105 protein-coding genes (2 of these 105 cut by a window edge) are annotated in these 115,343 nt (G+C 60.4%); 69 read left to right on the top strand and 36 right to left on the bottom strand.

Features of this window, described 5'->3' with window-relative positions; translation table 11 throughout:
• From KEM63_RS09350 to gloB, 7 genes are all read right to left on the bottom strand, one after another.
• Positions 1–970, bottom strand: the 5' portion of a protein-coding gene (locus tag KEM63_RS09350) for an ABC transporter ATP-binding protein (RefSeq protein ID WP_223650982.1). 650 nt of this gene lie to the left of the window's left edge; only the first 970 of its 1,620 coding nucleotides appear in the window; its start codon is at positions 968–970; its stop codon lies off the left edge, out of view.
• Position 971: 1 nt separating this feature from the next.
• Positions 972–2,006 (bottom strand): ABC transporter permease, encoded by a 1,035-nt coding sequence (locus KEM63_RS09345; RefSeq protein WP_223650980.1) that lies wholly within the window; start codon positions 2,004–2,006, stop codon positions 972–974.
• 2 nt (positions 2,007–2,008) lie between these two features.
• A complete protein-coding gene (locus tag KEM63_RS09340) occupies positions 2,009–3,082 on the bottom strand; it encodes a microcin C ABC transporter permease YejB (RefSeq protein ID WP_223650978.1) in 1,074 nt (357 codons plus the stop codon).
• The gene (locus KEM63_RS09335) at positions 3,083–4,957 is read right to left on the bottom strand and encodes an extracellular solute-binding protein (RefSeq protein WP_223650976.1); all 1,875 of its coding nucleotides are present in this window, start codon (positions 4,955–4,957) and stop codon (positions 3,083–3,085) included.
• Between the two features lie 26 nt (positions 4,958–4,983).
• The gene (locus tag KEM63_RS09330; protein WP_223650974.1) at positions 4,984–6,810 is read right to left on the bottom strand and encodes an extracellular solute-binding protein; all 1,827 of its coding nucleotides are present in this window, start codon (positions 6,808–6,810) and stop codon (positions 4,984–4,986) included.
• 69 nt (positions 6,811–6,879) lie between these two features.
• Positions 6,880–8,382 (bottom strand): LysM peptidoglycan-binding domain-containing protein, encoded by a 1,503-nt coding sequence (locus KEM63_RS09325; protein ID WP_223650971.1) that lies wholly within the window; start codon positions 8,380–8,382, stop codon positions 6,880–6,882.
• A gap of 171 nt (positions 8,383–8,553) precedes the next feature.
• A complete protein-coding gene (gloB, locus tag KEM63_RS09320) occupies positions 8,554–9,333 on the bottom strand; it encodes a hydroxyacylglutathione hydrolase (RefSeq protein WP_223650969.1) in 780 nt (259 codons plus the stop codon).
• A gap of 73 nt (positions 9,334–9,406) precedes the next feature.
• Here gloB and KEM63_RS09315 point away from each other — a divergent pair, with 73 nt between their 5' ends.
• From KEM63_RS09315 to dnaQ, 3 genes are read left to right on the top strand one after another with little or no spacing between them, the layout of a single operon-like run.
• A complete protein-coding gene (locus KEM63_RS09315; protein ID WP_223650967.1) occupies positions 9,407–10,180 on the top strand; it encodes a methyltransferase domain-containing protein in 774 nt (257 codons plus the stop codon).
• Positions 10,177–10,638: a ribonuclease HI gene (gene rnhA, locus KEM63_RS09310; protein WP_223650965.1), complete on the top strand. Its 462-nt coding sequence runs from the start codon at positions 10,177–10,179 to the stop codon at positions 10,636–10,638. The genes KEM63_RS09315 and rnhA overlap by 4 nt, the downstream gene beginning before the upstream one ends.
• Complete coding sequence (dnaQ, locus tag KEM63_RS09305; protein ID WP_223650963.1) at positions 10,631–11,356, top strand: DNA polymerase III subunit epsilon; 726 nt, start codon at positions 10,631–10,633, stop codon at positions 11,354–11,356. Before rnhA ends, dnaQ begins: the two co-directional genes overlap by 8 nt.
• Here the strand turns inward: dnaQ and nhaB are convergent.
• Positions 11,353–12,849, bottom strand: a complete 1,497-nt coding sequence (gene nhaB, locus KEM63_RS09300) for a sodium/proton antiporter NhaB (protein WP_223650960.1) — start codon at positions 12,847–12,849, stop codon at positions 11,353–11,355. The two genes, dnaQ and nhaB, sit on opposite strands and share 4 nt — an antisense overlap.
• Before the next feature lie 306 nt (positions 12,850–13,155).
• Here nhaB and KEM63_RS09295 point away from each other — a divergent pair, with 306 nt between their 5' ends.
• The 4 genes from KEM63_RS09295 to KEM63_RS09280 are packed head-to-tail and all read left to right on the top strand — an operon-like array spanning position 13,156 to position 17,176.
• A complete protein-coding gene (locus tag KEM63_RS09295; RefSeq protein ID WP_223650959.1) occupies positions 13,156–13,968 on the top strand; it encodes a crotonase/enoyl-CoA hydratase family protein in 813 nt (270 codons plus the stop codon).
• A 37-nt stretch (positions 13,969–14,005) separates the two neighbouring features.
• Positions 14,006–15,670 (top strand): FimL-related protein, encoded by a 1,665-nt coding sequence (locus tag KEM63_RS09290; protein ID WP_223650958.1) that lies wholly within the window; start codon positions 14,006–14,008, stop codon positions 15,668–15,670.
• Between the two features lie 2 nt (positions 15,671–15,672).
• Complete coding sequence (gene nudC, locus KEM63_RS09285) at positions 15,673–16,512, top strand: NAD(+) diphosphatase (protein WP_223650957.1); 840 nt, start codon at positions 15,673–15,675, stop codon at positions 16,510–16,512.
• Positions 16,513–16,528: 16 nt separating this feature from the next.
• Positions 16,529–17,176, top strand: coding sequence for a hypothetical protein (locus KEM63_RS09280; protein WP_223650956.1), 648 nt, complete (start codon positions 16,529–16,531; stop codon positions 17,174–17,176).
• Positions 17,177–17,203: 27 nt separating this feature from the next.
• On the opposite strand, the gene KEM63_RS09275 is transcribed toward KEM63_RS09280, so the two are convergent.
• From KEM63_RS09275 to KEM63_RS09260, 4 genes are all read right to left on the bottom strand, one after another.
• The gene (locus KEM63_RS09275) at positions 17,204–17,971 is read right to left on the bottom strand and encodes an SDR family oxidoreductase (RefSeq protein WP_223650945.1); all 768 of its coding nucleotides are present in this window, start codon (positions 17,969–17,971) and stop codon (positions 17,204–17,206) included.
• Positions 17,972–17,993: 22 nt separating this feature from the next.
• Complete coding sequence (locus tag KEM63_RS09270) at positions 17,994–19,061, bottom strand: phosphotransferase family protein (RefSeq protein WP_223650943.1); 1,068 nt, start codon at positions 19,059–19,061, stop codon at positions 17,994–17,996.
• Positions 19,062–19,253: 192 nt separating this feature from the next.
• Positions 19,254–19,565: an SCP2 sterol-binding domain-containing protein gene (locus KEM63_RS09265; protein ID WP_223650941.1), complete on the bottom strand. Its 312-nt coding sequence runs from the start codon at positions 19,563–19,565 to the stop codon at positions 19,254–19,256.
• Positions 19,566–19,621: 56 nt separating this feature from the next.
• On the bottom strand, positions 19,622–20,326 hold the full coding sequence (locus tag KEM63_RS09260; protein WP_223650939.1) for a histidine phosphatase family protein: 705 nt from the start codon (positions 20,324–20,326) through the stop codon (positions 19,622–19,624).
• 167 nt (positions 20,327–20,493) lie between these two features.
• Between KEM63_RS09260 and sohB the strand changes: the two genes are divergently transcribed.
• Together sohB and KEM63_RS09250 are read left to right on the top strand one after the other, a co-directional pair.
• Positions 20,494–21,522, top strand: coding sequence for a protease SohB (gene sohB / locus KEM63_RS09255; RefSeq protein WP_223650937.1), 1,029 nt, complete (start codon positions 20,494–20,496; stop codon positions 21,520–21,522).
• Between the two features lie 9 nt (positions 21,523–21,531).
• Positions 21,532–22,518: a YhdH/YhfP family quinone oxidoreductase gene (locus KEM63_RS09250; protein ID WP_223650934.1), complete on the top strand. Its 987-nt coding sequence runs from the start codon at positions 21,532–21,534 to the stop codon at positions 22,516–22,518.
• Positions 22,519–22,559: 41 nt separating this feature from the next.
• On the opposite strand, the gene KEM63_RS09245 is transcribed toward KEM63_RS09250, so the two are convergent.
• The 6 genes from KEM63_RS09245 to metH all read right to left on the bottom strand — a co-directional run bounded on the left by KEM63_RS09245 (position 22,560) and on the right by metH (position 30,949).
• Entirely contained in the window at positions 22,560–23,015 is a 456-nt protein-coding gene (locus KEM63_RS09245) for a hypothetical protein (RefSeq protein ID WP_223650932.1), read from the bottom strand.
• A 110-nt stretch (positions 23,016–23,125) separates the two neighbouring features.
• On the bottom strand, positions 23,126–23,623 hold the full coding sequence (locus KEM63_RS09240) for a DUF934 domain-containing protein (protein WP_223650930.1): 498 nt from the start codon (positions 23,621–23,623) through the stop codon (positions 23,126–23,128).
• Positions 23,607–25,265, bottom strand: a complete 1,659-nt coding sequence (locus KEM63_RS09235) for a nitrite/sulfite reductase (RefSeq protein WP_223650929.1) — start codon at positions 25,263–25,265, stop codon at positions 23,607–23,609. The genes KEM63_RS09240 and KEM63_RS09235 overlap by 17 nt, the downstream gene beginning before the upstream one ends.
• Positions 25,266–25,646: 381 nt before the next feature.
• Positions 25,647–25,838, bottom strand: a complete 192-nt coding sequence (locus KEM63_RS09230; RefSeq protein WP_223655857.1) for a DUF2970 domain-containing protein — start codon at positions 25,836–25,838, stop codon at positions 25,647–25,649.
• Between the two features lie 81 nt (positions 25,839–25,919).
• A complete protein-coding gene (locus KEM63_RS09225; protein ID WP_223650927.1) occupies positions 25,920–27,254 on the bottom strand; it encodes an MATE family efflux transporter in 1,335 nt (444 codons plus the stop codon).
• The gene (gene metH, locus KEM63_RS09220) at positions 27,251–30,949 is read right to left on the bottom strand and encodes a methionine synthase (protein ID WP_423747784.1); all 3,699 of its coding nucleotides are present in this window, start codon (positions 30,947–30,949) and stop codon (positions 27,251–27,253) included. The genes KEM63_RS09225 and metH overlap by 4 nt, the downstream gene beginning before the upstream one ends.
• 169 nt (positions 30,950–31,118) lie before the next feature.
• Here metH and KEM63_RS09215 point away from each other — a divergent pair, with 169 nt between their 5' ends.
• The 3 genes from KEM63_RS09215 (at position 31,119) to KEM63_RS09205 (ending at position 33,420) form a co-directional block, all read left to right on the top strand.
• On the top strand, positions 31,119–31,658 hold the full coding sequence (locus tag KEM63_RS09215) for a type 1 glutamine amidotransferase domain-containing protein (RefSeq protein ID WP_223655856.1): 540 nt from the start codon (positions 31,119–31,121) through the stop codon (positions 31,656–31,658).
• Between the two features lie 143 nt (positions 31,659–31,801).
• On the top strand, positions 31,802–32,386 hold the full coding sequence (gene nfuA / locus KEM63_RS09210; protein ID WP_223650922.1) for a Fe-S biogenesis protein NfuA: 585 nt from the start codon (positions 31,802–31,804) through the stop codon (positions 32,384–32,386).
• 98 nt (positions 32,387–32,484) lie between these two features.
• Entirely contained in the window at positions 32,485–33,420 is a 936-nt protein-coding gene (locus tag KEM63_RS09205; protein ID WP_223650920.1) for a chemotaxis protein CheV, read from the top strand.
• A gap of 40 nt (positions 33,421–33,460) precedes the next feature.
• Here KEM63_RS09205 and KEM63_RS09200 read toward each other — a convergent pair whose 3' ends face one another.
• Positions 33,461–35,404: a transglycosylase SLT domain-containing protein gene (locus tag KEM63_RS09200; RefSeq protein WP_223650918.1), complete on the bottom strand. Its 1,944-nt coding sequence runs from the start codon at positions 35,402–35,404 to the stop codon at positions 33,461–33,463.
• A gap of 162 nt (positions 35,405–35,566) precedes the next feature.
• Between KEM63_RS09200 and KEM63_RS09195 the strand changes: the two genes are divergently transcribed.
• Entirely contained in the window at positions 35,567–37,486 is a 1,920-nt protein-coding gene (locus KEM63_RS09195; protein WP_223650917.1) for an ATP-binding cassette domain-containing protein, read from the top strand.
• Between the two features lie 16 nt (positions 37,487–37,502).
• Here KEM63_RS09195 and KEM63_RS09190 read toward each other — a convergent pair whose 3' ends face one another.
• Positions 37,503–37,940 carry a universal stress protein gene (locus tag KEM63_RS09190; protein WP_223650916.1) on the bottom strand — a complete coding sequence of 146 codons (438 nt, stop codon included), beginning with the start codon at positions 37,938–37,940 and terminating at the stop codon, positions 37,503–37,505.
• Between the two features lie 102 nt (positions 37,941–38,042).
• Here KEM63_RS09190 and KEM63_RS09185 point away from each other — a divergent pair, with 102 nt between their 5' ends.
• The 7 genes from KEM63_RS09185 (at position 38,043) to KEM63_RS09155 (ending at position 45,956) form a co-directional block, all read left to right on the top strand.
• The gene (locus KEM63_RS09185; protein ID WP_223650915.1) at positions 38,043–38,477 is read left to right on the top strand and encodes a hypothetical protein; all 435 of its coding nucleotides are present in this window, start codon (positions 38,043–38,045) and stop codon (positions 38,475–38,477) included.
• Between the two features lie 306 nt (positions 38,478–38,783).
• Entirely contained in the window at positions 38,784–40,931 is a 2,148-nt protein-coding gene (fadB, locus tag KEM63_RS09180; protein WP_223650914.1) for a fatty acid oxidation complex subunit alpha FadB, read from the top strand.
• A gap of 29 nt (positions 40,932–40,960) precedes the next feature.
• Complete coding sequence (fadA, locus tag KEM63_RS09175) at positions 40,961–42,136, top strand: acetyl-CoA C-acyltransferase FadA (RefSeq protein WP_223650913.1); 1,176 nt, start codon at positions 40,961–40,963, stop codon at positions 42,134–42,136.
• Between the two features lie 58 nt (positions 42,137–42,194).
• Entirely contained in the window at positions 42,195–42,413 is a 219-nt protein-coding gene (locus KEM63_RS09170) for a DUF1653 domain-containing protein (protein WP_223650911.1), read from the top strand.
• Positions 42,414–42,514: 101 nt separating this feature from the next.
• Positions 42,515–45,136: a type I DNA topoisomerase gene (topA, locus tag KEM63_RS09165; RefSeq protein WP_223650909.1), complete on the top strand. Its 2,622-nt coding sequence runs from the start codon at positions 42,515–42,517 to the stop codon at positions 45,134–45,136.
• A gap of 11 nt (positions 45,137–45,147) precedes the next feature.
• The gene (locus tag KEM63_RS09160) at positions 45,148–45,660 is read left to right on the top strand and encodes a DUF6586 family protein (RefSeq protein ID WP_223650908.1); all 513 of its coding nucleotides are present in this window, start codon (positions 45,148–45,150) and stop codon (positions 45,658–45,660) included.
• Positions 45,661–45,722: 62 nt separating this feature from the next.
• Complete coding sequence (locus KEM63_RS09155) at positions 45,723–45,956, top strand: hypothetical protein (protein WP_223650907.1); 234 nt, start codon at positions 45,723–45,725, stop codon at positions 45,954–45,956.
• 38 nt (positions 45,957–45,994) lie between these two features.
• Here the strand turns inward: KEM63_RS09155 and KEM63_RS09150 are convergent, their stop codons facing one another.
• Both KEM63_RS09150 and lexA read right to left on the bottom strand, forming a co-directional pair.
• Complete coding sequence (locus tag KEM63_RS09150; protein ID WP_223650906.1) at positions 45,995–46,528, bottom strand: SulA-like leucine-rich domain-containing protein; 534 nt, start codon at positions 46,526–46,528, stop codon at positions 45,995–45,997.
• Positions 46,529–46,537: 9 nt separating this feature from the next.
• On the bottom strand, positions 46,538–47,143 hold the full coding sequence (lexA, locus tag KEM63_RS09145; protein ID WP_223650905.1) for a transcriptional repressor LexA: 606 nt from the start codon (positions 47,141–47,143) through the stop codon (positions 46,538–46,540).
• A 187-nt stretch (positions 47,144–47,330) separates the two neighbouring features.
• Here lexA and KEM63_RS09140 point away from each other — a divergent pair, with 187 nt between their 5' ends.
• Genes KEM63_RS09140 through KEM63_RS09120 form a run of 5 tightly spaced genes read left to right on the top strand, consistent with a single transcriptional unit; the run spans position 47,331 to position 51,500 of the window.
• Positions 47,331–48,011: a TetR/AcrR family transcriptional regulator gene (locus tag KEM63_RS09140; protein ID WP_223650904.1), complete on the top strand. Its 681-nt coding sequence runs from the start codon at positions 47,331–47,333 to the stop codon at positions 48,009–48,011.
• A 57-nt stretch (positions 48,012–48,068) separates the two neighbouring features.
• Positions 48,069–48,608 (top strand): L,D-transpeptidase, encoded by a 540-nt coding sequence (locus tag KEM63_RS09135; protein ID WP_223650902.1) that lies wholly within the window; start codon positions 48,069–48,071, stop codon positions 48,606–48,608.
• Between the two features lie 14 nt (positions 48,609–48,622).
• Positions 48,623–49,621, top strand: a complete 999-nt coding sequence (gene nagZ, locus KEM63_RS09130; RefSeq protein WP_223650900.1) for a beta-N-acetylhexosaminidase — start codon at positions 48,623–48,625, stop codon at positions 49,619–49,621.
• Positions 49,618–50,760 (top strand): mechanosensitive ion channel family protein, encoded by a 1,143-nt coding sequence (locus tag KEM63_RS09125; RefSeq protein WP_223650898.1) that lies wholly within the window; start codon positions 49,618–49,620, stop codon positions 50,758–50,760. Before nagZ ends, KEM63_RS09125 begins: the two co-directional genes overlap by 4 nt.
• A complete protein-coding gene (locus KEM63_RS09120; RefSeq protein ID WP_223650893.1) occupies positions 50,757–51,500 on the top strand; it encodes an S-methyl-5'-thioinosine phosphorylase in 744 nt (247 codons plus the stop codon). The genes KEM63_RS09125 and KEM63_RS09120 overlap by 4 nt, the downstream gene beginning before the upstream one ends.
• Here KEM63_RS09120 and KEM63_RS09115 read toward each other — a convergent pair.
• Complete coding sequence (locus KEM63_RS09115; protein ID WP_223650891.1) at positions 51,497–52,084, bottom strand: CsiV family protein; 588 nt, start codon at positions 52,082–52,084, stop codon at positions 51,497–51,499. The two genes, KEM63_RS09120 and KEM63_RS09115, sit on opposite strands and share 4 nt — an antisense overlap.
• Positions 52,084–55,566, bottom strand: a complete 3,483-nt coding sequence (gene mfd / locus KEM63_RS09110; protein WP_223650889.1) for a transcription-repair coupling factor — start codon at positions 55,564–55,566, stop codon at positions 52,084–52,086. Before mfd ends, KEM63_RS09115 begins: the two co-directional genes overlap by 1 nt.
• A gap of 149 nt (positions 55,567–55,715) precedes the next feature.
• Between mfd and KEM63_RS09105 the strand changes: the two genes are divergently transcribed.
• The gene (locus KEM63_RS09105) at positions 55,716–57,155 is read left to right on the top strand and encodes a glyceraldehyde-3-phosphate dehydrogenase (RefSeq protein WP_223650887.1); all 1,440 of its coding nucleotides are present in this window, start codon (positions 55,716–55,718) and stop codon (positions 57,153–57,155) included.
• A 49-nt stretch (positions 57,156–57,204) separates the two neighbouring features.
• Here KEM63_RS09105 and KEM63_RS09100 read toward each other — a convergent pair whose 3' ends face one another.
• Positions 57,205–57,765 carry a chalcone isomerase family protein gene (locus KEM63_RS09100; protein ID WP_223650885.1) on the bottom strand — a complete coding sequence of 187 codons (561 nt, stop codon included), beginning with the start codon at positions 57,763–57,765 and terminating at the stop codon, positions 57,205–57,207.
• 282 nt (positions 57,766–58,047) lie between these two features.
• On the opposite strand from KEM63_RS09100, the gene KEM63_RS09095 reads away from it, so the two are divergent.
• The 9 genes from KEM63_RS09095 to sthA all read left to right on the top strand — a co-directional run bounded on the left by KEM63_RS09095 (position 58,048) and on the right by sthA (position 66,607).
• Positions 58,048–59,385: a Na(+)-translocating NADH-quinone reductase subunit A gene (locus KEM63_RS09095; protein ID WP_223650883.1), complete on the top strand. Its 1,338-nt coding sequence runs from the start codon at positions 58,048–58,050 to the stop codon at positions 59,383–59,385.
• Between the two features lie 2 nt (positions 59,386–59,387).
• Complete coding sequence (locus tag KEM63_RS09090; RefSeq protein WP_223650881.1) at positions 59,388–60,602, top strand: NADH:ubiquinone reductase (Na(+)-transporting) subunit B; 1,215 nt, start codon at positions 59,388–59,390, stop codon at positions 60,600–60,602.
• On the top strand, positions 60,592–61,368 hold the full coding sequence (locus KEM63_RS09085) for a Na(+)-translocating NADH-quinone reductase subunit C (RefSeq protein ID WP_223650879.1): 777 nt from the start codon (positions 60,592–60,594) through the stop codon (positions 61,366–61,368). The genes KEM63_RS09090 and KEM63_RS09085 overlap by 11 nt, the downstream gene beginning before the upstream one ends.
• Position 61,369: 1 nt before the next feature.
• Complete coding sequence (locus tag KEM63_RS09080) at positions 61,370–62,041, top strand: NADH:ubiquinone reductase (Na(+)-transporting) subunit D (RefSeq protein WP_223650877.1); 672 nt, start codon at positions 61,370–61,372, stop codon at positions 62,039–62,041.
• Positions 62,042–62,043: 2 nt separating this feature from the next.
• Positions 62,044–62,652 carry an NADH:ubiquinone reductase (Na(+)-transporting) subunit E gene (gene nqrE, locus KEM63_RS09075; RefSeq protein WP_223650874.1) on the top strand — a complete coding sequence of 203 codons (609 nt, stop codon included), beginning with the start codon at positions 62,044–62,046 and terminating at the stop codon, positions 62,650–62,652.
• Between the two features lie 14 nt (positions 62,653–62,666).
• Complete coding sequence (gene nqrF / locus KEM63_RS09070) at positions 62,667–63,890, top strand: NADH:ubiquinone reductase (Na(+)-transporting) subunit F (protein ID WP_423747783.1); 1,224 nt, start codon at positions 62,667–62,669, stop codon at positions 63,888–63,890.
• 106 nt (positions 63,891–63,996) lie between these two features.
• Positions 63,997–64,914: an FAD:protein FMN transferase gene (locus KEM63_RS09065; RefSeq protein ID WP_341481917.1), complete on the top strand. Its 918-nt coding sequence runs from the start codon at positions 63,997–63,999 to the stop codon at positions 64,912–64,914.
• A 3-nt stretch (positions 64,915–64,917) separates the two neighbouring features.
• Positions 64,918–65,157 carry a (Na+)-NQR maturation NqrM gene (gene nqrM, locus KEM63_RS09060; protein WP_223650870.1) on the top strand — a complete coding sequence of 80 codons (240 nt, stop codon included), beginning with the start codon at positions 64,918–64,920 and terminating at the stop codon, positions 65,155–65,157.
• A gap of 55 nt (positions 65,158–65,212) precedes the next feature.
• On the top strand, positions 65,213–66,607 hold the full coding sequence (gene sthA / locus KEM63_RS09055; protein WP_223650868.1) for a Si-specific NAD(P)(+) transhydrogenase: 1,395 nt from the start codon (positions 65,213–65,215) through the stop codon (positions 66,605–66,607).
• Positions 66,608–66,646: 39 nt separating this feature from the next.
• Here the strand turns inward: sthA and KEM63_RS09050 are convergent, their stop codons facing one another.
• The 3 genes from KEM63_RS09050 to KEM63_RS09040 are packed head-to-tail and all read right to left on the bottom strand — an operon-like array spanning position 66,647 to position 68,255.
• The gene (locus tag KEM63_RS09050) at positions 66,647–67,372 is read right to left on the bottom strand and encodes a glycerophosphodiester phosphodiesterase (protein WP_223650866.1); all 726 of its coding nucleotides are present in this window, start codon (positions 67,370–67,372) and stop codon (positions 66,647–66,649) included.
• Complete coding sequence (locus KEM63_RS09045; protein WP_223650864.1) at positions 67,369–67,656, bottom strand: phosphodiesterase; 288 nt, start codon at positions 67,654–67,656, stop codon at positions 67,369–67,371. The genes KEM63_RS09050 and KEM63_RS09045 overlap by 4 nt, the downstream gene beginning before the upstream one ends.
• A gap of 8 nt (positions 67,657–67,664) precedes the next feature.
• A complete protein-coding gene (locus KEM63_RS09040) occupies positions 67,665–68,255 on the bottom strand; it encodes a PilZ domain-containing protein (RefSeq protein ID WP_223650862.1) in 591 nt (196 codons plus the stop codon).
• Between the two features lie 95 nt (positions 68,256–68,350).
• Here KEM63_RS09040 and KEM63_RS09035 point away from each other — a divergent pair, with 95 nt between their 5' ends.
• On the top strand, positions 68,351–69,595 hold the full coding sequence (locus KEM63_RS09035) for a lipoprotein-releasing ABC transporter permease subunit (RefSeq protein WP_223650860.1): 1,245 nt from the start codon (positions 68,351–68,353) through the stop codon (positions 69,593–69,595).
• The gene (gene lolD, locus KEM63_RS09030) at positions 69,588–70,277 is read left to right on the top strand and encodes a lipoprotein-releasing ABC transporter ATP-binding protein LolD (protein WP_223650858.1); all 690 of its coding nucleotides are present in this window, start codon (positions 69,588–69,590) and stop codon (positions 70,275–70,277) included. Before KEM63_RS09035 ends, lolD begins: the two co-directional genes overlap by 8 nt.
• Before the next feature lie 8 nt (positions 70,278–70,285).
• Here the strand turns inward: lolD and KEM63_RS09025 are convergent, their stop codons facing one another.
• Positions 70,286–70,810 carry a DUF2062 domain-containing protein gene (locus KEM63_RS09025; protein WP_223650857.1) on the bottom strand — a complete coding sequence of 175 codons (525 nt, stop codon included), beginning with the start codon at positions 70,808–70,810 and terminating at the stop codon, positions 70,286–70,288.
• A 100-nt stretch (positions 70,811–70,910) separates the two neighbouring features.
• Here KEM63_RS09025 and KEM63_RS09020 point away from each other — a divergent pair, with 100 nt between their 5' ends.
• The 7 genes from KEM63_RS09020 (at position 70,911) to murB (ending at position 77,418) form a co-directional block, all read left to right on the top strand.
• On the top strand, positions 70,911–73,157 hold the full coding sequence (locus tag KEM63_RS09020; protein WP_223650855.1) for a DNA internalization-related competence protein ComEC/Rec2: 2,247 nt from the start codon (positions 70,911–70,913) through the stop codon (positions 73,155–73,157).
• Between the two features lie 86 nt (positions 73,158–73,243).
• The gene (locus KEM63_RS09015; protein ID WP_223650853.1) at positions 73,244–73,915 is read left to right on the top strand and encodes a MotA/TolQ/ExbB proton channel family protein; all 672 of its coding nucleotides are present in this window, start codon (positions 73,244–73,246) and stop codon (positions 73,913–73,915) included.
• A gap of 2 nt (positions 73,916–73,917) precedes the next feature.
• Positions 73,918–74,352, top strand: coding sequence for an ExbD/TolR family protein (locus KEM63_RS09010; protein WP_223650852.1), 435 nt, complete (start codon positions 73,918–73,920; stop codon positions 74,350–74,352).
• Positions 74,349–75,368 carry a tetraacyldisaccharide 4'-kinase gene (gene lpxK / locus KEM63_RS09005; protein ID WP_223650851.1) on the top strand — a complete coding sequence of 340 codons (1,020 nt, stop codon included), beginning with the start codon at positions 74,349–74,351 and terminating at the stop codon, positions 75,366–75,368. The genes KEM63_RS09010 and lpxK overlap by 4 nt, the downstream gene beginning before the upstream one ends.
• Complete coding sequence (locus KEM63_RS09000; RefSeq protein WP_223650850.1) at positions 75,368–75,553, top strand: Trm112 family protein; 186 nt, start codon at positions 75,368–75,370, stop codon at positions 75,551–75,553. Before lpxK ends, KEM63_RS09000 begins: the two co-directional genes overlap by 1 nt.
• A gap of 1 nt (position 75,554) precedes the next feature.
• Entirely contained in the window at positions 75,555–76,316 is a 762-nt protein-coding gene (gene kdsB, locus KEM63_RS08995) for a 3-deoxy-manno-octulosonate cytidylyltransferase (protein WP_423747782.1), read from the top strand.
• A 67-nt stretch (positions 76,317–76,383) separates the two neighbouring features.
• On the top strand, positions 76,384–77,418 hold the full coding sequence (gene murB / locus KEM63_RS08990; RefSeq protein WP_223650849.1) for a UDP-N-acetylmuramate dehydrogenase: 1,035 nt from the start codon (positions 76,384–76,386) through the stop codon (positions 77,416–77,418).
• Between the two features lie 59 nt (positions 77,419–77,477).
• Here the strand turns inward: murB and rne are convergent, their stop codons facing one another.
• Entirely contained in the window at positions 77,478–80,804 is a 3,327-nt protein-coding gene (gene rne, locus KEM63_RS08985) for a ribonuclease E (RefSeq protein ID WP_223650848.1), read from the bottom strand.
• A gap of 660 nt (positions 80,805–81,464) precedes the next feature.
• On the opposite strand from rne, the gene rluC reads away from it, so the two are divergent.
• From rluC to sppA, 3 genes are read left to right on the top strand one after another with little or no spacing between them, the layout of a single operon-like run.
• Complete coding sequence (gene rluC, locus KEM63_RS08980) at positions 81,465–82,427, top strand: 23S rRNA pseudouridine(955/2504/2580) synthase RluC (protein WP_223650847.1); 963 nt, start codon at positions 81,465–81,467, stop codon at positions 82,425–82,427.
• A complete protein-coding gene (locus KEM63_RS08975; protein ID WP_223650845.1) occupies positions 82,420–83,100 on the top strand; it encodes an HAD-IA family hydrolase in 681 nt (226 codons plus the stop codon). Before rluC ends, KEM63_RS08975 begins: the two co-directional genes overlap by 8 nt.
• 2 nt (positions 83,101–83,102) lie before the next feature.
• Positions 83,103–84,107 carry a signal peptide peptidase SppA gene (gene sppA, locus KEM63_RS08970; RefSeq protein WP_423747781.1) on the top strand — a complete coding sequence of 335 codons (1,005 nt, stop codon included), beginning with the start codon at positions 83,103–83,105 and terminating at the stop codon, positions 84,105–84,107.
• Between the two features lie 3 nt (positions 84,108–84,110).
• On the opposite strand, the gene KEM63_RS08965 is transcribed toward sppA, so the two are convergent.
• Positions 84,111–84,689 (bottom strand): Maf family protein, encoded by a 579-nt coding sequence (locus tag KEM63_RS08965; RefSeq protein ID WP_223650843.1) that lies wholly within the window; start codon positions 84,687–84,689, stop codon positions 84,111–84,113.
• Between the two features lie 220 nt (positions 84,690–84,909).
• Here KEM63_RS08965 and KEM63_RS08960 point away from each other — a divergent pair, with 220 nt between their 5' ends.
• The 13 genes from KEM63_RS08960 to KEM63_RS08900 all read left to right on the top strand — a co-directional run bounded on the left by KEM63_RS08960 (position 84,910) and on the right by KEM63_RS08900 (position 94,894).
• On the top strand, positions 84,910–85,344 hold the full coding sequence (locus tag KEM63_RS08960; RefSeq protein WP_223650840.1) for a YceD family protein: 435 nt from the start codon (positions 84,910–84,912) through the stop codon (positions 85,342–85,344).
• An 18-nt stretch (positions 85,345–85,362) separates the two neighbouring features.
• Positions 85,363–85,545, top strand: a complete 183-nt coding sequence (gene rpmF / locus KEM63_RS08955) for a 50S ribosomal protein L32 (RefSeq protein ID WP_093392503.1) — start codon at positions 85,363–85,365, stop codon at positions 85,543–85,545.
• 36 nt (positions 85,546–85,581) lie between these two features.
• A complete protein-coding gene (gene plsX / locus KEM63_RS08950; protein ID WP_267461159.1) occupies positions 85,582–86,568 on the top strand; it encodes a phosphate acyltransferase PlsX in 987 nt (328 codons plus the stop codon).
• A gap of 88 nt (positions 86,569–86,656) precedes the next feature.
• A complete protein-coding gene (fabD, locus tag KEM63_RS08945) occupies positions 86,657–87,604 on the top strand; it encodes an ACP S-malonyltransferase (protein ID WP_223650837.1) in 948 nt (315 codons plus the stop codon).
• A 1-nt stretch (position 87,605) separates the two neighbouring features.
• On the top strand, positions 87,606–88,349 hold the full coding sequence (gene fabG, locus KEM63_RS08940) for a 3-oxoacyl-ACP reductase FabG (RefSeq protein ID WP_223650835.1): 744 nt from the start codon (positions 87,606–87,608) through the stop codon (positions 88,347–88,349).
• Between the two features lie 184 nt (positions 88,350–88,533).
• Positions 88,534–88,770 (top strand): acyl carrier protein, encoded by a 237-nt coding sequence (gene acpP / locus KEM63_RS08935; protein ID WP_223650833.1) that lies wholly within the window; start codon positions 88,534–88,536, stop codon positions 88,768–88,770.
• 176 nt (positions 88,771–88,946) lie between these two features.
• On the top strand, positions 88,947–90,188 hold the full coding sequence (gene fabF, locus KEM63_RS08930) for a beta-ketoacyl-ACP synthase II (protein ID WP_223650831.1): 1,242 nt from the start codon (positions 88,947–88,949) through the stop codon (positions 90,186–90,188).
• Positions 90,189–90,199: 11 nt separating this feature from the next.
• Positions 90,200–91,027 (top strand): aminodeoxychorismate lyase, encoded by an 828-nt coding sequence (pabC, locus tag KEM63_RS08925; RefSeq protein ID WP_223650829.1) that lies wholly within the window; start codon positions 90,200–90,202, stop codon positions 91,025–91,027.
• 7 nt (positions 91,028–91,034) lie between these two features.
• Entirely contained in the window at positions 91,035–92,099 is a 1,065-nt protein-coding gene (mltG, locus tag KEM63_RS08920) for an endolytic transglycosylase MltG (RefSeq protein ID WP_223650828.1), read from the top strand.
• A complete protein-coding gene (gene tmk, locus KEM63_RS08915) occupies positions 92,096–92,728 on the top strand; it encodes a dTMP kinase (protein WP_223650827.1) in 633 nt (210 codons plus the stop codon). Before mltG ends, tmk begins: the two co-directional genes overlap by 4 nt.
• Positions 92,721–93,716, top strand: coding sequence for a DNA polymerase III subunit delta' (locus KEM63_RS08910; protein ID WP_223650826.1), 996 nt, complete (start codon positions 92,721–92,723; stop codon positions 93,714–93,716). The genes tmk and KEM63_RS08910 overlap by 8 nt, the downstream gene beginning before the upstream one ends.
• Positions 93,717–93,755: 39 nt before the next feature.
• Positions 93,756–94,112 (top strand): PilZ domain-containing protein, encoded by a 357-nt coding sequence (locus tag KEM63_RS08905; RefSeq protein ID WP_093392487.1) that lies wholly within the window; start codon positions 93,756–93,758, stop codon positions 94,110–94,112.
• Positions 94,113–94,114: 2 nt separating this feature from the next.
• A complete protein-coding gene (locus KEM63_RS08900) occupies positions 94,115–94,894 on the top strand; it encodes a TatD family hydrolase (protein ID WP_223650825.1) in 780 nt (259 codons plus the stop codon).
• Between the two features lie 226 nt (positions 94,895–95,120).
• On the opposite strand, the gene KEM63_RS08895 is transcribed toward KEM63_RS08900, so the two are convergent.
• A complete protein-coding gene (locus KEM63_RS08895) occupies positions 95,121–96,272 on the bottom strand; it encodes an aminotransferase class V-fold PLP-dependent enzyme (protein ID WP_223650824.1) in 1,152 nt (383 codons plus the stop codon).
• Positions 96,273–96,440: 168 nt separating this feature from the next.
• On the opposite strand from KEM63_RS08895, the gene KEM63_RS08890 reads away from it, so the two are divergent.
• Positions 96,441–97,091 carry a TetR/AcrR family transcriptional regulator gene (locus KEM63_RS08890; RefSeq protein WP_223650823.1) on the top strand — a complete coding sequence of 217 codons (651 nt, stop codon included), beginning with the start codon at positions 96,441–96,443 and terminating at the stop codon, positions 97,089–97,091.
• 63 nt (positions 97,092–97,154) lie between these two features.
• Positions 97,155–98,177: an amidohydrolase family protein gene (locus tag KEM63_RS08885; protein WP_223650821.1), complete on the top strand. Its 1,023-nt coding sequence runs from the start codon at positions 97,155–97,157 to the stop codon at positions 98,175–98,177.
• A gap of 33 nt (positions 98,178–98,210) precedes the next feature.
• Here the strand turns inward: KEM63_RS08885 and KEM63_RS08880 are convergent, their stop codons facing one another.
• A complete protein-coding gene (locus KEM63_RS08880; RefSeq protein ID WP_223650819.1) occupies positions 98,211–99,854 on the bottom strand; it encodes a carboxylesterase/lipase family protein in 1,644 nt (547 codons plus the stop codon).
• A 196-nt stretch (positions 99,855–100,050) separates the two neighbouring features.
• Positions 100,051–101,718 (bottom strand): carboxylesterase/lipase family protein, encoded by a 1,668-nt coding sequence (locus KEM63_RS08875; protein WP_223650817.1) that lies wholly within the window; start codon positions 101,716–101,718, stop codon positions 100,051–100,053.
• A 174-nt stretch (positions 101,719–101,892) separates the two neighbouring features.
• Between KEM63_RS08875 and KEM63_RS08870 the strand changes: the two genes are divergently transcribed.
• The 7 genes from KEM63_RS08870 (at position 101,893) to KEM63_RS08840 (ending at position 112,356) form a co-directional block, all read left to right on the top strand.
• Complete coding sequence (locus KEM63_RS08870; RefSeq protein ID WP_223650816.1) at positions 101,893–102,789, top strand: radical SAM protein; 897 nt, start codon at positions 101,893–101,895, stop codon at positions 102,787–102,789.
• 19 nt (positions 102,790–102,808) lie between these two features.
• Positions 102,809–103,405 carry a DUF4823 domain-containing protein gene (locus KEM63_RS08865; RefSeq protein WP_223650814.1) on the top strand — a complete coding sequence of 199 codons (597 nt, stop codon included), beginning with the start codon at positions 102,809–102,811 and terminating at the stop codon, positions 103,403–103,405.
• Between the two features lie 11 nt (positions 103,406–103,416).
• Positions 103,417–104,010: a DUF1285 domain-containing protein gene (locus tag KEM63_RS08860; RefSeq protein ID WP_423747779.1), complete on the top strand. Its 594-nt coding sequence runs from the start codon at positions 103,417–103,419 to the stop codon at positions 104,008–104,010.
• Between the two features lie 266 nt (positions 104,011–104,276).
• The gene (locus KEM63_RS08855; protein ID WP_223650812.1) at positions 104,277–106,430 is read left to right on the top strand and encodes an adenosylcobalamin-dependent ribonucleoside-diphosphate reductase; all 2,154 of its coding nucleotides are present in this window, start codon (positions 104,277–104,279) and stop codon (positions 106,428–106,430) included.
• Positions 106,431–106,505: 75 nt separating this feature from the next.
• On the top strand, positions 106,506–107,207 hold the full coding sequence (locus tag KEM63_RS08850) for a TSCPD domain-containing protein (protein ID WP_223650811.1): 702 nt from the start codon (positions 106,506–106,508) through the stop codon (positions 107,205–107,207).
• Between the two features lie 184 nt (positions 107,208–107,391).
• Positions 107,392–109,494, top strand: coding sequence for a PQQ-dependent dehydrogenase, methanol/ethanol family (locus KEM63_RS08845; protein WP_223650809.1), 2,103 nt, complete (start codon positions 107,392–107,394; stop codon positions 109,492–109,494).
• 177 nt (positions 109,495–109,671) lie between these two features.
• Positions 109,672–112,356: a LuxR C-terminal-related transcriptional regulator gene (locus tag KEM63_RS08840; protein WP_223650808.1), complete on the top strand. Its 2,685-nt coding sequence runs from the start codon at positions 109,672–109,674 to the stop codon at positions 112,354–112,356.
• Positions 112,357–112,446: 90 nt separating this feature from the next.
• Here KEM63_RS08840 and KEM63_RS08835 read toward each other — a convergent pair whose 3' ends face one another.
• Both KEM63_RS08835 and KEM63_RS08830 read right to left on the bottom strand, forming a co-directional pair.
• Positions 112,447–113,820, bottom strand: coding sequence for a DUF1329 domain-containing protein (locus tag KEM63_RS08835; RefSeq protein ID WP_223650806.1), 1,374 nt, complete (start codon positions 113,818–113,820; stop codon positions 112,447–112,449).
• Positions 113,821–113,836: 16 nt separating this feature from the next.
• A protein-coding gene (locus KEM63_RS08830; RefSeq protein ID WP_223650804.1) for a DUF1302 domain-containing protein crosses the window boundary here: on the bottom strand, positions 113,837–115,343 show its 3' portion. The gene runs 290 nt beyond the window's last position; the window shows 1,507 of its 1,797 coding nt (coding positions 291–1,797); the start codon falls outside the window, past its right edge; its stop codon occupies positions 113,837–113,839.

Below are 115,343 nucleotides of genomic sequence, written 5' to 3'. Positions count from 1 at the left end.
AACCGCTTTCTCCAACGATGCCCAGCGTCTGCCCCTGCTGCAGGGAGAAGCTCGCATCCGTGACTGCCTTCACGTGATCGACGACCCGCTTGAGCACACCCTGTCGGATCGGAAACCAGACCCGCAGATCTTCGGCCCGCAGTATCGTTGGCGCGCTCAAGTCGGCGGGCACCGGATCGCCAGAGGGGTCCGCGGCGAGCAGTTGCCGTGTGTACTCATGTCGAGGGTCGGCAAAGAGCGTTGCACAATCATTTTCTTCGACGACGCGACCCTGATACATGACACATACGCGATGCGCGATACGGCGCACCAGATTGAGGTCGTGGCTGATCAACAGCAGCGCCATACCGAGTTTCTGCTGCAGCGATTTGAGCAACTCGAGAATTTTCAGCTGCACCGTGACATCCAGTGCCGTTGTGGGCTCATCGGCAATCAGCAGCTCCGGCTCGTTGGCCAGAGCCATGGCAATCATCACGCGCTGACGCTGGCCGCCGGAAAGCTCATGGGGATAGGCCTTGAGTCGGCTGGCAGGGTCGGGGATGCCCACCAGATCAAGCAGCTCCAGCGTGCGCGCACGCGCGGCAGCCTTGTCCAGGCCCTTGTGCAGGAACAGCACTTCGTTGATCTGACGCTCGATCGAATGCAGGGGATTCAGTGAAGACATCGGCTCCTGGAAAATCATCGAGATCCGGTTTCCGCGGACCTGTCGCAGGCGCTTGTCATCGGCAGCAAGCAGGTTTTCGCCGTGATAGAGGATCTCGCCAGTGGGGTGACGTGCGGTATTAGCCGGCAGCAGGCGAAGGATCGAATGCGCCGTCACCGACTTGCCGGAGCCGCTTTCACCCACCAATGCGACGGTCTGGCCAGGGTGTATGTCGAGGCTGACGCCCTTGACCGCGAGCGTTTCCTCCCGCTCCGAGGTGAAGGCAACACTGAGATTGTCGATGCGTATCAGAGGCTGATCGGGCATGTCACTTCCTTGGGTCGAAGGCGTCACGCAGCGCTTCTCCGATGAAGACCAGCAGGGTCAGCATCAGTGAAAGCACGACGAAAGCGGTGATACCCAGCCAGGGAGCCTGAAGGTTCGATTTGCCCTGGGAGATAAGCTCACCCAGTGAAGGCGAGCCGGCGGGCAGACCGAAGCCGAGGAAGTCCAGCGAGGTGAGCGTGATGACGCCACCGGTCAGAATGAATGGAAAGAAGGTCAGTGTGGCGACCATCGCATTCGGCAGGATGTGCCGGAACATGATGACCTGATTGGACGCCCCCAGGGCGCGAGCCGCGCGCACATATTCCAGATTGCGACCACGCAGAAACTCCGCGCGCACCACGTCGACCAGCGCCATCCACGAAAACAGCAGCATGATTCCGAGCAACCACCAGAAATTGGGCTGAACGAAGCTGGCCAGGATGATCAGCAGGTAGAGCACCGGCAGCCCGGACCATACTTCGATGAAGCGCTGTCCGAACAGATCGATGCGTCCCCCGTAGAACCCCTGAACGGCACCCGCGACAACACCGATGATGGAGCTGACGATTGTCAGCGTCAGTGCGAACAGCACCGAGATGCGAAACCCATAGATGACCCGAGACATCACATCGCGCGCCTGGTCATCGGTGCCCAGCCAATTGTCTGCAGAGGGCGGAGCAGGGGCGGGGACGTCGAGCTCGTAATTGATGGTCGAATAGCTGTAGGGGATCGGCGGCCAGAGCATCCATCCATCACCCTGTTCTTCGATAAGCTCAGTGACATACGGGCTGCGGTAGTCGGCCTCGATGGGAAATTCCCCGCCGAACTCGGTCTCCGCATAGCGCTTGAATACAGGGAAATACAGTTCGTCCTGATAGCTCAGTACCAGGGGCTTGTCGTTGGCGATCAGCTCCGCGCCAAGGCTCAGAACGAACAGCACCATGAAAATGTGCAGCGACCACCAGCCGCGCCGGTTGGCCTTGAACAACGCCATGCGTCGCTGGTTGATCGGTGATAGTGCGAATCCGCGGCGCATCCTCAACCCTCCCGACTTTCGAAGTCGATACGGGGGTCGACAAGCGTGTAGGCGATGTCGCCAATCAGCTTAACGATCAGGCCCAGTAGGGTGAATATGAACAGCGTGCCGAACATCACCGGATAGTCGCGATTGATCGCTGCTTCGAAGCCGAGCAGGCCGAGACCATCGAGCGAGAAGATGACCTCGATGAGCAGCGCGCCGGTGAAGAAGACGCTGATCAGCGCTGACGGAAAGCCGGCGATGATCAGCAACATGGCATTTCTGAACACGTGGCCGTAGAGAACGCGGCGCTCGGTAAGACCCTTGGCCCGGGCGGTGGTGACATACTGCTTGCCAATTTCGTCGAGAAAGCAGTTCTTGGTCAGCATCGTCAGGGTGGCGAAGCTGCCTATGACCATCGCGGTGATCGGTAGAACCAGGTGCCACAGGTAATCCTTTATCTTGCCCCAGGTGTCCAGCTCCTCCCAGTTGTTGGACGTCAGACCGCGTAGCGGAAACCAGTCGAAGTAGCTGCCGCCGGCAAAGAGTACGATCAGCAGAATCGCCAGCAGGAACCCGGGAATGGCGTAGCCGACAATGATCAGGGAGCTGCTCCAGACGTCAAAGGCGGAGCCGTGCCGAATCGCCTTGCGGATTCCCAGCGGAATCGATATCAGATAGGTCAGCAGGGTGGTCCAGAGCCCCAGCGATATGGATACCGGCATCTTTTCCAGGATCAGATCCATGACGCTGGCGTCGCGGAAAAAGCTGTCGCCGAAATCGAAGGTGAGGTACCCCTTGATCATCAACCAGAAGCGTTCGTGGGCCGGCTTGTCGAATCCGTACATCCGTTCGATTTCCGCGATGATCGTCGGGTCCAGTCCCTGAGCGCCCCGGTAGCTGCCACTGGCGGCGACTTCACCCTGCGCGCTTCCGGAAATCCGGCTGGTAGCGCCCTCCATGCCTTCGAGGTTGGCGATCATCTGCTCGACCGGGCCGCCCGGGGCGGCCTGAATGATGAGAAAGTTGATCAGCAGGATGCCGAACAGCGTCGGGATGATCAGTAATAGCCGGCGGACGATGTAAGCGAGCATTTATTCCGTGGCTCCGCTCGTCGCTGGCTCGTCGTCCGCGCCATCCACGGGCGCCGGCTCTCCGATCAAGGTCTCTGGCGCCAGCGCATCGGGCCTGCTCTGGTCGACCCACCAGGTCCGCAGACCAAGGTCATATTTCGGCGCAGTGGCGGGGTGAGCGAACTTGTTCCAATAGGCGACGCGATACACCGGCGTGTTGAAATTGGGAACAAGGATATGCAAAGCGCGGAGGACGCGATCCAGGGCACGGGTGTGGTTGACCAGTTCCTCGCGTGAATCTGCCTGGATCAGTCCTTCCACCAGTGCATCAACGGCAGGATCTTGCAGACCCATCAGATTGCGGCTTCCGGGATTGTCCGCGCTCGCCGAATGCCAGTATTCGCGCTGCTCGTTGCCCGGCGAATTGGACTGGCCGAAACCGCTTACGACCATGTCGAAGTCACGATTACGTAGCCGATTGATGTACTGCGAAACGTCGACCCGTCGTATGTTCATCTCGATGCCAAGCGAGGCGAGATTTCGCTTGAACGGAAGCAGTACCCGCTCGAAGTCCGCCTGTACCAGCAGAAACTCGAATGTCAGGGGTTCGCCTGCCTCGTTGATAAGCTGATCGTTCTCGATACGCCAGCCAGCCTCCTGCAGCAACGCGTACGCCTCGCGCATCTGCTCGCGAATGACACCGCTGCCATCCGTCTTCGAGGGGCTGGGTGCAACGTCGAACACGGAGGCCGGCAGCTTCTCCCGCAGTGGTTCGAGCAATGCAAGCTCGGCCTCGCCGGGTTTGCCCTCGGCCGCCAGTTCGGAATTGCCGAAAAAGCTTTCGCTGCGCGTGTAGGCGTCGTGAAAGAGGCGGGCGTTGGCCCACTCGAAGTCGAAGAGCAGGCTGATCGCTTCTCGCACGCGTACGTCAGCGAAATAGGGCTTGCGCAGGTTGAAGACGAAACCCTGCATGCCCTGGGTATTCTGGTTCGGGATTTCTTCCTTGACGATGCGCCCTTCACGCAGCGCGGGGCTGTCGTAGCCGGTCGCCCAATTGCGTGCGCTGACCTCCTGGTTGAAGTCGAACTGGCCTGCCTTGAACGCCTCCAGCGCCACGCCGGTATCGCGATAGTAGTCCACAACGATCCTGTCGAAATTATGAAATCCCTTCTGTACCGGCAGATCTTCGGCCCACCAGTCCTTTACGCGCTCGAAGGTAACCGAGCGACCTGGGCGTACGTCGGTAATCCGATACGGACCGCTACCCAGTGGCGGCTCCAGACCGCCTCGACTGAAGTCGCGGTCAGCCCAGAAGTGCTTCGGGATAACGGGCAGTTGGCCCAATACCAGCGGCAACTCGCGATTCTGTCCGTGTTTGAAGTGGAAGGTGACGCTGTGTTCATCGTCCGCCGTCACCCTTTCCACGTCTGCGTAGTAGGCACGATAGAAGGGCGTGCCTTTTTCAACGAGGGTCTCGAAGCTGAACACCACGTCCTCCGCGGTGACGGGCTCACCATCATGAAAGCGAGCTTCCGGGCGCAGGTGAAAGCGCACCCAGGTATGGTCTTCTGCCCGTTCGATGCGTTCGGCCAGCAGCCCGTATTCGGTGAAGGGTTCGTCCAGCGAGTGGAAGGTGAGGGTGTCGTAGATCAGATCGAGCTGCTCTGCGGCGGTGCCCTTGCTGATGAATCCGTTGAACGAGTCGAACCCGCCGAAGCCCGACAATCTGAGGGTGCCACCTTTTGGCGCGTCGGGGTTGGCATACTCGAAGTGCTGGAAATCAGCCGGGTATTTCGGTGGCTCACCGTAAAGCGTCAGCGCGTGCTGCCCGGACGATGCCTGCACCACGGTGGCTAGCAGGAGGAGGCAAACGCCAATGAACTTGATCGCATGCATGGTTGGGCTCGTTGGTCCAGTCGTTGTCATTGATCGATCCACCAGCTGCGAATGGACAGCGAAAAGGGTGGCGTACCAGCTGACTTCAGCCAGTTTCGATGTGCGATGCGGTGGTAATCGATATACCAGTTCGGAATCGTATAGTGCCGCCAAAGAAGCACTCTGTCTAACGCGCGGGTGGCCGCGACCTGCTGTTCCCGGGTCGAAGCGGCGAGCAGATGTTCGATCATCCGGTCCACCACCGGATCGTCGATGCCGGCGTAGTTGCGGCTACCGCGCACATCGCGCTGGCTCGAGTGAAAGTACGCATGCTGTTCCATGCCTGGCGACAGACCTTGCGGCAAGGTGGCAAAGATCATGTCGTAGTCGAACTGATCAAGACGTGCTCTGTACTGCGCGCGATCTACCGTACGGATGTTCATGTCGATGCCAAGCTTGGCAAGATTGGCGCGATATGGCTGGAGGATTCGCTCCAGGCTTGGATTGACCAGCAGAACCTCGAAGGTAAGCTGCCGACCGCTCTTGTCGCGCATTTCGCCATTCTTGAAAGAGAGGCCAGCATCAGCGAAGCGCTCGACCGCCTTGCGCTGAATGTTTCGGGGAATGCCCCGTCCGTCCGTCTGCGGCAGAGCGAACGGCTCGGTGAACAGCCCCTCCGGGAGTTCGTCGCGGTGAGGCTGGAGATAGAGAAACTCCTGGCCAGCGGGAAGCTCGGTAGCGGCGAAGGGACTGTTCGGGAAATAGCTCAGCGAGCGCTCGTAGGCGTCATAGAACAGCACCCGATTAGACCATTCGAAATCGAACAGCATGCCCAGCGCCTCGCGAACGGGGCGCTCGTCGAAAGGCGCTCTGCGCGTGTTGAAGAACAATGCCTGAGTGGCACTGGGGATGCTGTGGGGCACGGCGCGCTTGACGACAGCACCGGTCCGGACCGCGGGGAAGTCGTAGCCCGTCGCCCAGTTGCTCGATTTATGGTCGAAATAGATGTCGAATTCCCCGGCTTTGAAGGCTTCGAACGCGACGCTGTTATCGCGATAGAACTCCACCTCCATCCGGTCCACGTTGTACTTGCCGCGGTTGATGGGCAGATCATCACCCCAGTAATCCTCCACCCGTTCGTACACCAGTCGCCGTCCGGGCTCGATGCTGGTGATGCGGTACGGCCCGCTGTTCAGCCCTGGCTGGTAGGTCGTGTTGGCAAATTCGCGGTCCTTCCAATGATGTTCAGGCATCACCGGGAGCTCGCCCAGACGCAGGATCAGCAGAGGGTTGTCGCTACGGCTGAAGACGAATCGGATGCGGTGCGGGCCGAGTACGTCAACGCGCTGTACATCTTGCAACATCGAGCGATAGTTCGGATGGGCTTCGCGCTTCAGCAGGCGGTAGGTGAATTCGACGTCTGCCGAAGTGATCGGTTTGCCATCGTGGAACCGCGCTTCGGGCCGCAGATTGAATACCACCCAGCTGCGATCGTCGGAAAACTCGAGGGTTTCGGCGATCAGGCCGTACGCCGAATAAGGCTCGTCACCGGATGGATCGTACGCGCCGCTGCCAACCATCAACGGCTCGTTCAGCTCGCTTATACCGTAATGCAGGAAGTTGCCGGTGTTCGCCGGGCTGGTGCCCTTGAGCGTGTAGGGATTGACCGTATCAAAGGTACCCGAGCCCATGACACGTAGCGAGCCGCCCTTTGGTGCGTCCGGATTGACGTAGTCGAGATGCTCGAAGTCTTTGGCGTACACGGGCTGCCCGTACAGCGCGTAGCCATGTTGCTTGTATACCGCCGCCGGCGCCTCGGCCCACGGCAGCAGTAGCAATATCAATACAAACAGGGGGTTGCGGTTCAACGTCATCGTAAGCTATCTGGTTTTGTCAGCGCTCACGCTACCATTGCCACGCCGTTGACGAAAGCGTGTCGTGTCCTAGGGCAGTAGAAGCGTGAGCTGCTGGCCGGGACGCAGGACCGGTCCAAGCGAGTTCCATTGACGGATGCTGTCGATGCCGACCTTGAATTGACGGGCGATGCTGTAGAGCGAGTCCCCGGCACGAACCACGTAGGTGTGGCGGCGCGGGCCGGCGGCCAGGGTCCGTGCGGCGGCCGGGAGTGAAAGCGTCTGCCCGACGGACAGCGCATTACCTTTCAGACCGTTGTGTTGCCGAATGTTGCTCACGCTGGTGCCATGCTTGCGAGCGATCAGCCACAGGTTGTCGCCGGGTTGTACGGTGTAAAGAGCGGGCCTCGCGGATTTGGCGGCGGGCGCGGCGGCAGTGGCTGGAGCTTCGCCCATGCCTGCACCGAACTGCGGCAACATCAGCGTCTGACCGGCGTGAATGACGTGCCCGTCGAGGTTGTTTACTTCGCGAATGGCGGTGACATGAACCTGATGCTGCCGTGCGATCTGGGAAAGCGTGTCTCCGCGTCGTACCTGGTAGGACTGAAAGGCCAGCCGTTCCGACTCCGGCAGGTCCGCCAGGGCGCTGGCAAACTGTTCTGCGTTGGCCACGGGAACCAGCAGCTGATAGGACCCCTTCGGGGCCGTGACGCGGTGATTGAACGCTGGATTCAGACTGAGCAGCTCTTCCTTTGAAATGGAGGCGAGCTCGGCGGCCTTGTGCAGATCAATCTGCTGGTCGACGGTGATTTCGGCGAAATATGGCTCGTCATCCAGTGCGGGGAGCACCGTGCCGTATACCGCCGGGCTTTCGATGATCTGCGCCAGCGCTAGCAGCTTGGGTACATAGTTCATCGTTTCTTTGGGCAGTTGCAGGTTCCAGTAATCGGTTGGCAGACCCAATTTGCGATTGCGGGCGACCGCGCGGCCAACGCAGCCTTCGCCGCAGTTGTAGGCGGCCAGTGCAAGCAACCAGTCACCGTCGAACTGTCGATTCAAACGGGTCAGATAGTCGAGCGCTGCGCGCGTCGAAGCGGTGATGTCCCGGCGACCGTCGTACCACCAGTCCTGCCGTAGCGAGTAAAGCTGCCCGGTGGAAGGGATGAATTGCCAGAGTCCAGCGGCCTTTGCGCTCGAATAGGCCATCGGGTTATAGGAGCTTTCCACGAACGGGAGCAGGGCCAATTCAGATGGCATCTCACGGGCTTCGACCTGCTCTGTGACATAGTGCAGGTAGCGCCGGGCTCGTTGCGTGCTCAGCTCGAAGTAACGCGGCTGGCTGGCGAAGGCAAGTCGTTGTTTGTCGATTCGCGGGTTGTCGATGGCGGCTGGGTCGAGCAGAAACCCTGCTCGCAGCCGCGACCAGAGCGTGTGCGGCTGGCTAATGTCCGGGGTGGCCCGGCTGGCGCTGGAACGGGCGGCGTGGGGGTATGCGCGGTCGAAGACGCCACCTTCAGCATGGGGTGGCTGTCCGTTGGACGCGTAGTCTGCGGTCGTCTGGCATCCCGCCATCACCAGCAGCCCCAGCGTCAAAAGTCCTTTTTTGCAAGCGTCAAGAGCCTTGCCAGTTGCGGGATTAAACATAAGCGAACCCGTTCGAATGTCGGGCGATTCTAGGAAGTCACCTTTACAGGGTCAAGGAAGCGGTTCGCGCTTTCGACAAAAGGTGGGCGTCAATTTCCCGCTGTTGCCCCGCACGACGCCTCAGAATCGATCCTTCCAGCCCCGCAGTACGGCAAACGTCGCCTCGCCGGGTGATAGAGCGTCCCCGGCCTGCCTGCTCGCGGCCGCGACCACCTCCGCTTGCTCGCAGCGCAGGAAGGGATTAGTGAGCTTTTCCAGTCCGATACTGGAAGGAAGCGTCATGCGACCCGCGGTGCGAAGCCCGTCGACTACCTCGAGACGTACGCGAATGTCATCGTTGTCCGGCTCCACAGCACGAGCGAAGCGAAGGTTGGACTGCGTGTATTCGTGGGCGCAGTACACGCGGGTGGCGTCCGGCAGGGCAGCAAGGCGAGTCAGCGAATGATGCATCTGCGCCGCGGTGCCTTCGAACAGGCGTCCGCAGCCTCCGGCAAACAGCGTGTCGCCGCAGAGGAGCCAGGGGTCGTCACTCTCACCCCCGTACAGGGCGATATGTCCGCGGGTGTGGCCAGGCACATCGAAAACCTTCGCGCTTTCGCCAAGCAGGCGGACATCGTCGCCGTCGACCAGCCGACGATCCAGGCCGGCGATGTCTTCGGTAGCGGGGCCGAGCACCGTGCAGCCGGTTGCTGCCTTGACCGCCTTCAGCCCCGCGGTGTGGTCAGGATGATGATGGGTGATGACCATCGTGGTCAGGCTGTACTCCGGATTGCGCCCCAGCCACTTGATAACCGGGACCGGGTCACCCGGGTCGACTACCGCAGCCTGCAGCGTCTTTTCGTTCAGCATCAGCCAGATATAGTTATCCTTGAATGCGGGTAATGCGATGAACTGTGGCATGCGGGTAGTCTCTTCTGGAATATAGTGCCTAATCTTATAGGAGCCACAGCGGAACAGGCCAACCGGAGGCGCCATGGAAATACCTGAAGTGTCGAGATCAATCAGCCAGGACGATCTGCTCAGGTTGCTCGAGGTCGCACGCGCGTGGCTGGATTCACCAGCCGGGCACATGCTGCTCGAGGCCGAGCGCGAGGTGATGCGCGCGCATCTGTCGCGCTGCTTTGGACAACACCTGGTGCAATACGGTCTTGCCCCAGCCTTGCTTGATGAGGAGCGCAGCGTGCTGCGCAATCACTGGCATCTCGACCTGTCGGCCGGCTCCGGAGCCATCCCTGCCGAGGAGTCGCAGTGGCCATTTTCGCCGCAGTCACTCGACGTGGTGGTCTTGCACCACGGGCTGGATTTCTGCCTGACGCCCCGCAGCCTCCTGCGCGAAGCCAGTCAGGCGGTGCGCGCAGGCGGCCACATGCTGATATTCGGCTTCAACCCCTGGAGCTTCTGGGGTGCCAACCACTTCACCGGGCGCGGCTGGTTCAGCGAGGCAGGTTTTGTCAGCCCGGCGCGACTGACCGACTGGCTGGAGCTGCTGGGTTTCGCGGTGGAGAAACGGGTCGATGGATGCTATCGTCCGCCGCTCGATTCGGAAGCCTGGCTCGGACGATTACAGAGGTTGGAAAGCTTCGCCGGCAAACACCAACTGCCTGGTGGCGGCTTTTACTTCCTACTCGCCCGTCGTCAGATGCTGGGCACCACCCCTCGCCGTGAACGCGGCATGGTTTTCCCTGCCTTGACGTTGCCGCCGCTGGTCGCCGGAAGTCGCAGGACGCACAAGCGGAACAGGAAATGACACACACCATCGAAATCTTCACTGACGGCGCCTGCAAGGGCAACCCCGGCCCAGGCGGATGGGGCGTCCTGCTGCGCCTGGGTGAACATCAGAAGACGCTCTATGGCGGCGAACTGCAGACGACGAACAATCGCATGGAGCTCACCGCTGCGATCGAGGGACTTGCTGCCTTGAAGAAGCCGGCCAGGGTGGTCCTGACGACCGACTCGGAATATGTGATGAAAGGTATTCGCGAGTGGCTGCCCAACTGGAAGAAGCGCGGCTGGAAGACGGCGGCCAAGCAGCCAGTGAAGAACGCCGATCTCTGGCAGCGGCTCGACGTGCTCGCCAATCAGCACGAGGTCGAGTGGCGCTGGGTTCGCGGCCACAGTGGCCACGCAGAAAACGAATTGGCTGATGAGCTGGCGAATCTGGGTGTGGCTCAGGTCCTGGCGGAGAAGGATATGCAGAATGCGTGAAGTGGTGCTGGATACCGAAACCACGGGTATCGAAGTGCGTGAAGGGCACCGGATCATCGAGATCGGCTGCGTCGAGGTCATCGACCGCCGGCTGACCGGTCGCCATTTCCATGTGTACATCAATCCGCAGCGCGAGGTCGATGAAGGTGCGTTCGCGGTACACGGCATCAGTGACGAGTTTCTCGCTGACAAGCCCCTGTTTGGGGTCGTGGCGGATGATTTCATGGAATTCATCACCGGGGCGCGGCTGGTCATCCACAACGCGGCGTTCGACGTGGGTTTCATTGACGCCGAGCTGACCCTGCTCAACCGGGGTCACGGTCGGGTCGCCGATCACTGCAGCGTAACCGATACGCTGCTCATGGCTCGGGAAAAACATCCAGGCCAGCGCAACAGTCTGGACGCCCTGTGCAAGCGCTACGGAGTGGACAACTCCCAGCGCGATTTGCACGGCGCACTGCTCGACGCGGAAATTCTGGCGGACGTATACCTGACGATGACGGGCGGTCAGACTGCACTGTCGCTGGCCGGGCAGGGCGCCGATCAGGACGAGTCCGGCGGGATCAGTGTGATACGCAGGCTTGCTGTGGACAGGCCGAGGTTGAAGGTCATCACCGCCAGCGAAGAGGAGCTTGCGCTGCACGCCGAGCGACTGGCGGCGGTGGAGAAATCGGCCGGCTTCGCGCTGTGGAACGGCGAGCCGACCGAGTCGATCTAGATCCAGTTGCTGACCGCAAACAGGCCCACGCCGCCAAGCACCAGCGTATAGGGCAGGGCCATCACCACCATGCGCCCATAAGAAAGGCGCACCAGCGGTGCTATGGCCGAGGTCAGCAGGAACAGAAAGGCGGCCTGGCCATTGGGCGTGGCCACGCTAGGCAGGTTGGTTCCGGTATTGATGGCAATCGCCAGCCGATCGAACTGCTCACGCGTAATCGCGCCCGAGTCCAGGCTTTGCTTCACCTCGCTGATGTATACCGTAGCCACGAAAACGTTATCGCTGATCATCGACAGTACGCCGTTGGCAATGAAGAACATGCTCGGCTGGATGTCCGGCGGCATGGCCAGGACAGCATGGATGATGGGGCTGAACAGATGCTGTTCGTGGATCACCGCGACGATGGCGAAAAACACCACCAGCAGTGAGGTAAAGGGCAGTGCCTCCTGGAAGGCCTTGCCGATCTGATGCTCGTCGATCACGCCGTTGAACGAGGCGATCAGGATGATCACCATCAGACCTATGAATCCCACCTCGGCCACATGCAGCGCCAAACCCAATACCAACAGCACCGCGGCCAGGCCCTGAACCACCAGCGCGACCTGCTGCGGCGTCTTGCGCTTGGCACGCTCGGCGTCGGAAAACTCTTCCAGCACTCGACGAACCTGGCGGGGGAGCTTGGCGCCGTAACCGAACCAGCCGGTTTTCTCCAGCAGCAGGCAGGTCAGCAGGCCGGCCGCCAGTACCGGCATGCTGACCGGAGCCATGAGAAGGAAGAACTCGATGAATTCCCAGCCCGCGACGCGAGCGATCAGGAGATTCTGCGGCTCGCCCACCAGGGTACATACGCCGCCCAGTGCTGTACCCACCGCACCATGCATCAGCAGGCTGCGCAAAAACGCGCGGAACTGTTCCAGATGCTCACGGTGCAGACCCTCGTCAGGGTCCAGCCCGAACGCCTCGGCGTTTTCCGTTCCGGCGGATGCGACGCGGTGATAGACACCGTAGAAGCCGACCGCGACGCTGATGATGACCGCGGTAACCGTAAGCGCGTCGAGAAAGGCCGACAGCAGCGCCGCGACCAGGCTGAACAGCAAGCCGAGCAACGACTTCGAGCGAACTCCGAGAATCAGCTTGGTGAAGGTCACCAGCAGCAGATCCTTCATGAAATAGATGCCGGCGACCATGAACATCAGCAGGAGAATCACCGGAAAATTGCCGAGCACCTCGCGGTAGAGTGCATCGGGTGTGGTCATGCCTATGACCAGCGCTTCCAGGGCAAGCAGCCCACCGGGTAACAGCGGGTAGCACTTCAGTGCCATGGCCAGCGTGAAGATGAATTCAAGCACCAGAATCCAGCCGGTAAGGTAGGGACCGAGGGTCCACATCAGAATCGGATTGAGTACCAGAAAGGCGATGATCGTCTGTTTGTACCAGACGGGCGCCTGGCCGAGAAAGTTGCCCGCAAGGGCTGGCAGAATGGCATTGGCCATGGATGAATGTCCTGTCCCTGAAGTTGAAGAATGCTCTGAATGACGACTGCATCGTGCCCCGTGCAATGGGTATTCAGAGAGTCCCTCTCGGCGCGCCGGCTGGCCGGCGTCGCGCATCATACGCCAAGCTGGCGCAGCAGGCTTGCGTGGTGTGCAGGCGAGTGAAATGTGACAGCGGGCATGCCAAGACTGGCCCCGGCTTGTTATAGTCTCGACATCGAAAAAGAGCAGCGACCGGCCGACTCGTCGGCAGCGATTATCGTCGCGTCGGATAGGCCCGGCAATGCCACTTCAGGAGTAGCCCGCATGACCGAGTACACGTCACTGCGCGTGACGCAGCAGGACAGGATTGCGCACATCCAGATCAACCGCCCAGCCAAGTTCAATGCCATGGACTCGGCTTTCTGGACCGAGATGATCACCGCGTTCGAGTGGGTGGACGTCACTGAGTCGATTCGCGTGGTGGTTATTTCCGGTGCCGGGGACCATTTCTCGGCCGGCATTGATCTGGCCTTGCTTGCTCAGGCTTCCAGCCGGATGGGCAAGGACATAGGTCGGAATGCCGAAGTCATACGCGGCAATATCCTGCGCCTGCAGGAGGCGTTCAATGCGGTCGACCGGTGTCGTAAACCGGTGATCGCAGCCATCCACGGATACTGCCTGGGCGGTGCAATCGATCTGATTTCGGCTTGCGACATGCGCTATTGCACACCAGATGCTCGCTTCGGCATCAAGGAAATCGACATGGGCATGGCCGCAGACGTGGGGACGCTGCAGCGATTGCCGCACCTCATAGGCGATGGCATGATGCGGGAACTGGCGTATACCGGCCGCGTATTCGATGGACACGAAGCTGCGCGGATCGGATTGGTCAATTGCGTTCACGACGACGTTCAGGCATTGATGCAGGAAGTGATGTCGCTGGCAGGGCAGATTGCCTCGAAATCACCGCTGGCGATTCGCGGTACCAAGGAAATGATCCGCTACGCTCGCGACCACAGCGTGGAGGATGGACTCAACTATATCGCCAGCTGGAATGCGGCTATGCTGCAATCCGAGGACCTCAAGGTGGCCATGGCTGCGCATATGGCCAAGAAACCGGCCGAGTTCGCCGATTGAACGGCCTGATAACAGGGACGGTGGGAGACGGAATGCGATGTTAACGGGTGCCACATCACTTGATCTTGTCAGGGACGAACTGTTCGCCAGTATTGGCGAGGTCGAAGACCTGCTTCAGCAGTTTCTCGATGACCGGCACAACGGCAGTCTGCTGCAGCGGGCAATCGAGGGCCTTCAGCAGCTGCGAGGCACGTTTGATCTCATCGAAATGACCGGTGCGGCTCTGCTGTTGAGCGAAATGGTCGCGCTGGCGACCGACGTGCCTGAACACGACGGCACAGAGCGTAACGCGCCCCTGTCATCCCTGTGCGACAGCCTTTTTCTGCTCGAGCGCTACATCGAGCAGTGCCGTCTGGCGGGTTTCGAACAGCCTGAACTGCTGATTCCGACCATCAACGAGCTGCGCAAGCACCGTGCCGACGCGGAGCCGCTTGCACAAAGCCATTTCTATCGTCTGGATGCCTCGACCCTGCCCGCTGCAGTTCGTGCGGTGGGTGAGGGTGGCCTGGAAAAGCATGTATTCAATCGGCTGCGGCAGATGTATCAGTTGGGTCTTCTCGGGTTGATCCGGGACGACGGCATTGGCGCCTCGACCCCTCTGATGCTCCGTGCGCTGCAGCGTTGGGAAAACAATCTCCCGCCGCAGGCCGCTACGCTGTGCTGGGTAGCCGGCGCCGCAATCGAGTCCATCGAGGACACCCCCCTGCACCTGACCATGCAGCGCAAGCGCCTGTTTGCCCAGGTCGATCGCGAGGTGAAGAAGTATGCGGGGCAGACACCCGGCGCCGTCGAACCGGCGCGTGGTCTGCTGCGCGAGTTGTTGTTTCTGGTTGCGTTAGCCGGGCCCCATTGCCAGCGTTGCAACGAGGTCAAGTCGGCGTTCGAGCTGCCTGATCCCGGGTACACCGAGCAGGAGCTACTGCAGGCTTTCGACCGGCTGCGCGGGCCGGGCGTCGATGTCATGCGATCCGTAGCCGAGGCGTTGCGCGAGGAAGTGACCGCGATCAAGGATCTGCTCGACCTGCTGGCGCGAAACGCCGGCGATCCGGATCAGGCCCTGGAGACCCTCGATGCTGCACTGCAGCGTCTGTGGAAGACCCTCGGCATGCTTGACCTGCACGAAGTCGCAGATGTCGTGCGGCGTTGTGTCGGCCGTCTGGAGCGTTGGCAACCCGGCGACCAGGGGGTGCTGGAAGACGTTGCCGATGCGGTATTGCAGGCCGAAATGGCAGTCAACCGCCTCGATGGTCAGGGCGACAGTCGCGGACGCGGTTCCGACGCTGGCAACCCCGGCGAGCCGGTCGAGCTGAAAGAAGCCCGTATCGTGCTGATCGAAGAATCTCAGGCAGGCCTGGCGCTAGCCAAGCGCTCGGTGACCGCCTACATGGAATCCGGTAGCGATACCATGCATTTGATGAACGTGCCCTCATCGCTGGAAACAGTCCGCGGTGGGCTGATATTCCTGGGCATGACGCGCGCAGCGAGCATCATCCATCTGGCCGCGCGATTCATTCAGGAAAGCATGCTTGAGCGCAAGGAAGAGCCGCAACCGCAACAACTCGAAGTACTCGCCGACGCGCTGACCGGGATCGAGTTCTATCTTGAGTCCGCGGAGCGTTCCTCGGTTGCCACGGCGGATGTTCTGACGCTGGCCGAAGACAGTCTTGCGGAACTGGGCTACAGCATCAACGAGGCGGGCTGACGGTGTCGGGTTCATTCAATCGTTTCGTGCCGGCCAGTCATTCCGATTACGACAGCAATGCTGGCTGGGTTGTGGTCACTCACCAGCAAAGCTTTGCCATGTACCAGGGCCAGCTGTTGCACGAGCCGGACATGGCCCGGTTCATGGGCGATGCAGACGCCCGGCTGCTGTTGGGTTTCCTGGACGGTAAACCGTGTCAGCTTGTACGTCTGAACCAGCTGGTGGATCTTCCAGGGGTCAGCTGGCATGGCCTGAGAGGGTTGATCGGACAGGTGGACGACGCCACGTTCCGCCTGCTTGGTCTCGCCCAGCAGCTTGATGCCTGGAACGACACGCATCGCTTCTGCGGTCGCTGCGGACAGGGTATGCAGCCACGCGCCGGCGAACGAGCCATGGAATGCCTGCAATGCGGCCTGCGTCAGTATCCGAAGCTGTCTCCGTGCATCATCGTGCTGATCACGCGTGGCGATGAGGTACTGCTGGCACGCTCCCCGCATTTTCGTCCCGGATTTTTCAGCACCCTCGCCGGATTCATCGAGCCTGGCGAGTCGGCAGAAGAGTGTCTGCACCGCGAGGTGATGGAGGAGGTTGGCGTCGAGGTCGAGGACCTGGAATATCTCGGCAGTCAGAGCTGGCCCTTTCCCAACTCACTCATGCTGGGCTTCCACGCACGGTATGTCAGCGGCGAAATCGTCCCGCAACCTGGCGAGATCGAAGAGGCGGGGTGGTGGCATGTCAACGACCTGCCCGGAATTCCGCCGCACGGCACCATTTCGCGCTGGTTGATCGATTGCCATCTGGCGCGTTTGCGCGGGCTGGCGCTTCCACCCATCCCTGCCTGACCGGGCGAGGACTACCATGCAATTCTATGTTCTGGCCGGCTTGCTGGCTGTGATGGCAGTTGCCCTGCTGGCGCTTGCTCTGCGTCTCGGTGGCCGTTTCGGCTGGGTCGCTGCCTGGATGCGCGGCAATCTGATGCTCGTGCTGCTGGCGTTGGTCGCCGTGCTGGCGCTCGCAGCTTTCGATGTTTCACGTTTTCAGTCGCTGGAGCGGTCCTCGCAGGTTGCCACATTGCAGCTGCACGAGACGGGGCCGCAGCGGTTCGAAGTGCTGCTGGAGGGAGCTGAACTGTCGCGAATGATGGTTGTGCACGGTGACATGTGGGATCTGGACGTCCAGGTGCTGCGCTGGAACGGTCTGGCGCAATTGCTGGGCCTGAAGGATGGCTATCGACTGAATCGCATGTCTGGCCGGTTCGTTGCGCTGGAGCAGCAGGAGGCAGCAAGCAATGCTCAACCCCGGGGGCTGAACGACACGCCGGCCTGGAGGGATATATGGCTGTGGCTGGACAGGCTGCATGAGCCGGTTCTGGTCGAGGCGGATGCCTTTGTGGTGCGGTTCATGCCGTTGGTCGACGGCGCTCGTTATCGTCTGGATATCGGCCCGACGGGGATCACTCCGGTACCGCTGAACGAGCAAGCGGAACGACAGTTCCGCCCCCAATGAAATGCCGGCCCGAAGGCCGGCAACTTCTCAGGCGAGCATGCCGCCATCAACATTGATGGCTGCACCGGTGGTGTAGCTGGATGCATCGCTGACCAGATACAGCACGGTTCCGGCCATCTCTGACGGATCTGCCGCACGGCGCAGCGGGATGCGCTGCAGCGCGTGCTTGAGGATCGAGTCGTTGGTGGTGAGTGCCGACGCGAACTTGGTGTCGGTCAGACCCGGCAGCAATGCATTGCAGCGGATGCCGAACTGCGCACATTCCTTGGCAAAGACCTTGGTCATGTTGATGACGGCAGCCTTGGTGATCGAATAGATCCCCTGCATGTCGCCGGGTACCATGCCGTTTACCGACGCGACGTTGAGGATGGCGCCACCGCCGTTTTCCCGCATCAGCTTGCCGGCTTCGACGGACATGAAGAAGTAACCGCGGATGTTCACGTCAACGGTCTTCTGGAAGGCCGTCAGATCGGTATCGAGCACGTTGCCGAAATACGGATTGGTCGCCGCATTGTTGACCAGGATGTCCAGCTTGCCGAACTCGCTGCGTATCTTGGCAATGGTATCGCTGATCTGGCCCATTTCACCGATATGGCAGGCCATCGCTGTCGCCTTGCCGCCAGCGGCAGTAATGGCATTGGCCACCTCCTGGCAGCCGTCGATCTTGCGGCTGGTGACGATGACATGCGCACCCTGCTGTGCCAGCAGCTTGGCGATTGCTTCACCGATTCCGCGGCTGGCGCCGGTGACCAGTGCCACTTTGCCGTCTAGGTCGAACAGTTGAGTCTTTTCCATGGGATATCCTTGATTCAGCGACTCAAAGAGCCGATTTGCCGATAACGGACAAGCTGACCTGCTCGAGCAGCTTGTTCATGTGAATGAAAGAGGCGAAGCGCTTGTCCTGCGTCTGACCGTGGTAGAACCGGTAGTAGATCTGCTGGACGATCCCGGCCAGACGGAACAGGCCGTAGGTGTAGTAATAATCGAGGTTGTCGATGGTGATGCCGGCGCGCTCGGCATAATAGTCGGCGAACTCCTGACGAGTCAGCATGCCGGGAGCATGGCTGGGCTGGCGTCGGATGAGCTGCATGGGCTGCGAATCGCCGGCCTCGATCCAGTAGGCGAGGGTGTTCCCCAGATCCATCAGCGGATCGCCAATGGTGGTCATTTCCCAATCGAGAACCCCGATGATCTGCATGGGATTGTCGGGATCGAGGATCACGTTGTCGAAGCGATAGTCATTGTGCACGATGCCGGGCTTGTGGTGATCGGCCGGCATCTTGTCGCGAAGCCAGGCCATGACCGGCTTCCAGTCTGGCGCATCGGGCGTGGCAGCTTTCTGATAACGGTCGATCCATCCTTCGATCTGACGCTGCACATAGCCTTCCGGCTTGCCCAGGTCGGCCAGGCCGCAGGCTGCGTAATCGACATTGTGCAGGTCGACGAACTTGTCGACAAAGCTCTTGCACAGCTCGCGGGTGCGGTGCTCGTCGAGGCCCAGCTCGGGCGGCAGCTCCGAACGCAGGATAACGCCCTGAACGCGTTCCATGACATAGAACTCGGCACCGATCACCGATTCGTCGGTGCAGTGCGCATAGGCCTTCGGACAATACGGAAAGCCATCGTTGAGCTGGTTGAGAATGCGAAACTCGCGACCCATGTCATGCGCCGACTTGGCCTTCTTGCCAAACGGCGGACGCCTCAGGACGAATTCCTGCTGCGGATAGGCGATGAGGTAAGTCAGATTGGACGCACCCCCGGGGAACTGGCGAATGTCCGGGGTTCCCTGCAGGCCATCGATCTGGCTCTTGAGATAGCGGTCGACAGCATCGACGTCGAGCTCTTCGCCTTCGCGGATAGTGCTCGCCTGATCGGTCAGAGTCATGGGTTTCCTTATGATGGTCAGGTCAGACAATCAGCTAATCTAATGCACAGCGCATGGGCCAACAAGCTCAAACGCCTGTTTGACTGCTGTTATCAGATTGGGTGTTGAAACCCGATTGGCTGGGTCAATAGGTATCCGAAACCGCAGGCAAAAAAAACCGGAGCGAGGCTCCGGTTTTCTCCTGCTGCAACCTCAGGCCGGGAACAGTTCACCCAGCTTGAGTGCCAGCATCATGTCGCCTTCGGCGCGCAGCTTGCCGGCCATGAAGGCCTGCATGCCATCGGTTTCGCCGGAAATGACGCCGTTCAGCGTGTCGCTGTCCATGATAAGGGTGACGTTGGGATTCTCTGCGTCACCTTTCTGGGCGTCACAGGCGCCATCCTTGACCTTTACGAAGAAGTTGTCGTCGTCTTCGATGTTGAACTGGAAAACCAGGTCCAGGCCCTGAGCGGCCGCCGGGTTGAACTTGGATTCCATGTTGCTGATGATCTGATCGGTAGTCATTGGCCCTGTTCCTATAGCTGCTTGTAGAACGGCGATGGAGTACGTCGCCGCGAGATTTATCTGTAGGTCACCCACTCGGCCCGCTGGTGGATATCAAGATGAGCCTGGCTGTTGAAGGAGGCCAGACTGAGCTTGTCCTTGCGGTATTGTAGACGGCTCACAGAGGTATTCACGATTTGCCAGTTCAGCTCGAACGCGCTGGTCGCCGGCATCCCCGTGATCAGTTGCAGGGCAGCGGTGATCATGCCACCCGAGGTGAAGATACCGATGGTCTGCCCGCGATCCGCCGCCTCGATAACGCGCTTCAGTCCTGCGCGCACTTGCGCCACGAACTCTGGCCAGCTCTGGCAACCTTCCGGGCAGTTCTCATCGGTGATCCAGGACGTAATGACCTGGCTGAATACTTTCTGGAACTCCTTGCGGTGCTCTCCGGCGTTCTCCACGAAGTGACGCGCATCCGGTTGCGTCTCGAGAATACGTGGCAGATAGGTATGCATGACCTCATCTGAACGGTACTCGTTGAACCCGGCGTCGATGGCAATCTCACGGGAGGGCGCGTCCGGAATCTGCTCCAGCGCGTGATGACAGGTATCGATCTGGCGTTTCATGTTGCCGGCATAGCACCGGTCGAAGCGTACGTTGAGCGTGTTCAGGTAGTCGCCCAACAATTGGGACTGCTTGATGCCGACCGGTGACAGGACGTCATAATCGGCAGCGCCAAGCGAAGCCTGACCGTGACGGATTAGATAGATGCTACCCACGTGTTGTTATGCCTGTCCGGGAAATGTCTCAACGAGAGTATGGGCGGGCCAAAATCCTGTCAACCGAAAATCATACAAGCGTTTGAATCGAGGCGGCTCGGTTCACGCCAACGGCTTGTCCATCCTGTATGCTTGGTCTCAATCGTTCAAATAGTGGAGATCTGTGCGTGGAATGGTTAGCCGATTACGCAATGTTTCTGGCCAAGGCAGCTACGGTGCTGCTTGCACTGGTGGTGCTGCTGATGCTGATGGTGTCGCTCAAGGATCGCCATCGTCGGCCTGACGGAACGCTTACGGTCAACAAGGTCAATGAACAGATTGGACGCATGACCGAGCGCCTCGCGCAGTCGGTGCTGGACAAGAAAGCCTTCAAGCTTCGGCAGAAGGGACGCAAGCTCGAGGCCAAGGCGCGTAACAAGGGCAGCCGGGACACCGCAGAGCGGCCGCGCGTGTTCGTGCTGTGCTTCGACGGGGATATCAAGGCCACCGCCGTCGATCATCTGCGTCAGGAAGTAACGGCGGTACTGGAGATGGCGCGTCCTGAAGACGAGATTGTCCTGAAACTGGAGAGCGGGGGCGGGATGGTCCACTCTTATGGCCTGGCGGCGTCACAGCTGGTTCGCATCCGCGACGCGGGAATCCCCCTGACCGTATGTGTCGACAAGGTCGCCGCCAGCGGGGGATACATGATGGCCTGTATCGGCGACAAGGTGCTCTCCGCGCCCTTTGCCATGCTTGGCTCCATCGGTGTCGTCGCGCAGCTGCCGAACTTTCACCGGGTACTCAAAAAGCATGACGTGGATTACGAGATGCTCACCGCCGGCGAGTACAAGCGCACCCTGACGATGTTCGGGGAAAACACCGAGCGCGGCCGGGAGAAATTTCGCGAGGATCTGGAAAACATCCATCGTCTGTTCAAGGACTTCGTCGCGCGCTATCGGCCGCAGCTGAACGTGGATGAAGTGGCGACCGGGGAGGTATGGTTCGGTATCGAGGCGCAGCAGCGCGCGCTCGCTGATGATGTAAAGACCAGCGACGAATACATCACCGGGCGCGTTCGCGAAGCGGACGTGTTCGAGGTTCACTACGTGACGCGCAAGCGCATGCAGGACAAGCTCGCCGGCGGTTTCACCGGCATCGTGGATCGGCTGCTGCTGATCTGGGCGTCACGCTTTCACAACCAGAAATTTTGGTAGGAGCACCGCATGTCAGAATTCAAGGCCCTGGTGGTCAGCGAAGAACAAGGCCAGTACGTATCCAGCGTGGTGTCGCGTCAACTTGCCGATCTGCCCGAAGGCGAGGTGCTTATTCGCGTCAGGTATTCATCGTTGAATTTCAAGGACGCGCTGTCTGCCAGTGGCAACAAGGGTGTCACCAGACAATATCCTCATACACCGGGCATCGATGCGGCCGGTGTCGTCGAAACGAGTTCGGTTCCGGAGCTCAGTCCAGGCGATGAGGTGATTGTCACGGGCTACGATCTGGGTATGAACACCGCCGGAGGATACGGTCAGTACATCCGCGTACCGGCAGGCTGGGTGCTCAAGCGTCCCGATGGCCTGACGCTTCGAGACAGCATGCTGCTGGGCACGGCCGGGCTGACCGCGGCCCTGTGTATCGACAAGCTGGAGCAGGGCGGAATGATCACCGGACAGGGCCCGGTGCTGGTCACTGGTGCAACCGGCGGGGTCGGCAGTATCGCGGTTGCGCTTCTCGCAGGGCTTGGCTACGAAGTCGCTGCTGCGACCGGCAAGGCATCGCAGGCAGAGCTGCTGAAGAGACTCGGCGCGACCACCATCGTCGACCGCAGCGAACTGGAGGCTGGCAAGGAGAAGCCATTGCTCAAGGAGCGTTGGGCCGGTGCCGTGGACACGGTGGGTGGGGATATTCTGTTCAACGTGGTCAAGTCCCTCCGTTATGGTGCGACAGTCGCCTGCTGCGGGCTCACCGCAGGCACTCAATTCCAGGGCAGCGTGCTCCCGTTCATTCTGCGCAACGTCAACCTCATGGGCGTGGATTCGGTGGAACAGCCGCTGGTGGTGAAGGCTTCTATGTGGGATCGGTTGTCGCTGCAGTGGAAGACCGATCTGAGCGCCATCGCACAGGAAGTGCGACTCGATGAGCTGCCTCGGCAGATCGAGACGATCCTGGGCGGAAACATGGTCGGCCGGGTTGTGGTCAATCTGGACTGATGTCCGGCGGTCCCGCAGGAGCGGGACCGCCTACAGTATTCTCAGCCTTCTGCTGCGGCCATGGCGCGCTCAACGTCCGCGACCATATCGTCCACCTCCTGTCCGTTGTCGACGTTGTCCAGCAGGACAGTCAATGCGAAGCGCTCTTCATCGATCTCCTCGGCGGAGCGAAAGCCCATCTGGCGGAACAGTTTGAGCGGGGCACAGGAGCCCTGAACAGCGTGCTGCATCAGAAACCCTGTCGCGCCGGCGGGTAGCAGCAACCAGTGCCTGCCGCGAAACAGGCTCATGAGGGTTCCCGCGCCCGCCAACGCTGCCGCGTTGGCCTCCAGTAGCCGCTCGATGCTCCATTCGCGGTCAAGGTCTCGCAGGCGCTGGCTGATCAGCCGCGGATTGGCGACGTAGTACAGCAGGTTAGCCTCGAAGCGCTCGCGGATCCGCTGACTGGCTACCTCGGGAGTGTCGTCTGAAACGCTGTCGGAAATCTGGGCAAGCATGGCTTTTCTCCTGTTAACAGTGCGCGTGCGCCTTGGACAGCAGAAGAGAGTGGGACGTTCGTTGTGAACAGGAGAGGTTGCTGGCGAAAACCTCGCCAGCAACCAGGCGTTCAGCCGCGACGACGGAACAGCGGCAGTGGCTGGTCAGTCGCTGCCTGATAGGTTTCGGAGAAATCCCTGAGGCTGTCGAGCGCTTCGTAGGGGTCGCGATCGGCACGAACGGCGAATGCATCGAAACCACAGCGCTTCATGTAGAACAGCTGGTCACGCAGGACATCGCCGATCGCACGGATCTCGCCCTGATATCCATACCGGTCGCGGAGCAGACGTGCGGACGAGTAGTGACGACCATCACTGAAGACCGGGAAATTCAGAGCGACGACCTGAAAATGCTCCAGGTCGTCGGCGATGCATTCAACTTCTTCTTCGCTATCGAGCCATACGCCGAGACCGCCATCGCGGACCTTCAGCGCGTGGCTATGCTCCAGCCACAGGCCCATCGGTACGAGAAGATCATCGCTGTTGGACAGACCGTCCAGCGTGGCGTCCTTGGGCAGCAGGTGCCAGGTTTCGTCGAGGACCTGATCGCCCTTAATGATTCGCTGCATACACGCGCTCCTTGAAGGGATCCATGCCGATGCGCTGGAAGGTGTCGATGAAGTGCTCTTCGGGGGTACGTTGTTCGACATAGACGTCGACGACCTTCTGAATGACGGCAGGCATCTGCTCTGCGGCAAAGGACGGGCCGAGGATCTGGCCGATCGAAGCGTTCCGACCGCTGTTGCCGCCGAGTGACACCTGATAGAACTCGGCGCCTTTCTTGTCGACGCCCAGCACGCCGATGTGTCCTACGTGGTGATGTCCGCAGGCGTTCATGCAACCGGAAATGTTCAGGTCCACGTCACCGATGTCGTGCAGATAGTCCAGATCGTCAAAGGTGCGCTGGATGGCTTCGGCGATGGGAATCGACTTGGCGTTGGCCAGGGAACAGAAGTCGCCACCGGGGCAGCAGATGATATCGGTCAGCAGGCCGATGTTCGGTGTGGCGAAGCCCTGTTCGCGACAAACCTGCCAAAGCGCGTACAGATCGGCTTGACGGACGTCGGCCAGCACCAGATTCTGCTGGTGTGTGACTCGCAGCTCTCCGAAACTGAACTGATCTGCCAGATCGGCAGCCGCCTCGAGCTGCTTGTCGGTGGCATCCCCGGGCGCAACGGCGGTCGGCTTCAGCGACAGCGTAACTGCGGCATAGCCGGGTACCTTGTGCGGATGCACGTTGCGCATTGCCCAGTTGTTGAAGCCCTTGTCGCTTTCGCGCGTGGCCAGATAGGTTGCGTCGTCGCCATCCATTGATACATAGGCAGGCGCCGTAAAATGGGCGCTGACGCGTGACAGTTCATCCTGGGTGAGGGTGGCCGGGCCATCCTTCGTATGTGCCCACTCGGCTTCGACCTTTTCGGCGAATACTGCAGGCGTCAAAGCCTTCACCAGAATCTTGATGCGTGCCTTGTACTTGTTGTCGCGCCGCCCGTAGCGGTTGTACACACGCAAGATGGCGTCCAGATAGGTCAGCAGATGCTGCCAGGGAAGAAAGTCGCGGATTTCCGAGCCGACCATGGGTGTGCGGCCCAGGCCACCCCCGACAAGCACACGGAAGCCGACTTCGCCGGCTTCGTTGCGGACCACGTTGAGGCCGATGTCGTGCACGCCTATGGCAGCGCGGTCCGCTTCGGCGCCATTCACCGCGATCTTGAACTTGCGCGGCAGGAAGGCAAATTCGGGATGGAATGTAGACCACTGCCGAATGACTTCGCACCATGGACGCGGATCGACGATCTCGTCCGCCGCAACGCCGGCAAACTGGTCGGTAGTGGTATTGCGAATGCAGTTGCCGCTGGTCTGAATGGCGTGCATCTGTACTTCGGCCAGGTGCGCAAGAATGTCCGGCACTTCTTCCAGACTCGGCCAGTTGAACTGCACGTTCTGGCGGGTGCTGAAGTGCGCATAGCCCTTGTCATATTCGCGTGCGATGAAAGCGAGCTTGCGCATCTGCCGCGACGAAATAAGGCCGTAGGGAATGGCGATGCGCAACATGGGCGCATAGCGCTGGATGTACAGGCCGTTCTGCAGGCGCAGCGGAAGAAATTCCGGGTCGCTCAGTTCGCCGGCAAGATAGCGGCGTGTCTGATCGCGGAACTGCTTGACGCGGTCCTCCACGATCCGTTGATCATACTCGTCGTAGATATACATGCTGACAACCTGTTCTTGGGGCGCCGCCCCTTGTCTAACAATGGCTCGGCCCTGCAGGGCTTCGGAAGCGCGCAGACGATACCAGTTTTTGGATATGCACAAAAGGAATGTTTATCTATATGTTTAGACAGAAAACGTAGCTTTCCAGGCGCTTGTGCTGGCAGGGGGATTGGGCTTTACTAGCTAGGGTAGGTAACACGCCCACAAGGTGCAACAACAATAAGAGGATCACCTATGAACGAGCAGGAAACACACCACCAGCATCACGCCGACAGTCACCTCGATGCCTTTGCCGCAGTTGCCTTGATCCTTATCGTGGTCGTTGCTGCCGTCTTCTGGATCAGCCAGCAGTAACCGAGCGGAGCGTGTCGCAATGGCCGGTCAGACGCCGGCCAGGTGCAGTATCAGCTTGACCACGCCCAGAATGACCAGAACGAACAGGGCGGTGAAGGCGATCCCCAGAAATATGAAGTGACTCGCCTTGCCGTGGGTGAAGTCGCGTTCGCGCGCCTTGCTGCTCTGGACACCCAGGGCTGCGAACAGTACGCTGATGACGGTGTCGCGAAATCGCATGCCGTTTTGCTGTGGTTCCTGTCGCTGTTGCTGATCCGTCATAACAGTCTCCGGTCGGGTTTGAGTCCAGCATAGCGCTATTCAAATACGGATGTGCGCCCAATCCCTGCGTCGCCACATGATTGCGAAGATCAACGAGTTGATCGCGCGATATCCGCTCTGCATCAACCATATGCTCAACAGGCCGCCACCCAGCACCGGGCCGGCGACATAGGCACAGGGCAGAAACAGCAACCACTGGCTGCCCAGGTTTACGCCCATTACCGTGCGGCTCGCGCCTGCGCCGAGGAGGGCCTGCGTCAGCACCAGCGCCGTCGCGTCGAGGGTCATGCCCAGTCCGGTAATGCGCAGCGGCCATTCCCCCAGCGCCAGCAGTTCGGGGTCCTGAGTGAACAGGCCCAGGACCAGCTGGGGAGCCATCCAGAAGGGCAGGCCGAGCACGAACAGCGTGCAGGCCGCCACGCGGACAACATCCCATCCCCAGCGATAGGCCTCGTTCGGCTCGCGCTCACCCAGGCTATGGCTGACCAGGGTGGCGGCTGCCATCCCCATCCCTACGCCGGGCAGGATCAGGAAAAGCGCCAGATTGATGAGCACGTGGGCAATTGCCAGCTCCTGAGTGCCAATCTGGCCGATGATCCAGAACAAGGTCGTGATACCGGTAGCGAAGAGAAATTGTTGCAGAGAGTTGGGAATCGCCAGACGTAGCAGGTTGCGTACGCGCAACGCTCGTGGCGGCTGACGCATGAATCCGTGGTCGCTGGCCGGGCCCCAGGTAACCAGGAAGTAGGTAGCACAGCCGACGAACATGGCGATGCAAGTGCCCAGTCCGGAACCGGCAGCGCCCATCTCGGGGAGACCGAAGCGACCGAAGATCAAACCATAGCTTACCGCGATGTTGACCACATGCATCCCCAGCAGGATCGCCAGGTAAGTGCCGGCCTTGCGAATACCATTCCAGTAGCCGCGGAAGGCGAAGTTGGCCCCGACAGCAATGATGGCCAGTGTCCGCCAACGGAAATAATCGGCGCCGATCTCTGCGACGTCCGCATCTTCGGCCAGGAAACCGATTATCCGGTCGGCGTTGAACCAGCAGATCAGTGTGAGCGGCAGCGCCAACAGCGCACCAATAAGTAAACCGTCATTGAGGGGCGTGGCGATCTGCCCTGCGGCGCCCTCACCCTGGCGACGTGCGACCATCGCCTGAACGCCTGCGCCCAGACCCATCACCAAAGCGATTGCCATGAAATTGGCATAGCTGCCGAGCCCGACACCTGCCAGGGCAGCGCTTCCCAGGCTGCCGACCATGGCTGCGTCGACCAGGTTCAGCAGGCTCTGACTGAGCATGCCGCCCATGATCGGCAAGCCCAGTAGCGCAATGCTCCTGAGCCGATCGCGGGCGGGCAGCAGCATCATGGCGCCGGGTCGTACCCGAGATTGGGAGACAGCCAGCGTTCGGTGACCTCGAGAGTCTGACCCTTGCGTCGGCTATAGGACTCCACCTGATCGCGGTCTACCTTGCCTACGGCAAAGTACTGACTCTGCGGGTGAGAAAAATACCACCCGCTAACCGAGGCGGCAGGAAACATGGCGAAATGCTCGGTCAGTGCCACACCTGACTCGCCATTGGGATCGAGCAGGCTGAACAGGGTTGCCTTCTCCGTATGGTCGGGGCAGGCCGGGTAGCCGGGCGCAGGGCGAATGCCGCGGTATTTTTCGCGGATCAGCGAGTCATTGTCCAGCGCCTCGTCGGGAGCGTACCCCCAGTACTCGCGGCGGACCCGCTCATGCAGCCACTCTGCGCACGCTTCAGCCAGCCGGTCAGCAAGCGCCTTGACCATGATCGCGTTGTAATCGTCGCCCTTTGCCTGGTACTCGACCGCGACCTCTTCGGCACCGAGGCCGGCGGTGGTGATAAAGCCACCCACATAATCGGTCAGACCGCTCTGTTGAGGTGCGACGAAGTCGGCCAGCGAAAAGTTGGGTTTCTCCTCGGGCTTGATGGTCTGCTGACGGAGATGGTGCAGTCGTGCAAGCGGCTGGCCAGCGTCATCAAATACCGCGATATCGTCATCATCGGTCTGGTTCGCCGGCCAGAAGCCGAACACCGCTCGCGCCTTGATCAGCTTCTCGTCGATGAGCTTGCGCAGAATGGCCTGAGCATCATCGAACAGCGAGCGCGCCGCTTCGCCGATGACTTCATCATCGAGAATTCGCGGATATTTGCCTGCCAGCTCCCAGGAGATGAAGAACGGGGTCCAGTCGATGTACTCGACCAGCGTGTCCAGGTCGATGTTGTCCAGTACCTTCACACCGGTGAAGGAGGGGACCGGAGGCTGATACCCGGCCCAGTCGATCGGCGGCTTGCGCTTGAGCGCTTCGGTGTAGGGCAGGCGTTCGGTGCGCGCGCTGCGGCTGGCCGTGCGCTCGCGCACCACGGCGTAATCCTCGCGAATCTTCCTGATGTAGTCCGGCTTGATTTCCTTTGAAAGCAGGCTGGTGGCAACGCCGACGGCGCGCGAAGCATCAGTGACGTAGATGACCGCGTCGTTGCTGTACTGAGGGTCGATCTTGACCGCAGTATGCGCCTTCGAGGTGGTTGCGCCGCCGATCAGCAGCGGCAAGGTGAATCCCTGGCGCTGCATCTCCTTGGCCACGTGTACCATCTCGTCCAGTGAAGGTGTGATCAGGCCGGAGAGACCGATGATGTCGCATTTTTCCGCAATCGCGGTCTGCAGAATTTTTTCCGTCGGCACCATGACGCCCAGATCGACGACGTCATACCCATTGCAGCCGAGCACCACGCCGACAATGTTCTTGCCGATGTCGTGAACATCGCCCTTCACGGTAGCCATGAGGACCTTGCCCTTGGGCTCGGGGTTGTCACCCTTTTCCGCTTCGATGAAGGGGATCAGGTGACCGACCGCCTGTTTCATCACGCGCGCCGACTTGACCACCTGAGGCAGGAACATCTTGCCGGCACCAAACAGGTCACCCACTACGTTCATACCGGCCATCAACGGCCCCTCGATGACTTCGATGGGGCGGGTATAGGTCTGCCGCGCTTCCTCGGTGTCCTCGACGATCCAGGTGGTGATGCCTTTCACCAGAGCGTGCTCCAGTCGTTTGCTGACCTCCCAGCTGCGCCACTCTTCGGTCTCGGCTTCCTTCACGCTGCCGTCGCCCTTGTACTTGTCTGCGATGGCCAGCAGCGCCTCGGTGCCGCCCTTCGAGCGGTTGAGCACCACGTCCTCGACGATTTCACGCAGCTCCGTCGGGATCTGATCGTAGATCTCCAACTGCCCCGCATTGACGATACCCATGTTCAGGCCGTTGCGGATGGCGTGGTAGAGAAACACCGAATGGATGGCTTCACGAACCGGGTTGTTGCCGCGGAAGGAGAACGAGACGTTCGACACGCCGCCGGAGGTCAGCGCATGGGGCAGTTCGTCACGGATGTAGGCACAGGCATTGATGAAGTCAACGGCGTAGTTGTTGTGCTCCTCGATACCGGTCGCAATGGCGAAGATGTTCGGGTCGAAGATGATGTCTTCCGGCGCAAAGCCGACTTCCTTGACCAGGATGTCGTAGGAGCGCTTGCAGATCTCCTTCTTGCGCGCTTCGGTATCGGCCTGACCCTTCTCGTCGAACGCCATGACGACCACAGCGGCGCCGTAGCGCTTGCACAGACGAGCCTGCTGACGGAACTGTTCTTCGCCTTCCTTCATGGAAATCGAGTTGACGATTCCCTTGCCCTGGATGCATTTGAGGCCGGCCTCGATAACTTCCCACTTGGAAGAGTCGATCATGATCGGCACGCGAGCGATATCGGGTTCGCCGGCGATCAGATTGAGGAAGGTGACCATGGCCGCCTTCGAGTCCAGCATCCCCTCGTCCATGTTGATGTCGATGATCTGCGCGCCGGCCTCGACCTGCTGCAGCGCGACTTCGAGCGCTTCACTGTAATTGTCTTCGCGGATAAGCCGTGCGAACTTGGCACTGCCGGTGATGTTGGTCCGTTCACCCACGTTGACGAACAGCGAGCTGCGGTCGATGGTGAAGGGTTCCAGGCCGGACAGGCGACAGGCGGGCGCTATCTCCGGGATCGACCGTGGCGGGTATTTTGCCACCGCTTCGGCGATCGCCTGAATGTGCTCGGGAGCGGTGCCGCAGCATCCGCCGACGATGTTGAGGAAGCCCGATGCTGCGAACTCTTCCACGACCGCCGCCATCTGGGCCGGCGTCTCGTCGTACTCGCCGAAGGCGTTGGGCAGGCCGGCATTGGGGTGTGCCGATACAAACGTGTCGGCCTTGCCCGCCAGTTCTTCCAGATAAGGACGCAATTCCTTCGCACCAAGGGCGCAGTTCAGGCCAATCGAGATGGGCTTGGCGTGGCGAACCGAGTTCCAGAACGCTTCGGTAGTCTGGCCCGAGAGGGTGCGACCGGAGGCATCGGTAATGGTGCCGGAAATCATGATCGGCAGCTCGACGCCGACGTCCTCGAACACCTGCTGGACCGCAAAGATCGCCGCCTTGGCATTCAGCGTGTCGAAGATCGTCTCAATCAGAATGAGATCCGAGCCACCCTCGATCAGCCCGCGGGTAGAGTTCATGTAATCCTCGACCAGCTGATCGAAGTGAACGTTGCGGTATCCGGGATTGTTGACGTCCGGCGAAATGGAGCAGGTCCGACTGGTCGGGCCGAGTACGCCGGCAACGAAACGCGGCTTGTCCGGCGTCTCGGCGGTTTTCTCGTCACAGACCCGGCGGGCCAGGCGGGCGCCTTCCACATTGAGTTCGTAGGCCAGGTCCTGCATGCCGTAATCGGCCTGTGAAACGCGGGTGGCATTGAAGGTGTTGGTTTCGATGATGTCGGCACCAGCATCAAGGTAGGCGCGCTCGATTGCCGCAATCTTGTCCGGCTGGCTCAGGATCAGCAGATCGTTGTTGCCCTTCAGATCGCTTGGCCAGTCGGCGAAGCGTTCTCCGCGATAATCCTCCTCCTCCAGCCGATAGCTTTGAATCATGGTCCCCATGCCGCCATCCAGGATCAGGATGCGCTGACGCAGGGCGTCGCGCAGGGCGGTCAGGCGGGTATTCAAATCAGGCATGGGAGCTCCGGCGATGCACATCGAAAAGCCGTCTATCTTAGCAGAAGTGCGGCGAATGCTGAATGACTGGGGTTTCTTCCGCGCCGTCCGGACACCTGCTGGTCATGAGGAACTTTCATTTGACCTCTGGTCGTACCTTGAGCAGACATCAATTCAGCAGGAGGTCGAAATGGGCAGTTCTCTCAAAGGCAAACGCATTGCGCTGTTGGTAACCGACGGATTCGAGCAGATCGAATTGACCTCGCCGCGCGAGGCGCTTCGCGAAGCCGGTGCCATCGCCGACATCGTGTCCGCAGAGTCGGGTGAGGTTCGCGGCTGGAACCATACCGACCCGGCCGACAGCTTCAAGGTCGACCGGACCTTCGATGCGGCGCATGCCGACGATTACGATGCCGTGGTTTTGCCCGGCGGGGTGGTCAACGGCGACAACATCCGCCTGAACGATGTGGCCAAGTCGTTGCTCAAGAACGTTGCCAAGGCCAACAAGCCGATTGCAGTCATTTGCCACGGCGGCTGGATCCTCGCGTCGGCGGATCTGGTGAAAGGCAAGAAGATGACCAGTTGGCCGTCGCTCGCCGACGACCTGCGTAATGCGGGTGCAGACTGGGTGGACCAGGAAGTCGTGGTGGACGGCAATCTGATCAGCAGCCGCAAGCCGGATGATCTCGATGCGTTCAACCGGGCGCTGATCGAGAAACTGGCTGCGTGATGCGCAGCTGATCGCGGTCGCTGCACGAAGGATGTCTCGATCGCGGCGGGTGGTGAGTAATACCCTACTAAATCAGTAAGGCTTTATTCGCGCCCGCCAATCCCTTACACTAGCCGCCATAGTCACTGCTCGAGAGGCGTTACATGGCAGGCATTCACTTCACCGAAGGCGCGGAAAAATACCTGGCCGATCTGCTGTCAAAGCAGGACTCGTCCGGCGTCGGTATTCGCGTATTCATCACTCAGCCCGGCACGCCCTACGCTGAAACCTGCATCGCATACTGCAAGCCCGGGGAAGAGAAGCCCGAAGACCGGTTGATGCCGCTTGATTCGTTCAACGTCTGGATAGATTCGGTTAGTGAGCCCTTTCTTGACGATGCGGTCGTCGATTATGCGACCGACCGGATGGGCGGCCAGCTGACCATCAAGGCACCCAACGCTAAAGTTCCGATGGTTAATGACGATAGCCCTCTGAACGAGCGCATCAATTATCTGCTGCAAACTGAAATCAATCCCGGCCTCGCCAGTCACGGCGGGGAAGTGAAGCTGGTCGACGTCGTCGAAGGTGGTGTTGCCATCCTTCAGTTCGGCGGCGGTTGCCAGGGGTGCGGCATGGTTGATGTAACGCTCAAGGAAGGCATCGAGAAAACACTGGTCGCGCGAATTCCTGAACTGACTGCGGTACGTGACGTAACCGATCACACGGTTACGGAAAACGCCTACTACTGACAGTCCCCCTCGCACGCCCGGCTGTCAGGCCGACGCCCGGACGCTACGCGCATGTGATAGCGTTATGCCACTAATGATTAGCTAGCGAGGGCGTTGCCATGGCTGGAGTTCTGGATACCGTCAATCAGCGCACGCGGCTGGTTGGCGAAAACCGACTTGAAATACTGCTGTTCAAGCTGTCTGCTCATTCGCAGCTGTTCGCGCTCAACGTATTCAAGATCCGTGAAGTGCTGCAAATGCCACCCTTGACGCAGATGCCGCAACGCCATCCGCATGTGGTAGGGGTGACGCATCTGCGCGGGCAAACCATTCCGGTCATCGATCTGTCGGCCGCCATAGGTCTGCGCCCCTTACCCGTCTCCGCCCAGAGCACCGTCATCGTCACCGAGTACAACCGCTCGGTTCAGGCGTTTTTGGTCGGTGGAGTGGAGCGGATCATGAACCTGAACTGGGATACCGTTCAGCCGCCGCCCCGAGGGGCTGGCAGATCCCACTACCTGACAGCCATCACCCGTCTGGAAGATCAGCGCCTGGTAGAGATCATCGACGTGGAGAAGGTCCTGGCGGAGATCGTACCGTTCAATGCGAGGGTCAGTCCGGAGCTGCTCGATGAAGGGCTGCTGGACAAGGCACGGGGCAGGGAAGTGCTGCTGGTCGACGACTCGCCTACCGGGATCAATCAGCTTCGCGAAACCCTCTCGCAACTGAATCTGACCATGCATGTTGCGACCGACGGTCTGCGGGCTCTGAAACAGCTCAAGGCCTGGGCTGACGAGGAAGGGCGTCTTTCCGACCGTCTGCTTATGGTCATAACCGATGCTGAAATGCCGGAGATGGACGGTTACCGGCTGACAGCCGAGATCCGTAAGGACCCGCGGCTGCAGGACCTGTACGTAGTGCTGCACACATCCCTGTCAGGCAACTTCAACAACGCAATGGTCGAGAAGGTCGGGTGTGATGGCTTCCTGTCCAAGTTCCAGCCGGATCAGTTGGTCGAAGTCGTTCGTGAGCGCCTCAAGCGCCTGGATAATTGAACCAGGCGCCCTGTTGATGTGAGTACGGGTCGCGCGCGGATCATCGCGCGCGCAGATAACGCTCGTGGCTTTCCATCACAGGCTGCTTGATCCCAAGCTTTTCCCCGTAGATCACCGCGTAGCTGAGCACGCTTTGCACGTATTGCCGCGTTTCGTCGAACGGGATGGCTTCGACCCATACATCCGAAGGCAGATCATTCACGTCGCGTGTCCACTGACGGACGCGTCCGGGGCCTGCGTTATAGGCCGCCGACGCGAGCACGCGGTTGCCCTGGAACTGGTTGTTGAGTTGCGAGAGATAGGCAGCGCCCAGCGCGATGTTGCGCTCGGGCTGCAGCACATCGTTGGGCTTGGCCAGAGGAATCCCGTAACGCTTTGCAGTTTCCCGTGCAGTGCCGGGCATCAGCTGCATCAGTCCCATCGCTCCAGCATGCGATCGCGCGTCGGCCATGAAAGCGCTTTCCTGCCGAGTGATTGCATAGACCCATGGCGACTTGAGCTGACGCGCCGCGGCTTGCTGGGTGATTGGCTGCTGATATGCCAGCGGGAAGCGAATGTCCAGATCGTCCCAGTGCTGTGCCTGGCTTACGCTGCGTATGGCCGGGAAGTACCATTCCATCTCGCGCGCCAGGCTAGCCTGGGCGATCAGTTCGTCGCGATCGAAGAAACGGCTCGCGTGGTACCACTCACGACGAGCGTCGACCACTTGACCCCGCGCATAGAACTCCCGTGCTCGGCGGATGTTGCCAGCGTTACTAACCTTGTCGCGAACCTTCGGGTCGATCTTTGCAGGTTGGTGATTCAGCGCGTAGGGGCGGCCGCTCTGCTCTGCTGCGAGGAATCCGTAGAAGTCCCGCTCGCTGGCCAGCTTGCTGTAATCCTCTTGCAGATGGTCCGGACGACTGGATGTCAGCTGGGCGCTGCGCAGTTTCCAGTAACGCCAGCGACTCTGCTGGTTGAGGGTATCCGGTAGCGTCGCTGACAGATCGCGGGCAAGCTCGAACTGTCCGGTGCGCAATGCCAGTCGAACGCGCCATTCGCTGACCTGGTCGTCCTGCATCGTCGGGTCGTTGGCCGCCATGAAAGCGAGTGCCGCCGGATCGTGCCGCTTGGCCATGCGCACGCCGATATCGCGGGTGATGGCAAGGCGATCGCCTTCGGCAAACGGAAGGTCGCGATACAGTGGCCACAACTCGAAGGCTGCGCCGGGATCGTCACGACCCAGCCGCCGCAGCGCGACGGTGACGATGTCTGTCATTTTCTCCGCTGGCTGGTTGGCGCCTGGGCGATAACGTTCATGGTTCTTCAGCAAAATCGGACGGGTAGCGGTCTCGACGAAGCGCTCGGCCAACGCCTTCTGGCTCGGAACGTAGCGGGTCAGATACCGTGCCAGCGCATCCTGACGGTAGAGCAGGGCAAGCCGAATGCGTTGCCAGGCAACGGTCTCCGTAAGGCCCCCGGCCTGCCGCCAGCGTTCGAACAGCGGATCGCAATCCTTCGGCTGGGAACGGCCTACCGTCCACAGCTCGGTGGCGCGCTGCATGGCCTCGGTACTGTTGCCTTCGCGCCAACGCTGCAGGGTTACCTGACAATCAAGACCGGCGTCGCGGCTGCTCTCGTCATAATGCTTGTGAAAGAGCGACCACTCGCCGTCGCGCGCCAGCCTGCGCAGCCATTTGTTTTTCAGCAACTGCGCTGCAGGCAGGTCGCCGTGCTCGAGTAGAAACGTTTCCACTTCTTCGTGCGAGGGCTGCGCCTTGCGGTTGAGCTCCGCCAGCAGAAGATACGGATACAGCGGGTAGTCATCGAGCCCGGGCTTGAGCTGCTGGTACCGGGACAACTGGTTGCCCTGCAGGGCGGACATCGCTTGATCGTAGGCGCGGCGCTGCTCCTGCAGCCGATCGGCCAACGCCGGTTGACACAGGAGCACGCCGGCAATTGGTGCGACGAACAGCTTCAGAAACAAAGAGGTGTAGCGGTGCATTGTGAATCCTGCCCGAGCGGGCGGTGGAGCGGTGTGGGTGATGAGCGTTGAGCACAGCTTAGCGGTTTGGCTGGTGGCCGAATAGTGGTCTCGTGTCGCATTAAACATGCAGCTGACGACAGGTAAGGCTAGAATGCCGGCCTGTCTTTTCAAAGGTGTTATATGGCGCTTCTTTCGTTCTCCGATGTCTCTCTGGCCTACGGGCTCAATCCGCTGCTGAGCAAGGTCTCCTTCCAGCTCGATCGCGGTGAACGCGTATGTCTGATCGGGCGCAACGGCGCAGGCAAGTCCAGCCTGCTCAAGCTCATCGACGGGCAGCAGGCACCGGACGAAGGGGAAATCTGGTTTGCCCCGGGTCTGAAGATCGGTCAGCTGCCGCAGGAGCTCCCGCAGGCCGACGACTCGCTGGTTTACGACGTCGTGGCGGCCGGACTGGCCGGGGTGGGTGATCTGCTCGCCGAGTATCATCGTCTGGTTCACGGCGAAATGGGCGAAGCTGAACTCGCGCGGCTGGAAAAGGTGCAGGAACGTCTCGAGGCGAAGGACGGTTGGCGACTGAACCAGCTGGTCGAGACCACGCTCACCCGCCTGGGGCTGCCGGCGGAGAAGAGCATGGCCGAACTCTCGGGCGGCTGGCGGCGTCGCGTGCTGCTTGCACAGGCTCTGGTGTCCGAACCGGACGTCCTGTTACTCGACGAGCCTACCAACCACCTGGATATTCATACCATCGCCTGGCTGGAAGAGGTGCTGGTCGACTATCGCGGTGCGGTGCTGTTCATCACGCACGATCGTCAATTCCTGCAGGCACTGGCCACGCGCATCCTCGAACTGGATCGGGGCGCGCTGATCGACTGGCCGGGCGACTATGCCAGCTTTCTGGTGCACAAGGAGCAGGCGCTAGCTGCAGAAGCGACGGCCAACGCCCTGTTCGACAAGCGACTGGCCCAGGAAGAAGTCTGGATCCGGCAGGGCATCAAGGCCCGCCGGACGCGAAACGAAGGGCGCGTCAGGGCGCTCAAGGCTATGCGCGATGAACGAGCACAGCGTGTCGAACGTCAGGGCAAGGCAAGTTTCCAGCTGGAAACCGCTGACAACTCAGGGAAGCGGGTCATTGAGGTCGAGGGCGTGTCCTTTGCCTGGCCGGGACGTGTCCCGCTGGTGCGCGACCTGACCACCTTCGTCCTTCGCGGTGACCGCATCGGGCTGATCGGCAACAACGGATCTGGTAAAAGCACGCTGCTCAAGCTGCTGCTCGGTCAGCTTGAACCGACAGCCGGCAGGATCAAGCACGGCACCAAACTGGAAGTAGCCTATTTCGATCAGCTGCGCGGTGCGCTGGAACCGGAAAAGTCCGTCATCGACAACATTTCCGAAGGTCGTGATTTCATCGAAATCAACGGCGAGCGTCGCCATGTGATCAGCTATCTGGGTGATTTTCTTTTTTCCCCCGAACGTGCCCGAACACCCGTGAAGGCGCTTTCCGGCGGAGAGCGCGCGCGCTTGCTGCTGGCGCGGCTATTCAGCAAGCCGGCCAATGTGCTGGTGCTCGATGAGCCGACCAATGATCTGGATGTCGAAACGCTGGAACTGCTCGAAGAAGTGCTGGACGGGTTCGATGGTACGGTGCTTCTGGTCAGCCATGACCGGGCTTTCCTGGACAATGTGGTGACCAGCAGTCTGGTATTCGAGGGCAACGGGAACGTTCGCGAATACGTTGGCGGATATGCCGACTGGCTCCGGCAGGGCGGCAAGATAGAGTCGCTTGCTGAATGGGGGCAGGATGCGTCTGTCGAAGAGGCCACGCCGGCGGCGCCTGTTCCTAGCCCGGTCGAGGCGCCTCAATCGCCGGCGCCCAAGGCCAAACTCAGCTACAAGTTGCAGCGCGAGCTGGAAGCCATGCCGGCTGTGCTCGAGCGGCTGGAAGAGGAACTTGAGGTGCTCCAGCGAGAGGTTAATACGCCGGAGTTCTACCAGCAGAGCCATGAGAAGACGGCGCCGATACTGGCTTCAATGGAAGCTAAACAGGCCGAGCTCGATCTTGCTCTGGAACGCTGGGCCGAGCTGGAAGCAATGCAGGGCTGACGGGCGGGCCGTCAGGCTACTTTTTCTTGCCCAGCCTGACGGCAATGACATCGCATGGCGCTCCGTGCAGGACATCGTTGGCAGTCGATCCGAGAAGCAGTGCGAGTCCATGCCGGCCGTGACTTCCAACGACGATCAGGTCGCAACCCTGTTCGGTGCTTACCCGGTGGATCTCCTGGCGCGGATGGCCAAAGGCAATCTGTAGCTGATCCTCGGGCAAACCATAGTCGCCAGCGAAGTCCTGCATCCGTTCGCGCGCCTGATCGAACTGTTGCTGTTGAAGCATCGACAGGTCCATCGGGACGTCGCCGCCATACGCCATTGCCAGGGGTTCGACTACATGCAGCAAAGTGAGCTTCGCGTCCAGTGCCTTGGCTAAGGACACAGCGTGATCGGCAACGCCACGGCACTCGTCGATCAAATCTACCGCCACCAGCAGATGAGAATAAAGCATGCAGGTTCCTCCTGGCTTTTCCGCCGATACTAACAGCGTTTCAGTACCAGTCCATACTGTTGCTCATGTTTGTTTCAGGCTGCGACATGCGGGCGCTCCAGGATGACCTGGATTATCGTGGTGCTGGTGGGCGCCATCCTTGTTTCCACCCTTCACAAGATGATGCCGCGGGGTCGGCAGCTGCACCTGCACCGCCTGCGGGATCGGGCGCGCGAGCTTGGTTATGTGATAGACGCCCAGGCGTCGAAGCATGATCCGAGGCTTCGGGGTTGCATAGGGTACCGCCGCGCGCTGCCGCGCTGTCCGCTGGACGATGAGTTTACTGCGCGGCGGGTGGATGGAGTGTGGCAGATCTCCGGCGGAGGATCCGTTCAGGGTCGGATCATGACGGTGTTGGTTTCCTTGCCGGAGGCAGTGGTGGGCCTGGACAGGCATGGCTTTACGCTCGTCATTCACTGGAACGAGCCATCGGATCTTGCCACGTTGGAGGCGCTGCATCGCGCCCTCGAACCTCTTGCACAGCCTCCGGTCTTATAAACACCAGCCGCGGCTCCTTCAGAGAAACCTCCTCAACATTGCAATCTATATAGCTGATAAATAAGGGATCGCTACGAGGGTTGTGAGTTTCTTGTGCTCGTCGCAAGCCCGATCCTGATTGACAAGCCGGGGGTTTTCCCCGAAGGTGTGCCCACCCGAATCAAACAAGCGTATGAATTTCTCGCTGATCACGCGGGGATTTATCGCATCGGGAACGTTCATGACACCGGTTGGCTGAGCAGCCCAGATGGATTTGCTTGGCCGGTTGGTGTTTCTCATGTGCTTTTATAGCGTGGAGATCAGTTGATGATTTACGAAGGTAAAGCCATCACGGTTCAAGCCCTGGAAGACGGCATCGTCGAACTCAAGTTCGACCTGCAGGGCGAGTCTGTCAACAAGTTCAACCGGGCCACTCTGGCCGAGCTGCAGTCTGCGGTTGAAGCCATCCAGAACGATACGAGCGTGCGCGGCGTAATCGTGACCAGCGGCAAGGACGTGTTCATCGTCGGCGCCGACATCACCGAGTTCGTCAACACGTTCCAGCTGCCGGAAGAAGATCTGGTGGCAGGCAACCTGGAAGCGAACAAGATTTTCAACGCTTTTGAAGACCTCAACGTTCCTACTGTCGCAGCGATCAATGGTATGGCGCTGGGCGGCGGCTTCGAAATGTGTCTGGCCTGTGACTACCGGATCATGGCGCAGAGCGCCAAGGTCGGTCTTCCGGAAGTCAAGCTGGGTATCTACCCCGGTTTCGGCGGTACCGTACGTGCCACCCGGATCATGGGCGTGGACAACGCCATCGAGTGGATCTGTGGCGGCTCCGAGCAGCGTGCTGACAAGGCGCTGAGCATGCGTGCCGTTGATGCCGTAGTCGCAGACGCCAAGCTCAAGGAAGGCGCTATCGATCTGGCCAAGCGTGCCGCAGCCGGCGAGCTGGACTTCAAGGCCAAGCGTCAGCCCAAGCTGGAAAAGGTCAAGCTCAATACCATCGAGCAGATGATGGCATTCGAAACCGCCAAGGGCTTCGTTGCAGGTCAGGCCGGCCCGAACTACCCGGCCCCGGTCGAGGCGATTAAGACCATCCAGAAGGCCGCCAACCATGGCCGCGACAAGGCGCTGGAAATCGAAGCAGCCGGTTTCGCCAAGCTGGCCAAGACATCGGTTGCAGCCAGCCTCGTCGGGCTGTTCCTGAACGATCAGGCGCTCAAGCACAAGGCCAAGAAGTACGACAAGCAGGCAGCGGACGTCAAGCTGGCTGCAGTGCTGGGCGCCGGCATCATGGGCGGCGGGATCGCCTATCAGTCCGCCGTCAAGGGCACGCCGATCCTGATGAAGGATATTCGCGAGGAAGGCATCCAGCTGGGTCTCGATGAAGCCTCCAAGCTGCTCGGCAAGCGCGTCGAGAAGGGCCGCATGAAGCCCGATCAGATGGCCAAGGCGCTCAACGCGATTCGCCCGACCATGTCGTATGGCGACTTCAAGGACGTCGACATCGTGGTCGAAGCGGTTGTCGAGAATCCCAAGGTCAAGCACGCTGTACTGGCGGAAGTGGAAGGCCACGTGAAGGACGATGCGATCATCGCATCGAACACCTCCACCATTTCCATCACCTACCTGGCCCAGGCGCTCAAGCGTCCGGAAAACTTCTGCGGGATGCATTTCTTCAACCCGGTACACATGATGCCGTTGGTCGAAGTCATTCGCGGTGAGAAGTCCAGCGAGAAAGCGGTTGCCACAACGGTGGCCTATGCCAAGAAGATGGGCAAGACGCCGATCGTCGTCAACGACTGCCCTGGCTTCCTGGTCAACCGCGTGCTGTTCCCGTACTTCGGCGGCTTCGCTCGCCTGATCGGCATGGGTGCAGACTTCCAGCGCGTTGACAAGCTGATGGAAAAATTCGGTTGGCCCATGGGTCCCGCCTATCTGATGGACGTCGTTGGCATGGACACCGGCCACCACGGTCGTGACGTGATGGCTGAAGGGTATCCTGACCGCATGGCAGACAAGACCCGTACAGCGGTCGATGTCATGTATGACGCGGGTCGCCTCGGTCAGAAGACCGGCAAGGGCTTCTACTCCTACGAGATGGACAAGAAGGGCAAGCCGAAGAAGCAGGTGGATCCTGAAGCCTACGAACTGCTCAAGCCCATCGTTCAGGAGCAGCGCGATTTCACCGACGAGGAAATCGTCGAAATCATGATGGTTCCGCTGTGTCTGGAAACCGTTCGCTGCCTGGAAGACGGCATTGTCGAAGCAGCTGCCGACGCGGACATGGGCCTCATCTACGGTATCGGATTCCCTCCTTTCCGCGGTGGCGCACTGCGTTACATCGACACCATCGGAGTGGCCGAATTTGTAGCCATTGCCGACAAGTACGCCGAATTCGGCGCCATGTATCACCCGACGGAAAAGTTGCGTGAGATGGCGAAGAACGGTCAGAAATTCTTCGGCTAACCGCCCAGCGCACAGAGCGAGAGTAATCTATGAGCCTGAATCCAAGAGACGTCGTCATTGTCGATTACGGCCGCACCCCGATGGGTCGTTCCAAGGGCGGCATGTACCGTAATTTCCGTGCTGAAACCATGTCAGCCAACCTGATCGACGGACTGCTTGCACGCAATCCGAAAATTGACCCGGCAGAAGTCGAAGATGTGATCTGGGGTTGCGTTAACCAGACCCTCGAGCAGGGCTGGAACATCGCGCGGATGGCATCGCTGATGACCCGCATCCCTCACACCAGCTCCGCGCAGACCGTCAGCCGCCTGTGCGGCTCGTCGATGAGCGCATTGCACACTGCCGCTCAGGCGATCCAGACCGGTAACGGTGACGTGTTTGTCATCGGCGGTGTGGAGCACATGGGTCACGTGGGCATGATGCATGGCGTGGATCCGAACCCGGCGCTGTCGCTGTACGCTGCGAAGGCGTCCGGCATGATGGGCCTGACCGCTGAGATGCTCGGCAAGATGCACGGCATCAGCCGCGAAGCCCAGGACGAGTTCGGTGCCCGTTCGCACCGTCTGGCCCACCAGGCAACCGTCGAGGGCAAGTTCAAGAACGAGCTGATCCCGATGGAAGGCCATGACGAAAATGGCTTCCTGAAGGTCTTCGACTTCGACGAGACCATCCGCCCGGAAACCACGGTCGAAAGCCTGTCGCAGCTGCGTCCGGCATTCAATCCCAAGGGTGGCACGGTCACTGCCGGTACTTCCTCACAGATCACTGATGGCGCCTCGTGCATGATCGTGATGTCTGCCGAGCGCGCTCAGGCCCTGGGTCTGGAAATCAAGGGTGTGATCCGTTCGATGGCGGTTGCAGGTGTCGATCCGGCGATCATGGGCTATGGCCCTGTACCGTCTACTCAGAAGGCGCTCAAGCGTGCCGGCATGACGATGGCTGATGTGGACTATGTCGAACTCAACGAAGCCTTCGCTGCACAGGCGTTGCCGGTGTTGAAGGATCTGAAGGTGCTCGACAAGATGGAAGAGAAGGTCAACCTGCATGGCGGTGCAATTGCTCTGGGTCACCCCTTCGGTTGCTCCGGCGCACGCATCTGCGGCAGCTTGCTGAACGTCATGGAAGAGCAGGGTGGCACCATTGGTATCGCGACCATGTGTATCGGTCTCGGCCAGGGTATCACCACCGTATTCGAACGCGTCTAAGCGCGTCGAGCCGAAAAAACCGGGGCCAAGTGCCCCGGTTTTTTATTGAGGAGTTTTTATGGAAGTTCGTCCAGGGCGCTATCGCCACTATAAAGGAAAGGATTATCAGGTGGTCGGCGTTGCGCGACACTCCGAGACCGAGGAGCAACTGGTGGTCTACCGTACGCTGTACGGGGAGTACGACCTTTGGGTGCGTCCGCTTTCCATGTTCACAGAGCAGGTCACCATCGACGGCGAAGCATATCCACGCTTTACCTTTGTCGGCGAAGACGTGTAGGCTCTGGCGCTCCGGGCTGCTTGTCACTTCAAGGTGCAGCGCCGGCCATTATCAGCCCTCACGGGCGACCGGATTCGATAGAGCTAGGAATACATCTACTCATGGGAAAAGCACTGGTCATTGTGGAATCGCCGGCCAAGGCCAAGACGATCAACAAGTACCTGGGTAACGATTTCGTCGTAAAGTCGAGTATCGGGCATATCCGCGACCTGCCAACAAGTGGCAGCGGCAAATCGGACACCAAACCCAAGGGTGGGCGCAAGGCCGCCTCGGCTCCGGAAATGGACAAACAGACCAAGGCGCGCATGCAGCTGGTCAAGCGGATGGGTGTCGATCCGGAAAACGGATGGAAAGCCCATTACGAAATCCTGCCGGGCAAGGAAAAGGTCATTGATGAGCTGCGGCGCCTGGCCAAGGACGCCGATACCGTCTATCTCGCCACGGATTTGGACCGCGAGGGAGAAGCCATTGCCTGGCATCTGCGCGAGTCGATCGGTGGCGACGAAAGCCGCTACAAGCGCGTGGTGTTCAACGAGATCACCAAAAAGGCTATCCAGGAAGCTTTCTCCAAGCCTGGCGAGCTCGACATCAACCGTGTCAACGCCCAGCAGGCGCGTCGGTTCCTCGACCGGGTTGTGGGCTACATGGTCTCACCACTGCTCTGGCAAAAGATCGCCCGGGGTCTGTCGGCCGGTCGCGTCCAGTCGGTGGCGGTCAAGCTGATCGTCGATCGTGAGCGCGAGATTCGTGCGTTCATTCCGGAAGAGTTCTGGGAAGTACATGCGCTGCTGAATACCCCAAAGGGCGAGACGGCGCGCTTCGAGGTGGTGAAGGAATCAGGCGAGGCTTTCCGGCCGCTGAACAAGGCGCAGGCAGATGCCGCGCTGGCCAAGCTCGAAAACGCGAGCTACACCGTCACCAAGCGGGAAGACAAGCCCACCAGTACACGCCCGAACGCGCCTTTCATTACCTCGACCTTGCAGCAGGCGGCGAGTACTCGACTGGGCTTTTCTGTCAAGAAAACCATGATGATGGCCCAGCGGTTGTACGAGGCGGGTTACATCACCTATATGCGTACCGACTCGACCAATCTGTCGGCCGATGCCGTCGACATGGCGCGCAGCTATATAAAGAAGGCGTTCGGCGACAAATACTTGCCCGAGAAGCCGAACTCCTACAGCAGCAAGGAAGGTGCTCAGGAAGCGCACGAGGCGATCCGTCCGTCCGATGTGAAGCTCAAGTCCACTGATCTCAAGGGCATGGAACGTGACGCCGAAAGGCTGTACGAGTTGATCTGGCGGCAGTTCGTTGCCTGCCAGATGCCGCCTGCCAAATACCTGTCCACCAGTATCACCGCCGAAGCCGGTGCCTTTGAATTGCGTGTGAAGGGTCGCATTCTGCAGTTCGATGGCTATACCCGTGTGCTGCCGCCACAGGGCAAGGGTGGCGAAGACGAAGTGCTGCCCGAGGTGAACGTTGCAGATGCGCTGAAGCTCAATACGCTGGAGCCCAAGCAACACTTTACCAAGCCCCCGGCACGCTATTCCGAGGCAAGTCTGGTCAAGGAGCTGGAAAAGCGCGGCATTGGCCGTCCGTCCACCTACGCGTCGATCATCTCGACCATCCAGGACCGCGGCTATGTCGAGCTCAACAACCGTCGTTTCTACGCGGAGAAGATGGGCGACATCGTCACGGACCGGCTCAGCGAAAGCTTCCCCAACCTGATGGACTACAGCTTCACGGCGCGCATGGAAGAGTCGCTTGACGACGTGGCGCAGGGCGAGGTGATCTGGAAGAAGGTGCTCGACGATTTCTACGCCGACTTCAGCAGGAAGCTCGCTAACGCCGAGGCTGCCGACGGCGAGCGCGGTATGCGCGCCAACGTACCCACGCTGACCGACATCGCCTGCCAGGTATGTGGTCGGCCGATGATGATTCGCACTGCGTCCACTGGTGTATTCCTTGGTTGCTCCGGTTATGCGCTACCGCCGAAAGAGCGCTGCAAGGAGACCATCAACCTGGTGCCAGGCAACGAGGTGGCTGCGGACGACGAAGAGGGTGAGTCTCGCGTTCTGCGCGCCAAACACCGCTGCAAGCTGTGCGGCACTGCGATGGACAGCTACCTTGTCGATGAGCATCGCAAGCTGCATGTCTGCGGCAACAACCCTGACTGCGCAGGCTTCGAAATTGAACAGGGCCAGTTCAAGATCAAGGGCTACGACGGCCCGGTGATCGAGTGCGACAAGTGCGGCAGCGAAATGCAGCTTAAGACCGGCCGCTTTGGCAAGTACTTTGGCTGCACCAACGGCGAATGCAAGAACACCCGCAAGCTGTTGAAGAACGGGGAGGCTGCGCCGCCGAAGATGGATCCGGTGAAGATGCCGGAGCTGCGTTGCGACAAGGTCGACGATGTGTACGTCCTCCGCGACGGCGCGTCCGGCCTGTTCCTTGCGGCGAGCCAGTTCCCGAAAAACCGGGAAACGCGTGCTCCGCTGGTGCGTGAACTATTGCCCCATCGCGACGAGATCGACCCGAAGTACCACTTTCTGCTGGATGCCCCGACGCAGGACCCGGACAAGAATCCGACGGTTGTGCGTTACAGTCGCAAGACTAAGGAGCAATATGTCCAGAGCGAGCTCGAAGGCAAGCCGACTGGTTGGCGTGCCTTTCACGACGGCAAGCGCTGGAACGTCGACGACGCTCGGAGCAAAAGCAAGAAGTAGGCGAGGTCTGCATGGCAAACGAAGTCTATACCCGTACCAATCAGGCGCTGTACTTCGCCAGGAAGGCAGTGGCTTCCTGGCGTGAAGTCAGCCAGTCCGGCGCGCTGGATAGCGTTACCCAGAGTGCTTATCATCGCGAACACGCATTGCTTCATCTGTATCGCGGCGTGCTGGGGGTGATTCATGAAGTCGCCGATCGCTACCGGTGGCCACTGATGGACGCACGCAGTGTCGAAGCGGTGTTGCAGGGTGACGCTGCCGTTCGCTTTCCGGGCCCTGAGCTGGCGGAGCTGAGCGAACTGGCCACGGCCCAGGACAATTGGCTGAGTCGGCTGCTCAGCGGCTGGCAGCAGCTACAGGCTCCGCCGGTACCGCAGGACAGCAAGCCTGAAGCAGACAATCTGATCCTCGCCAGCAACGCGCTGACGAATGCCAGAGAGTGGTCTTTGAGTGACGCGGAAGAGGCGCTGGCGGCCCTCGCGGAACGCGTGAACCGCTATCGGGAAGGCATGGTCGAGTGGTAGCTGCGCTCCGGTAGGCGGGGACTCTGTGGTAAACTGCTGCCTTGCTACACAGAGGAACCGATATGCCTTCACCCTTTCTCGAGATCGTTGAGCTCGCCAATGGCAAGGTCGTCCTGCGACGTTCCGATGACGACGGGGAGCCGTTGGTCGTCATCGAGTTCTCGGCAGATGCCAAGGACTTTCTGAACGGCCATCACATTGATGTGGCCAAGGCGATGATCAGCGCCGGTATGCAACTGGCCGGACAGGTCGTGGAAGACGACGACTTCGTCCCGGAAGATCGCGTACTACATTGAATGCATCCCAGGCAGCCCTTCGGGCTGCCTGGGCCTGGTCAGGCAGCGCAGCTGGAATCCAACCGAACATTGAGGCTGCTGCAGTTGCCAGCAGCTGCGGCCCGGGTCAACATTGCGGACGCACGAGCGTCGCTGGCCAGCCAGCTCACCACGGTGTGACTTTTCCCTCCACTGAGTACCTTGCAGCATAGAGACAGGGCATCCATGCCCTGACGGCTGCGAATGATCAGAATGCGTCCGGAATCGAGGCCTGCAGACCGGAGCCAATGGAGGCTCACTTCGGAAGGTGGGTCGATCAGCGTAAGCCAGCCCGTGGCCGAGGAATGACTCAGTTCACGCAGTACGGGTGCCAACCACTGCAGGCACTGACGTGGCGGACCATTCAGTGCCATCTCGCTGTAGCCGCTTTCATGTAATGCGACAGCGGTACATTCCCTGCTTACCCGACGCGCCGGCGCTGACGTTCTTTCAGCGGAGATTACCGATGGCGCCATGCGCGCCCGTGAAGCCATCCAGGCGTTCTGAAACAGGCTCAACTGATCCAGTGTCTGCGAATTACGAGCATACTGCATGTTGTGCTCCTAGCGGCGAATGACGCCGACGCTCAAACCTTCGATGATGAGTTCCTGTTCCGACAGGTCGATTTCAATGGGGGCGAAGTCCGGGTTCTCGGCAATCAGCGAAACCTTTCGGCCCTGTTTGTGAAAGCGCTTGACCGTCACTTCGTCGCCGATGCGCGCCACGATGATCTGTCCGTTTCGCGCCTCGCTGGTGCGATGTACCGCGAGCAGGTCGCCATCGAGGATGCCGATATCCTTCATGCTCATTCCCTTGACCCGAAGCAGGTAGTCCGCCTTGGGTCTGAAGAATTCCGGATTGAGCCGGCAATGGTCTTCGATGTTTTCCAGCGCAAGGATCGGCGCGCCCGCAGCGACCTGTCCGATGATCGGAAGCTGGTCGTCGTTGGCCGCTTCGGTCTCGGGCAGACGAATACCGCGCGAGGCGCCGGGTATCATCTCTATCGCACCCTTGCGCGCCAGCGCCCGAAGGTGATCTTCGGCGGCATTGGGTGACTTGAAGCCGAGTTCCTTGGCAATATCCACTCGCGTAGGCGGATAGCCGTTGCTGTCCATGTACTCCTTGATGAAGGCCAGGATCTGTTGTTGCCGCGCCGTCAGTTTCTGCATGGAAGCGTACCTGTCTGTTTATACAGTAGCTGTGATTATATACAGTTCAGACCACTCGGCAAGTGCTTGTGACGGCTTCGCTGCGTTCGTCGTCGACACTGGAGAGCAACTGCAAACGAGGGCAGGTTGACGGGAAGTCGTTTGAAACGTATGTTTCAAACATCCGTTTTGCTCAGGAAGGCTTTTTATGGCCCAGTCAGATACTGTCGAGCGCATTCTCGACGCTGCCGAACAACTGTTTGCCGAGAAAGGCTTCGCTGAAACGTCCCTGCGACTCATCACCAGCAAGGCGGGGGTGAATCTGGCTGCGGTCAACTATCACTTCGGCTCGAAGAAAGCGCTCATTCAGGCGGTCTTCGTGCGCTTCCTCAACCCCTTCGTCAACAGTCTGGAGGCAGAGCTTGACCGCCAGCAGGCGGCCGGATCGACCGAGCCCGATATCGAGGAACTGCTCGAGATGCTCGTTCGTCAGGCGCTGCAGGTCAAACCTCGCAGTGGCAATGACCTGTCGATCTTCATGCGGTTGCTGGGTCTGGCTTTCAGCCAGAGCCAGGGGCATCTTCGCAAGTATCTCGGCGAAGTGTATGGCCGGGTTTTCCAGCGTTACATGAACCTGCTGTTGAAGGCAGCGCCGGCGATTCCTCCCAGCGAGCTTTTCTGGCGCGTTCATTTCATGCTCGGCAGCGCGGCGTTCACGATGTCCAGCATGAAGGCGCTACGGGCCATCGCCGAGTCAGAATTCGGCACGCACAACGGGGTCGATGAAGTGCTGCGCCTGATGGTGCCGTTTCTGGCGGCGGGCATGCGCGCCGAAGGTGGTCTGCATACGATCGCGGCCGCTGAAACGGGCGTGGCAGAAACCGCCTGACGCACTTAACTGCGGAGGCCTGATCCGTTATCGTGTGCACTTTCACCGGAGACGTGCATGCGACTCGACTGGATCCACATTTCGATCCCCCACCAACGCCTGACGGGCTTCGCCAATGGCGAGGCAGCTTGCGTTGTGGACGTGTCCACCGCTGTCAACGGCGTCGGTGAGCACGAGGGGAGTGGCTGCACGCCTCGCGGGCTTCACCGGGTCCGTGCCCGGATTGGCGAAGGTCTGCCGGTGCGTTCGGTGTTCATCGGGCGTCGTCCCACCGGTGAGGTCTGGAGCGAGGATCTGGTACGGCTGCATCCGCGTCGCGACTGGATTCTCACACGCATCCTCTGGCTCTGTGGCGAGCAGGTCGGTTTCAACCGCGGCGGCGCCGTGGATTCCCAGCGTCGCTTCATCTATCTGCATGGAACCGGTGACGACCAACCCATGGGGCAGCCGCTATCTCACGGCTGCATCCGGCTGCGCAACGACGACATGCTCGCGCTGTTCGAGCAGACCCCTGCGGGCTGCCCGGTTTATATAGACGAGACGCCGACCGATCCGGTGGACCGTCTGATCGAATTTACCTCGGAGACACAACCTTGATTCAGGGATCCCTGATGCTTGACGTGGCTGGTACCTGGCTAACGCCGGAAGACCGCCATCTGCTTCGCCAACCGCAGGTAGGCGGTATGATTCTGTTTGCACGCAATACCGAGTCTCCTGCACAAGTGCGCGAGCTGGTGCGAGCGATTCGCTCCGAGCGGCCGGACATGCTCATTGCCATCGATCAGGAGGGTGGCCGGGTGCAGCGGTTGCGTCGCGATGTCGTCCGGTTGCCGGCCTTGGGTCGTATCTGCTCCGAGGCGCCAGACAACGCCGAGGAGGTGGCCGAAGCAGCCGCCTGGCTGATGGCGACGGAAATGCTGGCTTGTGGTATCGATATCAGCTTCGCACCCGTGCTCGATCTGGATTACGGTCGCAGCGAGGTGATCGGCAATCGCTCGCTGAGCGGGGATGCCGACGAGCTCATTCGGCTGGGCAGGGCGTATATCGCCGGCCTGCACAGGGCGGGCATGGCCGCAACCGGCAAGCATTTTCCCGGGCACGGCTGGGCCGAGGCGGATTCGCACGTAGCGCTCCCGGTGGATGATCGCTCGGAAGAAGCGATTCGCGCCAGCGATCTGAAGCCTTTCGCCGCACTTGCCAGCGTGCTTGACGGGATCATGCCGGCGCATGTGATCTACCCCGCAATCGATAGCCTCCCCGCTGGATTCTCGATTGCCTGGCTGCAACGGATTCTTCGCGAGGAGCTCGGCTTTGACGGGGTCATCTTCAGCGATGATCTCACCATGGCGGGCGCGCATGCGGTAGGCGGCATGTCCGAGCGGGTTGACGCTGCAGTGCGCTCCGGCTGTGACATGTTGCTGGTTTGCAATGATCGTGGTGCGGCCGAGCAAGCGCTCGCGCATGCCCAGCGGATCGGCATACAGCCTGGAGCGCGCCTGCCCAGGATGCTGGCCCGTCGTAGTCCTGGAATTGACTACAAGCACGATCCCCAGTGGTCGCGCGCCATGACCTTGCTCAAGCACAACGGACTGATCGAAAGCCTGGCATGAACGACTTGATCGAAGCACTACCCACCGACGCCCTGCAGCTCGTGGGGGACGCCTGGATGTACCAGGTGTTTGCCATTATCTTCGCTTCCCTTGTGCTGGCATATGTGGGGAAGCTGATACTGGACCGTGTCGAGCGGCGCGCCCTTAGCAGCCGCTCAATCTGGGACGATGCGCTGGTGCTGGCGGCAAGACGCCCGCTCTGGGTGTTGATCTGGACGATGGGTCTGCTATGGGCGGGGCAGATTACCGCCGCGCAGATGGACGAGGATGTCGCTGGCGTTCTGGATTCGATGCAGCAGATCCTGTTGATCGTGCTGCTCGCCTGGTTCCTTCTTCGTCTTATGCTGCAGGTCGAAGAACGCCTGGTAGATCCGAACTATCGTACCAAGCCGCTCGATGAAACGACGGTCAGCGCGATAGGCAAGTTGCTGCGAATCTCGGTCATCCTTACGGCGGGTCTGGTGGTACTGCAGGCATTGGGCTACAGCGTATCGGGCGTGCTGGCGTTCGGCGGTATTGGGGGCATTGCGGTCGGCTTCGCGGCAAAGGATCTGTTGGCGAATTTCTTCGGCGGGTTGATGATCTACCTCGATCGTCCCTTTGCCGTAGGCGAGTGGGTGCGCTCACCCGACAAGGACATAGAAGGGACAGTCGAGCACATCGGCTGGCGATTGACCCGCATACGTACGTTCGACAAGCGGCCGCTCTACGTGCCGAACTCCATCTTCAACAACATCGTCGTGCAGAACCCCTCGCGGATGACGCACAGGCGCATCTATGAGCACATTGGCATCCGCTATGACGACATACAGCGCATGCAACCGATACTCGAAGCCGTGCGAGCGATGGTCGCCGAACATGCCGATATCGCACAGGACCAGACGCAGATGGTCTATTTCGACCGCTGCGCGCCGTCATCCGTGGATTTCTTCGTCTACTGCTTCACCGTGACCACCGTCTGGGCGGAGTACCACCGGATCAAGGAGGACGTATTGCTGAAGATCCTGGCGATCGTTGACGAGCAGGGTGCCGAGATAGCGTTCCCGACCTCGACGCTGCATGTACCGGACCCGGTACGCGTCGATAGCGCGAGGGACGGGTTTGGCGGGAGCCCCGCCCAGCGGGGGGAGCTGGCATGAACAGACGCGTAGCGATCATTGGCGGTACGGGCCTGAGCCGGCTGGACGACCTCCGCTTGACCGATGAAGTGTGCCTGAACAACCCGTTCGGCGAGCCCTCCTCGACAGTGCGCAAGGGGCTACTCTCCGGACGAGAGGTGCTGTTTCTGGCCCGGCACGGCGATCCGCACCGAATTCCGCCCCACAAGGTGAATTATCGGGCGAATCTGTGGGCATTGAAGGAGGCCGGCGCTGACGTCGTTCTATCGGTCAATGCGGTAGGCGGCATTCATCCGGCTATGGGTACCGGTCATTTGTGCGTGCCGGACCAGATCGTGGATTACACCTGGGGGCGTGATTCGACCTTCTTCGAAACCGATCTCGATTTCGTTACGCATATCGACTTCGGGCAGCCCTATGACGAATCGCTTCGCCAGACGCTGGTCGGCGTACTCGAACGATTGTCCATAGACCATAGCGCCCACGGCACCTATGGCGTCACGCAGGGGCCGCGTCTCGAAACAACGGCCGAGATCAGACGCATGGAGGCAGACGGCTGCGACATCGTCGGCATGACTGCGATGCCCGAAGCAGCGCTCGCCCGGGAGCTGGGTTTGCCCTACGTCTGTCTGGCGCTGGTAGTCAATCCGGCTGCAGGGAAAGCCGAAGGCGCGATCACCATGGCAGACATCGAAGCCGTGCTGAGCAGCGGAATGGAACAGATCCGGTCGGTGCTCAGAACGTTCGTTGCCGAAGTCTAGTCCGCACGCCACACACGTATCAGGACGCCCAGGCTGGGATGATCAAGGTAATGCGTTTCATCGAGACGCAACCTGCGGGTCTGGCGCAGCTTCTCGGTGACCAGCCTGCCGTCGGCTGTTCCCTGATTCAGCCAGAATGACACGTCCGCTTCCAGGCCCTGGTTCTGCTTGACTGAAACCAGCCCTTGCACGCGCGGCAAGGGGTCCACCCCGGCGTCCGGGGAGGAGGTGGCATCATCGTCGCTCACGGCAATCGGATTACCCAGTCCGAGCGGTTGCGTCCAGGCTGTGTGCAGGTGCAGGCGATAACCCTGGCGAGCCAATCGATCCATTTCATCACCCAGTTGGCGCCGAGTGACATCGATTGAGCGCACCTGGCTATTAGCCGTCTCACTCAGCACGATTGCACTGTCTGCCCAGTCCAGGTCGGCAGATTCGGCAGGCAGCAGGCGTGCCGACGGCTGACTGAAGAGCGCCACTTCGACGATGACATTCTCCGTGGACTGCGCCTGGACGACACTAGGCAGCAGGCTCAGGCAGAGCAGGGTGAAGCCGCCCAGTGAACGCAAAAAAGCGGGTCTCATCATTTTTTTCCTTGAACGTGAGTGGTCTGCGAAGCGCCCGTCTCGAGCCGGTCGATGAGTGCTTCGACGGTATTCAGTCGCAGGTCTGCGGCCCCCATGGGCGCATTGAAGCGGAACAGTGTCGCACCTTCAAGACGGTAACGGTTAGGCTGCTCCTGGATCAGCCGGACCAGCGTAAGCGGATCAACCTGGGTATCTGCGGCGAACTCCAGCCGGCCATGTTCCGGTCCGACATCGATCTTGGCGATGCCGAGCGGTTCGCAGCGCAGCTTGAGTGACGTGACGCGGAACAACGTCTTGACCGGTTGCGGCAACAGCCCGAAGCGGTCGATCATCTCGACCTGCAGATCCTTCAACGCCTCTTCATCGGCCGCGTTGGCGATGCGCTTGTAGAGTATCAATCGGGCATGGACGTCGGGCAGATAGTCATCCGGAATCAGCGCGGGCAGACGCAGATTGATGTCCGGACCGCCGCCGAGCGGTTGATCCAGCGACGGCTGCTGACCCTTGCGAATGGCTTTCACCGCCCGTTCGAGCATATCCATGTACAGCGTAAAGCCGATTGCCTGAATCTGTCCGCTCTGGCCTTCGCCGAGCAACTCGCCGGCGCCGCGAATCTCCAGATCATGCGTGGCGAGCGTGAATCCGGCACCGAGGTCCTGAGCCATGGCGATGGCCTCCAGACGTTTTTCCGCATCGCCAGTGATCTTCTTGCCCTGGGGGGTCAGCAGATAGGCGTAGGCCTGATGATGACTGCGGCCAACGCGGCCACGGAGCTGGTGCAGCTGGGCCAGGCCGAACTTGTCGGCGCGCTCGATGATGATGGTATTGGCGCTGGGCACGTCGATGCCGGTTTCGATGATGGTGGTGGTGACGAGCACGTTGAACCGGCGGTGATAGAAGTCGCGCATGACCTGCTCGAGCGCGCGCTCGGGCATCTGCCCGTGGCTGACGCCGATGCGAGCCTCGGGCACCAGCTCAGCGAGATCGGCCGCGCACTTCTCGATGGTCTCCACCTCGTTGTGCAGGTAGTAAACCTGCCCGCCGCGGAGCAGTTCGCGCAGCAGCGCTTCCTTGACCACGGGTGCCTGCTGCTGCATGACGAAGGTCTTGACCGACAACCGACGTGCCGGTGGCGTTGCGATTATCGACAGGTCGCGCATCCCGGACATGGACATGTTCAGCGTACGCGGGATCGGCGTCGCGGTCAGAGTGAGCACGTCGACCTCGCTGCGCAGCGCCTTGAGCCGCTCCTTCTGACGCACGCCGAAGCGGTGCTCCTCGTCGATGATGACCAGCCCCAGATCCTTGAACTGGATGTCATCCTGCAGCAACTTGTGCGTTCCGATCATGATGTCGACCTTGCCCTCGGCCAGCTCGGCCGCAGCGGCCTTCACCTCCTTGGCGGACTTGAATCGAGACATGACCTCCACCTTCACCGGCCAGTCGGCGAAGCGATCACGGAAGCTGTTGAAGTGCTGTTGGGCAAGCAGGGTGGTCGGCACCAGTACCGCGACCTGCTTTCCGCTATGCACGGCAAGGAAAGCTGCACGCATTGCCACTTCGGTCTTGCCGAATCCGACGTCGCCGCAGACCAGACGGTCCATCGGCTGGCTCCCGGTCATATCGTTGACCACCGCCTCGATGGCTGCCTGCTGATCTGCTGTCTCCTCGAAAGGGAAGGTGTCCGAAAAGGCCTGATAATCCCGCTCCGGATGCGCGAAGCTGAACCCTGTGCGCGCCGCGCGCCGGGCATACACGTCCAATAGTTCGGCCGCCACGTCGCGCACCTGCTCGGCCGCCTTGCGCTTGGCTTTCTGCCATTGCTCCGAGCCGAGCCGATGCAGCGGCGCGTTGTCGTCATCCGCTCCGGTGTAGCGCGCGATAAGATGCAGGTTGGACACCGGCACGTAGAGCGTGGCTTCCTCTGCATATTCGAGCTTCAGAAATTCTGCCTGCTGATCTTCCACGGTCAGGTTGACCAGGCCGCGATAGCGTCCGACGCCGTGATCGATGTGCACCACTGGCGCACCTTCGCGTAGCTCGGTGAGGTTACGAATCACCGCGTCGCCCAGATCCGTGGCCTTGCCGCGGCGACGGCGTTGCATGACTCGGCGGCCGAACAACTGGCTTTCGGCAATCAGCGCCAGGCGCGGCGTGTTCGACACCAGTCCGCGGTCGACCGGGGCAATGACAATGCCGGTCTCCTGGGTCGACTGGGTGAACTCGAGCCAGTTGTCGAAGGTGTCGGGCTTGAGACCGATGCGCGCGAGCAGATCAAGCATTGCCTCGCGCCGACCCGCCGACTCGGCGGCAAAAAGCACGCGGCCCCTGAATGACTGCAGAAACTGCTCGAGCTGTTCGAGCGGCTGCTCAAGTTTGTTGTCGACCGGTAGCTCCGGCGGTGCTTCACAGTCGAAGTTGAATCGTCCGGCACCTGGCTCCAGCTCGCCATCGTGGCAGATCACTCGGGGGTAGGGCTTGATCCGGGCGAAGCATTCCTCGACGGGAAGGAACAGCTCGGCAGGCGGCAGCAGCGGTCGCGTGGAGTCGATCCGCTGGTCTTCATAGCGGTTGCGCACGTCCTGCCAGAAGTGCTCGGCGCTGCCCTCGATGCCCGGCAGGCTGAACAGCATGGTGTTATCGGGCAGGTAATCGAACAGGCTTCCCTGTTCGTCGAAGAAGAGCGGCAGGTAGTACTCGATGCCGGGCGGGATCAGACCCTGCGTAATGTCCTGGTAGAGCGGTACCTTGCGATGGTCGATCTCGAAACGTTCGCGAAATCGCGCACGGAAGCCGGTCAGCGCCGACTTGTCGAGCGGAAACTCCCGCGCCGGCAGCAGGTGTATTCGCTCGACCTTGTCCACCGAGCGCTGGGTTTCGGGATCGAAGGTGCGCAGCGTTTCGATTTCATCATCGAACAGGTCGATGCGGTAGGGCAGTCGGCTACCCATCGGAAATAGATCCAGCAGAGCACCGCGCACAGCGTAGTCACCATGTTCGTACACTGTGTCGACGCAGCGGTAGCCGGCTGCGTCCAGATTGTTGCGCATGCGGTCGATGTCAAGCCGCTGGCCGATCTCGAGCATGAGCACAGCACCACCGAGAAACGGTCGCGGCGGAGTACGGTGGAGCAGGGTGGTCATTGCCACGACCAGGATGGCCTGGTCTATCTGCGGCAGATGATAGAGTGTCCGCAGGCGCTGGCTGATGATGTCCTGATGAGGCGAGAAACGATCGTAGGGCAGGGTTTCCCAGTCGGGGAAATTCAGCACCGGCAAGCTTGGCGCAAAGAACCTCAACTCCTGCTCGAGCTGGTCGGCCATCGCTGAATCGGGCGTCACGACCAGGCTCAGTCCGGCGTGCAGGCTGGCAGCCTCGGCTATCGCCAAGGCCCGTGCGGCCCCCTCCAGCTTGCCCCAGGCGGATTTGCCGCTGGCATTGAACTTAGGCACGGGTAGGGTCGTCTGATTGGCAGGCATGCTCTGGGGTCCATCGGAAAAGCGACTAGTGTAGCCTCCTCTGGCGGTATCTGCTCAAGCCAAGCGCTTTTTCGGGATGATTGCTTCAGATGGCATGCTGACAGCATAATATCGCCCCTTGATTCGACAAAGACCTGGAAGGAAACGCCGTGACTCAAGCCAATTTCGAACAGTGCCTGGAAGCCTGGACTGATCGTGAAGCAACTGCAGAAGCCATGATTCCCCTCATTGGCCGCCTGTACCGCGAACACAATGTGGTGACCTCGATCTATGGTCGTGGTCTGGTTAACCGGTCGGTGATCAGTCTGCTCAAGTCGCACCGTTTCGCTCGGCAGATCGATGACAACGAACTGTCAGTTCACGACACGTTCAAGGTCATCCAGCAGCTGCTGAACCTGGATCTGGGCCCGGCTTCCATCGACCTTGGCCGCCTGATCAACAAGTTCCGCGGTGAAGGCAACGACGATCTCGAAGGCTTCCTGCGCCGCGAGCTGGCAAGCGTCGTCGGCAAGAAGGGCGAGAAGCGCCAGGGTCGCGATGTCGTACTCTACGGCTTCGGTCGCATCGGTCGTCTGTTGGCACGTATTCTGGTCGAGAAGACGGGTTCCGGTGATGGCCTGCGACTGCGCGCCATCGTTGTGCGCAAGGGCGCCACGAACGATCTGGCCAAGCGCGCCAGCCTGCTGCGCCGCGACTCGGTGCACGGTTCGTTTCAGGGCACCATCACCATCGATGAAGAAACCAACACCCTGACAGCCAACGGCAACTGCATTCAGATTATCTACGCCAGTGACCCGACCAGCGTCGATTACACCCAGTGGGGCATCGAAGACGCAATCCTGGTGGACAACACCGGTGTATGGCGCGACGAAGCTGGTCTGTCCCAGCATCTGAAGTGTCCGGGCGTCGCCCAGGTAGTTCTGACTGCTCCGGGCAAGGGTGATCTGAAAAACATCGTTCACGGTATCAACCATGCAACGATCACCCCGGAAGACAAGATCATTTCGGCTGCGTCCTGTACCACCAATGCCATCGTGCCGGTTCTCAAGGCGATCAACGACAAGTACGGTATCGAGAACGGTCACGTCGAAACGGTCCATTCCTATACCAATGACCAGAACCTGATCGACAACTTCCACAAGGGCAATCGTCGCGGTCGCAGTGCTGCGCTGAACATGGTTATCACCGAGACGGGCGCCGCCAAGGCCGTTGCCAAGGCACTGCCCGAACTGGCCGGCAAACTGTCGGGCAATGCAATCCGCGTTCCTACGCCCAACGTGTCGATGGCCATCCTGAACCTGAACCTGAAGTCGTCCGCCAACCGCGACGAAGTCAACGATTATCTGCGCCACATGGCTCTGCACTCGGAGCTGCACAAGCAGATCGACTTCACCAATTCGCAGGAAGTGGTTTCCAGTGACTTTGTCGGCTCTCGCCATGCCGGCGTGGTCGATGCCGAAGCGACCATCTGTAACGACAACCGCGTGATTCTCTATGTCTGGTATGACAACGAGTTTGGTTACAGCTGCCAGGTCGTGCGCATCGTAGAAGATATGGCAAACGTCAACCCGCCGGCCTTCCCGGCCTGAGGTCAGACGATTCGAAAAGGGCGCTCAGGCGCCCTTTTTGCTGGGCCTCTCATTCAGCGCTGAGCAGCAGTCTGCGCAGCTTTCGGGAGATGCCTTTCTCCCCGAGCCAGAGACGGGCATAGGCGTGCGCAAACTCATCATCGTCCGAGCTGAACAGGTGTTCCCCGTTGCGCTCGAGCACGATGGCGGTGTCGGCCCGCAGTGTCAGGCTGTACCGATCGCCGGAGCGGATGTCGGGGATTTTCTCATGCAGTGCGTTCACCGCAGGCGCGAGCCGTTCCAGCTCCTGAGACGAGTGCTGGCGACGCAGAACCTTCCAGAACAGATCAATGGCGTCATCGCGATCAATATCGCGATGGTAGTAGGTATCCAGCCGGAAGGGGTGGGCTGCGATGTCCAGATCCGATGAAGACACCCCCTCCGGGGTGAACAGTGCCGCGCTGTATACGTCTACGAAGAAGTAACTGAGTACGCCAGACTGCCTCTTGATCAGTAGCACGTCCTCCGTTTGCACATACTGTGGAAAGCTGGCCTCGATCAACCGGGGATCTACCGCCAGCGCGTGACCTGTCCACAGTGTCAGTACCACCCACAGAAACGAAACTCTCATTGCAGCCTCTGAGCAACCCGGTTGGTTTAGTTATGGCCTGCGAAGCGGTAGCGGTCAACCTGACAGCGGTCTTGCTCGAAGGTGCAAAAAACCTGAAAAAACCAAGTGCTTGAGTAGCATTGGCCAGGCATGGTCTTTATACTTAGCGGGATTTTTGATGGGGGTTTGTGGTCGCCTTGCCCTGATTTCGTACCTGCTGCAGCGCCAGTTTCCGTCGGGGCACTTCGTGTCAGCGCCCGGCACCCGCCCTTTAAGATTCCAACCAGTGATTAGGCTAATCGTATGATAAAAATCAAACGGGGCTTGGATCTGCCAATCACCGGGTCACCCGAGCAGCGTATCGACGACGCACGTCAGGTACGCAGCGTAGCCGTAATCGGCTTTGACTACCACGGTATGAAACCGACCATGGAAGTTCAAGAAGGGGACCGGGTCAAGTTGGGCCAGATCCTGTTCAGTGATAAGAAAACGCCCGGAGTTGTCTATACCGCGCCAGCTGCTGGGGTGGTCAGTGCGATCAACCGTGGCGAAAGGCGGTTACTGCAGTCGGTTGTGATCGATGTAGAGGGCGATGACGCGGTAGTCTTCGAAAGTCATGATGCCTCCCGCCTGGAACAGCTTGGTGAGGACGTCATCCGTCAGCAGCTCATCCAATCCGGTCTCTGGACCTCTTTACGGACTCGTCCCTTCAGCAAGGTTCCGGCGGTAGACGCCAAGCCGAGCTCCATCTTCGTCACCGCTATCGATACCAACCCGCTCGCGGCGGATCCGGTCGTCGTCATCGCGCAGTACCGTAGCGAATTCCAGAATGGTCTGCGCGTGCTGGCCCGGATCGCGAAAGTCTGGGTGTGCAAGGCCGACGGAGCCAATGTTCCGGGCGACGAGATCGCCGGCGTACGTTCGGAAAGCTTCGCCGGGCCACATCCAGCCGGGCTGCCCGGTACGCACATTCATATGCTTGATCCGGTCAACGAGAACAAGCAGGTCTGGCATATCAACTATCAGGACGTGATTGCCGTAGGCAAGCTGTTCACCGACGGCAAGCTGTGGACCGAGCGTGTGGTGGCCCTTGGCGGTCCCCAGGTCGAGTCGCCACGTCTGCTGCGCACCCGGCTCGGTGCCAACCTCGATGAGCTGACTGCGGGCGAGCTGCGCGCGGGCAACAATCGGGTGATTTCCGGTTCGGTGTTCGGCGGCCGCCACGCCCGCGGGCCGGTCGCCTATCTGGGTCGTTATCATCAGCAGGTATCGGTATTGCTCGAGGGCACCGATCGGCAGATGATTCACTACCTGCGCCCGGGTGCCGACAAGCACTCGATCATGAATATCTTCATTTCCAAGTTCACGCCGGGCAAGCGCTTCGATCTGACCACCACCACCAATGGTAGCCCTCGGGCGATGGTGCCGGTCGGCAACTACGAAGCTGTCATGCCGCTGGATATCCTGCCTACTCAGCTTCTGCGCTATCTCATTGTCGGTGACACTGAACTGGCACAGAAACTTGGGGCGCTGGAGCTGGACGAAGAAGACCTGGCCCTGTGCAGCTACGTCTGCGCCGGGAAGTACGAATACGGTCCGATCCTGCGGGATAACCTCGACCGTATCGAGAAGGAGGGTTAATCATGGGTCTGCGTGCTTTTCTGGACAAGATTGAACACAACTTCGAAAAGGGCGGCAAACACGAAAAGTGGTATGCCCTGTACGAAGCTGTCGACACGTTTTTCTATCGCCCGGCCGATGTGACCCGTACCACCGCGCATGTTCGCGATGGGCTGGATCTCAAGCGGATGATGATCACCGTCTGGCTGTGTACCTTCCCTGCGATGTTCTTCGGGATGTACAACGTAGGCTTCCAGGCCAACACCATCTACGCTGAAACGCCAGAACTACTGGGGATGCAGGAAGGTTGGCAGATCGGTCTGATCGGTATGCTGGCCGGTTTCGACCCCGGTAGCCTGTGGGACAATATTCTCCACGGCGCAGCGTATTTTCTCCCCGTCTATCTTGTGACCTTCGTTGTCGGCGGGTTCTGGGAGGTGGTTTTTGCCTCGATCCGCAAGCATGAGGTCAACGAAGGCTTCTTCGTCACCTCCGTGCTCTTTGCGCTGATCCTGCCGCCTGATATTCCGCTGTGGCAGGTTGCGCTGGGTATCAGCTTCGGTGTGGTAATCGGCAAGGAAGTATTCGGTGGTACGGGCAAGAACTTCCTGAACCCGGCACTGACCGGCCGTGCGTTTCTGTTCTTCGCCTATCCGGCAGAGCTGTCCGGCGACGCGGTCTGGACCGCTGTAGACGGTTACGCCAGCGCCACTTCACTGAGCGCAGCTGCGATGGGCGGTATCGATGCGGTTGTTGCGCAGGGCATCATCTGGATCGACGCCTTCCTCGGCAACATCCATGGTTCGATCGGCGAAACGTCGACGCTGGCCATTCTGATCGGCGGCGCCGTCCTGCTGACCACCAAGATCGCGAGCTACCGGATTGTCTCCGGCGTCATGCTTGGCATGATCGGCCTGAGTCTGCTGTTCAACGTGATCGGCTCCGACAGCAACCCGATGTTTGGAGTGCCGTGGTACTGGCATCTGGTGATGGGCGGCTTTGCCTTCGGCATGATCTTTATGGCAACCGATCCCGTGTCTGCCTCGCTGACCAATCAGGGCAAGTGGATCTTCGGTGCGCTGATCGGTGTAATGGTGGTCCTCATTCGCGTCGTCAACCCAGCGTTCCCCGAGGGAATGATGCTGGCGATTCTGTTCGCCAACCTGTTTGCGCCTCTGATCGATCACTTCGTGATCCAGGCCAATATCAAACGGAGGCTTGCTCGCAATGTCCAGTAATAGAGAATCCGTCGGCCGCACGATCATCGTCGCGCTGTTGGTCTGTCTGGTGTGCTCCGTGGTGGTATCGGTGGCAGCCGTGTCGCTGAAGCCGGTCCAGGTGACCAACCAGCTTCTCGACAAGCAGCGCAATATCCTGCTCATCGCGGGGCTCCTCGAGGAAGGTCGCAGTGTCGAGGAACAGTTCGACCAGATCACTGCACGGCTGGTCGACCTTCGCACCGGTGAGTTCAGTGATGCCCAGGACCCGCTGACCTACGACCAGCAGGAAGCGGCCCGTGATCAGAACATGTCACGGGCGCTCGAAGCGCACGAGGATGTCGCCAGCATTCGTCGTCGAGAGCACTACGCGACTGTTTATATGGTGGAAAACGAAGAGGGTATCGAAACCATCATCCTACCGATTCACGGTTATGGACTGTGGTCCACGCTCTACGGCTTCATCGCCCTGGAGGGTGACATGAACACCATTCGCGGTCTCGGTTTCTACCAGCATGGCGAGACGCCCGGTCTCGGCGGCGAAGTGGACAATCCGCGGTGGCGTGAGCTGTGGAAAGGCAATCTGGTCTACACCGATGACGGCGAAGTCGGTGTGCAGATCGTCAAGGGTAGCGTGGATGGGAGCGATCCGCGCCGTCAGTACAAGGTCGACGGGTTGGCTGGCGCTACGCTGACCAGCCGCGGCGTGGAGCATCTGGTTCGCTTCTGGATGGGTGATACCGGTTTCCGCTCCTTCCTCGAAAACCTGAAAGCAGGGGAGGCATGACATGGCCAATGTAAGCGCTAAAGGGGTTCTGTTCGATCCTGTATTCAAGAACAACCCGATCACGTTGCAGATCCTGGGCATCTGTTCTGCTCTGGCCGTCACGACCAGTCTCAATGTGACCATGGTCATGTGTCTGGCACTGACGTCGGTGGTTGCGCTGTCCAACCTGTTCATCTCGGTCATCCGCCATCAGATTCCCAACTCGATTCGCATGATCGTGCAGATGGTGATCATCGCGTCGCTGGTGATCGTGGTGGATCAGTTGCTGAAAGCGTACGCGTTCGACATCAGCAAACAGCTGTCCGTGTTCGTCGGTCTGATCATCACCAACTGTATCGTGATGGGTCGAGCCGAAGCATTTGCCATGCAGAATCCTCCGCACCTGAGTTTTCTGGATGGTATCGGCAACGGTCTGGGCTACAGCTTCATCCTTATCGTCGTAGCGACCATTCGCGAGTTGCTCGGTGCCGGCAAGCTGTTCGGTTACAGCATCCTGCCGGTCGTCAATGAAGGTGGCTGGTATCAGCCGAACGGCTTGCTGCTGCTGCCACCCTCGGCGTTCTTCATCATCGGCCTGATCATCTGGGCGTTGCGTTCGTGGAAGACCGACCAGATCGAAGCCAAGGATTACATGATGGCTCCGCAGTCGCGTGCAGTTAAGGAGGCCATGTAAGCATGGAACACTATATAAGCCTTTTGATCAGGGCCGTTTTCGTTGAAAACATGGCGCTGGCGTTCTTCCTCGGGATGTGTACCTTCATCGCGATCTCCAAGAAGGTGCAGACTGCCATTGGTCTGGGTATTGCGGTTGTCGTGGTACTGACCATCACCACGCCCGCAAACAACCTGATCTATCAGTACCTGCTCAAGGATGGAGCGCTGGCCTGGGCCGGCTTGCCGGAGGTGGACCTGAGCTTCCTCGGCTTGCTGAGCTACATCGGCGTGATCGCTGCCATCGTGCAGATTCTCGAGATGCTTCTGGACAAGTATGTGCCGGCGCTGTACGCCGCTCTAGGGGTGTTCCTCCCGTTGATCACGGTGAACTGCGCGATTCTTGGTGCATCGCTGTTCATGGTCGAGCGCGACTATTCACTGGGCGAGAGCACCGTGTTCGGTTTCGGCGCGGGCCTTGGCTGGGCGCTGGCTATCGTTGCACTGGCGGGCATCCGCGAAAAGCTGAAGTACAGCGATGTCCCGGACGGCCTGCGCGGTCTCGGCATCACCTTCATCACCGTGGGACTCATGTCCCTGGGCTTCATGTCGTTCTCCGGCGTGCAACTGTAAAGGGAGTCTGACTGATGAATCTGGAAATCTATCTTGGCGTGGCGATGTTCACCGTCATCGTGCTGGCACTGGTTGCGGTGATCCTGATGGCGCGTGCCAAGCTGGTAAGCAGCGGCGATGTCAGCATCGAGATCAACCACGAGCGCACGATTACCGTCCCGGCCGGCGGAAAGCTGCTCAACACGCTGGCGGCAAACGGTATCTTTCTCTCGTCGGCATGTGGCGGCGGCGGAACCTGTGCGCAGTGCAAGTGTGTCGTTGAAAGTGGTGGCGGCGAGTTGTTGCCAACGGAAGAGTCGCATTTCACCAAGCGCGAGGCGAAGGAAGGCTGGCGCCTGTCCTGCCAGACGCCGGTCAAACAGGACATGCAGATCGAGGTGCCGGAAGAGGTATTCGGCGTCAAGAAGTGGGAATGTACTGTCGAGTCTAATCCGAACGTGGCGACCTTCATCAAGGAACTGACGCTGAAGTTGCCTGAAGGCGAAAGCGTCGATTTCCGGGCAGGTGGTTACGTGCAGCTGGAATGCCCGCCGCATACCGTCCACTACAAGGATTTCGACATACAGCCCGAATTCCGCGGCGACTGGGACAAGTTCGATCTGTGGAAGTATGTGTCGAAGGTCGACGAGACGGTCATCCGTGCCTACTCGATGGCCAATTATCCCGAAGAGCGCGGGCTGGTGAAATTCAACATACGTGTTGCTTCGCCACCGCCTGGGCGCGACGAGCTGCCACCCGGAAAGATGTCGTCCTGGGTATTCAGTCTGAAGCCTGGCGACAAGGTCACCGTGTACGGTCCCTTTGGTGAATTCTTCGCCAAGGACACCGATGCGGAGATGGTGTTCATCGGTGGCGGCGCGGGCATGGCGCCCATGCGCTCACATATCTTCGACCAGCTCAAGCGTCTGCAGTCCAAGCGCAAGATCTCCTTCTGGTACGGCGCTCGCTCGCTGCGCGAAGCGTTTTATGTGGAGGAGTACGACCAGCTTGCGGCCGACAACGATAACTTCGAATGGCACCTTGCGCTGTCCGATCCGTTGCCCGAAGACAACTGGACCGGCCCGACGGGGTTCATCCACAATGTTCTGCTCGAGAACTATCTGAAGGATCATCCCGCGCCGGAGGACTGTGAGTTCTATATGTGCGGTCCGCCGATGATGAATGCTTCGGTGATCAAGATGCTGCAGGATCTTGGCGTGGAACCGGAGAACATTCTTCTCGACGATTTCGGCGGCTAGAATGTTTCGATGCGTCACTCGGCCCGTTATCGCTGTTGCCCTGGCAGCAGCCCTAACGGGCTGTTTCCATTCTACCGAGCCTGTTCTGGAAATCGCCGGGTCGACCATGGGCAGCAGCTATTCGATCAAGTGGGTAGGGGTCGATGGCTCGCCTGAACCCCGTGCGCTGCAAACGTCGATCGAAGCCATGTTCGGTCAGTTCGACGAAGAGGTCTCCGGCTGGCGCGACGACTCTGATCTGGCACGGTTCAACGAAGCCCCGTCAGGTACCTGTCAGAAGGTCCCCGCATCGCTGGTCGAGCTGGTCAAGGCATCGGCCAGCCTGCACGAGCGTAGCGATGGAGCGTTCGATATCACCGTTGGCCCGCTGCTTGATCTGTGGGGCTTTCACGGGCCGATGGGCAGCGGCGGTTTGCCGGCCCGCGATGAGCTGGAGCGAGCCTTACAGCGTGTCGGGCAGCGCCATCTTCGGCTCGAAGACGGGCAGCTCTGCAAAAGCGCAGACGTGAGCGTCGATATCAGCGGGTTGGCTGCCGGTTACATGGTCGACGAAGTGGTGGAACACCTCGGATCCTACGGCATCACAAGTTATATGGTGGAAATCACCGGTGAGCTCAAGGCAGCGGGGCGCAAGCCAGGCGGTAGCCCATGGCGGATCGCGATTGAAGAGCCGCGCGACGATGATCGCATCGCCCAGGTCATTCTGCCTCTGGATGGTTACGGCGTCTCCACTTCCGGAGACTACCGCAACTATTTCGAGTATGAAGGCAAGCGGTACTCCCACACCTTCAACCCGCGCAGCGGCACGCCAATCATGCATGAGCTCGCTGCGGTCACCGTTCTGCATCCCTCGGCCATGGAAGCAGATGGTCTATCGACCATCCTTCACGTGCTTGGGCCGGATGAAGGGTGGACGTATGCGTTGGCGCACGACGTTGCTGCGCTGTTCGTAGTTCGCAAGGGGAGCGGCTTCATCTCTCGCGCTACCCCGAAATTCGAAGCCCTGCGCAAGGGCGAGGAGTAAATTATGGTATGGCTTCTGGCGTTTCTGTTGATGGCACTGGTCGTCGCCGGCATGGCCGTTGGCGTGATGATGGGGCGTAAGCCGATTGCCGGGTCATGCGGGGGTATCGGCATGCTGGGCCTCGACAAGAGCTGTTCGATCTGCGGCGGAAATCCGAACAAATGCGAAGAGAACGACAACGACTCTGCGCAGGGTGATGCCAAGCGCAAGGACCTGGCGTACGACGCGACCAAGGTCGACTAGCTCGCGTAGTGCCCATGTGAAAGCATCGCTGCAAGCGAGACGAGGAACTGACTGAATGGCCGTGTACAATTACGACGTAGTGGTGCTGGGCTCTGGCCCGGCAGGGGAAGGGGCTGCGATGAACGCCGCCAAGCATGGGCGTAAGGTGGCTGTAGTCGAAGCCAGCTCTGCCGTGGGTGGTCACGCTACACATCTGGGTACCATTCCTTCCAAGGCGCTGCGTTATGCGGTCAAGCAGATCATCAACTACAACACCAATCCGATGTTTCGCACCATCGGTGATCCGCGCTGGTTTCCCTTTCCGGAAGTACTGAGGAGCGCGGAAAAGGTTCTACACAAGCAGGTCGCATCACGCACCAGCTATTACGCTCGGAATCGGGTCGACGTGTTCTTCGGTCGCGGCAGTTTTGCCGACGAAAACACCATCGAAGTGGTTAGTCATTCCGGAGCGGTGGAGAAGCTGATCGGCAAGGAGATCATCATTGCCACCGGCTCTCGCCCCTATCGCCCGGCAGACGTCGATTTCAACCATCCGCGTATCTATGACAGCGACACCATCCTGCGGCTGAACCACACTCCACGGACGATGATCATCTACGGCGCGGGCGTGATCGGCTCCGAGTACGCGTCCATATTCTGTGGTCTTGGGGTCAAGGTTGATCTGATCAACAACCGTGATCGCCTGCTCAGCTTCCTCGACGACGAAATCTCCGACGCGCTGAGTTATCACCTGCGCAATAACGCGGTGTTGATTCGCCATAACGAGGAATATGAAAAAATCGAGGGCTCCGGGAACAGCGTGTTGCTACACCTGAAGTCGGGCAAGAAGGTCAAGGCTGATGCTCTGCTCTGGTGCAACGGCCGTACCGGTAACACCGATGGTTTGGGTCTGGAAAATGTGGGGCTCAAGGCCAACGGGCGCGGGCAGCTCACGGTCGACGAAAACTACCGGACCCCGGTGCCCAATATCTACGCCGTAGGTGATGTGATCGGCTGGCCGAGTCTGGCCAGCGCTGCGTTTGACCAGGGCCGGTCTGCCGCCGGGAATATCGTCAGCAACGACGCGTGGCGATTCGTCGACGATGTGCCAACGGGGATCTACACGATTCCGGAGATCAGCTCCCTGGGCAAGAACGAGCGGGAGTTGACAGAAGAGAGGGTGCCCTACGAAGTCGGCCAGGCTTTCTTCAAGAACATGGCGCGTGCTCAGATCAGCAACGAGCCTGTCGGGATGCTGAAGCTACTGTTTCACCGCGACACGCTGGAAGTGCTTGGCATCCATTGTTTTGGCGACCAGGCCTCGGAGATTGTGCATATCGGGCAGGCAATCATGAATCAGAAGGGCGAAGCGAACACGATGAAGTACTTCGTCAATACCACCTTCAATTACCCGACCATGGCAGAGGCCTATCGCGTCGCCGCCCTGGATGGACTGAACCGCTTGTTCTGAAGCTGTCGGCCCGGTGCTTCAGCCGCCGGGCCTGGCTTGTCATTCCGAAGTCAGCGTGCGCATGGCCAGGGTCGGAACGTCCGTGATCAGACTGTCTACCCCCATGTCGGCAAGCCGGCGCATCAGTGCCGGCTCGTTCACCGTCCAGACAGATACATGTAAACCGGCCTGCTGCGCCAGCTGTACGCGCTGAGCAGTGCACAACTTCCAGTTCAGAATCAGATAGTCGCAGCCATATCGCTTGGCGCTCTTGATGGGATCAAGAATGCCGTATTCTTCGACCAGACCGGTCGGGAGGCTAAGCCCCGCGTCGCGCGCGTATCGCAACAGGGTGCGGCTGCTGGAGGTGATCACGACACGTTGTTCCAGCCCGAATTGCGCCACCAGCTTGCCGATGGCCTGCAGTACTATCCGTGACTGCCCGGCCGAGCCGCTCTTCACCTCCAACTGGTAATGCTCAATTTCCGGGCAGGTCCTGAACAGTGTTTCCAGCGTTGGAATCGGGCAGGGCTCGGGCCACGGAGCCAACGCATGGCGTGCATCGATCTCGCTTAGTTGCGCGGCCGTGTGTTGGCTGACCTTGCCCCGAACGCCGGTCGTGCGCTTCAACGTCGGGTCGTGAATGACCATTAATTGCCTGTCCGACGATAAATGCAGATCCAGTTCTACTCGTCTTACACCTGCTTCGATGGAGCGTCTGAAGCTGGCCAGGGTGTTCTCTGGTGCTTCACCTCTGGCGCCGCGATGACCGTAAAGTAGCGTCATGGCGCCTCCGGCCTGTGTCGCTGGTGCTGGCGCACACTGTGTACAACGTGGTCGTGCTCGAGATACACACTGAATCCGGCATAGTCCCAGCGCTGGATTGGTGGTTCGCCCACGGGCTCGTGCCGCTGCGACGGTTCGCCGTGACGCTCGATCACGCGTTGCGCGCTCATGCCACGCTGGGGCAGCGAGTCGCCGCGGGAAGTGGCCTGCTCGCCGAGCGGAATGGTCAGCCTGTCGGCCTGCGCCACGCTCAACGGGAACATGACGACCAGTAGTGCGAACATGGAAAGTCTCATTCTGTTTGCCCTTGCGAACCGAGTTTGGCGGCACGGATGTCCTGTGCCTGTTTCTGCAGGATATGCCTGGCTAGCAATTGTCGTTGCTGGTCATCGAGGCCATCGAAGCTCACCGCGATGTTCCAGCCGGCACTGCCGCTCAGTGGTTTGCAGCGGATCACACAGGCCGTGACGGCCAGACCTAGCGGCGTCGGCTGAAGTACCATGCGCAGCGCTAGCCAGGTGCCGGGTTCGATTGCTTCGCTGCTGTCGAAGGCCATGCCCCCTTCGCTGAGGGTGACCTTCGTGGGGTTGCCGGATTCCTCCCCGAGTTGGAGTGAGACTGCCTTGCCGATAAGATCGATCCGCTTGTTGATGACCTTGAGGTAATTGGCCAGGGCCCGGTCGCGTTCGGCGATCTGCCTGAGCAGATGCTGCGATTCGTAGTCGAGCCGGTGGAGATCGCTGAGCAGTCCAAGGAGAGGGGAATGCTCGGCGAACTCGGCATCGACGTCGGGCCCTGGGACCCGACGATAATCCAGGACCAGGGTGTCCTGAATGCGGAAGAAGTCGCGCTTGTCGTCAGAAACATCGTCTGCTGTTTGCATGCCTGGAGCCGTTTACCGGAATCGAATTCAGTGTAACATGTGAGCCCGAACGGCCTGTGCTCGGGCCCACCCGTTTCTCTGGTGACTGGAATTTCATGTTCAGACCGCTGCCTTTCTTCATTGGCTTGCGTTACACGCGAGCCAAGCGACGCAATCACTTCATTTCTTTTATATCACTGATTTCCATGCTCGGCCTGACGCTGGGCGTGCTGGTGATGATTCTTGTGCTCTCCGTCATGAACGGCTTCGACCGCGAGCTTCGCACGCGCATCCTCGGCATGGTTCCGCACGCGACCATCAACGGGTATCAGCCCATCGATGACTGGCAGACCCTTGCAGATGCGCTTGTCGCGGACCCGCGGGTCGTGGCGGCTGCGCCGTTCGTTCAGTTGCAGGGCATGCTCACCCATGATGGCAGCGTTGCGCCTGTCCTGGTCAACGGCGTGATACCGCAGGCCGAAGCCGAGGTCTCGATCATCGAGGAGCATATGCAATCCGGCTCGCTCGACAACCTCGCCGACGGCGAATTCGGCATCATCATCGGGGAGCTCATCGCCCGACGTTTCGGTGTCGCCGAAGGCGACATGCTGACATTCGTGTTGCCGGAGGCGTCGGTTACGCCTGCGGGTGTCTTTCCGCGGCTGAAACGTTTCAGAGTAGCGGGCATATTCAAGGTGGGTGCCGAGCTCGATGGCTCGCTTGCGCTGATTCATGCAGGGGATGCGGCAAGGCTGACGCGCTGGAAGCCGGGCCAGGTACAGGGTATACGCATCAAGCTGGAAGACCTGTTCGAAGCGCCACGAGTCGCCTGGGATCTGGTGACACAGCTGCCTGGCGAGTACTACGCGCAGGACTGGACCCGCAGCCATGGCAATCTGTTTGCGGCCATCCGTATGGAAAAGACCATGATCGGCCTGCTCTTGCTGCTGATCGTGGCGGTCGCCGCGTTCAATATCATTTCCACACTGGTGATGGTGGTCACCGACAAGAAATCCGACATTGCGATTCTGCGTACGCTGGGCGCATCGCCGGGCACCATCATGGGTATCTTCATGGTGCAGGGGTCGGTCATCGGCGTGGTCGGGACTGTCGCGGGTTGCATACTCGGCGTGCTTGCTGCGCTGAACGTGTCGGCGTTGGTTGCCGGGCTGGAAAAGATGCTTGGCACGCAATTTCTGAGTTCCGATGTGTACTTCATAAGCTATCTGCCGTCGCAGCTGATCTGGAGCGATGTGGTGCTGATCTGCGCGGCAGGACTGGGCATGAGTTTTCTGGCGACGCTGTATCCGGCGTGGCGAGCGTCACGTACCGAGCCTGCGGAGGCCCTGCGTTATGACTGATGTGGTGTTGGAATGTCGCCAGCTGAGCAAGGAATACGCCATTGGTCCGCAGCGCCTGAAGGTTCTGGACGGAGTGAATCTGACCCTGCATCGTGGCGAGCGGGTAGCGATCGTGGGCAGTTCCGGTTCAGGCAAGACAACGCTTCTGAACATGCTTGGAGGGCTTGATACTCCCAGCGAGGGGGAAGTCTGGCTGGCAGGGCAGCAGATGTCCGCGCTCAAGGAATCCGAGCGGGGCAAGCTACGCAATACCGGGCTTGGGTTCGTGTATCAGTTCCATCACCTGCTGGCAGAATTCAGTGCGCTGGAAAATGTATCGATGCCGCTGTTGATAGGCGAGCGTCCGATCAGTGATGTACGCGCACGTGCCGAGGAGATGCTTGATCGGGTAGGGCTGGCAGCACGAACGGGGCACAAGCCGGCCGAGCTGTCTGGCGGCGAACGCCAGCGCGTGGCCATTGCTCGTGCGCTGATCAACCAGCCCGCCTGCGTGCTGCTTGACGAGCCTACCGGGAACCTTGATCAGCACACCGCGCGCAGTATTCAGCACTTGATGCTGGAGCTGAGCCAGAGTCTGAAGACGGCGTTCCTGGTGGTTACCCACGATCTTGCCCTGGCCGGACAAATGGACCGCGCGTTGACACTCAATGAAGGCCGGTTGCAGGAGAAGCAGATCGGCTGATCTTTTTGTCAGCTCTGGTGACGGCGTCGCATTTTGCGCCGTTGCCAGTTGCGGTAGACCCACAAACGCCAATACAACATCGTCGCGCTGTAGCCGATAAGTGCCGCGATAACCCCGATGAGCAGTGAACCCACCAGTAGCGGTTGCCAAAGGTGCTGAATTTCAGCGCTCAGCCAGGAAAGCGACAGTTCCATCGGCATGGTGCGCTCAGGCGCGCCAAGAAGAAGTGTTCCGATCTTGTATTCGATAAAGAAGATTGGAGGCATGGTCACGGGGTTGGTCAGCCATACCAACCCGACCGATATGGGGAGATTCGCCCGCGACGGCACCGCGATGGACGCCGAGACCAGCATCTGCATGGGAATCGGCAACAGCGCCACGAAAAGTCCAATAGCCACCGCCCGGGCCACGCTGTGGCGGTTCAGATGCCACAGGTTGGGATCATGCAGCATGGTGCCGAGAAAGCGCAGTGACTTGTTGGCTTTGATGCGCTCCGGATTGGGCATGTAACGTTTGAGTAGGCGGCGCGGCATCGCAAACCATTGGCTGCTGAACGGGTGCGATCAATTATGCATGGAATGTCAGACGGTAACTACCGCCTGACCAGCCAGTGGCGAACAGGATGTTTCCACGATGAGCCTGACCCTGAGTCTGGCAGCGCTGTTTGCCGGCCTCATCACTCCACTTTCATTTCCGACGCTGCCACCGCTGTGGGTGGTCGGACTGGCAATGGTCGCCGGATTCGCGGCGATGCTGCATCGGCTTGTGCGGCCGCTGGCCCTGTTCATGCTGGGATTGGTCTGGGCGTTGACTTATCACCATTGGATGCTGAGTGAGCGTCTGCCGGAGCACCTGGATAACAAGCGAGCGGCGTTCACCGGAACCGTTGCAGGGTTGCCCGAACCGACCGGCCTGGGTTGGCGATTTCTGATCAAGGATGCACGGCTGGTTGACACCGGCGAAGCGCTCCCGCTGATTCGCGCACATTGGTATTCCGGCGCGCCAGTCCAGCCCGGTGAACGCTGGCATTTCGACGGCAGCCTGAGACGGCCGCGCGGGATGTCTAATCCGGGTGGCTTCGACTATGAAGCCTGGCTCTATGCACAGGGCATCGGCGCGGTAGCCAGCGTCCGGGCCGCAGATCTCATGGAAGACGGCGGGTCCGGTCTTTCCGGGTGGCGCCGGCTGGTTCGGCACCGGCTTGGCGAAACGCTGTCGGAGCAGCCGGGCGCTGATCGCCTGATCGCGCTGGTGGTAGGCGATCGCAGCGTGCTGGATGATCGGGACTGGGACATTCTTCAGGCCACCGGTACCGGACATCTGATGGTGATATCCGGGCTGCACGTCGGCATGGTGGCCGCTGCGGTATTCGGGCTGGTGTCTGTCGTCGGCTGGCTGGGCGTGCTTCGCGTGCCTTGGCCGCAACAATGGCTGGCGGCGCCGCTGGCGCTGGCTGCAGCTGCGCTGTACGCAGGTCTCGCCGGTTTCGCCGTGCCCACCCAGCGCGCGCTGCTCATGGTCGCGTTGCTGCTCCTGGCTCGTCTGCGATATCGCCAGATCAATCCCTGGGTTTTCTGGCTCGCAGCGTTATGTGCTGTAGCCGCGTTGGCGCCTGCCGCCCCGCTGCGCGCCGGCTTCTGGCTTTCATTCGTTGCCGTCGGCCTGCTGTTGCTGGGGATGAGCGGTCGATTGGCGATACGCGGCCTCTGGTGGCGTTGGGGCCGCGCACAATGGGTCATCTTTGTCGGACTCTGGCCGTGGTTGTTGTTGTGGGGGATGCCGGGCAGCCTGACAGCACCCGTGGTGAATCTGGTGGCAATACCGTGGGTCAGTCTGCTGGTGGTGCCGGCCGCACTGCTGGGAACCGTGGCAGATTTGTACGCCGACTTCTCCTGGCTCCTTGTGATGGCGGCTCATGCGCTGAACGGCCTGTTTGCTCTGCTCACACTGGCGGCTTCCTGGCAAGGACCGGTCGGTCAGCCTTTTCCGGGCTGGGGCGCCTGGCTCGTCGGTGTGACAGGGGCGCTGATCCTCGTCAGTCCGCTTGCCGGCTTTCTGCGTGTTCCGGCGCTCGCCTGCCTGCTTGTACTGTTCGTTCCGCCCACGGCGCCTCCAGAGCCTGGTGGCTTTCGCGTCACGGTGCTTGATGTGGGGCAGGGGCTTTCAGTGCTGGTGCAGACTCGCTCGCATGTCCTGTTGTACGACACCGGTGCACGCCTGCGCAGCGGCTTCGATCTCGGCGAAGCGGTGGTATCGCCGGCCCTGCAGGAGCTGGGCGTGCGCCAGATTGATCTGCTGTTGCTCAGTCACGCCGATAATGATCATGCGGGCGGAGCTTCCGCTGTGATCGAACGATTTCCGACCCGTCGAGTGCTCTCTGGCCAGGCTTCCGAACTGGCTGCGTTGAATGCCCAACCCTGCGAGCCAGGAGAGAGCTGGAAGTGGGATGACGTGGAGTTTCGCATCGTGTACAGCGCCCAACCGCCGGCGCCCGCCAATGAACGATCCTGCGTACTGCACATCGCCAGCGAGCATGGCTCGGTATTGTTGCCGGGTGACCTGGGCGTCCGGGGTGAGTATCAGATGCTGGACGAGTCGCTGCAGTCCGAGCTACTGCTGGCTCCGCATCACGGTAGTCGTACCTCCTCTTCCTACGCCTTCATACGCGCAGTCTCCCCGCGCTGGGTAGTGTTCAGTTCTTCCTACCACAGTCCCTTCGGGCACCCACATCCGAAGGTTGTGGAACGTTACCGAGAATTGCATGCTGAACCGGTTTATACTGCGCGCTCCGGAGCGTTACAGTTCGATTTCGGTGCGGCTGATCCAGACGTTCTCAGCTGGCGGTGGCGGGATCAGATGCAACGTTTCTGGCACGAATAACAACGCTGTTTTCTCACAGGCGGCTGACGGACAAGCCGTATCCGGGCCTGTGTTGGAGTCACAATCTGTTTGGGGAGGGATCGCTTGTGTGGGAATTGATCAGTGCAGGTGGCTGGCTGATGCTGCCGATTCTGTTGTCGTCGGTCATCGCCGTTGCCATCATCATCGAACGTTTGTGGACCCTGCGCACAAGTCGCATCGCGCCTCCCAATCTGCTTGGCCAGGTATGGCGCTGGGTCAAGGATGGTCAGCTCGATGCGGTCAAGCTGAAGACGTTGCGAGCGGATTCTCCGCTGGGTGAGATTCTCGCCGCAGGACTGGCCAATGCCCGGCATGGTCGCGAGATCATGAAGGAGTGCATTCAGGAGGCAGCGAGCAAGGTGATCCATGAAATGGAGCGCTATCTGAATACGCTCGGCACCATCGCTGCGATTACTCCCTTGCTCGGTCTCCTGGGTACAGTGATCGGCATGATTGACGTATTCAGCGCGATCATGACTCAGGGTACCGGCAATACCGGCGTACTGGCGGGGGGTATCTCGAAGGCTCTGATCACCACCGCTGCAGGTCTTACCGTGGCCATACCGGCGCTGTTCTTTCACCGTTTCTTTGTTCGTCGTGTCGACGAGCTGGTGGTCAGCATGGAGCAGGAGGCAACGCGGCTGGTGGAAGTCATGCAGGGTAACCGCGATGTTGAGGGTGCCCCCCAGCCGGAGCCGGTGCCGCTACGCGCCGGTAACGGCCGTAAAGGGGCCTGACCGTGAACTTTCGCAGACAGAAGCTCGACGGAGTCGAGGTCAATCTCACGCCGCTGATCGATGTGGTCTTCCTGCTGCTGATCTTTTTCATGGTCTCAACGACATTTACCCGCGAGACGCAGCTCAAGATTGACCTGCCGCAAGCGAGTTCCGGCGAAGCGGTAGAGTCGACCGTGCCCCAGCAGATCGAGGTGACCATTTCTGCCAGCGGTGAGACGGCGATAAACGACAAGGTGCTGCTCGATCCAAGCCTGGATCGTTTGAAGACGGCACTCGAGCGAGAATCGGCCGGTGACACCAGCATGCCGGTAATCATTACGGCCGACGCGCAAACGCCCCACCAGTCCGTCATTACCGCCATGGACGCTGCTGGCCAGCTCGGGTTCGGCCGGTTGCGGCTGACCACCAGTCAGATGGAGGCGGGCGGCTCGCAGTGAGCGGTTCAGCACTTGAGCGATTCTTCCTTCGCGCGTGGTACGAGCGCCAGAGCTGGCTGGTGGTGCTGCGACCGGTGTCAGCCTTGTATGCGGCTCTGGCGACCCGTCGCAGGGCCCGCTACCTGTCCGGCCACGCTCGGCAATGGACGGCCCCAGTGCCAGTCATTGTGGTCGGAAATCTTACTCTCGGTGGCACCGGCAAGACGCCCATGTGTCTCTGGCTGATTGCCCATCTGCAAGCGCGCGGGCTTCGAGTCGGCGTGATCAGCCGTGGTTACGGTGCCGACCCGGGCGTCTTTCCGCGCTTCGTGACACCCTCGGATCTGCCTTCTCGCAGCGGCGACGAACCCTTGCTTATCGCCCGGCGTACCAGCGTGCCAGTGGTGATCGACCCGGATCGGCCGCGGGGATGTCGCGCACTGCTCGAGCAACACGAAGTCGACGTCATCATCAGTGACGACGGGTTGCAGCATTACCGACTCGCTCGAGCTGTAGAGATAGTCATGGTTGACCACGCCCGCGGGCTTGGCAACGGTCGTTGCTTGCCGGAGGGACCCCTTCGCGAGCCCGTGCAGCGCTTGAACAGCGTCGATCTGGTCGTACGTAACGGCGCGCCGGAAGAAACGGGTAACCAGTACGCAATGCGTCTGGCGCCGACCGCCTTGGTTAACATCCTGACCGGCGAGCGCAAGGCGCTCGATCGCTGGGACGACTCACGTGAAGTCGAGGCCGTTGCCGGCATCGGCAATCCCCAGCGTTTTTTCGATACATTGCAACAGCTGGGCTTCGTACCCAGAAAGCATGCCTTTGCGGACCATGCCCATTACAATGCAGACAGCTTTGCCAGTCTCGAGCGCGATCGTCCGGTCATCATGACCGAGAAGGACGCCGTCAAATGTGCCGGGCTGGCGCAGGACAACTGGTGGTATCTGAGTGTCGAGGCGGTCTTGAGCGACGAGTTTGCGCAGGGCCTCGATGCCTGTCTGCCCAAGACACCAATCTCCGGAGTACGTTAATGGACCCGAAATTGCTCGATATCCTTGCCTGTCCGCTATGCAAGGGGCCCCTGGTTCAGAATCAGGACAAGACCGAACTCTGGTGCCGTGCCGATGGTCTGGCGTACCCGATACGCGACGGCATTCCGGTGATGCTGGAAAGCGAAGCCCGCGCGCTCGATGCCGACGAGCGACTGGATCGCTGATATGTACCACGTCATCATTCCCGCCCGCTTCGCTTCTACGCGTTTGCCCGGCAAGCCATTGCAGGACATCGTCGGCAAACCGATGATTCAACACGTCTGGGAGCAGGCTCGCAGAAGTCAGGCTCTGAGTGTAACGGTCGCTACCGACGATCCGAGAATCGTCGAGGCCTGTCGTTCGTTTGGGGCGGATGTGGTGCTGACCAGTCCTGACCATCCTTCGGGTACCGACCGTCTGCAGGAGGTCGCGAGCCACCTGGGACTGTCTGACGACGCCTGTGTCGTGAACGTGCAAGGTGACGAGCCGTTGCTGCCGCCCGCTCTGATCGACCAGGTGGCGGGGAACCTGCAGGCCTCGAGCCTGGCGAGCATCGCCACGCTTTCCGAGCCGCTGGTGGACGTCGATTCGCTGTTCAACCCTAACGTGGTCAAGGTGGTCACCGATCGGGCCGGTTATGCGCTGTATTTCAGCCGCGCTCCAATGCCCTGGTGTCGGGACCAGTTTGCCGCAGGCCGCCCGGCTGAACTGCCCGCCGGCGTCATCTTCCAACGGCATATCGGGTTGTACGCCTATCGCGTGCGCTTTCTCCATGACTACGTGTCATGGCCGGTCAGTCCGCTGGAGCTGGTCGAGTCGCTGGAACAGTTGCGGGCGCTCTGGTACGGGCAACGTATTCACGTCGCTGAGGCCTGTGAAGTGCCGCCCGCCGGCGTCGATACCCTAGAGGACCTGAACCGCGTACGCGCGTTGCTGGCCGACGCATGAGCCGGTATCGCTGTATCCGCTGCTGGTGTGCGTCCGGTGCACCGGCTACCTCAAGGAGTCGCGCCCGATGACCGCGGTGCGCGACGCTGTCGATCTCAGCAACTACAACACCTTTGGCATACGCGAGCATGCTGATCATCTCATCGAGGTGGAGACGCTCAGCCAGCTGCTGGACGCACTGGCGCTGGCTGAGCGCAAGCGTTGGCCTGTCACTGTTCTGGGAGGCGGTAGCAACATCGTACTCGCCGGCCCGGTGCGGGGACTGACGATCTGCATGCGCAGTCGCGGCCGCCGGGTCCTGTCCCGGGCAGACGAATCGGTGCTGATCGAGGCCGCTGCCGGAGAAAATTGGCATAGGCTGACGATGTGGGCGCTCGATCACGGGTTGTCGGGCCTCGAAAACCTGTCACTGATCCCGGGCACCGTGGGCGCGTCGCCGGTGCAGAATATCGGTGCTTATGGCGTCGAATTGGCCGACCTGTTCGACAGTCTTGATGCGTACGATCGGGATACAGCTCAGGTACTGCGCTTCGACCGGCAGGCTTGCGAGTTTGCCTACCGGGACAGTGTTTTCAAACGGCACCCCGGGCGGTTCATCATTCTCTGTGTGAGGCTGCGGCTGCTTCGCACACCTCAGCTTCGCGTCGACTATGAGCCGCTTCGTACGGCCTGGCATGAGACGGGTCTGGCCCGTGCTGACGCTCGCGTCGTGGCGGAGCTTGTATGCCGTATCAGACGTGCCAAGCTTCCGGACCCGACGCGCATCGGCAATGCAGGTAGCTTCTTCAAGAATCCGGTAGTGGCGAGCGATGTCGCGCAGACATTGCTGGCTGCCAACCCTGCGATGCCCTGTTATCCGCAACAGACCGGTTCGGTGAAGCTTGCTGCTGGTTGGCTGATAGATCAGGCTGGGTGGCGGGGCCTGCGCCGCGGAGCAGTCGGCGTCAATCCTGATCAGGCGCTGGTTCTGGTCAATCATGGTGGTGCCAGAGGCGAGGAGGTGATGGCTCTGGCTGAAGACATTCGTGCGGATGTGGTCCGCCGTTTCGGCGTCGAACTTGAGATGGAGCCGCAGTTACTGGGCCTGCCCATTACACATTGATGTAAAGACATCTCGCAAAAAAAGGGATGCCGAAGCATCCCTTTTTTCATGGGCCCGCCTTATTGCTTGGGCTTCTGGTCCTCGTCCTCCTCCTTGTTCTCGAGCTGCTGCGCGAGAGCATGGGTATCGGGATGACCGGCCTGTCCTGTACCGTCCTCAGTCGATGACTCCTCTGCCTGCGCTTCGTTCTCGCGCTGCTGGTCCAGAACGTTGGTGTCGGGGTGACCTGCAACGCTGCTCGGTTCCGGTAGCGTATCAACCTTGACCTCTTCCTCGGACGGACTGTCGAGCTGTTGTTCGAGCACGTTCAGGTCCGGATGGCCCACATCGCCAGTGGCGTTGTGTACCGGCTGTTGTTCCGAAGGCTCGACAGGCGCATCAACGCTGTCGAACTGCTGGGCCAGCACGCTGGTATCCGGATGAGCATCATCACCGGTAGCGTTGGATGACGCTGGCGCTTCTGCCGTGTCCAGAGGCAGCGAGGTCTGTTCGCTGTCGGCAACGGCAGCCGCCTGTTGCTCTGCCATGCGCTTGGCTTCCTGCTGACGCCGACGGACTTCCCGCGGATCGTTATAGGCGCGACCGCTTTCAGTCAAAGCTGGCGCCGCTTCGGTTTTCACGGGCTCTTCCGGCTGAGCCTCCGGCGCCACGGCGTCGTTTCGAACAACTTCTGGTTCAACTGCTTTCGGCTCGCTTGCTGGCTCGGATTGAGGCTCGCTTGCAGCCGCGACCTGGGGGGCTGGCTGTTCAGGTTCGACAGCCAGTTCCGCGGCCTGACCGGCATCGCTGTCGAACGATTCGGCGCTGTGCTCGCTGGTCTGATCACGATGCGACTGGCTGAACGCTTCGACTGCGCTCTCGATAGTCTGCTCGGCTTGAGCAGCGTTCTGCTTGAGGCCTTCTTCAACCGGCGTCTGAACGTCGTTCGTTTCTTCGCTGGTTACCGGCTGGGGCTCGCTTGGGTCGACTTCTGCAGACACTGCGCCGAGACCGGCAGCTACGGCGGCGGTCGCTGCGACAGCGGCTTCGGCAGGCACTTGAGGTGCCTGGTCGGTGCTGGAGCCTTCATTCGACTGATCGGCGCCATTTGCCTCACCGGTAGCGGTAGCTTCATCCGGATTCGGGCGGCTGCGACGGTTGTTGCGGCGGCGCTGGCTATTGCGCGAGCGGCGCTTGGGGCGGTCGCCGTCGCTCTGATCGTCCTGCTGCTCGGAGCCAGCTTCCAGCGCTTCATCAACCTCGGGCTTGTCTTCCTGGCGCGGACGCCGCTCGGCTGGACCGCGTGGTTCGGTCGGCACGCCTGTATCGACAGGCTCTTCGGCGCGAGGAGTGCGTTCCGCTGCTTCCGGGCTGCGACGACGCCGACGAGTCGTTTCGGCCGGCTTGCTTTCAGGAGCCAGTTCGGCCTTGCGTTCGCCACGCTCAGTGCGTTCCGCGCGCTCCGGGCGTTCAGCGCGTTCTGGCCGCTCGGCGCGTTCCGGGCGTTCGCTGCGCTCTGCACGACCGGACTGCTTGCGCTCACCCTCGTTGCGCTCGGAGCGCTCGCCACGATCGTTACGCGAACGACGACGGCCATTGCGACGATCATCACCACCACGGTTGCTGTCGCGGCTCGGCTTGCGCTCGGTACGCGGCTCGACGGCGGCTTTTTCTTTCTCTGCTGCGGCCTCGGGCTCCGAGTTGCCGGCAAACAGGCTTACCAGCGACTTGATGATGCCCTTGAACAGGCCCGGCTGAGCTTCCTGAATGACCTGGGTGGCAGGGATCGGAGCAGGGGTGGGGGCAGGGCGGGCAGGGGCAATGCTCTTGACCGCCGCTTCCTGGCGAACGATGGCACGAGTCTGACTGACCTGCACCGGTTCCTCGGCCACTACGTCTGCCTTCATGGCGTAGCTGGTCTCGCCGGCTACGACCGACTCGTGATCGTCACGCAGACGCTGCACGTCGAAGTGGGGTGTTTCCATATGCTCGCTGGGCAGAATCACCAGGCGGACCTTGGTACGCTTCTCGGTGTTCGCCAACGCTTCGCGTTTTTCATTGAGCAGGAAAGTGGCGACGGCAATCGGCACATGCGCACGTACTTCCGCGGTGCGTTCCTTGAGCGCTTCCTCTTCGATCAGGCGCAAGACAGAAAGGGAGAGTGATTCCACATCGCGGATAGTGCCGCGACCGTTACAGCGCGGGCAAACGATGCCGCTGGTTTCGCCCAGCGAAGGACGGAGGCGCTGGCGCGACATTTCCAGCAGGCCGAAACGGGAAATGCGGCCGACCTGTACACGGGCACGATCCGCTTCCAGGCTTTCGCGAACGCGTTCTTCCACCGCACGCTGGTTCTTCGCCGGCGTCATGTCGATGAAATCGATGACGATCAGGCCGCCGATATCACGCAGGCGGAGTTGACGGGCGATCTCTTCTGCTGCTTCCAGGTTGGTCTGCAGTGCGGTTTCTTCGATGTCACCGCCCTTGGTCGCGCGAGCGGAGTTGATATCGATCGAAACGAGCGCTTCGGTGTGGTCGATGACGATCGACCCGCCGGAGGGCAGTTTCACTTCGCGTTCGAAGGCTGTCTCAATCTGGCTCTCAATTTGAAAGCGGTTGAACAGCGGAACGCTGTCTTCGTATAGCTTGACCTTGCTCGCGTACTGCGGCATGACCTGGCTGATGAAGTTGAGCGCTTCTTCCTTGACCGTTTCGCTGTCGATCAGCACTTCGCCGATGTCCTGGCGCAGGTAGTCGCGGATGGCGCGGATGATGACGTTGCTTTCCTGGTAGATCAGGAACGGGCCCTTGCGCTCGGCAGAAGCCGACTTGATGGCTTCCCACAGTTGCAGCAGGTAATCGAGGTCCCACTGCAATTCCTCGGCGCTGCGGCCCAGACCCGCGGTGCGAACGATCATGCCCATGTCAGCAGGGATGTTCAGGCTGTTCAGCGCTTCGCGCAGCTCATTGCGCTCTTCACCCTCGATGCGACGGGAAATACCGCCTGCGCGGGGGTTGTTGGGCATGAGCACCAGATAGCGGCCGGCCAGACTGATGAAGGTGGTGAGGGCAGCGCCCTTGTTGCCGCGCTCTTCCTTGTCGACCTGGACAATGACTTCCTGGCCTTCTCTGAGCACTTCCTTGATATTGACGCGACCTTCCGGCTGCTTGGAGAAGTATTCTCTGGAGATTTCCTTCAGGGGGAGGAAGCCGTGACGCTCGGAGCCGAAGTCGACGAAAGCCGCTTCGAGACTGGGCTCGACACGGGTGATACGGCCCATGTAGATGTTGGCCTTCTTCTGTTCCCGTGCTCCGGATTCGATATCCAGATCGTACAGGCGCTGGCCATCTACCAGGGCGACGCGCAACTCTTCGGGTTGAGTTGCGTTGATCAGCATTCTTTTCATGAAGTACCGTTGTGTTCAGTGCCAACCGGAACGACACATAACGGCACCCGTGACTCATCTGCCAGGTGTCAGGTGTGTTTCTGCTTGGGCCAACCTTGCCCTTGTTCAGAGTTCATATCGTTGCCAAGGGCAGCGACAGTTCGATCTGTATACGGCGAGTACAGAGAAACGTATCTTCGAACCTTCTTCACTACCAGCTATGCACTGCCATACTGCGCTGAAGGGCGTGGGCATCCACAGTGTGGAAAACACCAGAACGCCTCATTCGCCTTCTCTGGCTCTGGCCCGCGGAGGAGGAAGGTTCTAGGGAGGAATCAGCCGGACTTGGACGGGGACACGTTAAGAGGCAAGTGTCTACGCTCGTCACATGATCCTGAAGCTGTGCATCTCCACCTAAACACTTACCCATCTGAATCGGGTGCCGCTCATCGTATTCCAGCGAGCGGGTTGAATATCCTGCCTGCCACATGGCAGACAGCGTATCGAGCAAGGCTTGCCGGCTTCTTCTCTTCGCCTGGCCAGGCCTCTGACTCGGTATTTCTGGGGAGGTGGACAAGTCTCGTCGAGACTGATATCCCCGGCTGCAATACAGGCAGCTCGCCGGACTATATCAGCATTTTTTAAGTGCTTCAATTAGCTCAAAAAATGTATGATGCGCCGATGACAGAGCCCTCCGCTAATATCACCGCATCCGTGCAGACCGATCTGATCGATGAAGGTCACGCCGGTCAGCGCATCGACAACTATCTGATCACTCGTCTCAAGGGTGCGCCGAAGACGCTGGTCTATCGCATTCTGCGAAAAGGCGAGGTTCGCGTGAACAAGGGCCGGATCAAGCCTGACTACCGGCTCAAGGTCGGAGATGTCATCCGCATCCCGCCGGTGCGCTTGCCCACGCCCGAGGAGCCGGTACTGGTGGGGCAGGGCATTCTGCAGGCGCTGCAGGACAACATCCTTTATGAGGACAAGGCGCTGATCGTCATCAACAAGCCTGCGGGACTGGCGGTCCATGGGGGCAGCGGTGTCAATTTTGGAGTGATCGAGGCGATGCGACAGCTGCGTCCCGAGTGCGATCAGATGGAGCTGGTGCATCGATTGGATCGAGACACGTCCGGCTGCCTGATGATTGCCAAGAAACGCAGCATGCTGCGCCACCTGCATGCCGCGCTCCGCGGCGATGGCGTAACCAAGTGCTACATGGCGCTGGTAAGTGGCCGGTGGCCTGCCACGACAAAGCGGGTTCATGCTCCGCTTCAGAAGAACAATCTCCGCTCTGGCGAGCGAATGGTTGAGGTCAACGCCGAGGGCAAAGAGTCGCTGACCGAGTTCAAGGTCATCCAGCGTTTTGGTGATACCGCCACGCTGGTGGAGGCACGTCCGATCACGGGCAGAACGCATCAGATCCGTGTCCACGCTCGCCATGCGGGCCACCCGATTGCCGGTGACCCGAAGTACGGCGACGATACCTTTACTCAAATGATTCGAGAAATGGGCGGCAAGCGCATGTTTCTGCATGCATTTTCCCTATCGGTTGAGCTCGCAGACGGTTCGCTTATGGCTGTGCAGGCGCAGCCTGGCCCGGTGTGGGATCGCACGCTGGCCAGGCTAGAGTCGCATGGCTGAACTGAAGGCGTTGATATTCGACTGGGATGGAACGCTTTCCGACTCGGTGCCCAGGATCGTCCAGGCCATGCATGCCGCCGCCGATCTGATCGGATTGCCGCGCTGCACTGATCGTGCGGTCATGGATATCGTCGGGCTTGGCTTGCCAGAAGCGATTGCGGTGCTGTATCCGGACATCACGCAGGCGTTGGCAGATACGTTGCGCAGCGCGTATAGCGGCTGCTACATCCAGCTCGAGGAGACACCGTCTCCGCTGTTTCCGGGGGTTATTGATGCTCTCGAAGCGTTCAAAGGTACGGGCGTAAAGCTGGCGGTCGCGACCGGCAAAAGCCGTCGGGGGCTACAGCGGGTGCTGGCTGCTCACGATCTTGAAGGTTTTTTCGACTCTACGCGCTGCGCAGATGAAACCGCCAGCAAGCCGGACCCTCTGATGTTGCGTCTGATTCTGTCGGAAGTGGGTGTGGAACCGGCTCAGGCGATGATGCTGGGCGACAGCGAGTTCGACCTGCGCATGGCGCTCGCCGCTGCCGTACGGCCGGTGGCCGTCAGTTACGGCGCACAGCCGCGCGAGCATCTCTTGCGCTGGAAACCGGAGCGATGTATTGATGATTTCGAGGAATTTCATGGCTGGGTCATGCCGCAATTGCGCGGCCAGCCTGTGACAGAGGCGTAACGATGCAATCGGATCGGTGGACAGAAGGTGAGATGGTGTCGCGAGAGGATGAGGTGAAAGGCGTCGAGGATCGAAAGGCCTGGTCGCTGCTGGAAAAGACTCTGATGGCGTCGGTACAGGAGCAGCGACGCTCCCGTCGCTGGGGTATCTTCTTCAAGATATTGACGTTCGCCTATCTTTTCGCGGCAGTCATGCTGTTCTCACCCTTTGGGAGCATGGACGACAGCAAGGCTGTCGGCGAGCCGCACACGGCGGTAATCGAGGTTCGCGGGACGATCGCAGACCTTCAGGAGGCATCGGCCGACAACCTGGTGACCAGTCTGCGTCGCGCTTTCGAGGACGAAAACACCCGTGGTGTTGTGCTGCGCATCAACAGTCCTGGCGGCAGCCCGGTGCAGTCCGGCTACGTTTATGATGAGATCAAGCGTCTGCGGGCGAAGCATCCCGACATCAAGGTATATGCAGTCATCGCCGATATTGGTGCTTCCGGCGCTTACTATATCGCTGCAGCGGCAGACGAGATCTACGCGGACAAGGCCAGTCTGGTGGGCTCCATCGGAGTGACTGCCGCCGGCTTCGGCTTTGTCGAAATGCTCGACAAGCTGGGTGTCGAGCGCCGCACCTATGCCTCCGGCGAGCACAAGACCTTCCTTGATCCCTTCCAGCCAGAAAAGCCCGAGGAGCGCCAGTTCTGGCAGACGGTGCTGGACACTACGCACCGCCAGTTCATCGAACAGGTCAAAGCGGGCCGGGGTGACAGGCTGAAAGACCATCCGGATCTGTTCAGCGGTCTGGTCTGGTCTGGCGAGCAGGCCGTCGATCTCGGACTGGTCGATGGGCTGGCGAGCACATCGACTGTCGCGCGGGACATCATCGGTGCAGAGGAGACGGTCGACTATACCCATCGGGAATCGCCTTTCCAGCGTTTCACCCGTCAGCTCGGTACCAGTATGGGAAATGCCATTGCGACCCATCTTGGACTGACCGCAACGCCGGGTTTGCGCTGAGCATCAGGGCAGGTATACGCCTTCATTGGCCAGCATGTCGCACAGCCTGATCATCGGTAGCCCGATCAGGCTGTTGGGGTCCTCTCCCTGCAGCGAGGAAAACAGACTGATTCCCAGACCCTCGACCCTGAAGCTACCGGCGCAGTCGTAGGGCTTTTCTGCTGACAGATAGCGCTCGATGGCTTCGTCACTCAATTGGCGGAACTGGACGTGGAAGTGCTCTACGGTCGTCTGCATCCGACCGGTTTCGCTGTTCAATAGACAAAGCGATGTCGAGAAGGTGATCCGCTGCCCGCTGGAGCGTTGCAGCTGCCGCGTGGCGGCGGCATGGTCCCCGGGCTTGCTCACGGGTTCGCCGTCGAGCAGCGCTACCTGATCGGACGCGATGATCAGATGAGTCGGAAATCGGTCGATCACGGCTAGCGCCTTGTCTTTCGCCAGGCGCAGCGTGAGTTCTTCGGCGCTTTCGCCTTCCTGAGTCGCTTCTTCCACGTCCGGGCTGCAGTGCTCGAAAGGGATGCCGAGCTGCTTGAGCAGATCCCGACGGTAGGGTGAACCGGAAGCCAGAACCAGGCGCGCCATCGCTTTTCCTTTATGTGGGGTTGGTCGTAGTCGCAGAACGCATTCTATAGTGTTTGGCCCTGTACGGAGCCTGTCGAAATAGTGAGCAAATAGTTTTGACAGGCGCCCTGTCGATCCCTAGAATTGCGCGCTTATGTCTGGACCCATACCTGCACACATAGAACCACGTCGACTCGTCGACCGCGAAATCGTCCTGAAAGGGGCTGTAAGCGCGGCGAAGATGTCGCGGTTGAATGCGCTTCTCGCCGTTCCGGCTGATGATGTCGACGTCGAACTCGAGTTCGCTCGCGACGAGCAGCGCATCCCGATGATGCGAGGTCATTACCAGGTCGAAGCAACCCTGATTTGTCAGCGTTGTCTCGAGCCGGTCGTGATCCCGCTCGACAGCCGCTGCGAGGTGGGGTTCGTGGAAAGCGACGAGGCTGCACGCACGCTGCCGCGTCAGTATGAACCGGTTATTCTGGATGATGAATCGCTCGATCTGATCGCTCTGATCGAAGATGAACTGCTGTTGGCATTGCCTGCGGTTCCCATGCATCCGAAAGGAACGTGCCAGCATCCGCCTGGTTTTCAGTCTGATGCCGAGCAGCCGGAGGAGGAGGCAAGCAAGCCCAACCCCTTCAGTGTGCTGGCCAAGTTAAAACGCGATACCTGAGCTTAGGAGCTTAAAGTCATGGCTGTACAGCAGAACAAAAAGTCCCGTTCCGCACGCGACATGCGTCGTTCGCACGATGCACTGTCCGCACCGGCGCTGTCCGTGGACAAGTCCACCGGCGAAACCCACCTGCGTCATCACGTATCGCCGGATGGTTTCTACCGCGGTCGTCAGGTGATCAACAAGGACAACGACGAATAAGTCTTGTCGACGTCAGTCCGTCTTGCGATTGATGTGATGGGCGGGGACTTCGGTCCCCGTTGCATTCTCCCCGCCGTTGCCCGCAGTCTCGCGACTCACCCCGGGCTTGAGGTTGTTCTGGTTGGCTCCGCCGAGTCGATGCATGAACAATCGACTCTCTGTCCGCTTCCGGAGAAGAGAGTGCGCTGGATCTCAGCCAGCGAAGTAATCCACGCCGATGATTCTCCCGCCAGTGTCCTCCGTCACAAGCGCGATGCCTCCATGCGCCTGGCTATCGAGCAAGTGCGTGACGGCCACGCGGACGGCTGTCTGAGCGCTGGCAATACGGGTGCTTTGATGGTCCTGGCACGCTCTATTCTTGGCACTCTGGAAGGCGTGGAGCGACCGGCGATCATGGCGTCCTTGCCTGTGTCGGGCAGGGCCTGCCACGTGCTGGATATGGGGGCCAATGTCGATTGCACGGCCATGCAGTTGTTCGAGTTTGCCGTCATGGCTTCCGAAACCGTCCGCGAGACCAGCGGTCTGGCGCGGCCCCGTATCGGTCTGCTGAACATCGGTAGGGAAGTGCACAAGGGCAGCAGGATGGTCCGCGAGGTATCCGACATGCTCAGGCGCAGCCCCGAGCTGAACTATGTCGGCCATATTGAAGGCGATGGTCTGTTTCGTGATGAAGCGGATGTCGTGGTGTGTGACGGATTCGTCGGTAATGTGGTGCTCAAGGCCAGCGAGGGTCTGGCGCTGTATCTTCAAAGCGAGCTCAGGCAGGCTCTCGCGGCCAACCGCTTGCTCAGGCTGATGTCTCCGGTCTTGCGCAGCGCACTGAAACCCTTCGGTGAACGCCATGATCCGACTCGCTACAACGGCGCAAGCCTCCTTGGTCTCAACGGTGTTGTGGTCAAGAGTCACGGCGCCGCGAACCAGTTTGCCTTCGAGATAGCGATTGAGCGGGCTATGCTCGCCTGCAGGGCCGGGCTTCCCACGCGCATCGCCAGCAAGCTCGCCCAGTGCCGGGCACACTTGTGACCCCACACTGTGGTGGAACATCAAACCAGCACACTGGTGGGCTGTCCCAACCTTAGATACTCAACAACGATCAATAAAGAGGAAGCGCATGACCCCATCCCTCGCTTTCGTATTCCCGGGCCAGGGCTCTCAGTCCCTCGGCATGCTGGCCGATCTGGCTGCGATGCATTCATGTGTCGGTGACACATTCCAGGAAGCCTCCGATGCGCTCGGCTACGACCTGTGGGCGCTTTGCCAGAACGGCCCCGAATCCGAGCTGAACCGCACCGACCGTACCCAGCCCGCCATCCTTGCCGCCTCCATTGCGTTGTGGCGGGTGTGGTGCGAGCAATCAGCAGTGCGTCCTGCCTATGTCGCGGGTCATAGCCTGGGTGAATACTCGGCGCTAGTGGTGGCTGAGGTCATCGCCTTTGCCGATGCGGTGCGGCTGGTCGAGCGACGCGGGCAGCTGATGCAGCAGGCAGTTCCAGAGGGACAGGGCGCCATGGCGGCGATTCTCGGGCTGGATGATCAGCAGATCGTGGACGTATGCGCGCAGGCAGCTCAAGGCGAAGTGGTCAGCGCCGTCAACTACAATGCGCCGGGCCAGGTGGTCATCGCGGGCAAGGTGTCTGCAGTAGAGCGGGCTATTGAAGGTTGCAAGGCTGCCGGCGCCAAGCGTGCGATTGCGTTGCCCGTCAGCGTACCGTCCCACTGTGCCCTCATGCAGCCAGCCGCTGAGCAACTGGCCAGGGATCTGGCGGAACTCACCTGGCACGAGCCGTCCATCACATTGGTCCAGAACGTGAACGCTGCGCCGGCAGACGATCTGGCCGCTCTGCGCACGTTGCTGGTCGAGCAGCTCTACAGTCCGGTACGCTGGGTTCAGAGCGTAGCCTTCATGGCCGGCCAGGGCGTGACGGATATTGTCGAATGCGGGCCAGGCAAGGTCCTGTCGGGTCTGAACAAGCGCTGTGACAAGACGCTCGGCACTTACAGTCTTGAGAGCGCCGAGGGCTTTGCTGCAGCGCGTGATCGTTTTGCGGAAGGAGTCTGATATGAGTCTTGAAGGTAAGGTCGCGCTGGTCACCGGCGCAAGCCGCGGCATTGGACAGGCCATCGCCCATGCGTTGGCCGCCCAGGGTGCGGTGGTTGTGGGTACCGCCACGAGTGATGGCGGTGCCGAAGCGATCGGTGCGAAGCTTCGAGAGGCCGGATTCAAGGGCGCCGGGATGAAGCTGGACGTGCGCGACCCGCAGTCAATCAGCAGCGTGCTGGAGCGTATCGGCAGCGAGTTTGGTGCGCCTGCCATCCTGGTCAACAATGCCGGCATTACGGCAGACAACCTGTTGATGCGCATGAAGGACGAAGAGTGGGACGACGTCATCGCGACCAATCTCGGTTCGGTCTACCGTTTGTCCAAGGCTGTTTTGCGAGGCATGACCAAGGCCCGTTGGGGGCGTATCATCAACATCAGTTCGGTGGTCGCTGGAATGGGTAACGCCGGTCAGTCGAATTACGCTGCGGCCAAGGCTGGCATGGAGGGCTTCACTCGAGCACTGGCTCGTGAAGTGGGATCCAGATCGATTACTGTGAACTCGGTCGCGCCCGGTTTCATTGACACGGACATGACGCGTGCGCTGAACGATAATCAGCGGCAGTCGATGCTCGATCAGATTCCCTTGGGACGGTTGGGCCAGGCAGAAGAGATAGCGGGCGTGGTCTCCTTTCTGGCCAGCGATGCTGCAGGCTATGTCACTGGAGCGACTGTACCGGTGAATGGCGGTATGTTCATGAATTGAATAGGTGGTCACACCCGTCTTGCGCGACTATGCTCTGGCTTGCGCAGACAGTTGAAGCTGGTCGAGGCGAACTGCCTGGCCATCACACGTAGATGCTTTTCGCGCTTGCTTAAGCGCAAATCGTTTCTATAAACTACCCGCAGTCCGGCTTCTCGGAACTGCAAACAGGAGTGAGAACACAGGTATGAGTACCATCGAAGAACGCGTCAAGAAAATCGTTGCCGAGCAGCTCGGCGTCAAAGAAGAAGAAGTGACCAACAGCGCTTCTTTTGTTGAAGATCTTGGCGCTGACTCCCTCGACACCGTCGAGCTGGTGATGGCTCTCGAAGAAGAGTTCGAGACCGAGATTCCGGATGAAGAGGCCGAGAAGATCACCACTGTCCAGGAAGCCATCGATTACGTGAATTCTCACCAGAAGTAATCGCGTCGCCTGACAGACCAGAAAAGCCGCAGCCGAAACACTGCGGCTTTTTTGTGTCTGCGGCACATAATGTTTCACTGAGTTGCTGCGGTTCGTATTTATACGGACAATAGCGCGATTTGCAGCGGTCTGGTTCCGCTGGCGATCCCCCTTATAGGTCAATGAAGGAGTCTCCTGTGTCGCGCAGACGCGTCGTGGTAACTGGGCTTGGAATGCTGTCACCGTTGGGCAACAACGTGAGCAGCAGCTGGCAGGCAGCGCTGGCAGGGCAGAGCGGGATCGGCCCGATCGAACACATGGACGTCAGCGCCTTCGGGACGCGTTTCGGCGGATCGATCCGGGACTTTGACATAGAGCCGTACATGACGGCGAAAGAAGCGCGCAAGCTTGATCTGTTCATTCAGTACGGTATCGCTGCCTGTATGCAGGCGATCGAGGATTCCGGACTGCAGGTGACCGATGAGAATCGCGATCGTATCGGCGTCTCCATGGGGTCCGGCATTGGCGGTCTGACCAATATCGAGAAAAATCATGAGCTGCTGTTGGCCAGCGGTCCGCGCAAGATATCGCCGTTCTTCGTGCCGGGCTCGATCATCAATATGGTCGCCGGCTATCTGTCTATCCAGTACGGCCTTCAGGGGCCGAATTACGCGTTGACCACAGCCTGCACCACCGGCACCCACAGCATAGGGATGGCTGCCCGGAACATAGCGTACGGCGAGGCCGACGTGATGATTGCCGGTGGCTCTGAAATGGCTACCAGTACTCTGGGTCTGGGTGGTTTCAGCGCGGCACGTGCGCTATCTACCCGTAACGACGCACCACAGCAGGCCAGCCGTCCGTGGGATCGGGACCGCGACGGTTTCGTCCTCTCGGACGGGTCCGGCGCGCTTGTTCTGGAAGAATACGAGCAGGCGAAAGCCCGGGGCGCGACTATCTATGCCGAGCTTATCGGCTTCGGTATGAGCGGTGACGCCTATCATATGACCGCACCGCCGGAAGATGGGCGTGGTGGCGCGCAGTGCATGCGCAACGCGCTGAAGGATGCTGGAGTCCAGCCCGAGTCAGTCGGGTATATCAACGCTCACGGCACCTCGACCATGGCTGGAGATCTGGCCGAGACGCGCGCGGTGAAGTCGGTATTTGGCGATCATGCTCAACAGTTGGCCATCAGTTCGACCAAATCGATGACGGGTCACCTGCTGGGCGCAGCCGGCGCTGTCGAAGCTATCTTCAGTATCCTCGCCCTGCGCGATCAGGTCGCTCCGCCCACCATCAATCTGGATAATCCGGACGAAGGATGTGACCTGAACTATGTCGCGCACACGGCCCAGCCGCGAGCGCTGGAGGTCGTCGTATCCAATTCCTTCGGCTTCGGCGGTACCAACGGCAGCCTGGTGTTCAAGCGCCTTGGCTGACCCGGCGCTCCGTGCACACTGACCCCCAGGCACTGTGCCTGGTCAATGGCGTTCCGGCAGACCTGCTGCCGGCAGACGACCGCGGTCTGGCCTATGGTGACGGGCTTTTCGAAACCGTCCTGGTCGCTTCGGGCCGGGCTACGCTGCTTGACCGGCACCTCGGGCGACTGCAGCGCGGTGCCGAACGGTTGAAGCTGGATCTCGACATCCCGTTGATCGGTCGGGAGATCACCGAAGTCGCAGGGCAACTGGGCAGCGGCGTATTGAAGCTTACGGTCACGCGTGGGTCGGGGCCGCGTGGTTACCGCCCGCCGCCGAGCCCGGTTCCGCTGCGGATCATTCAGACTGGCCCGACGCCGGATGGCGTGGCTGCGCAGCGCGACGGCGTACGCTTGTTTGCCTGCGAGACGCGACTGGCGCAGCAACCCCTCCTGGCAGGCATCAAACATCTCAATCGCCTGGAACAGGTACTTGCCCGAGCGGAATGGCAGGACGGGTATCATGCCGAAGGACTGATGTGCGACACGGCAGGAAACCTTGTCGAAGGGACCATGAGCAACATTTTCCTGAGGATGGCTCAGCAGTGGGTGACGCCTGATCTGTCGGTGTGCGGCATTGCAGGCGTAATGCGCGAATACCTGATTCAGGCGCTGCATGATGCCGGCGAGACCGTGACGATCCGCCATGTCGCGATGGACGAGTTGCAGCGGTGCACGGAACTGTTCTGTTGCAACAGCGTCATCGGAGTCTGGCCGGTCGTCGCCGTTGGGGCAGAGCAGTGGGCCGTGGGCGCCGCAACGCGAAAGGCTCAGAATTTAGCGGCGCAAGCCCTGGGATAGGACATTTGTGAAAAAAATAGCCATAACTATTGTGCTGCTGGCCATATTGGTTGTTCTGGCGGCCATCGGCGGTTATCTGATGCTGTCCTCGGCATTGAATCAATCGCTTCGTCTCGATGCTCCGGAAACGCTCGATGTCACCCCGGGCAGCACGCCGGCGAGGGTGCTGGCTTCGCTGGAACAGCGCGATGTACTGTCCCGCTCGCAGTGGATCCGCCGATACTGGCAGTGGACGACTCCTGACGTGGTGCTGCAGGTTGGTGAATACCCACTGGAGCCGGGCATGACCGCTTTCGACCTGCTTGCGCTGCTGCAGCGGGGCGCTGTGCTCCAGCGCAGCGTGACGCTGGTCGAGGGTTGGACCTTCAAGCAGTTTCGCATGGCGTTGTCGCGGGCCGAGCGTCTGCAGCAGACATTTGCTGATGATATACCTGCAGAGCAGCTGATGGCGGAGCTGGGCCTCGGCGATCTTCATCCGGAAGGGCAGTTCTTCCCAGATACCTACCTGTACACGCTGGGCATGAGCGACCGCGACCTGCTGCTTCGCGCGCATCAACGTATGCAGGAGGTGTTGGCTGCCGAATGGGAGCAGCGTCAGGACGACCTGCCTATCGAGAGTGCCTATGAGGCGCTCATTCTCGCTTCGATTATCGAACGCGAGACGGGCGTACCCCACGAGCGCGACGAAATCGCCGGGGTGTTCGTGCGCCGCCTGCGCCAGGGCATGCGCCTGCAAACCGATCCGACGGTCATCTATGGGATGGGTGATCAGTACCAGGGGCGAATCGGCAGAGCCAATCTGCGGGAAGCCACTCCCTACAATACCTACATGATCGACGGTCTGCCGCCAACACCCATAGCCATGCCGGGTCGGGAAGCGATCCATGCCGCGCTGAACCCCGCCGACGGTTCCAGCCTGTACTTCGTGGCGCGCGGCGATGGCTCGCACGTTTTTTCCGATACGCTCGAAGAGCATAACGCGGCCGTCCGACACTATCAGATCGAGCAACGCGCCAAGGATTATCGATCCAGTCCGGCGCCCACTCTGCCGGTCGACGGAGGCAAGCCATGACCGGCATGTTCATCACTTTCGAAGGGCCCGAAGGCGCCGGCAAATCGACCAATCTGACGATATTTGCCGAAGCGTTGGCCCGCGCCGGCTGTCCGGCGCTGCTGACCCGCGAGCCTGGCGGCACACCGGTTGCGGAGCAGATCCGTGGGGTATTGCTTGCCGACCATGAGGAGCCCGTGAACCCCGATGCCGAGCTGCTGCTGGTGTTTGCCGCGCGAGCGCAGCATTTGCACGCGCTGATCCGGCCGGCTCTGGAGGAGGGTAGGGTCGTCATCAGCGACCGGTTCACGGATGCTACTTACGCGTATCAGGGGGGCGGGCGCGGCATCGACCCGCTGCGGATCGCCGCCCTGGAGGAGTGGGTCCAGGGCTCGTTGCGTCCAGACCTGGTGGTCGTGTTCGACGTTCCGGTGGAAGTGGGCCTGGAACGCGCCCGCGCACGCAACGCGCTGGACCGGTTCGAGCGGGAGCCGACCGCGTTCTTCGAGTCGGTTAGGGGTACCTATCTGTCACGCGCTGCAGCAGATCCGACGCGTTATCGGGTGATCGACGCCAGCGGCGAACTCCCCGAGGTACTCGAACGCATGCAACCGATTATCGACGAAGTGCTGGAGCGCTGGCGTGCTTGAGCAGGCGCGGGCTCCGTGCCCCTGGCATCAGCCAGTCTGGACAGCTCTGGTCGAGCAGACGCGACATGCCCATGCGTATCTGTTCGGAGGGCCGCCCGGCATTGGCAAGCGGCAATTTGCTCAAGCGTTCGCCGCGTTCCTGCTCTGCAATGAGCCTGCACACGGCATGGCCTGCGGACGCTGCAGGAGTTGTCTGTTGCGCCAGGCCGGGAGTCACCCCGACGTATGCACGGTTGCGCCCGAGGAAGAAGGCAAGGCGATCCGCGTTGATGCCGTGCGCCAGCTGGGTGACTTCATCTCGCAAACGGCGCAACAGGGTGGTCGCAAGGTGGTGGTTCTGTACCCGGCCGAAGCGATGAATCAGAACGCTGCCAATGCGCTGCTCAAATCACTCGAAGAGCCAACTGCGGAAACCTATCTGCTTTTGGTGAGCGATCAGCCAAGCCGCCTGCTGGCGACCATCCGCAGTCGGTGTCTGGTTCAGTCTCTGGGCATGCCGTCACGGTCTGCAGCGTTGGAGTGGCTGGGGCAAGCGCTGCCGGAGCTGGCTGTGGATCAGCGCGAGGCGCTTTTCGTCATGGCAGGCGGCGCTCCGCTCCGCGCAGCCGATCTGGCAGCGATGGACGCCCTGCGCATGCGCTCGGAGGTGGTCGATGGCATCAAGGCGCTTCTCAAGTCCCAGGCGGGCGCCTCGCAGCTGGCCGAGCGATGGTCGAAAATCCCGCTGGAACTGGTCGCGGACTGGTTTCATAGCTGGACACTCGACCTGCTCCGGCTGTCGACCGGTGCTGCAGAAACTGCTGTCAATGCCGATATGGATAAGGTGCTCGGCTACATGGCGCAGCGCCTCGATGGCGCTGCACTGATGCAATGGCAGGCCTGGCTTCTGGAACACCGAGGCATGATTCTGGGGAAGGCGAACCTGAACCGAGTCCTGTTGCTCGAATCATTACTGTTACAGTGGAAACAATTGGTGGAAAGGCGTTAACCTCGACATCAGCCCGACCCCACAAGGATCTGACGATACATGAGCAACCCGACTGCGCCGGGGCCACGCAATGGCATCCTGTCGTTGACCATCAAGGACAAGTCTGTGCTGTATGCCGCCTACATGCCTTTCGTGAAGCATGGCGGCCTGTTCATCCCGACGAACAAGAGCTACCGTCCCGGTGACGAAGTGTTCATGCTGCTCAATCTGATGGACGAGCCCGAGAAGATTCCGGTTGCCGGCAAGGTGATCTGGGTGACACCGAAAGGCGCGCAGGGCAACCGCGCGGCAGGAATCGGCGTGCAATTCAGCGACCAGGACAACACCGCACGCAGCAAGATTGAAACCTACCTGGCCGGGGCGCTCAAGTCCGATCGGCCTACCCACACGATGTAAACATGCTCGTCGACTCGCACTGCCATCTTGATCGGCTCGATCTGAACGTTCACGCAGGTTCGCTGGACGCTGCCCTGGATGCGGCTCGCGCACAAGGGGTGGGCAAGTTCCTGTGCATCGGCGTCGACGCCGCCAACGCGCCGGTCGTCAAGGCGCTGGCGGACAAGTACGCGGATGTCTATTGCAGTGTCGGCATTCACCCACTGGACCTCGACGCGAATGCGTCGACGAGCCTGGAGTGGCTGATCGAGGCACTCGACCATCCGCGTGTGGTGGCTATCGGGGAAACTGGCCTGGATTATCACTACGAGCCGGACATGGCGCCGCAACAGCGTGAATCCTTTCGCTGCCATCTGCAGGCAGCCAGGCAAACTCGCAAGCCGGTGATCATTCATACCCGCGCTGCACGCAGCGACACCCTTGATCTGCTGCGCGAAGCCGATCTACCCCAGGCCGGGGTGTTGCACTGTTTTACCGAAGACTGGGAAATGGCCAGTGCTGCGCTTGATCTGGGGTACTACATATCCCTGTCAGGCATCGTCACCTTTCGCAACGCCGACGCGCTCCGTGACGTGGCCCGCAAGGTTCCGGCGAACAAGCTGCTGGTGGAGACCGATTCGCCCTATCTGGCGCCGGTGCCGCATCGCGGAAAACCGAACGAACCGCAATATGTGCGGGACGTGGCGCAATTCCTCGCAGACCTGCGCGGTGTGAGCCTGGAGACGCTTGCCGAGTCGACCACCGAGAACTTCCATCGCCTGTTTCCGCTGGCTGCCGATTAGGGCGCAAAAAAAACCCGAATTCTGGGGGACGAATTCGGGTCAAGACCATTAGGAGTGTTGCGTCAGACGGGGGTTGCAGACCCATCTGGTCAGGACGCGGAACTTGGGGGAGACACCGCGTCCTGATGAACTGAGTATCGTCCATGCGGCTCAGCTTTCCAGTCGATTAACCACCGTTTATAAACTGATTTGGAATACGTCAGCGATCCGCTTATCGTGATGCGCGTTAATTGCCCAGATCGCCTATCGCGTGATCCAGGCAAGCAAGCGCACGGTCGAGCGCGTCCTGCGTCGTGTAGAAGTGAGGGGACCACCTGATGCCCCCGCCGCGCTGAGCGCACACCACCCCCTGATGTCTGAGGGATTCGAACAGGTGGCGCTGATCAACGCCCTCGACTGCGAAGGTGACGATACCCGAGCGTCGGTCTGCATCCACCGGGCTGAGAATCGCGATCTTCGGGCGGGAGCCCAGTGCGTCGACAAGGTAGCTCACTCGTTCCTGCAGCGCTGTCCAGACGTTTTCCATTCCGGTGTCCAGCAGCAACTGCAGACTCGCCGATAGCGCATGCTGGGCCAGCGTGTTCGGGCTGCCTGCTTCAAATCGTCGAGCGCTGTTCGCCGGTTGCCAATCGAGGCGGTCGTAGTTGCCCATGTCTTCAACCATGTGCCAACCATACTGTGTCAATTTCAACTGATCACGGACCTCGCGGCGGCAGTAGAAGACACCCAAGCCCTCGGGGCCCAGCAGCCATTTGTGTCCGTCTGCCATGGCGAAATCACAATCGAGCGCCTGCACATCAAAGGGCAGGGCGCCCAGAGACTGGATCGCATCCACGCAGAACAGGGTTTCGCGCGACCGGCAGGCTAGCCCGAGCCTGCGCAGATCCAGGCGGATCCCACTGGCGTATTGCACCGAGCTGATGGTCAGCAGCCGTGTCCGCTCATTCATTGCCGCAATGAGCGAGCCTTCGGGGTCTGGCCCCTTCAGATTGACCGTGACCAGCTTCACGCCCTGGGCAGCTAGCGCTTCCCACGGAATGCGGTTGGAGGGAAATTCCTCATCGCTCGTCAGCACCTCGTCGCCTGGCTGCCAGTCCAGGCCGGCAGCGACGAACGACAGTGCCTCGGAGGTGTTCTTTACCAGTGCAATGTCGGTTTTCGAAGGGGCGTTCAACAATGTTTGCAGCTGGCCACGCAGTGTCAGTTCCAGCCGGCTCCAGCGTGGGTAGTCGCGGGCGCCCTGCGTGTTGTTTTCCAGCGCAAAAGCGCAAACCGCTTCGCTGGCACGACGTGGCCAGGGCGCGACGGCTGCGTGATTCAGATAGCAGATGTCCGGATCGATTGGAAATTCGACGCTCCAGAGAGGGTGCTCGTACATGGCCGACTCCTGAAAAATATGTGCCAGCCTAGGCGATCAGCGCGTGAACGGCAAAGCTGAAGGCACGACCGAAGTGAACCTGGCGGTCAACTTGCAACCAGGCGTGTGCATCTGGTCATAAAGTTGGCATAATAACCGCCATTGCGACTCGGATTTTCAGGAACAACAATGCAGAAAGAATCACGTAAAGTCCGCGAGTTCAGACGCCGCGAGCAGGAAATTCTCGATACCGCGCTGCGCCTGTTTCTGGAGCAGGGCGAAGACAGCGTCACTGTCGAGATGATTGCCGACGAGGTCGGCATCGGCAAGGGCACGATCTACAAGCACTTCAAGTCCAAGGCAGAAATCTATCTACGCCTGATGCTCGACTACGAGCGCGATCTCGCGGCGCTTCTGCACTCGGAAACCATCGAGCGCGATGAAGAAGCGCTCTCACGCGAGTACTTCGCGTTCCGCATGAGTGATCCGGACCGGTATCGCCTGTTCGATCGGCTCGAAGAGAAGGTGGTAAAGACCAACCAGCTGCCTGAGCTGGTCGACGAGCTGCATCACATTCGTGCATCCAACTTCAATCATCTGACCGGTGTCATCCAGGAGCGGATAGACGAGGGCAAGCTGGAGAACGTGCCGGCGTATTTTCATTACTGCGCAGCCTGGGCCCTGGTGCATGGCGCCATGGCCATGTATCACTCGCCATTCTGGCGTGAGGTGATCGAGGACAAGGAAGGTTACATGCAGTTTCTCATGGACATCGGCGTGCGCATGGGGAACCGCTCCAAGCGCAAGAAGGATGGCGATGGGGCGAGCAGAACCGCCTAGGTCTTTTTGAAACCGCGACTCCACGCTGAGGTCTGACAGGCATCGACGTCCCGGAGTCTGACCTTGCGCACTGTCATCGCTGTTTCATTAGTACTGCTTTCATTCGCATCGGCCGCGGCACTTGCTCGCGAGTATCGCTATACCGATGCCCACCTGCACTACGTCGATTTCTTTCAGAACAGCGAAGGCATGCAGCCTTTGCTGGAGCAGATGAACGACAACCGTATCGATCACGTCATGATCACTGGTGTCGGAGTGGCGAAGAAGTGGCATGAGAACGAACCGCGCCGGCCGCGCTACTACGCTGGTGACGACGCTGGCGCATACTGGTTTTCCGCTACCGATGCCATCCTCGCTCAGGCATTGCTGAAGTTGCCTGAGGATCAGCGCAAGCGTTTCCATCCATTCATCACCGGCTTCAATCCCAACGACAAGAACTCCGACGAACATATCCGCCGCACCATCGAGATGTTCCCGGACCTCTGGGAGGGTATCGGCGAAGTGTTTACCCGACACGATGACCTGACTGCGTTGACCCACGGCGATGTGCCGCGCGCCAACAGCGAGGCAATGACCCGCGTGTATTACCTGGCCGCGGAGTACGACCTGCCGGTCATGGTGCATAGCAATGTCACATCCAAGCGTGAGCGCGAACCACTGTATCTGCATGAGATGGAAGAGCCGTTGCGGGTCCACCCGAATGTACGTTTCATCTGGGCGCACGCGGGAACCAGCGCCGAAATCCACCGCCGCCAGGACCGTCTAGAGTTCTTGCATGACATGCTCGAACGGATGCTGGCGACGTACCCGAATCTGTATATCGACCTGTCCTGGAGCATGCTCGATACCTATCTGTTGGATGAAGAGGGTAGTGCAGACGAAAAGTGGGTACGGCTGGTCGAGCGGTTCCCCGACCGATTCATGATCGGATCCGACGTGGTAGGGCGCTTCAACAATCTTGGCAAGCACATGATGCGCTTCGATGCGTTTCTTGACGAGCTGGAGGAAGAGGTGGCGCGGAAGGTGGCGAAGGACAATTTCCTGGCCCTGCTGCCGAAGCGGCCAGCTCGGTCGAAGGCGGAATGAAAACCGGGCCCGCAGTGGGGCCCGGGTCAGGTGTCACTCTATCCGTAGCGGCGGAGCGGCCCAGTAGGCGCAGCGATGGTAGGTCGCAAAGTCTGCCGCGCCGGTGCTCGCCGCTTCAGGCACGTCGAGAACCATGTAGCGGCCTGCAGCGGCCTGGGGCCAGGTAGCTGCTACACCGTCGGCGGTGTTCGGATCCCCGTTGCGAGCGAAACTGGTCCAGTAGTCGACCATTGTCTCGGCCAGGCGGTCCACATCGGCTTCATCGCCGGTGTAGCGATCGCGCATCACCTGCTCTGGGTAAAGAACGTAGGGAATCTCGCCAGCGTGCGTTGCGCCCAGCGGGAAACTGACCGCGACCGGGTTCACCAGGGTCCAGGGAGCGTTTTCGTCGCGGAACCAGTACTTGAACGTGTTCATGTCTCTGCCGGCGAAAGTGGCCGCCTGGGCGCTGCTGTTGCAGGCGAACATGAAGTCTGTCCATATTGCAGAGAGCGCCTCTGAATACTGGGCACTGCTTTGGCTGTAGAACCCGAGGTAGTCGCTTGCGATCTGGTCGTCGTTGTAGGGCACAACAGCCTGGTACGGGGCGAAGAATTCGGCGACCCTGTTGCGGTACTCTGCTTCGCCCTGCGCTTCCAGCGACTCCCCACCCAGCTCGTCCAGCGCGACGAACAGCGTGCCTTCATTCTGGTTGCTGCCGATCATGACGTCGAGAGTGGTATTGAAGTCGCCTTCGGCAAGTGACTGATAGATCGACTTGGGGAGCAGATCGGTCGCCGGGTCGACGGTCGGAATGCTCTGCGAGCCCTGGGCTGCGAGCAGCTGACTGACCGAAGCGCTGCGCAAGCAGTCATCGATCGCGCCGGCGTCGGGACAGTTGAGCGCGCTCGCTACCAGCTGACCGCTGGCCTGGGATGCGGCTTTCGGAGACTGGAACGCCGCGTAGGATCCGCTCTGCACGATTGCTCGCTGGAACAGGTTTTCGGCTTCGGCACGCGGCGACACGATATGGCTCATCACGCTATGGCCGCCCGCTGATTCGCCGAAGAGCGTCACATTCTCCGGGTCGCCGCCAAACGCAGCAATGTTGCGCTTCACCCAGCGCATCGCCTCCTGCTGATCCATCAGACCAAAATTGCCACCATCGGAATCAAGCGACGGGTGCGCCAGAAACCCGAGGTTCCCCAGGCGGTAATTGAGCGTGACCACGATCACGTCCTTCTCGACCAGACGCGTCGGGTCATATTCGCCGCCGCCATCGCCGAACACGAACGCCCCGCCGTGAATCCAGATCATCACCGGCAGGTCTTCGGCGTCGGCCGGCGCGTACACATTGAGAAACAGGCAATCTTCATTTCCTTGTACCTGGCCGCTGAGCAAGCTGATCTGCGGGCACATCGACCCGAACGCTTCGCTGAGTTCCAATACGCCGTCGCGCTCGGGCGCGGCTTCGGTCGGGGCAAAGCGAAGCTCCCCAACCGGCGGAGCGGCATAGGGAATGCCGCGGAAGACCCGGATGTCACCGGATTCGATGCCGCGCACCTCTCCCTCGGTGGTGCTGATGGTCAAAGGATCAGCGGATGCCGGCGCAGCAGCATTTGAACTGCTGCCGCCTCCGGACAGACAGGCGCTGAGACTCAGTCCAAGCAGCGCAACGGTCAATGCGCGCAGTGGCATTGCTGGATTCTTGATTCGAATGGCAGTCATTGTTTTTGTGTCCCTAGCGTGAACGAAAGAATCAATCTGCTCAGGATTGATCCGGTCACGATAATTGAACCAGATGCGGGTTGGCTAAACCCAAATGGGTGAGGCGGGGCAAGAGCGACTGATACAGGGCAGGGCACGGCCCGTTGCGGGCCGTGCGAGTTTAACGCTACGGCGTCGCCTGCGCTGCGACAGGATCCGCCCAGAAGGCGCAGTTGTGGTAATCGGCGAAGTCGCTGGCGGGTACCTCGGCCAGGTCCGTTGGCTCCAGCGCGATCATGTTGCCGCCGTCACCCAGCGCTGACCATTCCACGTTCTCTGCGGCTCCGTCGGTACCGTTGGGGTCGCCGAACTTGGCGAAATTGGCCCAGTAGCTGACCATCGCATTCGAGAGCGCCAGCTGCTGCTCGTTGCCGCCACGTTCGGTGAAGGTCGCCTGATCAGCCAGTACGTACTGGATCTCGTACGCATGCGCTGCGCCCCAGGGGAACTGCGCGTTCTCGACCGGCAGAATATTTGGCGCGTTTTCATCCACGAACCAGTACCCGTAGGCGTCGGTACCAGCGGCATTGACCTGAGTCAGTTGGTTGATGGTGCCGCAGGCGAAGCGCCAGTCGGTATTGATTGCCGACAGAGCGCGACCGTAACGAGACGGATCATCAGGCGCCAGCCCTTCCAGCGTAACAATGCGATCGAGATAATCCGCAGCCACCTGAGCGCGATCGTAAGCACGCGGATCGCTCCGCAGCAACGACGTGACGCGTGTTGCATAATCGTCTGCGTCCACCGGATTGCCTCGCAGCACTTCCACCCCGATGAACAGGCGCCCCTCATGCAGGTTGCTGCCGATCATGATTGGGCCGCCATTGAAATCGCCCGAACTGAGCCTTGCCTGAATCGAATCGGGCAGTACGCTGCCGCCGGTGACCGGCAGATAGCTGGCCATCTGGTTGGACAGGACCGTCTCGATCGGCAACCCGCGCAGGCACGCGCCAATATCGGAGGCCGTATCGCAGCCGGTCGCCGCGACGAACGAGTCGCCGAACGTGAGCTGGCCAGCTGCCTGCGACAGTTGCGTCGGGCTGTATGAGCCACTCTGAATGATGGCCTTGTCGAAAAGACCGGCCGACCCTGGCGAGGCAAGATGGCTTGCAACGCTGTGACCACCGGCCGATTCGCCGAAGATAGTGACGTTGTCCGGGTCGCCATCGAAACCGGTGATGTTGTCCTGAACCCATTGCAGCGCAAGCTGCTGGTCCATCAGACCGTAATTGCCGAAGGAGCCATCGTCGTCAGCCAGGCTGGCGTGCGGCAGAAAGCCAAGGGCGCCGAGACGATAATTGATGGTGACCACCACCACCCCCTGATCGACCAGGCGCTGCGGCTCGTACGCATCGCCGCCGGAGCCGGTGACGAAGGAGCCACCATGGATCCAGACCATCACGGGGTAGTCGCCAGGCTTCTCCGGTGCGTAGACATTCAGGAACAGGCAGTCCTCTTCTTCGCTGGGGATGGCAAAGGTGCTGCCGCCCGGCTGCGGACAGGAAGTGGGAAACTCCTCGCTGAGTGTCAGGGTCCCGGTGCGCTGCGTCGCCACGGTCGGTGCAGCGAACCGCTCTGGCCTGGCGCCGTAGGGTATACCGCGGAAAACGCGCATTCCATCGAGTGCAACGCCTTGCACATTCCCTTGCTGAGTCTGGATCGCAAGCGGATCGGGTGGCGCATCGTTGGAGCTGTCCCCACCCAGGCATCCGCTCAATGAAGCGGCCAGCAAGGTCGTGGAAAGGACGGTGAGGAGGAAGCGTGGACGATCCAGTTTGCTTTTATTGTTTGTCATTGTGTTGGTTCTCGATGTTGTCTGATGCGTGGGCCATATCCTGCTTTTAACCCGATTGGGATCCGTACCTTAGTGCAATTCGGCGGGATGGCGCCAAAACCCGATCGGGGGGTTTAACTTCGCGAGTGGCTGGTTTATTTTGGCCTGTTGCAAAGTCAACCCTATTGAGAATCCATGCAGAATCATTCGTTCCCGATCAGCTACATCGAGCCCGTTTTCCGTCCCCCGAGCGAAGCCCATTCGCTGATCCTGCCGGTTACCAACGGATGCTCGTGGAACAAATGTACGTTCTGCGAGATGTACACGGCGCCGCAGAAGAAATTCCGCGCGCGCGATGAAGCAGAGGTACTGGAGGAGATCCGGCGCTGTGGTGAACGCTTGATCGTTCAGCGCGTGTTCCTCGCCGATGGCGATGCGATGATCCTGCCGACCCACCGTCTGCTGAGGATTCTCGAAGCGATCCGCGAATACATGCCGACCGTCGAGCGCGTGACCTCCTACTGTCTGCCGCGCAATCTCAAGCGCAAGTCGGTCGAGGAGTTGCGCGAACTGCGTGATGCAGGCCTTGCCATGCTGTACGTCGGTGCCGAGTCAGGGGACGACGAAGTGCTGCGCAGGGTCAACAAGGGCGAGACCTACGCGTCGACGGAAGACGCGCTGCTCAAGGCTGGCGAGGCTGGCCTGAAGCGCTCGGTGATGATTCTCAACGGCCTCGGCGGCGCGGCGTTGAGCCATCAGCATGCAGACAATTCGGCAAGGCTGATGAACGCCACTCAACCCGAGTTTCTCTCTACACTCGTGGTCAGCTTTCCGCAGGGCATGCAGCGCTACCGCGAGCAGTTCCCGGACTTCGAGCCGCTTGATCAGCAAGGATTGTTCAGCGAGATCAAACGGCTGCTGTCTGCCCTAGAGCTGACAGGAACCGTATTCCGAAGCGATCACGCATCGAACTACCTGGTGCTCAAGGGTGTACTCGGTGCAGATAAAGCGCGCATGCTGTCTCAGGTACGCGCTGCCATAGAGAGCCCGGATACGGCGCGTCTGCGTCCGGAATGGATGCGTGCCCTATGATTATCCCGGAGTAACCGATATGCGCTGGATGTTCCTGCTGGTATCTGTCCTTATCCTTGCCGGCTGCATGAAGCCATCTGACATGCATAAGGAAGCGCGTTACTACCTGGGCGACAGCGGACTGATGAATCACTACGAGATTCATCGCAGTGCCAGCCGCAAGCTGCAGAGCGACTCTCAGTTCTACATCGCCCAGGGGCATTTCGTCCCGGTGGGCCATCCCTACGCACGACCCAACGTGGTCGCCGAGGAGGCCTTCGCTGCCGCAGTGAAGGTCTTTCCGCGGGTGCGCCGCGCAGAGCAGCCGCTTGGACTGGAAGAAGCGCTTACCGCCGCGCGCCTGCAGCGGGCGCATTATCTTCTCTACAGCCGTTTCGCCAGCGCTCGGGAAGGCGTAAGCACCGCAGAGCAGTGGGAATCAAGTGAAGGTTGGGGAGATGTGGGTATCGATCGCGCCGTTTTGCAGCTCATCCTGATGGAAACTTCGACCGAGCATGTTGTCGACTTTGTAACCATCGAGACGCGAGGCGGCTTCATGCAGTTCTACAAGGCCAACGCCGAGGACCTGCTGCGTCCGCCGCTCGAAGACTACACCCAACGCCTGCTTGGTCGCTGAGGAGATATCGAATGGCGGAAGACAAACGCAATCCCGAGTCGCTGCTTGGCGACGTACCTAACAGTGACGAGATGGTCAAGCGCCGGGCGCCTGCTCCGGTGCACTTGTGGGACCCGCCGGTCAGCGGCGAAATGGATATGCGCATCGCGCGGGACGGCACCTGGTATCACGAGGACGGGCCCATAACCCGACTCGCCCTGGCGCAGTTGTTCTCCGGCATCCTGCGGCTTGATGATGACGGACGCTACTATCTGGTGACACCGGTTGAGCGCTGGGGGATTCAGGTCGATGACGCGCCCTTCGTCGCCGTGGCGCTCGAGCGCCACGGCGAGGGCCGAGATCAGGTGTTGAGCTTTACGACCAACCTCGACGACCGTGTCGATGCCGGGCCGAACAATCCCATCCGCGTCAGGGTCGAGTCTGACTCCGATGAGCCGTCTCCCTATGTACTGGTGCGCAGCAACCTGGAGGCGCTCATCAACCGCAGCGTTTTTTACGAGCTGGCGGATCTCGCCGAGGAACATGAGGTCGACGGCCGCACCGCGCTTGGCGTGTGGAGTAACGGTGCCTTCTTTCCAATTGATGGTTCCAGCGCAGCCAGCTGAGCCCGCTCGATCTTCCATCCCCGCCACACATCTGCTGATCCTTCCGCGGCCTGGCATCGGTGCCAGGCACTGCGCGGCTTCGCGCCAAGTCAAGATTCCCTGGTCGCAAAATAGTGATTTTTTCGAGTTGATCTTTACCATATGTAGGTCTAGGATTCGTCGAAATGCACAACAAGTAGTGTTTCTTGCCTAAAAAGGCCCGCCGCTCGGTAAACCCCTGAGCAGGCGGGCTTTTACGGTGTAGTCGAGCGTCTCAGGAGAAAAAGATGAGCCAAACAGCCAAGGTGCAGCGTCTGCATAACGTGGTGACCAGCATCCCGATGCAGCCTGCTTCGGAAGACATCTGGGATACCAAGTATCGCCTCAAGACCAAGGACGGGGTCGCAATCGACAAGAGTGTCGATGAGAGTTACCAGCGTGTTGCCCGTGCCCTGGCTGATGTGGAATTACCCGAACTGCGCGAAGAGTGGTACGAAAAATTCCTGTGGGCATTGCGCCACGGCGCCATCCCGGCCGGTCGCATCACCTCCAACGCCGGCGCGCTGGAACACAAGCCCGCTACCTCGACGATCAACTGCACCGTCTCGGCCACGATTGGCGATTCGATGGACGACATTCTGTCCAAGCTGCACGAAGCCGGTCTGACGCTCAAGGCCGGTTGCGGTATCGGTTACGAGTTCTCCACGCTGCGTCCCAAGGGTGCCTATGTGTCAGGTGCCGGCGCCTATACCTCCGGCCCGCTGTCGTTCATGGATATCTACGACAAGATGTGCTTTACCGTATCGTCAGCCGGTGGCCGTCGCGGCGCCCAGATGGCGACCTTCGATGTGGGCCATCCGGACGTGGCCGATTTCATTCGCGCCAAGCGCGAGGGCGGTCGTCTGCGTCAGTTCAACCTGTCGCTGCTGATCACCGAAGACTTCATGAAAGCGGTCGAATCCGATTCGGACTGGAAGCTGTCGTTCCCGCTGACTCCGGCGGAAGCCGAAGCCGACAAGGTCAATCTCGATGATCCGGAACAGGTGATCTGGCGCGAGTGGCCGAACACCGAGCGGTATGTAAGCCGCGCCGATGGTCAGGTTGCGTGCCGTGTATTCAAGACGCTGAAGGCTCGTCGGATCTGGGACATGATCATGACCAGCACCTATGACTTCGCTGAGCCGGGTTTCATCCTGATCGATCGCGTCAACCAGATGAACAACAACTGGTTCTGCGAAGAGATTCGTGCAACCAACCCCTGCGGGGAGCAGCCGCTGCCGCCTTATGGCGCCTGCCTGCTGGGTTCGATCAACCTGACGCTGTTCGTGCGTGATCCGTTCACCGACAAGGCGCGGTTCGATTGGGACGAGTACCGCAAGGTGGTCGACATCTTCACCCGCATGCTGGACAACGTGGTCGAGATCAACGGCCTGCCGCTGGAGCAGCAGCGCAACGAAATCTTCCGCAAGCGCCGCCATGGCATGGGCTTCCTCGGCCTGGGTTCGACCATGACCATGCTGTGCATGAAGTACGGTGACGAGCGCTCGCTGGAGTTCACCGAGCAGGTCTCCAAGGAAATGGCGGTCCAGGGCTGGCGCACATCGCTGGCGCTGAGCGAAGAGAAGGGTGCCGCACCGATCATGGACGAAGAGTTCGACGTGACCGAGGCGATGCTGGCCAAGCGTCCGGAGATGCGCAAGGACGGCTTCAAGGTCGGCCAGAAGGTCAAGGGTAAGGTGCTGTGGGCCAAATACAGCCGTTACATGCAGCAGGTCGCCGCTGAGGACAAGGCGCTGGTCGAGGCGTTGGCCGAAAAGGGCTCGCGCTTCACGCACCATAGCTCGATCGCACCGACCGGCACCATTTCGCTGTCGCTGGCCAACAACGCCTCCAACGGTATCGAGCCGAGCTTTGCGCATCACTATTTCCGTAACGTGATCCGCGAAGGCAAGAAGTCGAAGGAAAAGGTCGACGTGTTCAGTTTCGAGCTGCTCGCGTACCGTCATTTCGTCAATGCCGAGGCGCTGCCGAGCATGGAAGCGGGTACCCGTAACCTGCCGGACTATTTCATCGCGGCCGATGATGTGAAGCCGACCGAGCACGTGGACGTCCAGGCCGCGGCGCAGAAGTGGATCGACTCGTCGATCTCCAAGACCGCCAACGTCCCGACCGACTACCCGTACGAGGACTTCAAGGACATCTACATGTACGCCTATCACAAGGGGCTGAAGGGTTGCACCACCTTCCGCTTCAACCCCGAGGCGTTCCAGGGCGTACTGGTCAAGGAGCAGGACCTGGCCAACACCACCTACCGCTTCAAGCTCGAGGACGGCACGTTCATCGAAGCCAAGGGCGGCGACGAGATCGAGTACGACGGCGAGCTGCACAGCGCCGCCAACCTGTATGACGCCTTGAAAGAAGGCTACTACGGCAAGTTCTAAGCGAGCGGCGGACTCCGGTCCGCCCCACCTAACGAATTGAGCGAGGCCCCGCTGGAGCGGGGTGAGGGAAGAAACATGGTTCTGAAAATCAGCAGCAAGATCGTCGACTACGCCGTGGTCAAGCCGGACGAGCCCAAGGTCGAAGTGGCCGCAGCGCCGGCCGCACCCAAACTTGAGGAAATGCACGAGAAGCTCAAGCGTCCCGAGTTCCTGGAAGGCTCCACCTACAAGATCAAGACGCCAAACTCCGAACACGCGATCTACGTCACCATCAATGACGTGGTGCTCAACCACGGCAGCGATCACGAGACTCGCCGGCCCTTCGAGATCTTCATCAACTCGAAGAACATGGAGCACTACCAGTGGATTTCCGCGCTGACACTGATTATCTCAGCCGTGTTCCGCAAGGGAGGTGACTGCACTTTCCTGGTCGAAGAGCTGCGCAGTGTGTTCGATCCCAAGGGCGGCTACATGAAGCGTGGTGGTCGCTGGATGCCCTCGCTGGTCGCGGAAATTGGCGACGTGCTCGAGCAGCATCTCAAGCGCATCGGCATGATGAGCAGCGAGATGGACGAGCACCAACGCGCTTACCTTGAGCAGAAGCGCGCCGAGTTCGTCAGCATGAATCCGCAAAGCCAGGCCGCGGCCGACTGCGACGACAGCACCGAGACGTATCCACCGGGTGCCCAGATGTGTGGCAAATGCCATACCCAGGCGGCGGTGCTGATGGACGGCTGCATGACCTGCCTGAGCTGCGGCGAGAGCAAGTGCGGCTGAGCTAGCAACGTCCGCTCGACAAAGGCCCTTCGGGGCCTTTGTCGTTTCTGAAATACACCTGTTTTCCCCATGCCCCCCATCAGGGGGGGTGAAAGCATCGCCCCGTGCCGCCTAGGATCAAGACTGAGCCTGCTCCGAGTCGAACCGGCTGCTGCGATCATTTCATGTACCAGGGGAAGTACATATGAGAACAACAAAAAACACCGTCCTCGCGTCTGCCCTTGCAACGCTGCTTGGCATGAGCGGCGCAGTGTCTCCTGTAGTAGCAGGCGCCGGCGCGGTGGGCGAGTCCGCATTGCGCGAGACCAGCGACGACGGTGATGAATGGCTGAGTTACGGACGCACGCTTGCCGAACAGCGCTTCAGCCCGCTCGAACAGATCAACGAGACCACCGTGTCGAACCTGGGCCTGGCCTGGTCCATTGACCTGGACAACAGCCGTGGTCTGGAGGCAACGCCGCTCTATCACGACGGCGTGCTGTACACCTCGTTGTCCTGGAGCCGGGTGATGGCGGTGGACGCCGAGTCCGGCAGGATTCTCTGGAGCTTCGATCCCGAAGTCGACCGTAGCAAGGGGCGTCATGCCTGCTGCGACGCGGTCAATCGGGGGGTCGCACTGTGGGGCAACAAGGTGTACGTCGGCACGCTCGACGGCCGGCTGATTGCGCTCGATGCCGAGAACGGCAAAGCTGTGTGGTCGCAGCAGACCACCGACAACAGCAAGCCTTACACCATCACTGCAGCGCCGCGTATCGTCAAAGGCATGGTGATGATCGGCAACGGTGGTGCTGATCTCGGCGTACGCGGCTACTTTTCAGCCTACGATGCGGAAACCGGCGAGATGCGCTGGCGCTTCTATACCGTGCCGGCCGATCCGTCTCAGCCTGTCGAGCACCCCGAACTGGCAGAGGCGGCTAAGACCTGGAGTGAGAAAACCGATTGGTCGCTGGGGGGAGGCGGCACGGCATGGGATGCCATGGCATATGATCCGCAGCTGGACCTCATGTACGTCGGTACCGGCAATGGATCGCCGTGGAATCGCGAAATCCGCAGCCCGGGCGGCGGCGATAATCTGTTTCTGTCATCCATTCTGGCAATTCGGCCGGATACGGGCCGGCTTGCCTGGCACTACCAGGTCAACCCGGGCGATACCTGGGATTTCACTGCAACTCAGCAGATCACCCTGGCGGAGCTGGAAATAGACGGCAAGCCGCGCAAGGTTCTGATGCAGGCACCGAAGAACGGCTTCTTCTACGTGCTGGATCGCCAGACCGGCGAGCTTATCTCGGCCGAGAAATTCGGCAAAGTAACCTGGGCCGAGCGCATCGACATGCAGACCGGTCGGCCTGTGGAAGTCCCGGGTGCACGGTATGAGATGGAAGCGGTGACCATGTGGCCGAGCCCCTTCGGTGCCCATAACTGGCATCCGATGTCCTACAGTCCGCTTACCGGGCTGGTGTACATCCCGTATCAGGAAGTGCCCGGTATATACAGCAACGAGGGCAAGAGCTTCGTTGCCAAGCATGGGTTCAACACCGGCTCTGGGTCTTCGGAAATCACCGAGCTGCCACGTGACTTCACATCCGGGGCGCTGGTCGCCTGGGATCCGGTCAGGCAAAAGGCCGCATGGCGGGTTGAATACCCGCACCACTGGAACGGCGGTACGCTGGCCACGGCCGGGAATCTCGTTTTTCAGGGCACCGCAGCCGGGCACTTCAAGGCGTTCTCCGCCGATGCCGGGAAGGAGCTTTGGTCTTTCGATGCGCAGACCGGCGTAATCGCCGGCCCCATGACCTATCGCCATGACGGTGAACAGTACGTTGCGCTGATGGCCGGCTGGGGCGGCTCGGCGGCACTCTTTGGTGGCGATGCCGTGGTGGCAACCGGCGTCCGCAACGTCAGCCGGATGCTGGTGTTCAAGCTCGACGGCACGGCCTCGCTACCCACGCTGGGCGCGCCTCCGCAGAGTGATCGTACACCGCAGCCGGTGGTGGTCGCAGACAAGGAGCTGAAGGCTGGCTCGGATCTCTACGCCGCATACTGTGCCGTCTGTCACGGTACCGGGGTGGTCGGCGGCGGTGTGTTGCCGGACCTTCGATATTCGTCCGATGCGGTGCGCCAGGCCTGGAACGCCATTGTGCTGGACGGTGCCTACCGCTCGAAGGGCATGGCCGCTTTCGGCGACAGCCTCAGTGAAGAACAGGCACAACAGATCCTCGATTATGTCCGTCAACGCGAATACCAGACCTGGACCGAGGCGATGAAGACCAAGGCAGATCAGGACTGATCCATAGCGTGGAGTATTTACTCTAAATCAGCGCGTTTTATGATGGGTGGAGCAGGACCGCCAACTGCTTCCCTCGTCATCGTTCACTGCTATGCTGGGGCAAGTGCCGTTTTCACGGGCACGTCAGAACAACAAGAGGCTGGTCAATTATCAGCCCGCTCAGCATGGAAAGACTCAATGAGCATGAGAACAGGCGTACTGACTCCCGATCGTCCTCTCCGGGCCGAATCTCGTGAAATCTCCCCGCCACTGCTGAAGACCAAATTGTTCGCACCACGGCGCGGGCGCGGCATCCTTCCCCGGCCCCGACTGGAGGCACTTCACACCCGCATTGCCGACAGTCGCCTCACGGTGCTCGAGAGCCCGGCAGGATACGGCAAGACGACCCTCGCTACGATCTGGGCGGACGACCTGGGAGCAAAGGGGCACGCGGTCGGCTGGCTGTCGCTGGACGATGATGACCGGGATGTCCGGCAGATCCAGCGTTACCTGTTCGCGGCCATAGCGCAGGCATACGATCCTGCAGCGGTGATGGATGCGCATGATGAGCCGTCCGAATCGATGACTGCCCTGATCAACAGTCTGAGTCAGGCGTCCAGGCCATTGGTGTTGTTCGTCGACGACTGCCATAGGGTGTCTGCGGACCTGCTGGTCGGCGCCCTGGGTCGATTGCTGCAGCGTGCGCCAGTCACCACTCATCTTGTGCTCTGCTCGCGAAGCCCCATTCCGACGGCGCTCAAGCAAGCCCTGTATCTCGACGACCTCATTCAACTAGGAACCGATGAGCTGAAGTTCGACCTGGAGGAAACACGGGATCTGCTGCGCAAGACGTCAGCCGATCCCGGGCTGGACCTGGCTGAGCTGCAACGTTGCAGCGAAGGGTGGGTGGCAGGTTTGCGAGCCTGCCTGCACGCGCCCGGTACGTCCGGCTCGCTGCATGGCGCGAGCTTGGGATGCATCCGTCACGTGTTCGAGGAAGCGCTGCAGGGCCTGCCGGCCGGCCAGCGACGCGCGATCATGCCCCTGGGTCTGCTTGACCGGTTCAACGATGCGATGCTTCGGGCCGTACTGGGTGAGCACGCCGCGCACGGGTTGATCGATGCCATGATCGACCAGTCGCTCTTCATTCAGCCGCTGGACGAAAGTCGTGCCTGGTACGGTTTGCATCCGATGTTTCGCGAGTACCTGAAGTCGCGCTATCTACGCCGCAACGGTGAAGACGCCGGTCGCTTCCTGCTGGCGGCAGCCCAATGGTGTGCCGGTCACGAGCGCTGGCTGGACGCGATACGTCTGGGCATGGAAGGCGGCCACATGGACGCTGTGCGGGTCTGGATCGAAGGATGTGCAATGGAACTGCTCGAGCAGGGTGATTTCGCTACCCTCGTTGCGCTTGAAAAACGCTGGCATACCCATGCATCCGGCGCGCCACTGGCACTGAAGATCGCGCGCGGGTGGGCCCTGGGCGTGGCGCTGGAGCCCGAAGCGGCACGTGCAATGATCGCCGAAATCACGCTCGATGCCGCGGCGCAGGGCGATCAGGCTGCATGGGTGGAGGGCGAGGTGAGGGCGCTTGAGGCCATGCTCGCCGGACTCGCCGATCAGAACCATGTCTCCGGGCCGCTTGCAGAGCGCTGCTACCAGTCAGTCAATCTTCGTCCCTGGGTCCGCAACGTGCTGCTGAATCTCATCAGCTGCAGCCATTTTCATGCCGGTCGCTGGGATGCGTTCTATACGGTTCCGCCCACGCTGTGCGGGCCCGGCATGCCGGCAGGAATGCTGTTCCACGATTGCTACCGTCAGTCACTGCACGCACTGGCGCTCTTGTTACAGGGTCGGCTCGCTGAAGGGATCGTCGATCTCAACGACTTCCTGCAGCGTGTGTCCGGCCGTTTCGCCAATATGCCGGATCGCCCCAACCCTTCCTTCCTCGGCTTGCCGCAGGCGGTCATTGCGCAATCGCAGTATCTGCTTGGTAACCGGGCGGCGGCGCAGGCCTGTCTGGCGCAGGGCACCGATCTGGTCGACATAGCCGGATTTCTCGATTGCACGGCCGCCGCCTATTGCACCAGCGCCCGGCTTGCCTGGCATCAGGGCCAGCACCAGAGAGCCCGGCGTCTGCTCGAGCAGCTCGAGGGGCTTGCCAACGTACACAACTGGGACAGGCTCCGAGCGCGGGTACTGATGGAACGTACCCGGCTGAATCTGCTGGACGGCAAGCTGCGCGAGGCGACCGCCTGCACCAACGGACTGGCAGAGTTGGCCGCGGCCCACGGCAACGCGCAGACCTGGGATTACACGGTCTATGCAACACTCGCAGCCCTGTGGTTGGCGCTGCATCGCAACGAAGCGGATGACATGCTCGAGGAACGGGCGTGCCTGCTGGCCACGCAGCTTGAAGAGCGCGAGCTGCGTCTGTGGCATGCCGAAATCTGCGTTGCGCTCGGCTTGCTGCAAAGCGTGATGGGGGCAGGGCATGGACACTCGGCGCTGCTCGAGCGGGGGTTGGCCGGCGTGGAGAGCAGCGGCGCGCTCGCTATAGTCTTCGACTGCCCATTGGGCGCCACAGTGGTGCGCTGCGAGGAGCGCGTTGCACCGGGATCATGGGAGCGCATTCAGCTCATTCGGAGCGAGGCGGGCGTGGGTACCGCGCAGGATCAGCGTCAGGCAGCGGCAGTTCTGGATCTGACGGTGAAGGAGCGACAGGTCATGCAGCTGGTCGCTGAAGGCAAATCGAACAAGCAGATTGCGCGCGATCTGAACGTGGCTCCGGAGACCATCAAGTCGCACATGAAGAGCATCTTCGCCAAGTTGAAAGTGGACAATCGCGCACAAGCTGCGGTCATGCTGCGTCAGGCCGGGTAAAAAGGCGCTTCCCCGGCAGTCACGGAGAAGCGCAAGGCTCAGCTTGGAGGAGCGGTTCGGTGCTCCCCGGCGCGGCCAGGGAGCACGAGGTCAGCGGATACCGGATGCGCGTAGCGCATTGGGCGTGTAGTCGGCAGAGGAAGCCTTGAACGACAGATCGTAGTTCTTGCGCTCTTCATTGGTCATGCCGAGCGCCACATAGCGCCCATTCTGCAGGTCGTATAGCGTTTCGATCGCATAGCCGGGCACCTCGACCTCGAATCGGTGCTGGGCGATGGCTTCAGCGACGCGCCACAGGCCGCCACGGCCGTCGTAATGGTCGATGGCCGCGGCCTGCCAGTTATCCTCGTTGATGAAAAAGTGACGCTTGGCATACACGTGGCGCTGGCCGTCGCGCAGGTTGGCTTCGACTTCCCACACGCGGTGCAACTCGTACCGCACCAGATCCTGGTTGATATGGCCCGCCTGGATGATGTCGTCGTATTTGACGTCCCGCGAGGCGATCTTGTAGTTGTTGTAGGGGATGTACATTTCCCGCTTGCCAACCAGTTTCCAGTCGTAGCGATCCGGCGCGCCATTGTAGAGGTCGTAGTTGTCCGCTGTACGGGTGCCATCCGCGCCAAACGCCGGACCGTCGTAGGCGACCTGCGGGGCGCGGCGTACCCGGCGTTGACCGGCGTTGTAAATCCAGGCCAGACGCGGTTCCTTCACCTGGTTGATATTCTCGTGCACCAGCAGCACGTCCCCGGCCAGACGCGACGGTGACAGTACCCGCTGGGTGAAGTAGAACATCAGGTTGTCGGAAATCTTCGGGCCATAGTCGGTCAGCGCTGTTGCGAAGGTGAACTGGTCCTGGAAAATCACCATGGTATTGGAGCCGTTCGCCTGCGGCGTCGCCTGGGCGATGGTGCGCTGCAGGCTGCCGCCACGGTAGCGAGTGATATGGTTCCAGACCGCCTCGACACCGTTCTGCGGAATGGGGAAAGGGTAGGCGCTGTCGAAATTCTCGAGCCCGTTTCCGCCTTCGACCAGCTGCGTATTGACTGCATTGCGCGCAACCGCTTCTTCGATCTCTTTGGGCACCTTGTTGGTCCGCCGGGTCTGGTAGACGTGCATCCGGTAGGTTTCCGGATATCGGGTGAACATCGCCATGTGACCCGGGCTGAGCTTGTCCTTGTACTGCTCGACATTCGCTGCAGTGATGGTGAAAAGGATCTTGTCGTCGGGGAACGGCTCCGAGTAAAAGCCATCCTTGTCTACAGCTGCAGCGTCGGTCGGCATGCCGCCGGTCCACTCCGGAATGGTGCCGTCTGCATTGCCGGCGCGCTCTGCACCAAGCGGGGTGAGCTCGTTGCCCAGTCTGGCGGCTTCGTCCGGCGATACCGCGGCCTGGACGCCGGCGGACAGGGCGGTGAGGGTAAGGAGTGCGAGCGTGCGGCGGCTTGTCTTTGCGAATGATGTCATTGTTGTTCTCCGTCCTTCAGAAATTCACACCGACGCTGACCGCCACGAAGTCGCGATCGGTCAGGGTATTGAAGTCGCCGCCGAAGTAGTTCGTGTAGCTCAGGCTGGCGTTGTATTTGTTGTTGTAAAGCGCATTGAGGCCAACACTGGCGGCTTTGGCGCCTTCGTTGAAGTTGGGGCCGAAGCCTTCCACATCGTGCGAGAAGGCCAGGCTCGGGGTCAGCGCGACGCCGGCATAGCCGCTGTAGTCCAGCGCGGCAACCAGTCGATAGCCCCAGGAGTGCTGTGTATAGAAGCCTTCGTCCGAGCAGTATTGCGGCTGTGCGGTGTTGACCACGAACTCGCAGAGCCCGGGTACTGCCAGCTCACCGGAACCGAATATAGAATCGCGCCCGAAGCGAAGCGGGTCGGGGCCGCTCTTCAAACCGCCGATGTGGTTGTAGCCTACTTCACCAACCAGCGAGAGCCGGTCGGCACCGAGCACGTTGTCCATGAAGTGGATGGCCGTTACCTGGGCCTGGGTGACCGGCATGCGCTTGTAGCCACGGATGTCGTAACCGGCGGGGGCGGGCACGCCAGGCACCAGCCCCGGGTAATGGCCGCTGAGGTTGACCGGCGTGAACGGATTCGCTCCGCCGCCCAGCGCTGCTGCCACGGTATCGTTGGTGCTGATCTGCAGCGGCTGGTTGGGTCGGTAGCTCAGCTCACCGGACACGGACATGCCGCCAAGGTTGGTCTGGAAGCTCACGCCATAGAGGCGTATATCCTCCGGATAATCGATGTAGTAGCCGGCATCGAGCGGGACCTCCACCACATCCAGGCGTGCGTTGGGCGTCGCGCCCGTCGGCGCACCCGTCCCGGCAATGTTGCTGTAGATCGGCGAGCGGCTGTGGAAATTCATCGCGTACAGACCGAGCTCGGTATCGTTCAACGACGGCACGAACCAGCGAAACGCCGCACCGAACTGGCCACTGTCAGTCGGCTCCCGGTTCTCCAGGCGCGGTACGTACACCATCGGTCCGCCGCTGAGCTGGGTACCGTCTACCACCGTATAGTTGCAGCCCTTGGCGACCGCATCGGTAAATGAGAAGAAGGTGCCGCAGTTGTCGAGCACCAGAGGGTCCCACTCGAGCTGATAGAACAGCTCCATGCCCAGGTTCTCGGTCAAACTCTGGGACAGGTACAGCATGTTGACCGGGATCAGGCCTTCCTTGATTTCGGCACCGGGACGGCGAAAAGCCGCAACATCCACCGGATTGATGCTGTTGACGCTGTTCTGAATGAATGTGCTTTCGCCCCAGCTCACCACCTGGCGACCTACGCGGACCGAGCCGGGCATGCTGCCGATCGCATAGTTGTGGTAGATGAACGCATCCAGCAGCTCAGCACCGGAAGCCTTGGCCAGATCGCGCCGGCCGCTGTCGTCGATGTCGTAGAGATCCTGACTGCCGTCCTTCATCTCGAAGTCGTACCAGTACTTGCCGCGGACGAAGACGCCCGTGTCACCGTATTGGAGGGACAGG

Source organism: Halopseudomonas nanhaiensis (assembly GCF_020025155.1).
Lineage (GTDB): Bacteria > Pseudomonadota > Gammaproteobacteria > Pseudomonadales > Pseudomonadaceae > Halopseudomonas > Halopseudomonas nanhaiensis.
The sequence above is the reverse complement of the archived record's forward strand: the minus strand, read 5'-3'. Positions and strand labels throughout refer to the sequence as shown.

Coding starts and splice junctions, on each gene's coding strand:
- KEM63_RS09345 (WP_223650980.1), bottom strand. CDS start 2,006: ATGCGCCGCGGATTCGCACTATCACCGATCAACCAGCGACGCATGGCG.
- KEM63_RS09340 (WP_223650978.1), bottom strand. CDS start 3,082: ATGCTCGCTTACATCGTCCGCCGGCTATTACTGATCATCCCGACGCTG.
- KEM63_RS09335 (WP_223650976.1), bottom strand. CDS start 4,957: ATGCATGCGATCAAGTTCATTGGCGTTTGCCTCCTCCTGCTAGCCACC.
- KEM63_RS09330 (WP_223650974.1), bottom strand. CDS start 6,810: ATGACGTTGAACCGCAACCCCCTGTTTGTATTGATATTGCTACTGCTG.
- gloB (WP_223650969.1), bottom strand. CDS start 9,333: ATGCCACAGTTCATCGCATTACCCGCATTCAAGGATAACTATATCTGG.
- KEM63_RS09315 (WP_223650967.1), top strand. CDS start 9,407: ATGGAAATACCTGAAGTGTCGAGATCAATCAGCCAGGACGATCTGCTC.
- rnhA (WP_223650965.1), top strand. CDS start 10,177: ATGACACACACCATCGAAATCTTCACTGACGGCGCCTGCAAGGGCAAC.
- dnaQ (WP_223650963.1), top strand. CDS start 10,631: ATGCGTGAAGTGGTGCTGGATACCGAAACCACGGGTATCGAAGTGCGT.
- nhaB (WP_223650960.1), bottom strand. CDS start 12,849: ATGGCCAATGCCATTCTGCCAGCCCTTGCGGGCAACTTTCTCGGCCAG.
- KEM63_RS09295 (WP_223650959.1), top strand. CDS start 13,156: ATGACCGAGTACACGTCACTGCGCGTGACGCAGCAGGACAGGATTGCG.
- KEM63_RS09290 (WP_223650958.1), top strand. CDS start 14,006: ATGTTAACGGGTGCCACATCACTTGATCTTGTCAGGGACGAACTGTTC.
- KEM63_RS09280 (WP_223650956.1), top strand. CDS start 16,529: ATGCAATTCTATGTTCTGGCCGGCTTGCTGGCTGTGATGGCAGTTGCC.
- KEM63_RS09275 (WP_223650945.1), bottom strand. CDS start 17,971: ATGGAAAAGACTCAACTGTTCGACCTAGACGGCAAAGTGGCACTGGTC.
- KEM63_RS09270 (WP_223650943.1), bottom strand. CDS start 19,061: ATGACTCTGACCGATCAGGCGAGCACTATCCGCGAAGGCGAAGAGCTC.
- KEM63_RS09265 (WP_223650941.1), bottom strand. CDS start 19,565: ATGACTACCGATCAGATCATCAGCAACATGGAATCCAAGTTCAACCCG.
- KEM63_RS09250 (WP_223650934.1), top strand. CDS start 21,532: ATGTCAGAATTCAAGGCCCTGGTGGTCAGCGAAGAACAAGGCCAGTAC.
- KEM63_RS09245 (WP_223650932.1), bottom strand. CDS start 23,015: ATGCTTGCCCAGATTTCCGACAGCGTTTCAGACGACACTCCCGAGGTA.
- KEM63_RS09240 (WP_223650930.1), bottom strand. CDS start 23,623: ATGCAGCGAATCATTAAGGGCGATCAGGTCCTCGACGAAACCTGGCAC.
- KEM63_RS09235 (WP_223650929.1), bottom strand. CDS start 25,265: ATGTATATCTACGACGAGTATGATCAACGGATCGTGGAGGACCGCGTC.
- KEM63_RS09230 (WP_223655857.1), bottom strand. CDS start 25,838: ATGCGATTTCGCGACACCGTCATCAGCGTACTGTTCGCAGCCCTGGGT.
- KEM63_RS09225 (WP_223650927.1), bottom strand. CDS start 27,254: ATGATGCTGCTGCCCGCCCGCGATCGGCTCAGGAGCATTGCGCTACTG.
- metH (WP_423747784.1), bottom strand. CDS start 30,949: ATGCCTGATTTGAATACCCGCCTGACCGCCCTGCGCGACGCCCTGCGT.
- KEM63_RS09215 (WP_223655856.1), top strand. CDS start 31,119: ATGGGCAGTTCTCTCAAAGGCAAACGCATTGCGCTGTTGGTAACCGAC.
- nfuA (WP_223650922.1), top strand. CDS start 31,802: ATGGCAGGCATTCACTTCACCGAAGGCGCGGAAAAATACCTGGCCGAT.
- KEM63_RS09205 (WP_223650920.1), top strand. CDS start 32,485: ATGGCTGGAGTTCTGGATACCGTCAATCAGCGCACGCGGCTGGTTGGC.
- KEM63_RS09200 (WP_223650918.1), bottom strand. CDS start 35,404: ATGCACCGCTACACCTCTTTGTTTCTGAAGCTGTTCGTCGCACCAATT.
- KEM63_RS09195 (WP_223650917.1), top strand. CDS start 35,567: ATGGCGCTTCTTTCGTTCTCCGATGTCTCTCTGGCCTACGGGCTCAAT.
- KEM63_RS09190 (WP_223650916.1), bottom strand. CDS start 37,940: ATGCTTTATTCTCATCTGCTGGTGGCGGTAGATTTGATCGACGAGTGC.
- KEM63_RS09185 (WP_223650915.1), top strand. CDS start 38,043: ATGACCTGGATTATCGTGGTGCTGGTGGGCGCCATCCTTGTTTCCACC.
- fadB (WP_223650914.1), top strand. CDS start 38,784: ATGATTTACGAAGGTAAAGCCATCACGGTTCAAGCCCTGGAAGACGGC.
- fadA (WP_223650913.1), top strand. CDS start 40,961: ATGAGCCTGAATCCAAGAGACGTCGTCATTGTCGATTACGGCCGCACC.
- KEM63_RS09170 (WP_223650911.1), top strand. CDS start 42,195: ATGGAAGTTCGTCCAGGGCGCTATCGCCACTATAAAGGAAAGGATTAT.
- topA (WP_223650909.1), top strand. CDS start 42,515: ATGGGAAAAGCACTGGTCATTGTGGAATCGCCGGCCAAGGCCAAGACG.
- KEM63_RS09160 (WP_223650908.1), top strand. CDS start 45,148: ATGGCAAACGAAGTCTATACCCGTACCAATCAGGCGCTGTACTTCGCC.
- KEM63_RS09155 (WP_223650907.1), top strand. CDS start 45,723: ATGCCTTCACCCTTTCTCGAGATCGTTGAGCTCGCCAATGGCAAGGTC.
- KEM63_RS09150 (WP_223650906.1), bottom strand. CDS start 46,528: ATGCAGTATGCTCGTAATTCGCAGACACTGGATCAGTTGAGCCTGTTT.
- lexA (WP_223650905.1), bottom strand. CDS start 47,143: ATGCAGAAACTGACGGCGCGGCAACAACAGATCCTGGCCTTCATCAAG.
- KEM63_RS09140 (WP_223650904.1), top strand. CDS start 47,331: ATGGCCCAGTCAGATACTGTCGAGCGCATTCTCGACGCTGCCGAACAA.
- KEM63_RS09135 (WP_223650902.1), top strand. CDS start 48,069: ATGCGACTCGACTGGATCCACATTTCGATCCCCCACCAACGCCTGACG.
- nagZ (WP_223650900.1), top strand. CDS start 48,623: ATGCTTGACGTGGCTGGTACCTGGCTAACGCCGGAAGACCGCCATCTG.
- KEM63_RS09125 (WP_223650898.1), top strand. CDS start 49,618: ATGAACGACTTGATCGAAGCACTACCCACCGACGCCCTGCAGCTCGTG.
- KEM63_RS09120 (WP_223650893.1), top strand. CDS start 50,757: ATGAACAGACGCGTAGCGATCATTGGCGGTACGGGCCTGAGCCGGCTG.
- KEM63_RS09115 (WP_223650891.1), bottom strand. CDS start 52,084: ATGAGACCCGCTTTTTTGCGTTCACTGGGCGGCTTCACCCTGCTCTGC.
- mfd (WP_223650889.1), bottom strand. CDS start 55,566: ATGCCTGCCAATCAGACGACCCTACCCGTGCCTAAGTTCAATGCCAGC.
- KEM63_RS09100 (WP_223650885.1), bottom strand. CDS start 57,765: ATGAGAGTTTCGTTTCTGTGGGTGGTACTGACACTGTGGACAGGTCAC.
- KEM63_RS09095 (WP_223650883.1), top strand. CDS start 58,048: ATGATAAAAATCAAACGGGGCTTGGATCTGCCAATCACCGGGTCACCC.
- KEM63_RS09090 (WP_223650881.1), top strand. CDS start 59,388: ATGGGTCTGCGTGCTTTTCTGGACAAGATTGAACACAACTTCGAAAAG.
- KEM63_RS09085 (WP_223650879.1), top strand. CDS start 60,592: ATGTCCAGTAATAGAGAATCCGTCGGCCGCACGATCATCGTCGCGCTG.
- KEM63_RS09080 (WP_223650877.1), top strand. CDS start 61,370: ATGGCCAATGTAAGCGCTAAAGGGGTTCTGTTCGATCCTGTATTCAAG.
- nqrE (WP_223650874.1), top strand. CDS start 62,044: ATGGAACACTATATAAGCCTTTTGATCAGGGCCGTTTTCGTTGAAAAC.
- nqrF (WP_423747783.1), top strand. CDS start 62,667: ATGAATCTGGAAATCTATCTTGGCGTGGCGATGTTCACCGTCATCGTG.
- KEM63_RS09065 (WP_341481917.1), top strand. CDS start 63,997: ATGGGCAGCAGCTATTCGATCAAGTGGGTAGGGGTCGATGGCTCGCCT.
- nqrM (WP_223650870.1), top strand. CDS start 64,918: ATGGTATGGCTTCTGGCGTTTCTGTTGATGGCACTGGTCGTCGCCGGC.
- sthA (WP_223650868.1), top strand. CDS start 65,213: ATGGCCGTGTACAATTACGACGTAGTGGTGCTGGGCTCTGGCCCGGCA.
- KEM63_RS09050 (WP_223650866.1), bottom strand. CDS start 67,372: ATGACGCTACTTTACGGTCATCGCGGCGCCAGAGGTGAAGCACCAGAG.
- KEM63_RS09045 (WP_223650864.1), bottom strand. CDS start 67,656: ATGTTCGCACTACTGGTCGTCATGTTCCCGTTGAGCGTGGCGCAGGCC.
- KEM63_RS09040 (WP_223650862.1), bottom strand. CDS start 68,255: ATGCAAACAGCAGACGATGTTTCTGACGACAAGCGCGACTTCTTCCGC.
- KEM63_RS09035 (WP_223650860.1), top strand. CDS start 68,351: ATGTTCAGACCGCTGCCTTTCTTCATTGGCTTGCGTTACACGCGAGCC.
- lolD (WP_223650858.1), top strand. CDS start 69,588: ATGACTGATGTGGTGTTGGAATGTCGCCAGCTGAGCAAGGAATACGCC.
- KEM63_RS09025 (WP_223650857.1), bottom strand. CDS start 70,810: ATGCCGCGCCGCCTACTCAAACGTTACATGCCCAATCCGGAGCGCATC.
- KEM63_RS09020 (WP_223650855.1), top strand. CDS start 70,911: ATGAGCCTGACCCTGAGTCTGGCAGCGCTGTTTGCCGGCCTCATCACT.
- KEM63_RS09000 (WP_223650850.1), top strand. CDS start 75,368: ATGGACCCGAAATTGCTCGATATCCTTGCCTGTCCGCTATGCAAGGGG.
- kdsB (WP_423747782.1), top strand. CDS start 75,555: ATGTACCACGTCATCATTCCCGCCCGCTTCGCTTCTACGCGTTTGCCC.
- murB (WP_223650849.1), top strand. CDS start 76,384: ATGACCGCGGTGCGCGACGCTGTCGATCTCAGCAACTACAACACCTTT.
- rne (WP_223650848.1), bottom strand. CDS start 80,804: ATGAAAAGAATGCTGATCAACGCAACTCAACCCGAAGAGTTGCGCGTC.
- rluC (WP_223650847.1), top strand. CDS start 81,465: ATGACAGAGCCCTCCGCTAATATCACCGCATCCGTGCAGACCGATCTG.
- KEM63_RS08975 (WP_223650845.1), top strand. CDS start 82,420: ATGGCTGAACTGAAGGCGTTGATATTCGACTGGGATGGAACGCTTTCC.
- sppA (WP_423747781.1), top strand. CDS start 83,103: ATGCAATCGGATCGGTGGACAGAAGGTGAGATGGTGTCGCGAGAGGAT.
- KEM63_RS08965 (WP_223650843.1), bottom strand. CDS start 84,689: ATGGCGCGCCTGGTTCTGGCTTCCGGTTCACCCTACCGTCGGGATCTG.
- KEM63_RS08960 (WP_223650840.1), top strand. CDS start 84,910: ATGTCGCGGTTGAATGCGCTTCTCGCCGTTCCGGCTGATGATGTCGAC.
- rpmF (WP_093392503.1), top strand. CDS start 85,363: ATGGCTGTACAGCAGAACAAAAAGTCCCGTTCCGCACGCGACATGCGT.
- plsX (WP_267461159.1), top strand. CDS start 85,582: ATGGGCGGGGACTTCGGTCCCCGTTGCATTCTCCCCGCCGTTGCCCGC.
- fabD (WP_223650837.1), top strand. CDS start 86,657: ATGACCCCATCCCTCGCTTTCGTATTCCCGGGCCAGGGCTCTCAGTCC.
- fabG (WP_223650835.1), top strand. CDS start 87,606: ATGAGTCTTGAAGGTAAGGTCGCGCTGGTCACCGGCGCAAGCCGCGGC.
- acpP (WP_223650833.1), top strand. CDS start 88,534: ATGAGTACCATCGAAGAACGCGTCAAGAAAATCGTTGCCGAGCAGCTC.
- tmk (WP_223650827.1), top strand. CDS start 92,096: ATGACCGGCATGTTCATCACTTTCGAAGGGCCCGAAGGCGCCGGCAAA.
- KEM63_RS08905 (WP_093392487.1), top strand. CDS start 93,756: ATGAGCAACCCGACTGCGCCGGGGCCACGCAATGGCATCCTGTCGTTG.
- KEM63_RS08900 (WP_223650825.1), top strand. CDS start 94,115: ATGCTCGTCGACTCGCACTGCCATCTTGATCGGCTCGATCTGAACGTT.
- KEM63_RS08895 (WP_223650824.1), bottom strand. CDS start 96,272: ATGTACGAGCACCCTCTCTGGAGCGTCGAATTTCCAATCGATCCGGAC.
- KEM63_RS08890 (WP_223650823.1), top strand. CDS start 96,441: ATGCAGAAAGAATCACGTAAAGTCCGCGAGTTCAGACGCCGCGAGCAG.
- KEM63_RS08880 (WP_223650819.1), bottom strand. CDS start 99,854: ATGCCACTGCGCGCATTGACCGTTGCGCTGCTTGGACTGAGTCTCAGC.
- KEM63_RS08875 (WP_223650817.1), bottom strand. CDS start 101,718: ATGACAAACAATAAAAGCAAACTGGATCGTCCACGCTTCCTCCTCACC.
- KEM63_RS08870 (WP_223650816.1), top strand. CDS start 101,893: ATGCAGAATCATTCGTTCCCGATCAGCTACATCGAGCCCGTTTTCCGT.
- KEM63_RS08865 (WP_223650814.1), top strand. CDS start 102,809: ATGCGCTGGATGTTCCTGCTGGTATCTGTCCTTATCCTTGCCGGCTGC.
- KEM63_RS08860 (WP_423747779.1), top strand. CDS start 103,417: ATGGCGGAAGACAAACGCAATCCCGAGTCGCTGCTTGGCGACGTACCT.
- KEM63_RS08855 (WP_223650812.1), top strand. CDS start 104,277: ATGAGCCAAACAGCCAAGGTGCAGCGTCTGCATAACGTGGTGACCAGC.
- KEM63_RS08850 (WP_223650811.1), top strand. CDS start 106,506: ATGGTTCTGAAAATCAGCAGCAAGATCGTCGACTACGCCGTGGTCAAG.
- KEM63_RS08845 (WP_223650809.1), top strand. CDS start 107,392: ATGAGAACAACAAAAAACACCGTCCTCGCGTCTGCCCTTGCAACGCTG.
- KEM63_RS08840 (WP_223650808.1), top strand. CDS start 109,672: ATGAGCATGAGAACAGGCGTACTGACTCCCGATCGTCCTCTCCGGGCC.
- KEM63_RS08835 (WP_223650806.1), bottom strand. CDS start 113,820: ATGACATCATTCGCAAAGACAAGCCGCCGCACGCTCGCACTCCTTACC.